This window comes from Streptomyces sp. CA-210063, from assembly GCF_024612015.1.
GTDB lineage: Bacteria > Actinomycetota > Actinomycetes > Streptomycetales > Streptomycetaceae > Streptomyces.
Genome location: NZ_CP102512.1, coordinates 1,090,933 through 1,206,275, shown reverse-complemented (window position 1 = coordinate 1,206,275; position 115,343 = coordinate 1,090,933). Strand labels below are relative to the sequence as shown.

Sequence of the window (115,343 nt, the reverse complement as noted above, 5' to 3'; positions counted from 1 at the left end):
GCTCGACATGCGCATGCGGCACGGGCTGGTGTGTGCCCTGACCATCAGCGGTACTGTACGGTACAGTACCGTTCGATGGAGCGGATGCGCAAGAGGCGCCTCACGGACAGCCGAAGCCACGCGAACAAGCGTGCCCACCTGCTCAGGGAACGGCTTATACGATGTCGACCGTGCAGAGGATGACGGCAGCCGACCGGCGCAAACTGATCCTGAACGCCGCAGGCGAGCTGTTCATCGCCCGGGGCTACCCAGGCGTCACCATGGAAGACGTCCTCGCGAAGGTCGGCGGCTCGAAGGCGACGCTGTACCGCCACTTCGCCGACAAGGCCGAGCTGTTCCAGGCCGCTGTGGAAGCCCTGTGCGACGAGTGGTCGAAGCCGGTGCACACCTTCACCGCGCCCCCCGACGCCGACCTCGCCACCACGCTCACGGCCCTCGGCGGGCACTTCGCCGCCCTGGTCCTCACCCCCCAGGCCATCGCCCTGCACCGACTGGTCACCGCGGAGGCCGAACGCATGCCAGAGGTCGGCCGCGCCTTCTTCGAACACGGCCCCTCCACCGGCCAGCGCGTTCTGGGCAAGTACCTGCAACAGGCACGCGACGCCGGTGAGATCGACATGAGCGACCCCGTCCGCGCGGCGGCACAGCTCTACCAGGCGATGCTCGGCGACGCCCAGATGCGCCTGCTGACCAACTCCCCGCGCAAATTGGACGACGACGAGGTCAAGGAGGGCATCGCCGTCGCGGTCCGGGTCTTCCTGCACGGCACGACGGCATCGCGCGGCGACGCGCTGTAACACTGACATCACTCACAGCCTGGGACATTCCCGACTCTCGCGAGACACCAGGGACCTCTGTTACCGTCAAAACAGAGCCAACTAGATCGTTCTAGTTGAGTAGGTGCTCGCGCACCTCGCACCCCATGTCCCACACGGCCGGAGGGACGCCCGAGCCATGGCCGACTGGAGGATTTCCATGGACCGCATGCTCCTGATGCGCAGCTTCGTCACCGTCGCGCAGCTCGGCAGTTTCAGCGGAGCCGCCCGGGCCCTCAGCTCGTCCGGCTCCCTCGTCTCACGGCACGTGGCGGAACTCGAGCGGCAGCTCGGTGTCCGCCTCGTCAACCGCACGGCTCGTTCCGTCAGCCTGACCGAACCGGGGTTGCGCTACTCCGAGTTCGCCGCCCGCATCCTCGCGGAGGTCGAAGCCGAAGAAGCCCTCATCGGGCACCTGCACGACCGAGCGGAAGGTGCCCTGAGCGTCGTCTGCCCCAAGTGGATCGGAAGCCTGGACGTCGGGGACGCCATCGCCGCCTTCGCCGCCGCGCACCCCAAGATCACCGTGCGGTTCGAACTGGGGGGACTATCGGAGCGCACCTACGACTTCCTGGACGGCGGCTTCGACGTGGCCCTGCACACGCGGGATCTGAGAGATTCCCGGGTCCACCTCAAGAAGATCGCGTCGCTCCCCTTCACCCTGTGCGCGTCCGAGGAATACGTGAAACGACACGGCTTCCTCAACCATCCCGGCGAACTGGCCGAGCACGACTGCCTGGTGCACGTGAACGAGCCCGTGTGGCGCCTGGGGCACGGATCCACCTCCAGCCTGCACAAGATCCGCAACGTGGCTTTCTCCTCGAACTCGTACCTGGCCCTGCGGAAGGCCGCCGTCCAAGGCCGCGGCATCGCCCTGCTCCCCCAGCGCTCCGCCTACGAGGACCTGGTCTCCGGCGCACTCCAGGTCCAGCTCCCCGAAGTCCCCATCCCCGACCGCCCGTTGTACGCGATCTACGGACCCGGCCAGACCGTGCCGCGAAAGGTCGTCATCCTGCTCGAATTCCTCACGCGATGGTTCAAGGAGAACCCCATTCCCGCGATCGGGACGTGAGGGTAGGCGCCCCGGCGGAACGCCGATGTGCGCTCAGAGCATGAGGCCCGCGCGAGACCATGAGGAGAAATCCATGACGTACGACACTCCGAGCGATCGCCGCTTACTGGCAACGGACCCGCCGCTCGGCCGGATGGGCTTCGGCGCCATGCGGCCGGCAGGCCCGGGCGTCTTCGGTCCGCCCCACGACCGCGACGAGGCGAGGACTGTGTGCGCACGGCCGTCGAACTGGGCGTACGGCACATCGACACCAGCGACTTCTACCGCCCCGCCGTCGTCAACGAACTGATCAGAGAAGCTCTCCACCCCTACCCGGGACGACTTCCGCATCGTGACCAAGGTCGGGGTCCGCCGGGACGACGAGGGAGGCTGGTCCCCTCCCTGGACCCGGACGACCTCAAGTTCCAGGTCCACGAAAACCTCCGGCACCTCGGTCTGGACACACTCAACGTGGTCAATCTGCGCGTGGCGGCGAGCGCGGGCGGAGCCGGGGACAGCATCGCCGAGCCCTTCGGGGGCACTCGCCGAACTGCGGCGACAGGGCCTGATCCGCCATCTCGGGCTCAGCGGAGTCTCGGACGCCCAGCTCACCGAGGCGCAGCACATCCCACCGTCGCCACCGTCCAGAACTTCTACAACCTGGCCGACCGGCACAGTGCCCCGCTGGTCGGCAGATGCGCGAGCCAACACATCACGTTCGTGCCCTACTTCCCGCTGGGCGGATTCCGTCCACTGCGGCACGACGCGCTCCTCCAGTTGGCCGGCTCCATGCTTCCCCCGCAACAGGTGGCCCTGGCCTGGCTGTCGCAGCGCTCGCGGGCCATCGCACTGATTCCCGGCACCTCCCCGCGCTCGACGCGATGGCCGCGTGACGCTGCGAGTTGCTTCGCCGAGGCGCCGGAGTCATCGACGAACCGCCCTGCCGAGCTGACGAATTGGCGCAGTTGGACGACGTCGGCACGTACGCAAGGCGACGGATCGCCACCTTAGGTTGCGTGACGTGCCCTCCCCTCTCGCGTACCGCGGCGGGCAGCATTCCGCCAAGTGATCGCGGTTGCAGTACGCGGCGCGAGGACGAAGAGCGGGTCGGGCCCCGCCAGGTCCCGACCCACCCGCGCTCATCACGTCCTGCACATCGCAGAGGAGCCGCCCACCATGTGCCAGAACGAACAACGGATCGAAGACCCGCCAGCCGCCTCGCAGCACGTAGAGACACGGCACACGTCACGCCGAGCGGTACTGGGTGCCGTAGCGGCATCGGCCGTCGCCGCCGCACCCCTCCTCGGACCCGCGCAGATCGCGACCGCGGCACCCGGTAGCGCGTCCGGAGCCGGCTTGTCGCTCGTCCTGCTCGGCACCAACAGCGGGCCGCCCCCACTGGCAAACCGATACGGCACCTCGTCGGCGCTGGTCATCAACGGCCGTACATACGTGGTCGATTGCGGCCGCGGAGCGGTGACCCAGTACCTGCGCGCAGGACTGTCGATGCCCTCGCTCGCCGGCATCTTCCTCACCCACCTGCACGCCGACCACATCGTCGACTACTACTCCTTCCCGCTGCTGTCCGCAGGAGCGTCCGGCGCTCAGGGCTTCCGGACACCGGTGTCCGTCTACGGCCCCGGCCCCGCCGGCATCCCTTCGACCGTGGCCGGCGCTCCCGGCCCCGTGCCGGGCACGGTCGAGATGACCCAGCTGGCCGGGCAGGCGTACGCCGCCGCACCCACCTTCTTCATGACCGAGCACATCGGCATCGACCCGGCCACCCTGCTCGACGTCCACGACGTACTGCCACCGACCGCGATCGGCGCCTCCGCGACGAACACCGCGCCCACTATGCGGCCCTTCACCGTCATGGAGAACGACGACGTCAAGGTCAGCGCCATCCTCGTCCCGCACGGCGCGGCGTTCCCCGCCTACGCCTACCGCTTCGACACCGACCACGGCAGCGTCGTCTTCTCCGGCGACACCGCCATCACCCTCAACACCATCACGCTCGCCCGCAACGCGGACGTACTGGTCCACGAGGCCCTCTACCCCGACGGGCTGGCGAGCCTGGGCCTGCCGCAGTCCCTCATCGACCACATCCTGGCCACCCACACCGATGTCACTGAACTCGGCCGGATCGCGGCCGAGGCCGGCGCCGGCGCCCTGGTCGCCACCCACCTCAGCCCGGGAAACCCGGCCGCCGTCTCCGACGCGACCTGGCGCCGCCTCCTCCGCGACAGCGCACACCGATCCGACTACGGCGGCCGCATGCTCCTCGGCACCGACCTGATGCACGTCCCGGTACGGCGCGGCGCCCTCCGGGGGTAGACGGGAGACAAGCACCGGACTCCTGACTGCTGAGGTCCTCGTGACGCCGGGGTCCACAGGCTTGAACCCTGTTCCGTTCTTGACGCATGTCTCGGCCGTGAGAGGAGCGATTCCGGCCCATCGGGCGACCCGGGAACACACCTTGCGCCTGCCTGTCGCCGCTCCACGTCCTGGTGTGGGCCCTGGGCGCGGCCGCCCGAAAGGCGGATTACGAGATACTCGGTCCATTCTTGGATGGCTCGGGGTATCTCGGCAGCGTGTGCAGAACCTGGCCGTGGCTACCGTCCTGTACCGACTGGGCTGTCTGGCCTCCGGCGGCGCTGGTACGTCGCCCTCCTGTGGCTGGTGGTCCTCGCCGCCCTCGGACTCGGGGCCGCCACGAGGCCTCCGACGGCTCCGCCACCACGTTCTCCACGCCGAGTGGGGAGGCGCAGCGGGCCTTCGACCTGATGCAGGAGCGCTTCCCCGGCGCCCAGGCCGACGGCACGGTCGCCCGAGTAGGCTTCGTCGCGCCCGACGGGCGGAAGATCACCTCGGCCCAGGACCGGGCGACCGTGGACCGGCTTGTCGGCGATGGACTTCAGGACGGCCAATCACCCATTCCAGAGGCGGCCTCGCCAGTTCACCCGAGCGTGGAGGATCAGGGTCGAATCGTTTCCGGAGAGCGGTGGTCAAGCCGCGGTTGCATCGTAGGTCACACAGCCACGCTGGGCGGTGGCTCGGTGGACTTCCTGGCCTGCGATCACCCTGAAGGGGGACACGTGACGAGAGCAAGTGCCAGCACCACCGCGGCCTGCCTCACTGCAACATCCTTTCCATGGCCACCTGCACCGCCTCGACGTCATGCGCCTGGAGCACATGGAGGAGCTCATCTCGGTGGCCGTCAAGCACGGCCGCCCGGTAGGCGTGGCCCCATATGTGCTGGCTCAGCCCGGCGCTGAACGACAGCACGACCTCCTTCTGCTTCGACAGCACGCCAACGAGGCCATGGTCCAGCTCGGCGAAGCCGGGCCCATCTGACGGCCCCCGGGCCACTGCCACCGCCGCAGTCGTCAACGCCATGGCTGGTCGGCTGACATTGAGTCAGGATGGGCAGGCCGCCGACATACCGCCCGCCTGGCGCCGTGCAAAGGATCGCGGGCGGCTGACAGCAGCCGCGAGTCGCAGTGGGCGGCCTGGTCGCCGAGCTCGAACGGCAGTGCCCAGGGCGGTCGGAGCCGTCCCGGGCACTGCCGTGGAGGTGGGCTGGTGCCTCAGCCGTGCGGGCGTGAGGCGGCGGCGTCACCCGCGTCTACGGCGTCACCTTCCCAATCCTCACAGTGCCCTTGCCCACGAAGGTCCCGCGGTCGTTGAGCAGATGCACCTCGCCGAAGAGCGCGCGGCCCTCCGGTGCCGCGGCCGCGGCCGTGACGTGTGCGGACACGGTCGCAGAGGCTCCCGTGCCGAGCCGCACCGGCCCCGCATCGTCCGGGGTGAGCGAGCCAAGGGCTGTGGAGAAGAACACGTCGCGGTAGTCGTAGGCGGTGGAGCCGGACGGGACGCCGAAGCCCAGTACCTCGACCGTGTAGGTGCCGGCGGCCGGGCGGGGCACGGAGACCGACTCCTCGGCGTCGCTGTCCGCGTCCATGCCGACGAGGTCGCCGTCGCCGTCGTACACCCTCAGGTCCAGGTCGGTGGCCTTGTCCGAGGGGTTGCCGATGGCGACGTCCAGTGACGTGGTGCCCTCGGGCACCACGACCGTGGTGGTCTGTGTGTCGCCGGTGGCGATGGTGGGACGTGTGGTCCGCGACGAGCCGAGCGGGCCGCTCTTGAGGGTGCCGTTCACCGGCGCGTACTCGTTCTCGGCCGTCCAGGAGACGGCGGCCGGTGTGCCCGCCTTGGCCTCCGGCACGGTCGCGGGCTCCGGGTCGAAGGAGGTGCGGTACACAGTGACGTCCAGGTCGTACGGATTGTCGAGCAGCTTCGAGGCGTAGGACGACTGGACCACTATCTCCCACACACCGGCCTGCGGGTCCGGGTACGCGGCCACATCGGGCGTGGCGGGGTCGTCGTCCTTGACGGGCAGGCCGTACGGCTGGAGCGCGCTCACCACCGTCCGGCTACCGTCCTTCAGGCCGCCGAGCCTGACCTCCAGGGTCCTGGCGCCTTCGGGGACGGTCACAAAGTAGGTGTTCGCGCTGTTGCGCTGCACCGATCCCGAGGCGGAGTAGGTGTAGTCCGCCGGCGTGGAGACCACCACGGTCGTCAGGACCTGCTCGTCGACGCCCACTGTCGTCGGGTCATCGATCTCCAGGCGGGCGCTCTTGATGCCCTCGGACGTCGGCGCGGCCTGGACCTTCACGGTCACCGGACGGTTCAGCGGCAGTGCCACCGTCTGCGAGCCGAGGAGAGAGAAGGTGCGGGACTTGTTGTTCTGCAGCCGCAGTGTGTGCGGGACCGGGCCGTCGGGGCCGGAGGTACGCGTCAGGGTGACCTCGTACGTCTTCTTCTGGCCGGCCTTGAGACCGCCCTCGCGGTCGTAGATCCCGGTACCGAAGCCGGGCGTCTTCAGTAGCTGGTCGAGCGCGGTGTCGACCGGGGCCTTCACGGTGTACTCGTGGGCGTTCGCTCCCTCCTGGATCTCCTTCCAGGCAGCCTGGATGTCGATCAGGCCCGCGCCCTCCTCGTACGCCTGAAGTCCCTTGATGTGGCGGGCGGTCGAGGTGAGCGCCGTGCGCAGTTTCACAGGAGTGAGGTCGACGCCCTGCTGCTCGGCAGCGGACAGCAGCAACGCGCTCCCGCCCGCCGTCTGCGGGGACGCCATCGACGTGCCCTGGTACATGGTGTAGCCGGCAGGCAGGTTCCAGCCCGTGTACTGCTCGAAGAGCTGGGCGCCGGGCATCCAGGACGGGCTGGAGGAGACCGCCGAGCCGGGGGCGACGAGGGTTGGTGCGAACCCGCCGTCCTCGCGGGGGCCGCGGGCGGAGAGGGTGAACAGGCTGTACGTCTTCTCCACTTCGGCACCGTAGTTGGCGGCCCAGGTCTCCTTGGAGACGCCGGCGCCGACCGAGATCACCTTGTCGGCCAGGCCCGGGTCGTCGATCGTGTTGGTGCCGGGGCCTGAGTTGCCGGCGGCGATCACGAGTTGGACGCCGTAGGTGTCGATGAGGCGCGTGTACAGCTCGGCGCGCGCGTTGTTGCCGTCGTTGAGTGCGGGCAGGCCGCCGATGGACATGTTGACGATGTCGACGCCGCGGTTGACGACCAGGTCGATCATGCCCTCGGCCAGCGCGACGTTGGTGCAGCCGGCCCCGAAGATGCAGGCGCGGGACGACACGATCTTCGCCCCCGGCGCGGCGCCGTTCATCGTGCCGCCGAACAGGCCGTTGGCCGCGGCGATACCGGCGACGTGGGTGCCGTGATATTTGCTGACGACGCCGATGTTGACGAAGTCGGACTTCTTGCCGACCCAGTCGCCGCCGAGCGGGTCCATGGGTACGTCCTTGCGGATCTCCACGACGAACGGCTGCCGCTCGGCGATGTCGGTGGCCGGGTCGTCGGTGCCGAAGTAGCCGATCTGGTGGCCGTCCTTGTACGGCTTCATCGGCTCGTCGTCGGTGAAGTCGTGGTCGTTGTTCAGGTCGACGGTGACCGTGCCGGCCGCCGGGTCGTACAGCACGCCCCAGCTGTCCGTGGTGTCACCGTCGCGGTTCGCGTCGCCGTCGGTCAGGCCGTCCTCGACCTTGCCGCCCTTGGTGACGGACTCACGGAAGACGTTGACGCGGTACGAGCCCGAAGGGGCCTTCCAGCTCTGGCTGCCGTAGGTGAAGGCCGGCCCGGACACGTCGGTCGTCATCGCGCGCCAGGTGCCGTCGCCGTCGACGATCGGGTCGGTGGCCGTGACCCAGTCGACGATCTTCCGCTCGCCGGTGGTGGTCTTCTGCAGCGCCGGGCTCGCGAGGTCCACTCCGGTGTCGAGGACACCGATGGTGACACCGCGGCCGTCCAACGTCGGGTACTTCTTCACGAAGTCGACGGCGCCCGTCTCGAAGGTCGGGTTGTACGGGTTCTCGGCCGGGGTGTCCTTGCCGGGCCCGGGATACGTGTCCGAAGTCGCCTTCACGCCAGCGCCATTGACACTGGGGGCAGCAGGCGACGGATCTTCCAGCTGTATCTCGTCGCGCAGGTCGATGCCGTGCACCGAGGACAGCTTGACGGCGGCGTCGATGGCCGCGTCCGCCCTGCCGGTCGGTACGGTCGCCCTGACGTAGCCGAGCTTGTCGTAAGTACGGCCGACGGAGCCGCCCTTGATGGCGTCCAACTCCGCGGCAACCTGCTCCGTCTTACCCGGAGTGGTGGCGATCATCATCGTGACGTTCTTCTCGCCGGTGGCCTCCGCCTCGGCGAGCAGCTCGGCGTCCGCCGAACCGAGCTTGTCATGCGCGGACTTGGGTCTCTCGGCAGAGGAATGGCCCTCGGCAACGAAAGCCAGGGGTATCAGCCCGGTCGTGGTGAGTACGGCCGTCAGCCCGGCGGCCACGGCTATGCGGGTCAAGCGTCTCGCACCCGGTATCGGGCAGATGTGGGGGGTGGTGGGGGGCATGCGATTCCTTTCCCTCGGGGCGGATCCGTCCGCCACGGGATGACGGTGACCGCCAGGGGGATGCGGCCGACCGTCGCGGTTCTGTCGCGGTACTCCACCAGGCCGTCCGGCTGTCGCGCTCAGACCGCTGATCAAGGATTTTCGCCACGTCGGTCAACGGGATAGAGGCAAACGTCCTCAACTGCGGTCACGTGCCTGTGTCTTGTCTCACGCTTGGGCGCTCCGCCGGTCGACCTGCCCAGGAGCCGTGTCGGCTGAGAGTCGCTCCAGCGACCGGACAAGCTCGGTGCGGAGTAGGTGACTTCGGCGCCGTCAGTCACCAGGGAGGGAATCGACCTGCGACAAAGTCCCGACGAATGAATAACTTGCTAGATCGTTCAAGTAGGTTGGGGGAGAGTCACCTGCCCGCCCCAGACCACACCCCCCACCCGTGGAGCCGAAGTGTCCCTTCACTTCCCTGCCCAGTCGCCGTGGCGCAGGGCGACGCTGTCAGTTGCGCTCGTCAGTCGCGACAACCTGCCCCGTCCCTCGCTCTCCGAAGTTTCCGTCCATGTGGTCCGGGAACCTCGCGAGATCCACTCGAGCGACGATGTCGTGCTTTTCCACGGAGTCGGAATGGCGCAGGATCTGGCTCGTTTCTCGGCCGAGATGGCGGACGAGCTGCCACCCGCCGCGGTGCTGACACGGCGGCTCGACTGGGGCGACGTCTGCCTGGCCTTCAAGCACGGTGTCACCAGCTACGTGCTGGAGGGACCGCACTCCTGTCGGCTCGACGAGGTACTGATGTGCACCGCCCGCCGCTTCGGCATCCTCGACCCGGAAATCGTCGGAAGGGTCAGGATCGAGGCTCGAGCCAAGGGACGAACGGCGACAGCGAAGCCAGGCAGATCACCATCCGCGTCGGAGGCCGCCATCCCTGGATCGCGTCCGCTGTTGTCCCAGCGAGAGAGCCAGGTCATGAACCTTCTGGCCTCCGGCCTCGATGTCCGTGATGTCGCCCGGCAGTTGTTTCTGACCGACAAGACGGTCAGGAACTATCTGAGCCGCGTCTACAGCAAGATCGGCGTGCGCAACCAGGCCCAGGCGGTTTTGTACTGGCTCGGGCGAGCGGACAGCCCGACGCCCGGCTCCCCAACCAGGGCGGACGGGCGAGAGAGTGGACCGCTGAACGTCGGTTGACACTCTGATGTTGATGTAGATGGGCAGAGCCGCCCGTGCTCAACAAGGCTGCCCCACTGGTGCTCGGTGGCGCGCGAGAGTGATGGTCAGCGACTTCGGCTCGCCCACGGTCTGGCGACGGTCGGCGCACTGGCCGGTGCGGTAGCGGTGAGACCCGGAGGCTGCTGCCGCCGGATGTTGGGGCTGAACCGTTGAGAGCCGGTGCCGTGAGGTGGTGTCGCCGGGTCTCCATACCCGTGTCGGCCGGTTTCACGGTGCTCTGGTGGAAGTCGAACCTCAGGTTCGCGCCCTTGGCCACCGAGTTGTTGACGTTCGCGTGCAGGTCAGGCCGCTGATGAGCCGGTCCTCGTCCGATGAGTTGGCGGCCTGGGCCGGGAACGATGAGGACGCGGCCAACAGGGCCCCAGTCAGCCCGAGCTACAGCGGCGTTCTGGCGAGGCCCATGAAGCCGCGTCGCGTGAGGTGGTCGTGCACGTTCTCCCCCTGATGGCTGGGGAAGTTGTTTCCGTTTGCTCTCGGGATCAGGCGGCGTTGATGACCACCGTCTTCACCTGCGTCCAGTCCTCCAGATAGTCCGGGCCCATGGAGCGGCCGAACCCGCTGTGCTTGTAGCCACCGAAAGGCGCGCCGATCGCTCCGGCCGGACCGCCGTCACCGAGGGTGTTGACGGCGACCTGCCCGGCCTGTACCCGGCGGGCCAACCGCACCGCTCGTCCCACGTCCTGGGTCCACAACGTGGCGGTCAGTCCGTAGCGGGTGCCGTTGGCGATGGCGACGGCCTCCTCCTCGTCCTCGTACGTGAGGACCGACAGCACCGGGCCGAAGATCTCTTCCTGGGTGATGCGCATCCCGGGGGTGACCCGGTCGAAGAGGGTCGGCGCGACGAAGTAGCCGCCGTCGTATGGCTCTCCGGTCAACTTGCCGCCACCGACGACGACTTCGGCGCCCTCCTCCCGCCCGATGGCGAGGTAGTCCAGTACGCGCTTCTCCTGTCGGGCGTTGATCAGAGGACCCATGTCGACGGACTGGTCCCACAGCCCGACCCGGACGACGCGGAAGGCGTCCGCCACTTCGGAGACCAGCCGGTCGTGGAGTGAGGAGTGGACCAGGACCCGGGAGCCGGCCGCGCAGACCTGGCCGCTGTTCATGACGATGCTGCGCACGATCGCCGGTACGGCCTTGGTGAGGTCGGCGTCGAGCAGCACGATCTGCGGAGACTTGCCGCCCAGCTCCAATTGCAGGGGAGTGAGGTTGCGGGCGCAGGCCTCCATCACGGCGGTGCCGGTCGGGGGCGAGCCGGTGAAGGTCATCTTGCGGATGCCGGGGTGGGCGGGCAGCGCGGCTCCGGCCTCGGCGCCGCAGCCGGTCACGACGTTGAGGACGCCGGGCGGGATGCCTGCCTCCTGGGCCAGCCGGGCCAGGTACAGGGCCGTCAGCGGGGCGCCCTCGCCGGCCGCGACGGCGTCCATGGCGATCGCCGAACACATCGTTGCCGCGGTCTTCGAGCACCGTTCGACGACCTGGCCCCTTTGAATTCAAAGAATGCCCGGCGTGCAGCGCACTTCCGCGCAACAAGTGGTTGCGCTCCCAGGGGATCCGCAGGGCCTCACCTCCCGCTTAGCGTTCCCTCCGCACCACCTCACCGCCCCGTTCCGACAGAAAGAGTTGAGGCCATGTTCGTCGTCGACACGCAGATCCACATCTGGAAGGAAGAGACCCCGGACCGCCCCTGGGTGCCCGGGGCCCGCGAGCGGATCCGCCTCAACGGCCACCGGGAGGACCCCTTCTCGTACGAGGAGGCCCTGGAGCTGATGGACGAGGCCGGCGTGAACCGGGCGCTGATCCTGCCGCCGTCCTGGGAGGGCGACCGTATCGACTACGCCCTGGAGGCGTGCGAGGCGCACCCGGACCGGTTCGGCATCATGGCCCGCATCCCGCAGAACAAGCCCGAAGAGGGCAAGGCCATGCTGAAGGACTTCGCCCAGAACCCGCACGTCAAGGGCACGCGGCTCACCTTCCACCGGCCGATCGACCGCAACTGGATGATCGACGGCACCAACGACTGGTACTGGCCGATCGCCGAGGAACTGCGCATCCCGACCATGGTCCACGCTCCGATCTGGAAGCGGGAGCTCGGCGAGATCGCCGCCAAGCACCCCGAGCTGAAGATCATCATCGACCATATGGGCATCATGGCCCGCTGTGTCGACGACGCGATCGGCTACTGGGTCCAGGAGACCGCCGACTTGGCCGTCCATCCCAACATCTACGTCAAGGTGTCGGCGCTGCCGGGCTATTCGACGGACCCCTTCCCGAACAACAACATCCAGAAGTACGTGCGCGAGATGGTCGACAAGATGGGCCCGCAGCGCTGTTTCTACGGCACCGACATCACCCGTCTGCTCGGCCACGGCATCACCTACACCGACACGATCGAGCAGTTCACCAAGCACTGGGACTTCACGCCCGAGGAGCTCGAATGGATCATGGGCCGCGGGATCAGCGAGGTCCTCGACTGGCCGGTCGAGGGCTGACATGAGCCACACCGACCACATGGACGGCGGTGACGCCGCCGTCCACGCTTTCACCGCCGCCGGCGCCGACTACCTCTTCTGCTCCTCGGGGTCCGAATGGGCCCCGGTGTGGGAGTCGCTGGCCCGGCACCACCGCGACGGACTGCCCTGCCCCGAGTATCTCGACCTGACGCACGAGACGGTCGCCGTAGGCATGGCCACCGGCTACGGACTTCTCACCCGCCGCCCGCAGGGTGTACTGCTGCACGCCGCCCCCGGCCTGCTGCAGGGGTCGATGGCGGTGCACGGGGCGCTGCTGGCCGGTGTGCCGATGGTGGTCACCTCCTCGGAGTCCGCCTCCTATGGCGACGGGCCCGGCAAGGACCCGGGCGGCCAGTGGTACCGCAACCTCTCGATCGTGGGCGGCCCGCATGGCGTCGCCCAGCCGTTCACCAAGTGGTCCACCGAGGCGGCGAGCGTCCACACACTGCCCACGATGATCACGCGTGCCGCCGAGCTGTCCTGGCGGGCCCCGGCGGGACCGGCATACCTGAACATCCCGCTGGAGATCCTGCTGGAGGAGTGGGACGGCCGCGAGGCCAAGCCGATCGTCGCCCCCGGATCCACGCACAGTTCGCCGGAAGAGGTCGACCCGGTCGCACAGATGATCCGCGAGGCGGCCAACCCCGTGATCGTCACGGAGACGGCGGGTCGCGAACCGGGCGGCTTCGAGGCGCTCGTCGCCTTCGCCGAGGCGTGGGGCATCCCCGTCGTCGAGCCCGACTCGGCGGTCTGCGGCAACTTCCCGCGCCGCCATCCGCTGCACGCGGGCAGTGACATCGGCCCCTGGATGGACGAGGCCGACCTCATTCTCCTCGTCAACTGCCGCGCCCCCTTCTACCCGCCCTCCCGTCGCCCCTCCCAGGGGCGGGTCGTCGTCATCGACGAGGTGCCGCAGCGCCCGCACGTCGTGTACCAAGTGCTGTTCGCCGACCGCTACTTGGAGGGCAACGTCACCAACACGCTGCGTCAGCTGACCAAGCGCGCCAAGGATCTCGACGCGGCGGTCGTCACCGCGCGGCGCGCGGCGCAGGAGGAGCGGCACTCCGATGAGCAGGCCGCGATCGCCGCGATCGAGGCGAAGGCGGCACAGGCCGAGGGCATCGATCCGGTGCTGGTCGCCGCGACCCTGCGGGGACTTCTCGACGGCCGGGACGCCATCGTCGTCGACGAGACCATCACCCACAGCCGCGTCGTCAAACGCCACGTCCAGACCGACGCGCCCGACTCCTACTTCTACGTGCAGGGCGGCCTCGGCCAGGGCATCGCGGTCGCGCTCGGCGTCAAACTCGCCGCGCGGGAGCGTCCCGTGGTGCTCACCATCGGCGACGGCGCGTTCGCGTACAACCCGGTCATCCCGTCGTACGACGCGTCCAAGGCGTACGACCTGCCGCTGCTGATCGTGGTCTTCAACAACCGTGTCTACAAGTCGATGAACCTCAACCACCGCCGCTTCTACCCCGATGGCGCGGCCGCCGAGACGGGTGAATGGCTCGGCACAGACCTGCACCGGCTGCCCCGCCTCGCGCAGTTCGCCGAGCCGTTCGGCATGCACACCGAGACCGTCGACAACCCGGACGCGCTCGCGCCCGCCCTCGAGCGCGCCCTCAAGGCCGTGACCGAGGGCACCACCGCTGTCGTCGACGTCCTCGTCACCCGCTGACCCAGGAGGCACCGCCACCATGTCCGACTCACCTGCCAAGGTCCTGGTGCCCGCCGAGGACCTGCGCACCTTCTCCGCCGCCCTCCTGGAGAAGGGCGGCCTGAGCGCCGAGCACGCCGCCACCACCGCCGACGTCTTCGTCTGGGCCGCACTGCGCGGCGTCGACTCCCACGGCATCGCCCGCGTCCCCGCCTACCTGGACCTGCTCTCCAAGGGAGTCGCCAACGCCGCCGCCGACATCAAGACCGAGTCGACGAGCCCGGCCGCAGCTGTCATCGACGCCGACCGTGCCCCTGGTCCGGTGGCGCTGAGCGCCGCCGCGGACGAGGCCGTACGGCGGGCCGGGGACACCGGCATCGCGTCCGTGGGCGTACGGCGCACCGTGCACACCGGCGCCATCGGCTACTACGTGTCGAAGATCGCCGAGCAGGGCCTGGTCGGTATCGGATTCGTGGCCGGCATGCCCAACATGGGCTACACCGGCGTCAAGGGCGCCGCCGTCGCCACCAGCCCGCTCGCGATCGCCGTACCGGCCCGCGACCACGCCCCGCTGCTGCTCGACATGGCGACCGCCACCATCGCGCTGGGCAAGATCCGCCAGGCCAAGGCGAGCGGTACCCCGCTGCCCGGGGGCGCGGCGGCCACGGAGGACGGCACCCCCACCACCGACCCGGAGAAGGCGGTCATGCCGCTGCCGCTGGGCGGCGCCAAGGGCTCCGGCATGTCCCTCGCCTTCGAGCTGCTGACCAGCGTGCTGGTGGGTGCGCCGATCTTCTCGTCCTTTCACTCGGACGATCCTCAAGGCCGCAAGCACCGGCAGAACGCCTTGCTCATCGCCGTCGACCCGGCGGCCTTCGGCGACGCCGGCGCCTTCACCACGGAGGTCGACGCCACGCTGAACACCCTCAAAAGCCTTCCGGTCGCGGACGGCGCCGACGGGGTGTACTACCCCGGTGAGCGCAGTGCGGCTGTGGCCGCCACGCGAGGCGAGAAGGGCATCCCGGTGGCGCCGAAGGTATGGCGTGAGCTGACGCAGCATGCCGAGAAGCTGGGCGTCACGCTGCCGCACGTCACGAGCTAGGGAGTGGCCGTCCCCCGCCCGCCGTGCATCGCAGGGGCGGGGGAGTCCACGCATCGGGCGCCCCCTGTATCCCCGTACTTGATCTGCTTCTTCGCCGGACCGGGCGAGGGTGACACGCGTATCACGGGCGACGTTTTACAGCACCGGGAGCGCGCGTTCCTTCGCCTCGGGCCAGTTCGGACTTCCAGACGCGGAAGCCCTCCTCCGACCGTCCGCGGCGCCAGTAGCCGGAGAGGGACACCTGCTCGCGGGTCAGACGACGTTCGGTGAGAAGGTGGGGCCGTAGCTCGTGCATGACCTCGTGTGCCTCCCCGTGCACGAACGTGTGCACCCGCCCGGGCAACCAGTCCATGTCCCGCACGGCCGCCAGGAGCGGGGTCTTTGCGTCCGTTCCGCTTCGATGGACGTAGGTGACCTCGCCGTTCTGCGGGAGGGGGAGGGTCGGCTCGTGCGCCGGTGAGTCGACCAGAGCCACAACTCGAGCCACCGCGGTGTCCGGCAGCTCCGCCAGCGCGGCCGTGATCGCCGGCAGCGCGGACTCGTCGCCCACCAGCAGGTGCCAGTCGGCCGAGAGGTCGGGACGGTAGCCGCCGCCCGGTCCGTTGGCCATGAGCTGGTCCCCCGGCACCGCCGCGGCCGCCCAGGGACCCGCGACTCCTTCGTCGCCGTGGAGCACGAAGTCGATGGCCATCGTGCCGGATGCGACATCAGGGAAGAGCGCGGTGTAGGTGCGAACGGCGGGCAGGTCCTCGGGTGGCAGCGTGCGGCGCAGAGCGCGCATGTCGAACGGTTCCGGGTAGCGGACTCCGTGCTTCGGGAAGACCAGCTTGACGTAGCGGTCGGTGTACTCACTCTCTGCGAAGGCCGAGAGGTCCTCGCTGTGGAACCACACACGTCGCAGGTTCGGTGTCAGCATCTCGCCGCGCGTCACGGTCAGGTGGGTCGTCACAGAAGCTCCTTCGTTGATGACAGCCGGGAAAGGTGAACCGGCCGAAGCCGCGTCTCATGTCTGTCCGCGTCCGGCGCTGCCGCGCCGTACCGGGACGTGCATGAGGTCGGCGCCCAGAAGCATGCGGCCGCTGTAGCCGGCTCGGCGTGCGCTGTCGCGGAGCAGGCGCCGCCAGGTCCCGTCGGAGACGACGGCCGGGTCTCCCGGACCGAGGTGGGTGGCCACCAGAGCACCGGCCTCGGCCTCGGCCGCGATCCGGCCGAGTTCGGCCACGTCGGTGTGGGTTGCCAGGATGTGGTCGATCAGGGCTGGTGGCAGGCCCAGACTCGCCAGCCCTTCAGGGTGAAGCGCCTCATGGACCAGGACGTCGGCGTTCCGGGCGAGCGTGACGATGTTGGGTGTGGGGGCGGTGTCGCCGGAGAAGACCACGCTGCCGTGGTCGGTCTCGAAGCGGTAGGCGTAGGCGGGGAACGCCGCGCCGTGCGGGACCAGGACGGCGGTGACCTTGACATCGTCGTTCTCCATGACGGTGAACGGCCGCATGGCGGGTGCGGTGTTCGTCGTGGAGGCGCCGACCCCGGCCGGCGGCAGCACGTCGTGGACGTTCAGCAGGGTGGCCGGGTCGATGCCAATGTGTTCGGTCATGAAGAAGGTGGGGTGGGCGGCGTACGCCTGCCCGGCCAGCCTGGTCATCTCGACGGTCCCCGGCAGGGCGCCTGGGGCGCCGGCCACGGTGGAGGGGATACCGGCGGGACCAGGGCCGTAAACGGACACGGGGGTGCGGAACCCCTGCCCGCCGGATGCCCCGGCGGACAGCAGGGGGAAGGAGTAGTAATCGACGATGTGGTCGGCGTGCAGGTGGGTGAGGAAGATGCCCGCCAGCGACGGCATGGAGAGGCCGGCGCGCAGGTACTGGGTCACTGCTCCGCGGCCGCAATCGACGACATATGTCCTACCGTTCACCATGAGCGCCGACGAGATGCCGTACCGGCCCGCCAGCGGCGGCGGTCCGCTGTTGGTGCCGAGCAGGACGAGTGACAGACCCGCGCCGGAGACGGGTGCGGCCGCAGCGGGTGCCGCCGCGAGCAGCGGCGCGGCGCCGACGGCAGAGGCCGCCACCGCGCCCAGTACCGTTCTGCGGGACGTATGCCGCACGTCGTGCTGCGGCTGGTCGGTCTGCACGTCTTGTGTCGGCTGGTCGGTCTGGCACATGGTGAGCGCTCCTCTGCGATGTGCAGGACGTGATCGGGGCGGTCGGAGCGCGACCCGCGGGAACGGACCAGGTCGTCGTCCTGTCGCCGCGCGGTACGACCGCGATCATTGGCCGGATGCTGCCCGTCGTCGTGCACGAGGGGGAGGGCACGGGGTGCAACCTAAGTTGGCGGTGTCCTTCCTTGTGCGCGTGCCGCAGCCCCTTACGTCCGGATCGTTGGGATCGGGTTCTCCTTGAACCACCGTGAAAGGAATTCGATCAGAATGGTGATCTTTCGCGGCACTGTCTGGCCGGGGCCATAGACCGCGTACAGCGGGCGATCAGGAACGGGTACCGCGGGGAGCTGGACCCGCAGTGCTCCGGAGACCAGGTCCTCGTACGCCGACCGCTGAGGGAGCAGGGCGATGCCCCGGCCCTGGACGGCGGCCTTCTGTAGGGCGATGTACGAGTTCGAGGAGAAGGCCACATTGCGGATCTTGTGCAAGCTGGAGCTCGATCCGTGCCCGAGACGCCACACGGGCTCGTTCACGTGCACCAGGCAGTCGTGGTCGGCCAGGTCGCCGGGATGGTCGATGTCACCGTGGCGTTTGACGTAGTCCTCGGAGGCGCACAGGACGAAGGGAAGAGACGCGATCTTCTTGAGATGTACCCGGGAATCCCTCAGGTCCCGCGTGTGCAGCGCGACGTCGAAACCGCTGTCCAGGAAGTCGTAGGTACGCTCCGACAGGCCCCCCAGTTCGAATCGCACGGCGATCTTCGGATGTGCGGCAGCGAAGGCGGCGATGGCGTCCCCGACGTCAAGGCTGCCGATCCATTTCGGGCACACGACATTCAGGGGGCCTTCCGCCCGGTCGTGCAGGTGCCCGATGAGAGCATCCTCCGCCTCGATTTCGGCGAGGATCCGGGCGGCGAACTGGGAGTAGCGCATGCCCGTTTCGGTCAGGCTGACGGAGCGGGACGTGCGGTTGACGAGGCGGACACCGATCTGCCGTTCCAGTTCCGCCACGTGACGTGACACGAGGGAGCCTGACGAGTTCAGCGCTCGGGCAGCGCCGTTGAAACTGCCGAGCTGCGCGACGGTGACGAAGCTGCGCATCAGGAGTATGCGGTCCATGAAATTTTCCTCCAGTCGGCCACGGTTCGGTGTCCCTCCGGCCGTGTGAGACATGGGGTGCTGGCGGAGCTGCTGGAGCGGCCATGCTAGATCGATTTAGTTAACGCTAGCAGAAGGCTCTTGCCTCGGGCGAGAGTCGGAACGGCGCAGGTCCAGTAGGCCGGGGCTACCGGCCGGGGCCGACCCGACTGCGTCCATGGCGGTCAGGCAGGGCACGACGGCCGCGTGTGACACCTCGCCCCGCTTGCCGTCCGGCGCAACGATGACCGCACACGCCACGGTGCCGGGGCGGGCAAGGATTTACTCCTCGAACTCGGCGGGACAGACGTTCTCGCCGCTGGCGGCGTGGCCTCTGCGAGCAGCGCGCCCCCGACGCTCCGCATGCGCGGCTCGTGATCGCCGCAGCGGTGCTGGCCGCCATGCCGCAGACGAGTCACACGCCTGCGGAGACGGTGAGTCCGGCGCTGACGATCGGACGTCGAGGAGGACTGAACTGCAACATGCCGTAACCAGGTCTCATGGGGGAAGCCGCGTAATGCGTCGCCGTGTGCCCGGTAATCGGTCAGCGCGCCAGGATCAGGCTCATCGCCTCGGCGCGCGTCGCCGGTCTGCGCAGCTGCCCGCGCACGGCGGACGTCGTCGTCCGGGCGCCGGGCTTGCGGATGCCGCGGGCCGACATGCACATGTGCTCCGCTTCGACGACCACGATCGCGCCGCGCGCTTCGAGAATGCGCATCAGGGCGTCGGCGACCTGTCCGGTGAGCCGTTCCTGGACCTGCAGGCGGCGTGCGTACACCTCCACCAGACGGGCCAGTTTGGACAGCCCGGTGATCCTGCCGTGCTCGGCGGGTATGTAGCCGATGTGGGCCACGCCGCGGAACGGCAGAAGATGGTGCTCACAGAGGCTGACGATCTCTATGTCCTTGACGAGCACCATCTCGTCGTGGCTGAGGTCGAAGGTCGTGGTCAGAACGTCCTCGGGTTCCTGCTGCAGCCCGGCCAGGAGTTCTCGGTACGCCCGTGCCACGCGCCCCGGGGTGGCGCGCAGTCCTTCGCGGTCCGGGTCTTCGCCGACGGCGATGAGCAGCTCCCGAATGGCGTACTCGGCCCGCGCGGCGTCGAACTCGCCGGTCCGACGGACGACGGGTGGCACTACGAGGTCGGTCATGCGTGTCTCGTCTCTGCGCTTGGTGTGCGAGGGCGGATCAACAGGCGCAGGCCGTCTTCCCGTTGATCCGCCCGGCGCCTTCAGCGCTTGTCGGTGGCGAAGGGCCTGCGGGAGACGGTGGCGCGGATTGTCGTCTGGGAGTGCCGTTCCACCGTGGGGTTGGCGGAGCCGCCGTTGGGCTCGCCCCACACCAACTCGACCTGTTGGCCGTAGGTGACTTCGTCCTCGTCGATCATGCAGACGGAGATCCAGCCGCGGACGTTGGCGGTGTAGCTGCACAGGGTCGACAGGCCGACGAGGCGGCCGTTCTTCTCGACGCGGTCGACCTGTGAGGCGGCGTAGAAGGCCGCGGGCATCTCTATGTACTTGAAGCGACGCTCGCCTTGCTCGTACTGGCTGGCGAAGATCCGGGCGACGTCGTCGCGGTGCCAGGACAGCCAGGCCTTCTTACGGTGCTTCTGCCCGCGCATCCGCTCCAGGGCATCGCGGCCGACGAAGTCGTGGTCGAACTTGAGGATGTGGCCATAGCCGAGGTCCCAAGGGGTGACGTAGTAGTCGTCGATCCGGTCCGGACTGAAGCTGCCGCCGAGGGAGAGATTGGCCTCGAAGCTCCTGGCGTTGAGCCACTCGCGGTATGGCTTCATCTTGTCGTCGGAGTAAACCGCGGGGACGGTGTTGGCGATCCAGCCGGACTCCGTGGCCACCGACGCGTAGGCGCGGGCGCCGACCTGGCGGACACCGAAGGGCTCGCCGACCTCCAGGATGGTGTCGCGGACGTCGTCGATGTGCTCGTAGGGTCCGAAGAACTCCAGACCGGGGAAGCCGGACATGCGGTGGTTGAGGGCGGTGACCTCGTGCTTGCCGATGTGGAACTTGCCCATGGAGAAGAAAGGGATGTCGGGCATGGGGCCGCCGTTGACCTTCTCGAAGATGGCCGCGGCGTGCGGGCCCTGGAGCTGGAGGCGGAAGAACTCGCGGCCGTTCGGGTTCTGTGCGGTGCGCTCGTCGCGGCGGAGGGTGACGTCGTAGCCGCCGGTCTCGGCGTGGAACTGGACCCAGTTGAGAGCCGGGGGCCGTCCCACGAGACGCACGAGGTTGTCGGCCAGGCAGAACAGGATGCAGTCGCCGACCATGTAGCCGTCGTGGTTGACGGCGATGAACTGCTTGGCCTTCATCGGCCCGAAGCCCGCGAAGGTGTTGGCGCCGACGTCCGACAGCAGTCGGTAGCAGTCCGGGCCCTCGACCGTCAGGTCGGTCATGTGGTGGGACAGATCCATCAGCGCCGCCGAGGTGCGCCACGCCTCCTGCTCGTCACGCCAGTTGGTGAACTCGGCCCGGATCGGGAAGGGGTAGGCGCCGGAGCGGCCGCTGCGGAGGAGGGACAGCGGGCTTCCGCTCGCCTGGATCTGGTCTTCGAGGTTTGCCATCGGAGTCTCCATGTCGTCGCGCGGTGCGCTTGAGAGGCGGCAAGGCGGCGGCCGTTGCTGTGCGGCTCGACCGGCTGGTGGAGCGCCCGGTGTCGTGAGCGCCACGGCTCGGGTGGCGTCCGGCTGACGTGTGCGCAGCTCACGCCCGGGAAGGCACGCCGACGGCGAGTGCCTACGTCGGCGTGGGGAACTGTACGGTACGGTACCGCTCTGATGGGTCACAAGACATCTGCGTCGTACGGCAATCGCGCGGCCGCCAACAGTCGGCGCCGCACCTCACACTTCGCCGGTCATATACCATCTGACCTGCACGGATTGCGCTGCCCCCGCGCAGCGAAGGCTTAACTTGCACGCCGCGTAGGGGTGGCCCGCCCTCCAAGGCATGAGTTTGCACACCGAGTTCCACAGATGTCTGGAAAGGCGGCGCGGCCAAGGCGGGCGGTGCCGAACTGACCACCGTCAACTCGCAGCATTGCGCGTGCCGCCTTGACGCGGACCGGGTGGCGAGGACGCCGAACGTGCGAGGGCTCAGGCGGCGTCATTGTCGGCGCTCCGAGCGCCGCTTCGGATCTGTTCACCTCCGGTTTGTCGACGGGTTGCCGGAGAACGTCACCATGTCGCCGACCAGCCGGGCATGTTCAATGCTGCCACGCAGGACATACTGCCCAGGACCGGTCGACAGCCCGGCTCCGCCGGGCCCCCGCTTCGCGCGCTCGGCCTTCACGGGGCGCACCGCCGGGCGGCGGGGCCGCGACTGCCTGGCGATCAGTGGCTCTCGGCCTGTGAGGGTTCGTCAGCCGGCCGGTCCCGGGACGGCTTCAGTCGGACCACGACCACCTTGGACGCAAGCTCGAAGAGGAACGGCGCGTGCCGCTGGTGCGCCGTACCCGCAGGTACGAAGGGCACCCCGGAGGGTGAGCGGATCGTGCTGTGGGCCAAGCGCATCCTCGCCGACCGTGAGGCGATGGAGGAGGAGGTTCGTGCGCTGCGCAGCGGCATGACCGGGCAGCTGCGTCTCGGGTCGGTACCGACGGCGTCGACTGCTGTCTGTCTCCCTGTTGACGCAGGCGTTCTGCGCGGCAGCGGGCGCATTCACCTTCCGTCCCCTGTACCGTGAGCGCTTCGTCCCGCTCACGCAGTCGGGCGCCGCCCAGGAGCAGCGGTCGCAGGCGCCGTGGGAGGAGGCGGCCCGGCAGTCGTTGTGTCTGCTGCACCCCAGGATGTTGGGACGGCGGGTCCTCGACGCGGTCTTCGCCTGGGCTGGTACCCCGGTGCGGCCCGGGTGGAGACCGACTCCGTGGCCTCGCTGTTCGCTCACGTGCGCACGGGTCCTGCGGCGCGAACCCGCCTCCGTCGCGGCGCGGGCACTGCTGGAAGCCATCGGACGGACGGACAGGGCAGAAGGACCTCGAATGGGTCCCAGGGAAGGCGGTCGCCGGGGTCGTCGACCAGCTTGTCGCGCCCTGAAGGTTCGGACCGCGAGCGTACGCGCCGAGAAGGATGGCGGTCGCGCGAAGGATGGCGCTCTGGTCACCGGATCCGTTGGCTCGGCCCCCCGGTGCGCGTCGAGAAGGACGTGCCGCCCCACTCGCTGTGCCCCGACGAGGAGACGGCGCCCGAAGCGGTGCCGGTCAGACCGACTCCCGGGCGACGACTCGTGCGGGCGGTGGGCGGAGACCGCTGGTGTCGAGGCCCAGGGCGAGGCGCGCGCGGAGTCTGCCGTGGGCTTGGGCGTCGACGTGGATGGTGGTCAAGGAGGGGGTGGCGTAGGCGCCGTACCCGTTGTCGTCGAAGCCGATGACGGCGATCTCGTCCGGAATGCCGCGGCCGAGGTCGCGCAGGGCCATGAGCACGCGCAGGGCGACGTCGTCGTTGAATCCGGCGATCGCGGTGACCTCGGGAGCGCCGGCGAGGAGCGCCTCGACGGCTTCCGCGCAGGCGGCCCGGTCCAGCGGGGTGACGAAGGAGTCCGGGACGGGGATGTTCAGGTTCTGCGCGGCGTGCCCGGTGAACTTCAGCCGGGCCGCGGCCAGCGGTGATTCGGTGTCCGGCAGCGCCACGGCGACATGGGTGTGGCCGTGCTCCACCAGATGACGCAGTTGCAGCGCGGAGTGTGCGGCGAGGCCGTCGCGCCAGCCTCCGCCGACGTCTTCGAGTTCGTGGCCGGTGAGGTAGGTCTCGCCGAAGCGGATGATGGCGCGGGGGGCGATGGCGTCGAGGACCTCCTGGATGGACTGAGGGGTGTGGTGACCGTGCCGGACCAGCAGAACGTGGTTGTGGGCGGCGAGTTCGGAGTCGAGTCCGCGGACGAAGCTACGGGAGTACGCACCCTCCATGCCCGCTTCGATGTTCAGGACGACGACGCGGGATGATCCCTCGCGCAGTGCCCTGGCCACCCCGTGCGGCACGTATCCGAGGTCGCGGGCGGCCTGCTTGACCCGGTCGCGTGTGGCGGCGGAGATCGTCTGTCGCGGGTCGTCGTTGAGGACGAAGCTGACGGTGGCACGGGAGACTCCGCTGGCCGCCGCCACGTCGTTCAGCGTGACTCTTCCGGAAATGCTCATCACCCCTGCTCCGATGCGGTCTGTGCACCGCACACCCCGTCCGGGACGGCGCACCGCCATTCTAGGGACGTGGCCGGCAGTGGTGCCCGGGCAACCCCACTGATCTGACAGCGCCCCCATGCACGAGGATTGGAACTTTCCGAGACCGGAGGCGTCGGTTCTGTCGGATTCGGGCTTCGGCCACTGTCTGGCTCGCCTCGCCCGCCCGAACGGCCCCATAGTTCCCAGGTCATTCGACGATGGCGACCCGACTGCGGTCGCGAAGGAGCCTGGAGTGAGTGCAGCATTGATGGAGGAGCGACGTGACCGGCGTACGGCGACGCTGGTCATGGCCTGTCTGGGGGTGTTTGTCAGCTACCTCCCGGTGACCACGGTCTCGGTGAGTCTTCCGGTGATCCAGCGGGCGCTGGACGCGTCGACGGCCGATTTGTCTTGGGTGACCACCGCGTTCGTCCTGCCGGTGGCCGCGCTGATCCTGACCGCCGGGGTGTTCGGTGACGTCCACGGGCGGAAGAAGGTCTTCCAGGCCGGTCTCGGGTTCTGCGCACTCGGGGCCGCGGTCGGCCTGTCCGCACAGTCCATCGCCCAGGTGTGGGTCGGCCAGGCACTCCTGGGCGTCGGCGCCGCTGCCCTGCTGCCGATGACGCTGGCGCTCATCAGCCACGCCGTCCCCGACCCGCGTGAGCGGGGCAAGTACATCGGTCTGTGGACGACGTCGATGATGGGCTCACTGGCCGTGGGCCCGCTCATCGCCGGTGTCATCGTCGAGCACGCCGCGTGGCGCTGGATCTACCTGCTGCCCATTCCGCTGTCCCTCGTCACGATGGTGATCGCCGGCCGCCTTCTCACCGAGTCCAGGTCCCCTGTGCAGCGGACGTTGGACTGGCCGGGCCAGATCACCGCCGCCCTGACGATCGTCGCCCTGGTGTACGGCGTCATCGAGGGCGGAGACGGCTCCTTCGGCGACGTCCAGGTGATCGTCGCCCTGGTGGTCGCGGTCTGCTCCGTCCTGGCGTTCGTCGTGTGCGAGCGGCGCAGCCCGAGCCCGATGCTGGATCTCACGCTGTTCCGCAGCGCCGCCTTCACCGGCTCGGCTCTGGTCGTCATGATCAGCTTCCTCGGGCTGATCGGCTTCTTCTTCATCCTCAGCCTCTACCTGGGCATGGTGCAGCAGCTCAGCACCCTGGAGGCGGGCTTGCGGCTGGTGACGATCACCGCGCTGCCGATGATCCTGGGCGCTGGCGTGGCCCGGCTGATGCGGTACGTGTCGCCGCGCGTGCTGATCAGCGGCGGTCTGGTCATCACGGCCGCGGCGCTGTTCGCGCTGATGAACGTCGGGATCGACACGTCGTACGGGGCGCTGGCCTGGCGGCTGGCCCTGCTCGGCCTCGGTCTCGGTCTGGCCTTCCCGTGCATCACCGCTACCGCCGTGTCCTCGGTGCCGCACCACCAGGCGGGGATGGCGGCGGCGGGCAACAACGCTTTCCGGCAGCTCGGCGGCGCTCTGGGTCCCGCCATCATGGGCGCGCTGCTGACCGGGAAGGCGGTCGGCACGCTGCCCGACCACCTCGCCGCAGCCGGACTGAAGGACTCGGTCGGCCGGCAGATCCTGGATGCCGCCGACGCCGACGGCCTCGGCGCCGTCGCGGGCCTGCCGCTGGGCCGCGACACCGGGCCCGCGCTGCACGCCCTGTCCCAGTCCTTCCTGGACGGACTCCAGCTGTGCTTGCTGGTGTCGGCGATCGTCATGCTCTGCGGTGCCGCGCTGGCTGCCTGGCTGCTACGGCCGGCGGGGACCGGCCGCCCCTCCGGAACGGTCGCCTCCGGCGGCATGCAGCGTACGCGCCCCATGGTGGCGGCCGACCCGAAGTAGCGGTACCTCCTCTGCGGCCCCGCTGACGGCTGCACGCAGAGGTACGCGCGCCGTCGCCCCGCCCCCAGAGGAGGAGCGGGGCGACGCCGGGCCTTCCCGGGGGGGACGGGGACGGCACCGGCGCGCAAGTCCCTGGCCCTCACGATCGAGGGCCAGGGACACAGCCGTGCGTGTCGACCGCGAGGGGACACGCCGCTCCGTGTGAACCTGCCCTGCAGGCAGGTGCGTTCCTCAGGAAAGGCGGACACGTGTATAGGCCCGACGCCCTCGATCTGCGCCTGCTCCAGGCCCTGCAGCTGGACGGCCGGGCGCCCTTCAGCCGGATCGCCGAAGTCCTCGGCGTCTCGGACCAGACGGTCGCCCGCCGCTACCGGCGGCTGCGGACCGAGGCGCGACTCAGGGTGCTCGGGATGGCCGACCACAGCAGGCTGGGACGCACCAACTGGATCGTGCGGCTGCGCTGCAACCCCGATGCCGCGGAACCACTGGCCGACGCCCTCGCCCGCCGGCCCGACACCTCGTACATCGGGCTGATGTCCGGTGGTACCGAGGTGATGTGCGCGATGAGGCCGCGCAGCGTCCAGGACCGCGACGAACTGCTCCTGGACCGTATCCCGCGCACCCGCCGCGTCACTTCGGTCGACGCCTACAGCGTCCTGCACCACTTCTACGGCGGACCGCTCGGCTGGCTGAACAAGATTGACGCTTTGGACCCGGCGCAAGAGGCCGCTCTGCGGCAGGCTCCGCCCGAGACGGTCGCGGAACCTGTCGTCCTGGATCCCCTCGACGAGACTCTGCTGGAGCTGCTGCGCCACGACGGGCGGACGACGGTCACCGACCTCGCGACGGCGACCGGCCAGACCGAGTCCGTCGTCAAGCGCCGGGTGAGAGGTCTCCGCAGGACGGGGGTCCTGTACTTCGACATCGAGTACGACCACGAGCCGTTCGGCCACGGTACCGAGGCGGTGCTCTGGCTGACGGTCGAGCCCACACGGCTGCGCCCGGTCGGGCAGGCCCTCGCGGACCACCGTGAAGTACGCTTCGCCGCGGCGGTCAGCGGCCAAGCCAACGTCGTGGTCTCGGTGCTGTGCCGCACCACGGAGGAGCTGTTCGCCTACCTGGCCGACCGGGCCGGCTCGATAAAGGGGGTACGGGCCGTCGAAGCCGTCCCCACCCTGCGCCAGGTCAAGACCCTCACCTACGATCCCCGCCGCTGACGCACCCACCGGCGTCCGTTCCTGGGCGGACCGGCCCGGCGCCCCTCGCCGTGCGCAACGTGACATTGCGGCCCGCGTAGCCCCTTCCGCCCTTACGCTCGACACGTCGCGGCGGCGACGACACGACTCTCGCTCTGCGGTCGGACTGGTCGGCCCCCGCACGTTGCCCCGCTCCGGCCACGTCATCGTCGTCGGCATGGGACGGGTGGGACAACGTCGCCGCCGCCCTCGCCGCGCACGGCGTCGCACCCGAGGCCCACGTGGTGATCCGCGCGGGCGACCACGACGCCGTCGCCGAGACGCGCTCCCTGCTACCCATGGGCATCGTGCGCGACAGCATCTCTCTGGCCGCCGGCTACGTCGTTGCTCACTTGCGCGCGGAACCCGGCCGTGAGGTGGTCACTCACCAGGGAGATGTCCGGTCCCAAACCCCAAGGGCATGTGGCGGCGCAGCGCACTGAACGGTCATGAACGCTGCTCCCACGGCCTGCCCTACCTCCCATGAGGGCGGACGGCAAAAAATAACGACACTCACTAGATCGATTTAGCAATCCTCTGTAACATGTCTGCCGTATTGATTTAGCTTCCAGCGCGCGGGCCGTCGGCCTGCGGCGGAGGAGGTCCCTGCACGTGATCGACATGGAACCCCGGTCCGCCGTGCGACTGTCACCCGGACTTCCCGACAGTCTCCCGCAGCCCGGAAGATGCCTCGTGATGGGCATCCTCAATGTGACTCCGGACTCTTTCTCCGACGGCGGCCTGTACGTCGTCACCCGGCGGGCCGTCCAGCACGGTCTGCGGATGGCCCGAGAGGGCGCCGACCTCGTCGACGTGGGCGGGGAGTCCACGCGGCCGGGAGCCGAACCGGTCCCGGTCGAGGAGGAACTGTCCCGCGTGGTCCCCGTGGTGCGGGAACTGGTGTGTGCCGGGGTGCCCGTCAGTGTGGACACCATGCACGCCGAGGTCGCGCAGGCCGCGGTAGAAGCCGGGGCATGCCTGGTCAACGACGTCAGCGGGGGCCTCGCCGACCCGGCCATGGCGGCCACTGTCGCTGCGGCGGGAGTTCCTTACATCGCCGCGCACTGGCGGGCGCCGAGCCGCGAGATGGACCGCCATGCGATCTACGGCGATGTGGTGGGCGAGGTCGTCTCCGAGCTTCTGGCGCGTGTGGACGCGCTCACCGCCGCCGGGGTGGCCCCCGGGCGCATCATCCTCGACCCCGGCCTCGGCTTCGCCAAGAATGCCGGCCATGACTGGCGGATCCTCGCGAACCTGCAGGCCTTGCAGGCCGCAGGCTTCCCGGTCCTCGTGGGCGCCTCCCGGAAGCGTTTCATCGGGGAGGTCCTGAGCGGCTGTACGGATGGTGTGTCCGCACCTCATGGCAGGGACGTCGCGACGGCCGCCGTGTCCGCGCTCGCGGCAGCCGCCGGGGTGGCGTGCGTGCGCGTGCACGATGTCCGCTCGAGCCTCCATGCGGTGTGCATGGCCGCGGCCTTGACCGGTGGCGGCCGAGCCCTGTCGGCCGCGTGAAGCGAGTGGCCGGACGTCTGGCGAGAAATGTTCGGCACGAGTACTAGATCGATTTAGTTACGGGATGGACCATCTTCAAAGAAGGAGCCGCATGACAACCCCCAGCCTTCAGGACGGCATCGACAAGGCCGGTTCGCCCATCGACCTGCTGTGGAAGCCGGGCGCCGAGCCGTGGACGCCCGAGGTGGTCGAACGCGAGTACGTCGGTTGGCGCCAGGAGCAGGCGGCCTGGCACGAGGGCGTCGCCCTGCTGAACCTGTCCCACCACATGTACGACATGTGGATCGAGGGCCCCGACGCCACGCGTGTTCTGTCCGACTACGGTGCCAACAACTTCGAGAAGTTCGCGATCGGCCAGGCCAAGCAGTATGTGCCGGTGACCCGCCACGGCCACATCGTCACCGACGGCATCCTCTCCCGGGAGGCTGAGAACGCTTATCTGCTCAGCGGCATTCCGGCTGCCCAGCACTGGGTGCACTACCACGCCGAGAAGGGCGGCTACGACGTCGCCTTCGTCACCGACCCGTCCTCCGCGTTCCGCCCCGGCGGCGGTGACCCGAGGCTGTTCCGCTACCAGATCCAGGGCCCGCTGGCGCTCGAACTGATCGAGAAGGTATTCGGTGCCCCGATACCGGCGACGAAGTTCTTCCACTCCACGCCGGTCACCCTGGACGGCCGCGCCTTCAAGGCCCTGCGCCACGGCATGGCAGGGCAGGCCGGCTACGAGTTCATCGGCCCCTGGGAGCACGCCGGTTACGTGCACGAGGCATTCCTGAAGGCCGGTGAGCCTTTCGGTCTGGTGCAGGTCGGCGCCCTGGCGTACGCGACGCCGAGCGTGGAGAGCGGCTGGATCCCCTCGCCGGTGCCCGGCATCTACACCGATCCCGAGCTGGCGGAGTACCGCAAGTGGCTCCCGCTGTTCGGCATCGAGGGCAAGCGCCCGCTGAACGGCAGCTTCTTCTCGGAGAACATCGAGAACCACTACGTCTCCCCGTACGAGCTGGGCTACGGGAAGATGATCCACTTCGGCCACGACTTCTACGGTCGCGACGCCCTGCTCAAGGCCAAGGACGACGAGAGCCTGCGCAAGAAGGTGACCCTCATCTTCGACCCGGACGACGTACGCCGGGTGATCGGCGGAGGAGAGGACCCGGGCTTTGTCCTCAGCTACGCACGCCACCGGGTGGAGACCTCCGCGGGCCTGGTCGGCACCACCATGCAGACGGCGTCCATCGACCCCGTCGGCACCCTCCTGTCGCAAACACTGATCGGTGCCGCGCACGCCGTGCCCGGCACCGAGGTGACGGTGGTCTGGGGCGAGCACCCCGGTACCGGTACCCACCCCGAGGCCGACCTCGGGTTCCCGCGCCTCCGCGCCACCGTCCAGCCCAGCCCGTACGACCGGAACGCCCGCACCGAGTACCGCCGCAACCCGTGACCCACGCCGACCGCCCCGGTCCGGCCGGCCCCGCGCTGTGGCCGGCCGGAACCGGAAAGCGAACACCCGCCGTCCGGCCCTCTGCCGTCCAGCCGTCGGCCTCGACATGTCGGCGGCCGGACGGCCGGACCATCCAGCACCGCGCCCCCGTCTCGACCTGGAGCACGATGAACCCCGTCAGCACAGCTCCCACAGCCGTGAGCACATCGCTGTTGGAAGACTTCTCCCTGGAAATGACCGGCAAGGACGTGCCCAAGCTGGAGGAGGCCAGCAGCCTCATCCCGCAGGGCACCCGGATCAACGTCACCTTCCTCGGCAACGAAAACCTGCAGCTGCGGCTGGACGCCGCCCGCGCGGTCAAGCGTCTCGGCTTCGTACCGGTGCCGCACATCTCCGCCCGCCGCCTCGGCTCCCGGGCCGACTTCGAACAGTTCCTCGGCGGGCTCCAGGCGGACGGGACCGGCGCCGACGTCTTCACCGTCGGCGGTGACCCCACCCGTCCCGAAGGCCCTTACGAGGACTCCCTCTCCCTGATCGAGTCGGGCCTCCTGCCCGAATATGGCGTCAGGCACGTCGGCATCAGCGGCTACCCGGAAGGCCACCCGGCCATCAGCGCGGAGGTGCTGTGGGCGGCGCTGCGGGACAAGAGCGCGGCCATCGCCGCGCAGGGCCTCGACGGCAGCGTCATCACCCAGTTCGGCTTCGACGTCGACCCCGTCCTCGCCTGGATCGAGCGGGCCCGCGGCCAGGGCATCACGCTCCCTGTCCGCATCGGCGTCCCTGGCCCGGCCGGAGTACGACGCCTGATGTCCTACGCCGCCCGGTTCGGCGTGGGCACCAGCGCCTCCATAGCCAAGAAGTACGGCCTGTCGATCACCAACCTCATGGGCACGGCCGGGCCGGACAAGTTCCTGCGCGCCCTGGCCGAGGGCTATGACCCGGTACGACATGGCGAAGTGAAGATCCACTTCTACACGTTCGGCGGGCTGAAGGCCACCTCCGAATGGATCGCCGCTTCCAGGAAGGAATCTCTCGCATGACGGTCACCCAGGCCGCACCGGCTGCCACCCCCAGTAATAACCGGGGGACGGACCACCAGGCGTCGTTGATCGTCCAGGGCGCCGACGCCACCGGCATCGTCGCGGCGGTGACCTCGGTCCTCAGCCGGCACGCCGCGAACATCGTCTCCCTCGACCAGTACTCGGACAACCCGCAGGGCGGTGCCTTCTTCCAGCGCACCGTCTTCGGCCTGGACGGCCTGCAGGCAGCCCTGCCTGCGCTGCGTGCCGACTTCGACGAGGAACTGGTGAAGAAGTACGGCCTCACCTACACGCTGCGGGATCTTTCGGTGCCCAAGCGCGTGGCCATCTTCGCCTCCAGGTCCGACCACTGCCTGCTCGACCTGCTCTGGCGCCACCGCCAGGGCCAACTCCCGGTCAGCATCCCCATGGTGATCTCCAACCACCCCGACGTCGCCGAGGAGGTGCGCAGTTTCGGCATCCCGTTCTTCCACGTCCCCTCCATGGGCCCGGACAAGTCGGCGGCCGAGGCCGAGCACCTGCGGCTGCTCAAGGACAACGTCGACTTCGTGGTCCTCGCCCGCTACATGCAGATCCTCTCCGGCGACTTCATCGAGAAGGTCGGCGTCCCGATCATCAACATCCACCACTCCTTCCTCCCCGCGTTCATCGGTGCCGGCCCGTACGCCAAGGCCAAGGAACGCGGCGTGAAGCTGGTCGGTGCCACCGCCCATTACGTCACCGAGGACCTCGACGAGGGACCGATCATCGAGCAGGACGTCGTACGCGTCAGCCACGCCGACACCGCCGCCGACCTCACCCGCCGCGGCGCCGACGTGGAACGAGCCGTCCTCTCCCGCGCGGTGCTCTGGCACGCCGAGGACCGCGTCATCCGCAACGGCAACCACACCATCGTCTTCACCTGAATCACAGTTCACCCCCGTACCCGACAGGGAAACCGCCCGGAACAGGGACAGGTGGTCTTGTCGTGCGCCGGAACACAGGCCACCGGGGCGGCGGAAGCAGCGGACTCCCGCACGGTCCGCTCCGATGCTCAACTCCGCCCCGGTCCCCGGCGCCGTACACCGCAGTCACGCACGGCCGCGGTCCGAAGCACGCAGTCCTCTCCACCGGGCGAATCGTTCGCCGACAGAAAGCGGTTCGCCACCATGACACGCACGATCAACGGCGCGGAGATCGCCCGCCGGATACGGATCCGGATCGCCGAGCGAGTGGCCGAGGCCGCGGCCACCGGACCGGTGCCCGGCCTCGCGACCATCCTCGTCGGCGACGACCCCGCCAGCGCCGTCTACGTCGCCGCCAAACGCCGCGCCATCCGCGATGCCGGCATGCGCGACATCCACCGCCATCTGCCCCACCACGCCACCCAGATCCAGGTGGCGACGGTCATCGACGAACTGGCCGCCGACCCGGACGTCTCCGGCATCCTCCTCCAACTGCCCCTGCCCCCACAGCTCGACGCCGCGCCCCTGATCGACCGTATCCCCGTCACCAAGGACGTCGACGGCCTGACCACGGCCAGCGCCGGCCGACTGGCCCGCGGCGAACGCGGACTACGGCCCTGCACACCCAGCGGCGTCATCGAACTCCTCGACGCCGAGGGCATCGAGCTGAAGGGAGCCCGCGTCGCCGTCGTCGGCTGGGGCGAGCTCGTGGGCCGCCCCCTGAGCCAGTTGCTGCTGCGGCGGGGCGCGACGGTGACCGTCGCCCACGAGTTCACCGCCGATCTCGGCGCTGTCACCCGGCCCGCCGACGTCGTCGTGGTCGCCACCGGCGTCCGTGGCCTCATCGGCCCCGAACACGTCAAACGCGGTGCCACCGTCATCGACGTCGGCATCCACCGCACCCCCGACGGACTGACGGGCGATGTCCGCGCCGCTGAACTCGACGGCATAGCCGGCCGCATCACACCGGTCCCCGGCGGCGTGGGCCCGATGACCATCGCCATGCTGCTGGTCAACACACTCCAGGCCGCCGAATGGGAAGCCGAACGCAAGCCTGTGCCCGCGTAAGCGCTCCGCTGGAGGTGCCGAGGTGGGCCGTCTTTCGTCTGCGGCGCCGTCGTGGCTGGTCGCGCCCGCGCGGCGGAGCCGCATATCGACACAGCGCCGCGCCCCTTGGGGCGCTGCCGAAAGGTGACCTACATGAACGACCTCCCTCCGCTGGCCCGGTTTGCCGGTCGCGTCGCGACTGGTCTCCTCGACATCACCCATGACCCCGAGGCCCTTGACTCCGAGGGCTTCTGGGCCGTCGTGCACGGCTTCGAAGGCCGCCTGACCTGCGCTCGCTTCCGCGACGTCCGTTTCCTTCCGCAACCCACCAGGAGGGTCCGATGGCGCGGACCGGGACCGGAGCAGTGGACCACCTCGCTCGATCGGGCCGCCTACACCGCCGGCGTGCGACGCATTCGCGAGCACATCGCCGCCGGGGAGGTCTACCAGGCCAACCTGTGCCGCGTCCTGTCGGCCCCCGTCGCTGCCGACGCGGACATCGAGGCCCTCGCCGAGCGATTGGCCGCACGCCATCGAGCGCCGTACGCCGGGATGATCAGGCTGCCGGCGCGCGGTGTCGAGGTGGTCTCGGCCTCCCCCGAGCTGTTCCTCCGCCGGACCGGACGGGTGGTCGAGTCCGGCCCCATCAAAGGCACGGGGCGCACCGAGGCCGACCTTCTGGACAAGGACCACGCCGAGAACGTCATGATCGTCGACCTGGTCCGCAACGACCTCGGTCGAGTCTGCGCGACCGGCAGCGTCACCGTTCCCGAACTGTGCGCCGTCGAGAAGCATCCGGGCCTCGTCCACCTGGTCTCCACGGTCCGCGGAGAGCTGCGGAGCGGTGCCGGCTGGGCGGAACTGCTGGCCGCCACCTTCCCGCCCGGCTCCGTCACAGGCGCGCCCAAGGACAGCGCGCTCGGCATCATCCGCGCGCTGGAGACCGCACCCCGTGGACCGTACTGCGGCGGTGTCGGATGGGTCGACGCGGACCGCCGCAGCGGCGAACTCGCCGTAGGCATCCGTACCTTCTGGATCGACCGGGCCCGGGAACGTCTCAACTTCGGGGCAGGCGCAGGCATCACCTGGGGTTCGGATCCCGAGCGGGAGTGGCAGGAGACCGAACTCAAGGCAGCCAGGCTGCTGGCCATCGCGTCCAACGGTCCGGCAGCCGAGGACGACCAGCCCGAGCCGACCGCGGTGATGAGCGGAGCCTGACAACCGACCGGGCCCGCGCCCGCGCGCGTCGGCCGATGACGTCCTGTCAGCCCCACACCAGGCGTGCCGTCTCGGCCACGAGCTCCAGTTTGCGGCGCTGGTCGTCGACGGTGAGCAGGTTTCCCCGGCTCGTCGAGGCGAACCCGCACTGCGGGCTGATGGCGAGCTGCTCCAGGGGCAGGTACTGGGAGGCTTCGTCGATACGGCGCCGCAGGGTGTCGACCGACTCGAGATCGGCCACCTTCGACGACACGAGCCCCAGCACGACGGTCTTGGTGGGCGGAACGAACCGCAGGGGTCCGAACCCGCCTGAGCGCTCGGTGTCGTACTCCAGAAGGAAGCGGTCGACCTCGACCTCGTCGAAGATGCGTTCCGCGATGGGCTCGTAGCCGCCCCGGGCGGACCAGGCGCTGCGCATGTTGCCGCGGCAGAAATGCATGGCGACGTTCATCCCGGGCCGGCGTGCGCGGGCAGCGCGGATCAGGGAGTTGTCCGTGTCGATGACGTGGCTGAGATGGCCGTCCAGGTCCGTCACCCGGCGCATCCGAGCCGCCTTCGGGTCGATGTTGGCCCAGTAGGCCAGGGAATCGAGCTGCAGCCAGGTGACCCCGGCGTCGATCAGGTCGGCGATGTCCTGCCGGTGGATCTCGGCCAACGCGGCGACCGCGTCCTGGCGGGTCGGGTAGACGCCGTCCGACACCCCGGGCCGCCAGAATCCGGCCACCATGGTCGGACTCGCCATGGTGATCTTGTAGGGGCCGGGGGAGTTCTCGGCCAGCCACCGCGCCTCGGTCCGAGACAGCGGCGTGCGTCGGTACAGGGGCTCGCCGATGGCCACGGAAGCGACCTCGCCCTCCAGCTCGGCGCCATCAGCATCGCGGTGCCAACGCGGACGGGCCGACGACTCCTCGGCGGGTACGAGACCGCCGACGGTTTCCACCACCGAGGCCATGAAGTTTTCGCGCCGGACCTCACCGTCGGTGAAGACCTGGATCCCGGCGTCCTGTTGCAGCTTGAGCGCGGCTGCCGCGGCAGCATCCTCCAGCTCCCTGAGACGCTCGGCCGGCAACGCGCCCCGCTGGTGCTCGGCATGTGCCGCCAGCAGTTCGTCAGGCCGCAGCAGGCTGCCTACATGCTCGGCCCGGATCGTCGTCGTCGACATCGGCCTTCCCTCCGTGCGATACGGGGTTTGCTCGCGTGGTCGTCGCCACACAATGCTGGCGGAACGTCCGTACGGTACGGTTCAGTACACCGCAGCGACAAGGCCCCGACTGCAAAGAAACCCGCACACGCCTCTCGGGTCGGCGGCCGGGAAGCCCGGCGTCATACCCGGCCGCCGCCGCGTGGGACGGACACTCCGTGCAGGAAGACGCGCACCGCCTCCACGATGGACGCGCGCACCTCTTCCTGGCTCAGCTTGCGCGGAGCATTCGTCAGCAGCCGCATCTGGGCGTCACCGAGCATGGCCTGGTACAGCTGCGCCGCCGCTCGAACCGGGTCCGCGACCTCAATCAGGCCGTCGTCACACGCCTGCTCCAGGCAGCGCCCGAGGACCGCGTGCCCCGCGGCCGGCCCATGCTCGGAGAACACATCCCCCAGCCCTGGGATGCGCTCGGCCTCGGCGGTCACCAGGCGGTGCAGGGCGATGGCCTGGGGGCTGAGGACCAGGGAGGCGAAGTGCTCGCCCAGCGCCACCAGGTTGTCGGCGAGGTTGTCGCCACCCGGCGAGAAGGCGTGCAACGGCCCCGACCATTCGTCGCACAACGCCTCCACGGCGGCGCGGAACAGCGCGCTCTTGTCGGCGAAGTAGCGGTAGAGGGTCGCCTTCGACCCGCCCACCGCTGCCAGGACGTCCTCCATGGAGACGCCGGTGTAGCCGCGCAGGATGAACAGCTCCCCGGCCGCCCGCACGATGCGCTGTCGCCGGTCCGTCGCTGTCATTCTCTGTGCGGTCGCCATGTCCTGGATGGTATGGGACCGATGGACGCGGCCTCTTTGCGTTCGATCGCACCGACGACTTGGGTATCGCGGGTTGCGCTGCCTGCACAACTGATTCGTACCGCGTGGTGGAGACCTCGTAACTGGTGGGCGCCGTGGTACAGCGCGGAAGCAACAGGGGAGCCCTCCACCCCGCAGCCATGGGCTCATCTCGCGCGACGCTCACTCCCAGTGAGCCACAGGAAAGTGCCGCCCATGAGCCGATCCGTAGACGCCATGCCGCCCGGCGGCAGTGTTACCGCCGGAGCACCTCCCGTGCGGTCTCAGCCGGCTGCGCGCAGATCGCTCGTGGCGGGCCTCACCGTCACGGCCGTGGCCGCAACCGGTTCGGCCCGCAGAGGCGGAGGGGGTCGCGTCAGCAGCCTTCGTCAGAGCTTGCTGACCTCGGTCCGACGGTTGTCCGTCTTGAAGGGCAGGTTGGACACGGTCGCCCGGATCTCCCGCTGCGCGGTTCCGGGCCGTCCCCACAGGACGGTCACCTCGGTGCCCGGAGCGGCGTGAGCGGGATCGATCACACAGAGGGAGATCATCGCTCGCAGTGCCACGCTCAGCGTCCGTCCAGTGGACACACCCACTGGATCACCGGAAAGGAGGACCTGGTCGAAGCTGGGAGCGGCCGATCGGGGCAGTTCCATCTGATCGGGTGTGTCATCGTCGCCCAGCAACGACGTCAGGACGGCGCCGACGTCGTGCCCGTTCCACCGCAGGCCTACCAACACCCGTCCCGGAGCTCCGCTCTCGACGTCTCTGACCAGCGCGTCACGGCCGATGAAATCCCGTCCGGGTATGCCCTTGCGGAACCCCCAGCCCAGTTCGCTGGGCTTGCGGAAATAATCACTCACTCCGCTGACGGGAACGAAACTGCCACCGGGCGTGCCTCTGCGGAACTGCCGCGGCGCGCCGGGCGTGAGGATGGAAGCCGGCAGGTAGTCCCGGCCGTTGGTGGCGATGCCGGCCTCGATGTGTTGCACGGGTTGTGACCGGAGACCGAGCTGACGGATGCCGAAGTCCTGGCCGCTCGCCACGACAGCCGACCAGATTGTGCTCGCATGCTCGGCCGGACCGTGCAGCTCGTATCCGAGCTCGCCCGAGATCCCGGTCCGCAGCACGCGCACCGGGACCCCGCCGGCCTGCGACATCCTGCTGCGGCTGAAGCCGACGTCCCGAAGGTCGTCTCCGGTGGTCTTCTCCAGCACGGAGAGGGACGCGGGTCCCTGGACGCCGAAGATGAACACATCCGGGCTGATGTCGGTGGCCGCGGCGTCCCAGCCGCCCTGGCCGAGCTGCCACAGCAGCCAGTCACAGCTTCCGGCGGTGTAAACGAACTCCTCAGGGCCGAGGCGGCACAACACGCCCTCGGAGGCGACCCAGCCGTTCTCGTCGAGTTGGACATGGTGCTTGATCCGGCCCGTCTCGAAACGGGAGAGATCCCTCATGCCCAGGCGGCCGAGGAATTCCAGGGCCTGAGGCCCGTGAATCCTCACCTTGTGCAAAGGGGTCCAGTCGCCGACGTAGCAGGACCGGACATGGGCGGCGCTTTCTTCGACCCAGTTCGAATACTCCAGCGGCAGAAGGGTCTGGGCGAAGTGACCGAAAGCGCCTCGTGTGTTTGCCGCGTCCTGGGCGGCGACGGCCGGACTGAACAGCGGTGGACGCTCAGTCACGAACGGCGCCTCACGCAGCCGGAGTGCTGCTTCGTACGTACTGCGCTGCCGCGCGCTCATGTCCATCCCACCTGCCACTAGATCGATTTACTGACCAGAGGCTACAAGCGCGCCCGGGACCGGGACAGGGCGGCGGAGGGTCCGCATCCTGCATGCTATGAAGAATCAATCTGAACGCGAAGCACCCTTGGGACGTGGCTTTCCCCGTGCGATCGACCCGCGAAGTTTCTTGGGAAAGCTGATGCTCTGCGCACGCTGAGCCCCTGGTCGGCGCAGCAGGCACGGCGCCTGCGCGCGGTGTGGCCGACCGTAGAGAGAGCGGTCGGGATTCTGGCCGGGGTGTGGGCGGCGCGCGGGTCCGTCATTCAGCAGTGGGCCGATCAGGAGCCGGCGTGGCTGACGGAGGCGCCGGCTGAAGCGTTGGGCTGGTTCGGCCAGCTTGCCGCCGACTACGACGCACGGTGCCTCCCACGTGTTTTTCGAGCGGTGTGCCCGCGAGGGTGGATACCCCCGTGACTACTTCGTGGCGCGTGCGGCGCTGCAGGCGGGATCCGGCACGGAGCAAGAGGTGCGGGACTACCTCACGGCGCACCACGACGCCACGTCGCCTCTGCTGAACGGGCTGCGGGTCTGCCTCGGCGGGGGTTGGGCCGAGGGAATCGAGCAGTTGGGCCGGTGGGGCCCCAGAACGCGCTTGCGCAGGCCTTGAAGGCCCAGCTCGAAGCCGAGGCGCTGATCAAGAAGGGTCGGCCGGGCGAGGCGCTGGCCCAGTTGCGGGACGCGGACCGGGAGGGGATCTTCACGGGCGTCGCTGTCAGCCTGGTGCTCCGAAACTACTACGTCGACATCCCGTTCTCCGCCGACCTCTACAGTGCTGCGGCGCAGGCCGACGGCTGGCAGGCAAAGGCGGTTGCCGTGGCTGTGTCACGGTCAGGCGGGTGGTCCGACGCACAAGCCGCAACGGCCGACGGCATTTGCTTTGACGCTGCCTCCCAGACCATCGGCGCCGCACGAGGCCTCGGCATGGCTCAGCGCCGCCTTCGCCAGCCTGTATCGGGCTACGCTGACCTCGGACCGGCCGCGCAACCTCCAGGTCTTTTCTTGGCAGGTCCTCACCCAGCCCTGGATTTCGGCTTCCTCGCTCCCGTTCGTCCTCGCGGGCCTGCACGGTGGCAGGGGGGACGTGGCCGGTACTGACGGCCCCCTGCAGGACGCCCTCACCCACTACTACGGCGCCCTCGTCGAATGGTTGGGCCGCATCGCCGCCGCCAGCAGACTGATGAGTCTGTTCGCTCTCACCGCCGAGGAGGACAGAGTCACCGCGGCGCGCACCGTGCTGACCCACCGCGCCCGGTAGACAGCAGGAAAGCGGCGGCGCCTTGCAAGGCCGCGCCGCAGTCCGGCGCCTACACCGACGACGTGGAGGCAAAAGGGTCGGCTGTCCGAGCAATGACAACTGCTCCGCGGCGTCGGGCGTAACACGAGTCTCTGAGGCGAGGGAGCCGAGCGGTAGTCGGTCCAGCGGCCCGCTCATGGCGTCTCTGGCTGGGTCGGGATGATGTCGGGCGGGTAGCCCTTGGCACGAAGCCAGGCGTCGAGGGCCAAGGCGACGATGTCGCCGTGGGGAACGTCGTGCTCGGCGTTGTAGCGGCGGATGCGTCGCTGGAGCTGCAGGATGTCGGGGACGGCGTAGTTGAGCTGTCCGCGTTTGATGTGGCGGTTGCCGATGACCGTAAGAGTGTCTGGATGCGGAGTGAGCGGATCGTCGGCGGGCTCGGACTGCGCTTCCAGTGCGTCGGCTATGTCGCGTAGCCGACGGGCGTGGTGGGTGAGGTCGGGCACGAACGTTGCTCCGGTCGGTCCGGCTAGGCGGCTAGTCAGCCGCCTATTGGGCTATTGGAATAGTCGGCGGACGGGGGCGGCCGCGCACTCAGTGAGCTGGCGGCCGCCCCGTGTGCCGTGCGGCGTGCGTCCCGTTCGTGGGCGCCGCATGCGAACCCGCGTGGTGCTCGTACTGCGGACCGGGTGCCCCACTGTTTACCGGGAACGCGGTACTGGTGGCAGTCGGCACAACCGCCTGGCGTACGGCCATCTCACTTCCCTGAACCGGCGCGTTCTGCGAGACCTGCTTGGCCGACTGTGTGGGCCGGAGTGCAGGTGCTGCGGGCTCGGGAGCCGGGGCCACCTGCCGTTTCATTGCCTCCCCAGCGGATTCCGTTCCCGTCTCGGGGGCGGCGACGGCAGGGTGAGTCGGCTGACCGGCGGCCGGCTCCGGCACGGGGCCGCTCGGCGTGACCTCGACGGTTCGGCTGGGCGGAGGCGTGTGTCACTTCGGGCGCCGTCTCGGTTCGGCCGTGCGCCGATGCCTCGACGGGAGCGGCGGAAGGTGCGGGCTGAAGCTGCGGCTCGTCGGCCGGGGGACGGTCTTCCCTCTGGGCGGCGGCATGTTCGGCGGCGTACTGCTCGGGGGTGAGCTCGGCGGTCGGCGGCGGGGGCGGCGGGGTCGTCTTCTTGGCCCCGCCCAGGGTGCGCCCGCCGGTGCGGCGGGCTGGCGGTTTCGGCCTTTTCGTTCTTCTCGCTCATGCCTCGGTCAGCTCCTTCATCAGGTTGGCGTACTCGCTCAGTTCGGTGGGGATCTCGCCGAAGGCCTCCATGTAGTGCACCCAGGAGTGGATGGTGGTCTCGGCGAGCGGGAACGGTTCGTCGCGGTCCGGTCCGATGCCCTCGCCCTTCTCGGGCTCCAGCAGCTTGTCCTTCGCGGTGCGGGGCAGGCTGGTGCGGTCGTCGGCCTTGACGAGGACCACGTGGGCGGTGACACCCTGCTCGTTGCGGGTGGCGGCGCGCTCGGCCTCGTCGAAGGTGGCCACGAGCTTGCGGCGCTCGATCTTGGTGGGGGCGACCGGCACGAGCAGCAGGTTCGCCTCGGTAACAGCCTCGTGGAACAGCTTCGCGCTGCCGCCGCCGGCGTCGACCACGATCGCTCCGAACTCGGCACGCTTCTCACGGATGTATTCGGCGATGTCATCGAACGGGTACCGCTCGACGACCAGGTTTTCCGGGATCTCGAAACCCTCGGCCTTGGCGACCTTGAACCAGTCATAGGCGGACTGGCTGGTCGCGTCCGCGTCCAGCAGCAGCGTCGGCAGGTCGAGGACGACGGCGTAGTACAGGGCGATGAACCAGGCCGAGGTGGTCTTGCCGGTGCCGCCCTTGAGCATGCCGACGACGATGACGAAGGCGTCCCAGGCGCGGGCTGTGGCCGCCGCCAGGGTCTTGATACGGGTGTTCTCGTTCACGTGTGTCTGATCTCCTGAAGCTCGAAAGGTGCGTTGACTTGTGTGGGTCGGCGAGAGGGACGACTTTCGGTGGTGGCTATGTGACGATGAAGGGGGCGCGCGTGCCGCAGGGCTGCGGCCGGGATGGCCTTCGGGCAGGTCTCGCATCTGTTGGGCACGACCAGCGGAGCGAACGAGAGCTCTATCTGGTGCGCTCACGGCCGTTTCCCCTCGGGGCGAGTGGGGCCATGTCGGTGCTGGGGCCGCATGCGGGTGCTGGCCTGGTGCAGGAGCCGGTAGACCGTGGCAACGGAGTAGTTGCACGCCTTGGCTAGGTCCGGGACCGTGGCGCCCTCCTCGTACCGCGCCCGCAGAGACAGCGCGAGCTTCTGCCGTTCAGCGGCCCTCGCCGCAGCGCGCATCCGCAGCGTCTGCTGCGGGGTGCGCACGGTGCCGCCGGCCTCAAGCAGCAGGCGCCGGGCACCACGCCTCGACTCACCGGCAACTGCCGCGAGTTCAGCGAGCGTCGCACCCTGCTGCTCGTAAAGGGTGCGCAGACGGGCTGCGAGACGTCGGCGGGCTTGGGAATCCTGGCGCATCCTGCGGGTCTGCCACGACGTGCGCATGACGGTCCCGGCATCGTGCAGCCGGTTGAGGACCATGCCGTACGACAGGCCGCTGGCGGAGACGAGTTCGTCGACCGTTGCACCGGACTCGTACTGGTTGCGCAAGGCATCCGGGGTCACCGGCTGGCTCTGGGCAGGGTTGGTTGGAGGGTGTTGTCGGTTCATGCGGCGGAGTTCCATTCGCTGAGGGCTTCGGCATGGGCGGCCGCCAGCTCGTCGTAACTGCGCTGGTCAGCTGGGATGATGAGGATCAGGCGGCCGTCGGTGGCGACCCGCCAGTCGGAAGCAGGGCGGCCGGTGGCCGGGTCGAGGACGCGCCCGTCCGGGGCGTGCCACGTCGGCGGGATCTCGTCGGGGCGCGGCGCGGGGACCAGGATTTGGCGGTCGTCGCGGACGATCACCACAGCCTTGGTGCGGTGCTCCGCGAGCCGGTCCAGCGCCTCCTGGTAGGCCGCACGCTCGACCGCGTGCAGGGCCTTCCGCCGGGCCGCGACGCCTGCGGTGCCGTGGTGCTCGGCGACCTTGTCCCAGCCCTGTGCAGGCACGGCGTCGAGCCCCGTGACACGGGCAGGGAGGCTGCTACCGAGGCCCTCCAGCGCGCGCGGCGCGAGGGCCCAGGTCTCCCCGATGCGGCAGACGAGGCCGTGGCCATCCAGGCGTCGCAGAGTCCGGTAGGTGGTGGCGCGGGAGACCGAGGAGGTACCGACGAGCTCGGCGACCGTCTGGTAGGGGCGTTGGTGCAGGGCGCTGATGAGCATGAGGGCGGCGCTGCCGAGGCCGTGGTGGGCGAAGGCGTCGTGGCCCATCAGACGGCCGAGGACGGTGGAGTCGATGTCGGCCGCCGTGGCCGTCTCAGAGGTGGGCCAGTCCTCAAGTGCCGGGTCGGGGGGCAACTGAGTGGTCCGGGAACGAGACGGCGGCGCGCTGAGATACCAGGTGGAACCCTCGCGGCCGTGGCCGACCTGCAGGCGGCGCAGCCAGCCCTGCGGTTTGAGGACGGTGTCGTAGACCGCCCGCAGCGTCGTGCGGGAGATGCCCGCTTCCTCCGCGGTCTGCCGTTCGCTGGCGTGGTGCAGTGGGCCGCCCGCGGTCTCGGCGAAGTTCAGGTGCGCGCGCAGTACCCGCAGCGCGGTGCGTCCCCGTTCCCCGCGCCAGGGGGTGGTCTCGATGCGGTCGCGCAGCGCGGCGAGCACCTCGTACGCGTCGTGCCGGGAACCCAGCGTCACGGTCGTGTTGACCGTTTCGGAGGCGTTGGCCCAGACCCGGCGGATGTAGTCCAGGGCGCGCATCTGCCCGGAGCGCAGGGCGATGTTGCGGGTGTGCCGTCCGCCTTCGTGGTCGGGGTGCAGCAGGAGCTGTGTGAGCTGGTCGAGGGTGCCGCCGGCGCGGGCCACGTGGCAGGCGATGGCCGCGGTGATCCGGTGCCCGTGCTCGGCCGCTCCCTGGCGGTCCGCGCGCAGGACCACGGTCCGGCGGTCGGGGGCGAGCCGGCTGTAACTGCTGGTGGCGTAGCGGCCGGTGAGGTCGCCGAGCAGAATGAGATCGGTCGCGGCCGACGGCAGTCGGACGTACTCCACAAGGCCGCGGAATTCGGTGGAGTGTCGTCGAGAGAGGGCGTGATGGGTGCTGTGTGGCACGGTGGGGTCGTCTCGCAAAAACGTGGACGCCACCCAGGCCCGCTAAAACCACGGGTGGTGTCCGGAACCGACCTCCATCGGCGCCAGCAAGGTCCCCAGGATGGCCGTCCTGGAGGGCCTCGTTTGCCTGGCCCCGAGTGGAGGCAGGCGTCCCCATCGCAGCTCGACCGAGGTCGAACCAGAGCAGCGCCAGAGTGGTCCACTGGTGATCCACACCGGCCGACTCAGGTCCCTCGGAGGGCAGTTGCAGAGGCTGCTGCCTCTGACTGCCTCTGAGCGACCCGGGTCGAACCGGGGTCGAATCAGAGTGTTTTCCTCTGACTGCCTCCGATCGCCTCTGTAACCCGTCCTAGCAGGTCACAGCCTCATCGCCCCCACACAAGCGCAGGTCAGAAAGGTGCGCTAGCTGTACCACTGGTTCCTGGCGAAGGCGGTCATGTGAGGCATGGCGTTCCCGTCCCTGTCGGCGGGGCTTCGTCGCCCCGCGTGCCGTGGTTGGGAACAGGTTCCTGACGGCGGTGGTCGCCGCGCAAGGCGGCTTCTGCCAGGCGGAAGCATCCCTACGGAAGAGCTGGTCAGAGCCTTGCCATGCGCCTTGCGTATCACCGGAAGCGGCTGCGGAGTGACTCCGCTGGGCGGATCGGTCCAGGGCCGGCCGTGTGGTTTGGCGAGCACGTCCGATTGTGACGCTGCCATGATTGTCCGGAAATGGGTCAGTGCTGACGCAAGGGCGTGCTGGGTCGAATCCGGGTCGGATTGGCCCGTCTTGGTGTGCTTTTTTCAAGGTGACCTCGCCGGAGTCGTCACGGCCGTCGGTGCCGAGGCCGACGGACTCGCCGTCGGTCGACCTTCAGTTTCCCGCGCGCCCGCGCGTCGAAGCCCTCATAGCGGCTGATCAGCGCGTCGTTGGCCGCCACGAAGCCTTCGGCCCGCTGGGCGGGTGACATGCCGTCCCAGCGCACCCACACGGACTTGTTGAAGTCAGCGTCGGGCAGGCCGTCCCGATGGCCGCACCACCGTCCACGCGCGCGTCGCTCCCGGTCCGACCCCGGCCACGCCGTCCCCTCCCCGCCAGAACTTCCGAAAAGCGGAAGCCGCCTGTCATCGCGGCACGACACGAGTCGGAGTCGGACACGTCGAACTCGTGCCGGCACCCGACCGCATCGGGAGTGGCGGTGCCCACGCCGCCCCGCCGAGTCCGATCCGAACGTCTCAACGAATCAAGCGGTCGGCGGACGCGGCTCACGGTCGATCCTCTCGGCACCGGCCAGCAGCTCCGGGTGCAACCGGCGTCTGGCGCTGAACAGCTCGATGCCCAGAAGTCGTCCGTGTGAGTCGTAGTCGAGTATCGCCGTGTCGTCCTCGGCAGGTACCTGCCGGACGGCTTCTCCTGGGGCGATGCCATCGACAAGGTAGATGTACGCCATGTTCGCCGATGCGTCGTACTCGACCCGCATGACTGGCCTTCCCGGTTGTTCGCCGACCTGGGGTGTCAGGTCCTGCTCTTCCGGAGAGCGTACTGACGTCGAAGATCGCCAGGACAGGCCCTGGCTCTGACCATGGAATCGGTCCACTTCCACGGCAAGGTCGGCAAGGACCGGCGCGTGCGCTTCGGGCCGAGGGCGGCGTGCCCATGAGTGGAAGCGTGCCGGTGGCGACACTGGTGACCTGATGGTGCGCGACGTCGGACGAGTTGCCCCGCCGCTGCGGAGCCGGCGCCGCTGAGTCGCGGTAGTGGCCGGATTGGCGCCGCAGTCACCGCACCGCGCCCACAGGCATGACCCTGCGGTACGCCTGCACCGCGATCACCGCGACCGCGACGTGCATCACGAGCAGGGCCACGACACCGATGACCTCGCCCTCGTCGAACAGGAAGAAGTCGGGGACGAAGGAGACTACGACGACCGACGGGACGAGTCGGCGGAGCAGCCGTTCGGGATTCCGGTCAAACCTGCGGATGAGGGCCCATCCGACGGCCCCGGCCAGCACCCCCAGCGCGGTCAGGAAGGCATACGACGGGGGCTCCAACGGGTCGAAGTCCTCAGGCGCGCCCAGCGCGTGCGCCAGCACCGCGATCAACGCGTTCACCAAGGCGGACAGCACGAAGGCGATGAACACACCTCCCGCCACCACGAGCGGACCCCGCCGTGAAGAGAGCGTCTCAGGGACAGATGACATGGCAACTCCAGATCGTGACAGGGAACATGGTCAGGTCTTGGGACTACGGGTGGCATCCACTCGCTGAAGGGGACGGCTCGCGTCGATGGCGGCACGCCCGTCGGCCGCGCGCCGTGTCGCGGCCACGAGGTAGGCGACGGCGGCGGCGAAGACCAGCAGCGCGGTCCAGTCGTTCAGGCGCAGGCCGAGGATGTGGTGGGCCTCGTCCACCCGCAGGTACTCGATCCAGAAGCGGCCGACGGTGTACGCGGCGGCGTACAGCGCGAACGCCCGGCCATGGTCGAGGTGGAAGCGGCGGTCCGCCCACACGACCAGGGCGACCACGCCGAGACACCACAACGACTCGTACAGGAACGCGGGGTGATACGTGGCCAGGTCCGCTGTGGCCTCAGGCCGGTGTGCGGGGTCGATCTCCAGGGCCCAGGGGAGGGTGGTGGCCCGCCCGTAGAGCTCCTGGTTGAACCAGTTGCCCCAGCGGCCGATGGCCTGCCCCAGCGCGATGCCGGGGGCGACGGCGTCGGCGAACGCGGACAGGGCAACGCCCTTGCGGCGGCAGCCGATCCAGGCTCCGACGGCCCCACCGGCGATGGCGCCCCAGATACCGATGCCCCCGTCCCAGATGATGAGGGCCTTGAGCGGATCGCCGCCCTTGCCGAAGTACGGCTCGCTGGACGTGATCACGTGGTAGAGGCGGGCGCCGACGACACCGAACGGGACCGCCCACAGGGCGATGTCCGCCACGACGGTCTTCTCTCCGCCGCGGGCGGCCCAGCGACGGCCACCCAGCCACACGGCGGCGGCGATGCCGAGGATCAGCATCAGTGAGTAGCCGCGCAGCGGCAGCGGACCCAGGTGGATCTCGCCGATGGACGGGCTGGGAATGAAGGCCAGGGGCACTGGTGGTTCCTCACAAGGGGCGGGTGGGGCAGCAGGCCGTCGGTACAAAGGGCGGGTGGGGCAGCAGGCCGTCGGTACAAAGGGCGGGTGGGGCAGCAGGCCGTCGGTTGCGGGGCCGATCGTCGCCGCCCGCGCCCCCCACGCACATCGACCGATCGACGCGCCCTTCGTCCACCGATCAGTGGACCCGCCCCCACTGGCCGGCTGATTCTCCCGCTACGCGGCTGCGCCTACTCTGAGGGCCATGGCACTGCGACAGGCGTGGGAGTGGGAGCGGTGGAAGGCCATGGGTCAGCACGCCTTCTTCGCCACCGTGCTCGCCCTGTCCATGCCGGGTGCGCTGGCCGGGGCGGAGATGACGACCGGCGCGGCGCTGTCGCGGATCGGCCCGGCGGTGGGGCTCGCCCTTTGGTACGCGTACTGGATCACGCTGCGTGGTGGCGCCGGTCGCCCGCCGCTGCCCTACCTTGTCGGGGCTTTGGCCGGGTGGGCGTTCATGGCCGTGGTGGACCCCGCGTTCCTCCCGGTGGCCGTGGCGGTGCTGAGCCCGTACTGGCTGAGGCGGGCCTGGTGGTCGGCCGGCGGGGTGCTGGTGCTGGGCGCCGCCTGGTCGTTGCAGAGCCTCACCACGGACGGTTACGTCGACGTGCGGGCGCTCACGGGATGCGTGCTCGGCACGGCGGTGGCGGTCACCCTCACGTGCTACGTCGCCACCCTCGACCATGAGAGTCACAAGCGGCAGCGGCTCCTGGACGAGCTCACCGCCACCCAGGCGGAACGAGCGGCAGCGGAACGCCAGGCCGGTACCTTGGCCGAACGCCAGCGCCTGGCCCGGGAGGTCCACGACACGCTGACCCAGGGGTTCGCGTCCATCGCCATGCTGCTGGACGCCGCACGCGACGACCTGCCACCCGACTCCCCTGCGGCCCGCCGCGTCGAGCAGGCCATGCGCACGGCCCGGGACAACCTCGCGGAGAGCCGCCGCCTCGTGCATGCCCTCCGCCCGGCGCCACTGGACCGCACGCACCTGGCGGACGCGGTCCGTGAACTCACCGGCCGGCTCGCGGAGGAGACCGGCACCGAGGCCTACACGGTCGTGACCGGCCGACCGGTCGCCCTGCCTCCCACTGCCGAGGGCGAGTTGCTGCGCGTCGTGCAGGAGGCACTGACCAACGCCCGGCGGCACGCCCGCGCGATCAGTGTCTCGGTCACGCTCTCGTACCTCGGCGATGTCCTGGCGATCGACATCCAGGACGACGGCACCGGTTTCGCGCCTGCTGCCCGGCATCCGGGCGTCGGCCTGACCACCATGCGGGAGCGCATCGCCTCCTTGCACGGCACGTTCACGGTGGAAAGCGCCCCGGGCGAGGGTACGACCGTCGCCGTCACGGTGCCGCTCCCGGCCGAGCCTCCGTCCTCCGAGCCCTCAGCCGCCGTGTCGGGCACCGAGCGGATGGCCCCGGCGTCATGAGGACGTCGACCGGTCCCACCATCCGGGTCCTCCTCGCCGACGACCACCCCGTGGTCCGCGACGGGCTTGCCGCCATGCTGGCCACCCAGCCCGACCTCACGGTCGTCGGCGAGGCCGCCAACGGTGCCGAGGCACTGCACCAGACCGCCTCACTCGCACCCGACGTCGTGCTGATGGACCTGCAGATGCCCGGCATGGACGGCACCACCGCGACCGCCGCCATCCGCGCCGCCCACCCCGAGGTGCGGGTCCTCGTCCTGACCACCTACGACACGGACGCCGACATCACGGCCGCCGTCGACGCCGGCGCGGTCGGCTACCTGCTCAAGGACACCGGACGACACGAGCTGTGCGAGGCCGTCCGTACCGCCGCCCGGGGAGGCGCGGTACTGTCCCCCTCTGTGGCCGCCAAGGTCCTCGCCCATATGCGCGGCGACCGGGTCGCCGGCTTGTCCGGCAGGGAACTCGAAGTCCTGTCCGCCGTGGCTCGGGGGCAGAGCAACAAGCAGATCGCCCGCGCCCTGCGCCTGTCCGAGGCCACGGTCAAGACCCATCTGCTGCACATCTACACCAAGCTCGACGTCGGCGACCGCACCGCCGCCGTCACCGCCGCACTCGGCCGGGGAATCATCCGCCTGGACTGAACGCCTCGCCGGGGCACGGTCGTTCAGGAACAGGACCCACGCCGGCGCCGTCCGGGCCCATGGCGAGGGGGGAAGTCGTGCCGGACGGCGTGGCTTGCACAGGCGGGGTGGTTGATGGTGCTTTACGGGAGTCTGGAGCCCGGAAGGGCATGGGTCGGCCGACCTCGACGGACCGCTTCGCCCGGCCGAAGCAGAAGCCGTCGATCACCCTGCGCTGTCATCGGTGGGCTCGTCCCAGGTGACGGTCAGCTCGTTGCGGCGGCCGAAGCGTTCGAGATGGCTGCTCACCACGTCCTGGATGGTGGTGAGCGTGGACGCGTCGGGTGAGGTGACGCGGATGAGCAGGTGGTCGTCCGCGGGCTGGAGTACGACCTCGGTGTCCTGGAACGTGAGGCGGTGGTCGCCGTCGGGGGTCTCCTCGACGGGGACCTTGCGGCCGAAGTGCGAGGCGAACTGCTTGGCGTACCGCGGGGCGGCGTCGGTGGTGACACGGCCGAGGGAGGAAGGCATGGATGGCTCCTGGGTGGAGAGATCGGGTGGGCCCACTGTTGTGGTGCGGTCAGCCGGCCAGTGCAGTGACCGTGGCCCGGAACCTCGAGGCCTGAACGATACCTACTGCTTCAAATTTGAACATGATGTGCGGCGTGTGATGCCGACCGTATTGGTTCGAATTCGAATTCGACCACGCCGACCGTGATGCGCGGATCGCCCCACGGTCGTGGTGCCGGGTGATGGCGTACTGCGGTCGTGGTACGCGCAGTGCACGCCGTGGGCTGACGCCGGAGCCCGCTTTCCTCCGAGAACCTTGAAGCCTCAAAAACGTGAGGTGGATTGTGATCGAGGTAAACGACCTCAGCAAGAGGTACGGCGACAAGCTCGCGGTCGATGCACTGAGCTTCTCCGTGCGCCCTGGCGTGGTGACGGGGTTCCTCGGGCCCAACGGCGCGGGCAAGTCGACCACGATGCGGATGATCATGGGCCTTGACCGGCCGTCGTCCGGCACGACGCGTATCAACGGCCGTCCGTACGAGCAGCACAAGGCCCCGCTGCAGGAGATCGGGGCACTGCTGGAGGCGAAGTCGATCCACCCCGGGCGCTCGGCATATCAGCACCTGCTGGCTCTGGCGGCGAGCAACGGCATCGGCAAGCGGCGGGTGCTGGAGGTGATCGACATGGTCGGGCTGACGGAGGTGGCCCGCAAGCGGGCGGGCGGGTTCTCGCTGGGCATGGGGCAGCGGCTGGGCATCGCCTCGGCACTGCTCGGCGACCCGCAGGTCGTCATGCTGGACGAGCCGGTCAACGGCCTTGATCCAGAAGGCGTGCTGTGGATCCGCAACCTGTTGAAGGGCCTCGCGGACCAGGGGCGGACGGTCTTCGTCTCCTCCCACCTGATGAGCGAGATGGCGTTGATCGCCGAGGACCTGATCGTGATCGGGAAGGGCCGGCTGCTGTCCGCCGGTCTGCTCGCCGACTTCATCGCCGGGTCCGCCAGTCGCAGCGTACGGGTGCGCTCACCGCAGGCCACGGACCTGCGCGCCCGGCTGCTGGGCGACGGCGTCACGGTTTCCACCAGCGAGCCCGGCGTGCTGGAAGTGACGGGACTGGAAGCGGCGGAGATCGGGGAACGCGCCGCGGCCGCCGGGCTGGTGCTGCACGAGTTGTTCCGTCAGGAGGCCTCGCTGGAGGAGGCGTTCATGGAGTTGACCCACGACTCCGTCGAATACCACGCCACCACCGCGGAGCCCGTCATGACGGGAGGGACGAACCGATGAGCACCACAGACCTCGCCCCGCAGGACACGCACAGGACGGAACGCCCGTCGGCGGACCGTCAGCGCGTCACCTTTCCACGGGTCGTCCACATGGAATGGATCAAGCTGCGGTCGCTGCGCTCGACGACCCTCACGCTGGCGATCACGGTGGCCCTCCTCATCGGCTTCGGGCTGCTGTTCAGCAGCCTGGTCGGCTCGGGAGAGGGCCCCGATCAGGAGGACTTCAGCGACCCGACCTCGATCACCCTGGGCGGAGTGATGCTCGCCGCGCTGGCCACCGCGGTGCTCGGAGTGCTGATGAGCGCCGGCGAGTACGCCACCGGAACCATCCGCGCCACGCTCGCCGCAGTCCCGTCACGCCTGCCGGTGCTGTGGGGCAAGGTGGTCGTCTTCGCCGTGGTGAGCTTCGTGCTCATGTTCGTCGCGGTCCTGGGGGCTTTCCTGGCCGGCCAGTCGGTCCTGTCCTCCCGCGGCCTGGACACCGCCGCGCTGTCCGATCCGGGGGTGTTCCGCGCGGTCGTCGGCGCGGCGGTCTACCTGACCGGTGCCGGGCTGATCGGTCTGGCGGTCGGCGTCCTGCTGCGCAACACCGCCGGGGCGATCACCCTCGTGGTGGGCGCGCTGTTCGTGGTGCCCGGCCTGATCCAGCTCCTGCCCAGCAGCTGGAACGACGCCATCGGCCCGAATCTGCCGTCGAACGCGGCGAACGCGGTCATGTCCGTGCAGACGAGCGGTGACTCGCTGTCACCTGGGTCCGGACTGGCGGTGTTCGCCGTGTACATCGTGGTACTCCTGGCCGGCGCGGCCGTCGTGCTCAAGCGGCGGGATGCCTGAGTCCATCGCCGCCGGTCTCCGCCTGCCCCCTCGTATTCCTCTGGCGTACGCGCGGGTAGTCCCGTCCGCCGGTACGAGGGGACTCGGTACAAGGGAACTCGGTACGAGGAGACGGTGCAGCCGTGACCGGCCCGGCGTCGTGGCGACGGGTGACCGGCGTGGAGCCACGCCTGCTCGATGCCGCCGTCGCCGCCGTCGTGGGCGGTGGCGGCCTGCTGGCCCTGCTGTTCGAGCTAGGGCCAGACGGCGTAGCACCGTCGGGCGCCGACGCCGTGGCCGCCGGGGCCGCGGTTCCCCTCCTGCTGGCCCGCCGCCGGGCACCACTGCCCGTCCTGGCGCTTACGGTGCTCGGCGAGACCGCCTTCACCGTCATCGCCTCCCGTCCGTCGCCCGTGCTCGCCGTCACCGCGCTGATCGCGGTCTACACCGTGGCCCGTACGGTCCGTCGTCGGATCGCGCTGATCGCTGCCGCCGTCACGGACACCGCGCTGTACGTCGTCGTGCCCTGTCCGGTGGACTCGGCCTCCGACCCGGAGGGCGGCGCCGTGTTCGCCTGGGTCGGTATGTTTGCCGCTGTCGGGGGCACCGTGCGCACCTGGCGCGACTACACGGCAGCGATGGAGGAGCGGGCGCTACGGGCGGAGGCGGGCAAGGAAGAGGAGGCCCGCCGCCGGGTCGCCGAGGAGCGGCTGCGCATCGCCCGGGAACTCCACGACGTGATCGCCCACCACATCGCCCTGATCACCATTCAGGCGGGCGTCGCCGGACACTTCCTGCGTGACCGGCCGGACCAGGCCGACGCGACGCTCGCCCACATCCGCGACGGCGGCCGCACCGTCCTGGACGAACCGGGCGCGCTGCTGCACGTACTACGACAGTCCGACGACGAGTCGGACGAGTCGAACGAGACAGACGAGACGGGCAGGACGGACGAGGTGGACAAGGCGCAACGGACGGAACCCGTCCCCGGCCTGTCCCGCCTCGGACGGCTCCTCGAATCCTTGGCCGCCGCCGGGCTGAGCGTCCGCCACCGGCAGACCGGCCGACCGCGCCCTCTGCCGACTGCCATCGACCTGGCCGCCTACCGCATCATCCAAGAGGGGCTGACCAACGCCCACAAGCACGGCGCCGACGCCGTGGCGGACCTGCTCGTCGACTACCGGACCGACGCGCTGAACATCGAGATCACCAACCCGGTACGCACTGGCCCGGTCCCGGAAGCCCAGGGCACCGGCCACGGGCTGACGGGCATGCGCGAGCGCGCCCACGCGGTCGGCGGCAGCTTCCACGCCGGATGGGACACCGGCGGTCGCTTCCGCCTCGACGTGCGTCTGCCGTTGTCGGAGGCCGAAACACCGGCGGATGCTCCGAGCGGATCTGCCACAGAGCTGGATGCGACCACCGCTCGGGGGAGACACGCATGACCATCCGCGTCCTGCTCGCCGACGACCAGGCCCTCGTCCGCACCAGCTTCCGCCTGATCATCGAGTCGGAGCCGGACCTGGAGGTCGTAGGAGAGGCGGCGACGGGCGACGAAGCGGTTGGGCCGGCCGGCAGCGTCCCCCGCATCAGCTGGTTGAGGTGGTCGCTGAAGAAGACGCCCTGGCCGGAGATGAACGTCCCGTCATCGGCCGGCACGGGTCGCCGATGGCAGGCAGGGGTCACCTACGCGTGAATTACGATTCACATCGGTCTCGAAGGAAAGTTCACACGGCCCATCGCTCGTCAAGGCTGTGCACGCACATGTGTGCAGCGGCGAGCGGGGGATGGTGCTCAGTGGCCTTCCGGTGTGCCGAGGAGGTAGGAGATGACCGCTGTCTGCAGGTGGCTGCGTAGTTCGTTCCAGGGCAGTGGGCGGTCGGATTCCAGGAACTCCCCCTGGGTGATGCGGTGTGCGACCGTGGCGTAGATCAGACGGAAGGCGAAGTCGAGCGCGGCCTCGGGGTCCGGATGCGCGACGGGCGTGTGACGCAGTGCCTCGGTGAAGTGACGGTTGCCCTCCACGCTGACGCGGGAGCCCTCGGCCCGTACCGCTTCTTGCCGGGTGCCGAGCAGCAGGAAGACGCGCAGCAGGCCCTCATGTGCCCTGAAGGTGTCGGTGATCGCGCCGACCGCCTCGGCGATCGCCACGGCCGGATCGCGCAGGATGCGCAACCGCTCCGGGGACATCCGCTCGGTGATCTCGGCCTGGAGGTTCTCGGTGAAGGCGTGCTGGATGGCCAGCAGGAGTCCTTCCTTGTCGCCGAACCGGCGGTAGATGCTGCCGACGGCCATGCCGGCCCGCTCGGCGACGGCGGCCACGGTGAGCGCGTCCTCGCCGCCCTCTTCGAGTAGTGCGTATCCGGCCTCCAGGAGGTCCTGGTGCGAACGGCGACTGCGTTCCGTGAGCGCGGCGGGCCTGCTGGTGGGGGACTCGGTCACTCGCGCAGTTTATCGGCCGAGGTCTTGACGCCCACGTTGCCATCGTGTGAACCTCAATTCACATCAGTGCGTGAATCGCAGTTCACATGGGGGCCTCGGCAGGCACCGCACGGTCGAGCCGCGCCCCGCTCCCTTCCCACCTCACCCCTCGCAACGGCGCGGGGCTGTTCCTGGAGGTGTCTCATGGCCCCGCTCTACGACATCGCCGTCGTCGGCTACGGACCGACCGGCCTCACCGCAGCGTCCCTGCTCGGCCGGCTCGGCCACCGGGTGGTGGTCTGCGAGCGCTGGCCGGGTCTGTACGGGCTGCCCCGCCTCACCCACATCGACGACGAGACCGCCCGGACCGTCCAGGCGGCCGGCGATGCCGACGAAGCATTGCGCGACTCGTCGATGTGCGAGTACGTGTGGGTCAACGGCAAGGGCGAAACCCTCGTGACCATTCCGGCGAACCCCAATGGCCCGATGGGGTATCCGGATCACATCTCCATGTACCAGCCGTACGTGGAGAGCGCGATCGACGAGCGGGTACGCGGCCACGGCACGGTCGACGTCCGACAGGGCTGGGCGGTCACCGGCCTCGACCAGGACGACGACGGTGTCACCCTGCGGCTGCGCGGCTGGAACGCGCAGACGACCCGCGCGGACGGGCCGCACGACGAGGTCCGGGCCCGCTATGTGATCGCCGCCGACGGCAGCCGCAGCGGGGTGCGGGAACTGCTCGGCGTGGGGCGTGAGGACTTCGGGTTCAACGAGCCGTGGGTCAATGTCGACACCGAGTGGCTGCGCCCCCAGCCACCGGAGTTCGCCTATGGCAAGCAGTACTGCGATCCCGCGCGCGGCCACATGACCATCAACATCGGCCACACCCGCCAGCGCTTCGAGTTCGCCCTGCTGCCGGGCGAGACCCGCGAGGAGATGACCGAGCCGGAGACCGCCTGGCGCCTCCTGCGCGAGTACCACGGCCTCGGCCCCGACGACGTACGGATCACCCGCCAGCTCGTTTACGGCTTCGAGGCCCGCATCGCCACCCGCTGGCGGACCGGCAGGGTCTTCCTGGCCGGCGACGCCGCCCACACCATGCCCCCGTACCTCGGCCAGGGCGCGTGCAGCGGTATACGCGACGCCACCAACCTTGCCTGGAAACTCCACCTCGTCCTCGGCGGCCAGGCGCCCGACGCGCTCCTGGACACCTACGAGAGCGAGCGCCGCCCACACGTCACCGCCCTCACCCACGCCGCGATCGGCCTCGGCAAGGTGGCCAACACGCATGACCCCGAGGCCGCGGCTGCCCGGGACGCGGCCTTCTTCGCCGGCAAGGTGCCCCCGCCGCGTCCGTTCCCACCGCTGAGCGACGGAGTGCTGCGCAAGGAGGCCGGCACGCCGGTCGGCACCCTCACCCCGCAGGGCCGCATCCGTCTGGCCGACGGCCGCACCGAACGCCTCGACGACCTGACCGGATACGGCTTCACCCTGGTCGCGGCCGAAGATCCCACCGCCTCCCTCGGACCGGAGCGGCTCGCCCGGCTGGAGCGCCTGGGCTGCGCCGTGGTCGCCCTCGACACGGTCGACGACCTCGACGGACGGCACCGGGAGTACCTCCACCTGCTCGGCGCGGTCGCGTATCTGGCGCGCCCCGACTTCATCCTGTTCGGTACGGCGGTCGACACCACGGACCTGGGCGCGCTGGTGGACGACCTCGACGCCGCGCTGTCCGGAACGGTGGGAGCGGCCGTATGACGACCGGAGACCCTGGGACCGAGGCCGCGCTGCCGCCGCTGGTCGCCGCCCAGCACCGGGCCATGCCCTTCACCCGGCTCACCGACTGCGGCATGGACCCCGCCGACGCCCGACGACTGCTCGCCGACACCACCGCCGGAATCCCGTGGCAGGATGCCGCCGCGATACTCGCCGACGTACAACTGGAGCGCGCGCGACTGGCGGAAGCCGCGGGGCATCGCACCACCGCCCGGCAGGCGTACCGGTTCGCCTCCGCGGCCCTGATGTTCGCGCAGATGGCGTACCAGAGCGACACCCCGGAGAAGCGGGAGCTGTACGCCCGGCACACTGCCGCGACCGCCGCTCTCGAACCCGGCGTGGAGCGGGTGGAGATCCCTCACCGCGACGGCGTCCTCGGCGGCTGGCTGTGCCTGCCGACGACCGCCCCGCCCCGGGCCACCGTCATCGTGTGGGGCGGGCTCAGCGGATGGGGAGCCGCGTATCTGCCCATCGCCGACGCGTACACCGAGCGCGGCCTGGCCTGTCTGCTGGCGGAAGGCCCTGGCCAGGGCGAGTCACGGCTGCGCCATGGACTGTACGTCGACGAGCACGTCACCGACGGCTTCGCCCGCTTCGTCGACCTGGTGGAGGCCGATCCCCGCCTCGGTGGTCCGGTCGGCGTTCAGGGCGTCAGCTTCGGCGGCCTGTTCGCCGCCCATCTGGCCGCCGCCGATCCGCGCATCGGCGCGGTGGCCGTCAACGGCGCTCCAGCAGTCCCGACCGTCCCGGAATTCCGTACCGCCCGCGAGCAGATGGCAGCCGTGGTCGGCACGGTCGACCCGGACCGGGTGGCCGAGGTCATGGACGGCCTGCGCTTCGACCCGGACAAGCACCGCATCACCTGCCCGCTGCTCCTGCTGCACGGCGGCCAGGACCCCCTCGCCCGCTACGAGGACCAGGAGCCGTTCCTCCGCGCCGCGGAACCCGCCACCACGACTGTCCGCATCTGGCCCGACGGCGAGCACACCCTCTACAACCACGCGGCCGAACGCGACGCACTCACCGCCGACTGGTTCACCGACCACCTCGCCGGCCAAGCCACCCCGAAACGTTAGGAGCACCACGCTTCAGCGTCGAAACCGCCACCGCCGCGGTGGCGGAGAGCTTCCATGAAACCAAGGACCAGGCCGCGTCGAAGGACAGGGCGGACATCGGTGGTGTAGTCCGACCTCACGTCTTTTCTCATCCTCCGTGCACCACACAGAGTTTTGATGACGGCCGGAAAAGACCCGTAGGTTGAGGTTGACTCATTGGCGGAGTGTTTTCCGGTGACCGGAGCAGGTTTCCGGTCATGCCAATGACTGGACTGGCCGACATGACCAGCCGGCGTATATCTCAGCGAGTTGGCCGGAGTTCCTCGGGAAATGCCGTGCTGACCTGCGTCCGGGCATAGGCCTGTCCGACACGAGTGGTGCGGCGGCGCCGAGGACACGGGAGACCGGTGGGCCGTGGCGCGTGCCCGGTCTGCGGCGGGGCGAGGTCGCTCGGCCGGCCGGGCAGCCATCGTTGGTTTCGTGAGTCCTGCATCTTCCTCAACTGCTGATCATCGCCCGGTGCTGTCATACTTGTATTCAGCATATTTCCTTTGGTCGGGAAGCGGAGAAGAGTTCCCCCTGAGAGGAAAACATCCAGGGAGAAATCTCTCCCTCCCACCCTTGATGCTGACGATGCAAGACTGCCCGACGTGACCAACCGCGGGCCCCGTAGTACATACGAATGCCCCAGCGCCCGGTGGTGATGAAGTCACGGGATTCGCCCAGTCCCTGCCGACGTGCAGACCTGGTTCCCCATCCGCCGAGTCCGAAAGCGTTCGTATGTCCTCCACAGAGTTCACCGATCCAGACGCTCCGCCCCCCACCGACTCCGCCGAGACCCCGGTAACGCCGACCCGACGCACCTTCGTCGCCACTACCGCGGTCGGTGGTGCTGTCATCGCCGGTGGCTTGGCTGGAGGGATGTCCCTCTTCGGGCCGGAGGAGGTGGCCGCCGCCGAGAGGCCGCCCTCCAGCAGCGTCTCCCTGACGGTCAACGGCACCCGGCGGACGGTGACGGTCGACAACCGCACGTCGCTGCTGGATCTGCTGCGCGAGCAGTTCGGGCTGACCGGCTCGAAGAAGGGCTGCAACGCCGGGGCCTGTGGCGCGTGCACGGTGCTGGTCGACGGGCAGCGGGTCAACTCCTGCCTGACGCTCGCCGTCCGTGTGGAGGGCGTCGAGGTCACCACCATCGAGGGGCTGGCCGAGGGTGACCGACTGCACCCGCTGCAGCAGGCGTTCATCGATGAGGATGCCTTCCAGTGCGGCTACTGCACGCCGGGACAGATCCTGTCCGGCGTCGGCTGCATCGAGGAGGGCCACACCGGTTCGCCGGAGGAGATCCGGGAGTGGATGAGCGGCAACATCTGCCGCTGCGGCTGTTACGTGAAGATCGTGCGCGCGGTCGAGCAGACCGCCGCCAGGAAGTGAGGACCGATGCATCCCTTCTCCTTCACGAAGGCCGCTGACACCCGTGATGCCCTCAACGCCGGTCGCCGAGGCGGGCGTTACATCGCCGGGGGCACCACCCTGGTCGATCTGATGCGGGAGACCGTAGAGCGTCCCGAGAGTCTGGTCGGCATCAGCGATCTGCCGCTGCGCGAGGTCACCGTCACCGAGCGGGGCGGGCTGCGCATCGGTGCGCTGGCGAGCATGGCCGAGACCGCCGCCCACCCCAAGGTCCGTACGCTCTTCCCCGTCATCTCCGAGGCGCTGGAGCTGAGCGCGTCGGCCCAGTTGCGCAACATGGCGACCATCGGCGGCAACATCATGCAGCGCACCCGCTGCACCTACTTCCGCGACGTCACAGCCGCCTGCAACAAGCGAGACCCCGGCTCGGGGTGCGCCGCGCTGAAGGGCCGCAATCGCACGCACGCCATCCTCGGCACCTCCGAGGACTGCGTGGCCACGCACCCCTCCGACGTCGCCGTGGCGTTCGCCGCGCTGGAGGCGACCGTGCACCTGCTGGGCCCGGACGGGGAGCGCCGCGTCCCCTTCGCCGATTTCCTGCTGCGGCCGGGGAAGACCCCGAATCGTGAACAGTCCCTGAAACAGGGGGAGTTGATCACAGCGGTGGAGGTCCCGGCGCTTCCGCGTCCGCTGAAGTCCGGCTATCTGAAGGTGCGCGACCGGCAGTCCTACGAGTTCGCCCTGACCTCGGCGGCGGTCGCGCTGCACGTGCGCGGTGGGGTGATCCAGGAGGCGAAGGTCGCCGCCGGCGGGGTGGGCACCGTGCCCTGGAAGCTGCCCGCCGTGGAGGTGTACCTGGTCGGCGAACGCCCCTCGGACGCTCTGTGGGCAGCCGCCGCCGACCATGCGGCCAAGGGGGCTCGCCCGCTGGAGCACAACCGCTTCAAGGTCGAGCTGCTCAAGCGGACCGTCGCACGTCAGCTGCGCATCGTAGGAGGTACAAGGTGAGCCCCCAGCCGCAGGCCGCCGTGGGCGCGCCGCTGTCCCGGGTGGACGGGCGGCTGAAGGTCACGGGGAAGGCGCTGTACGCCGCCGAGTTCGACGTCGACGGGGCCGTGCACGCGGTCATCGTCAACGCCAGTATCGGCCGTGGCCGCATCACGTCCATCGACACGGACGCCGCGCTGGCCCACCCGGGCGTGCTGCGGGTGATCCATCACGGCAACGCGCCGACGCTGCCGTACCGCGACAACTCCCAAGGTTCGAACAATCCGCCCGGTCGGCGCCTGCGGGTCTTCCAGGACGACCGGGTCCTCTTCCACGGCCAGCCGGTCGCCGTCGTCCTCGCCACCACCCTGGAGGCCGCGCAGCACGGCGCGAGCCTCGTCGACGTCCGCTACGACGCACAGCGGCCCTCGACCGACATGGCCGACGCCGAGCCGGACGAGCCGACCCGCTACGCGCGTGGCGACGCCGAAGCCGGTCTGCGTGACGCGGCCGTACGGCTGGATCTGACGTACCGCATGGCCCGCAACCATCACAACCCGATGGAGCCGCACGCCACCATCGCCCGCTGGGACGGCGACAAGCTGACCGTGTGGGACAAGACGCAGTGGGTGGTGGGCACGCAGACGGAACTCTCCACGGTGTTCGACCTGCCCCTGACATCCGTGCGGGTCATCTCGCCGTTCGTCGGGGGCGGCTTCGGCAGCGGGCTGCGCTGCTGGCCGCACACCGTGGTCGCCGCGCTGGCCGCCCGGGAGATGAAACGCCCCGTCAAGGTGGTCCTCAGCCGCAAGCAGATGTACTTGCACACCGCCTTCCGGCCCTCGTACGAGTACCGGCTGCGGCTGGGCAGCGACCGGCGTGGCCGGCTGACCGCGGCGGTCCACGAGATGGACGGCGAGACCTCGTCGTACGAGAAGTTCACCGAGGCCATCATGCTCGCCGGGCAGATGACCTACAGCATGTCCGACGTGCGTCAGGCCTACCGGCTGGTGCCGCTGGATGTGAACACGCCGCTGTGGATGCGCGGTCCGGGCTTCGCGAGCGCGTCCTTCGCCATCGAGTCGGCCATGGACGAACTCGCGGGCCGGCTCCGTATCGATCCGATCGAGCTGCGCCGGCGCAACGAGCCGGCCGAGGACCCGGCGAACGGGCTGCCCTGGTCCACCCGTCGGCTGCGCGAGTGCTACACCGTGGGCGCCCGGGAGTTCGGCTGGAACCGGCGCGACCCCGAGCCCCGCTCGACGCGTGACGGCGACTGGCTGATCGGTCTGGGCATGGCCACGGGGGTGTACGACCCCGGGCGTTTCCCCGCGCAGGCCCGGGCCCGCCTGGACGCGGACGGCACCGCGGTGGCCGAGGCCGCCACCAGCGACATGGGGCCGGGTACCTACACCTCCCAGACCCAGGTGGCCGCGGACGCGCTCGGGCTGACCATGCGCGCGGTGACCTTCCGGCTCGGCGACTCGCTCTACCCGCCGACCTCGCCGCACGGCGGCTCGATGACCATGACCGCTGTCGGCTCCGCCGTCCTCGACGCCTGCGACAAGGTCCGCCGGCAGGCGATCGAGCTGGCCGTCGAGGACGAGGAATCACCCCTGTACGGCGTCAAGGCCGAGGACATCGTGGTGCGCGGCGGCCGGCTACATGTGCAGGGCGCCCCGGCACGCGGCGAGACCTACCAGCGGCTCCTGACCCGCAACAACCTCACCCACCTCGAAGCCGACGGCTCGTACGCCGGGGCGCCGGATCCCGCGCGGCATGCCTACTACGCCTACGGCGCGGTCTTCACCGAGGTGGGCGTCGACGCCACCCTCGGTCTGGTCCGGGTGCGGCGCATGCTCGGTGTGTACGACGCGGGTCGCATCGTCAGCCCCAAACTCGCCGACAGCCAGGCGCTGGGCGGCATGGTCGGCGGCATCGGTCAGGCGCTGCTCGAGCACACGGTCACCGACCACCGCGACGGCCGGATCGTCAACGCCAACCTCGCCGACTACCTCGTACCCGTCAACGCCGACATCCCCGACCTCAAGGCGATCTACCTGGAGGGCGAGGACCCGCAGGCCAACCCGCTCGGCGTCAAGGGGCTCGGTGAGGTCGTCCAGGTCGGGGTGGCGGCCTCCATCGCCAACGCGGTCTTCAACGCCACCGGCCGCCGCGTCCGTGAACTGCCCATCACGGCCGAAGCACTGCTCTGAGCCGAGTGCCCCCGGGGCATCGGGGAGCGACCCGGTCCCGGGGCACTCATCCACCGTCCGGTAGCCCCTACCCGGCCGCCGGACCCAGGGGCCGCCGCCGCGCACAGACGCTCCCCCGCGGCGCGGCGGCGGCCCGCCCCCCACCTCGCGACCTACGTCGCCCTCACGGAGAAACCGCCCATGCTGAACATCGCGGACACACTGCACCGCTGGTGCCGCGAAGCGCGCCCCTTCGCCCTGGCCACCGTCGTCGACGTCCGTGGCAGCGCACCCCTGCCGACCGGTACCTCGGTCGCTGTCGACGCCGACGGCAACGTGGTCGGCAGTATCTCCGGCGGCTGTGTCGAGGGAGCCGTCCACGACCTGTGCCGGCAGGTGCTGTGCGACCGAGGCGCCCCCCAGCGCGCCTGGTTCGGCTACTCCGACGACGACGCCTTCGCCGTCGGCCTGACCTGCGGCGGCGAACTCGACGTCCTCGTCCAGCGCGTCGATCCCGCTTCCGACCCCGATCTCGGCGCCGCCCTGGATGAGATCGTCCAGGGCAGGCCCACCGCCGTGGCGCAGGTCGTCGACGGCCCTGCCGACCTGGTGGGCCGCATGCTGTGCGTCCTCGCCGACGGCACCGCTTCCTACGGAACCCTGGACGGAGGGCAGACGGACCGCGCGGTGACCGCACAGGCGGGCGCCCTGCTACGGTCCGGACGTACCGCCCGCATCGAGCTGGGCGGAGACGCCGACACCTGCCCGGACCGGCTGTCCGTCCTCGTCCACGTGGCTGCGTCCCGCCCCCGCATGCTGATCTTCGGGGCCGTCGACTTCGCGGCGGCCCTCAGCCAGGCCGGGAACTTTCTCGGTTACCACGTCACCGTCTGCGACGCCCGCCCGGTCTTCGCCACGCGCGCCCGCTTCCCGCACGCCGACGAGGTCGTGGTCGACTGGCCCCACCGCTACCTGCAACGCACGAAAGTGGATGCCCGTACCGCCGTCTGCGTCCTCACCCACGACGCCAAGTTCGACATCCCCCTGCTACGGCTGGCCCTCGACCTGCCCGTCGGCTACGTCGGGGCCATGGGATCGCGGCGTACGCACGAACAGCGTCTTCGCCTCCTGTGCGAACAGGGCGTGACCGACGAACACCTCGCCCGTCTGCACTCCCCGATCGGCCTCGACCTCGGAGCCCGCACACCCGAAGAGACGGCCGTCTCCATCGTGGCCGAGGTCATTGCCTCGACCAACGGCGGGAGCGGTTTCCCCCTCTCCCGGGGGACGGGCCCGATCCACCGTCCGGTGCCCGACCCGTCCAGCGCGGCCGGCGGCCGGCCCAGCCTCGACACCGTAGCCGTAGCCGCAGCGCCCGTGTAGGACGCGGCACGGTCTCCCGGGTGATCACCGGCTCGCCCCGAGTGACCGACCAGACGGAAGGGGCGCAGTGCGCGTCGGTGGCGCGCCTGCCCGGCGCTGTTCGCGTCGCGGTCCTCCGCCCGTCACACGCGCGCCACAGGCCCTTCCCCGGCATTGGTTCCTCTTGGACCATTCCTTTCGCGCAGGTCACATTCCACGCACCACGTCAGGACAAGAGGTCATCCACCCATGCCTGAAGTCAACCGGCGGCGATTCCTCCAAGTAGCGGGCGCCACTACCGCGTTCAGCGCACTGTCGGCCAGCATCCAGCGGGCCGCGGCGCTGCCCGCCTACCACGGTTCCGGCACGATCGAGGATGTCGAGCACATCGTCGTCCTGATGCAGGAGAACCGGTCCTTCGATCACTATTTCGGCGCGCTGAGAGGGGTGCGGGGCTTCGGTGACCCGCATCCGGTGACGCTGGACAACGGCAGATCGGTGTGGCACCAGTCGGACGGCACGAAGGACGTGCTGCCGTTCCACCCCGAGGCCGACGACCTCGGGATGCAGTTCCTGGAGGGCCTGCCGCACAGCTGGCCCGACGGGCACGCCGCCTACAACAAGGGCAAGTACGACAAGTGGGTGCCGGCCAAGGGCACCACGACCATGGCGTACCTGACCCGTGAGGACATCCCGTTCCACTACGCCCTCGCCGACACGTTCACCGTCTGCGACGCCTACTACTGCTCGTTCATCGGCTCGACCGACCCGAACCGCTACTACATGTGGTCCGGCTACACGGGCAACGACGGCAAGGGCGGCGGCCCCGTCCTCGGTAACGACGAGGTCGGCTACGACTGGACGACCTACCCCGAGCGCCTCGAAGCGGCCGGGATCTCCTGGAAGATCTACCAGGACATCGGCGACGGACTGGACGCGGCCGGCTCCTGGGGCTGGATACAGGACGCCTACCGCGGCAACTACGGCGACAACTCGCTGCTCTACTTCAACAAGTACCGGGGCGCGAAGCCCGGCGACCCCTGGTACGACAAGGCCCGCACCGGTACGGACGTGAAGGCCGGCGACGGCTACTTCGACCTGCTGAAGGCGGACGTCAAGGCGGGCAAGCTGCCGCAGATCTCCTGGATCACCGCGCCCGAGGCCTTCTCCGAGCACTCCAACTGGCCCTCGAACTACGGCGCCTGGTACATCTCCCAGGTCCTGGACGCGCTCACCTCCAACCCGGCCGTCTGGGCGAAGACCGCGCTGTTCATCACGTACGACGAGAACGACGGCTTCTTCGACCACCTCGTGCCGCCGCTGCCGCCGCGCGACGCGTCCCACGGCAAGTCCACGGTCGACGTCGGCCCGGACCTCTTCGCGGGCAGCTCGACCCATGTCGCCGGGCCGTACGGTCTCGGCCCGCGGGTGCCGATGCTGGTCGTCTCGCCCTGGAGCAAGGGCGGATACGTCTGCTCCGAGACCCTCGACCACACCTCGATCGTACGGTTCATGGAGCGCCGGTTCGGGGTGAAGGAGCCGAACATCTCGCCGTGGCGGCGGGCCATCTGCGGTGACCTCACCGCCGCGTTCGACTTCTCCCGCAAGGACAGCCGGCCGGCCGCGCTGCCGGACACCGACGGGTACGAGCCGCCGGACCGGGAGCGCCACCCCGACTACCGGCCGACCGTGCCGGCCGTCACCGGCATGCCTCGGCAGGAGCGGGGACTGCGCCCGGCCCGGCCGCTCAAGTACGCGCCCAAGGTGGATGGTTCGGCCGATCCGAAGGCCGGGACCTTCACCCTCACGTTCGCCTCCGGCGGCAAGGCGGGCGGTACGTTCCTCGTCACCTCCGGCAACCGCACGGACGGGCCCTGGACGTACACCACCGAGGCCGGCAAGTCCGTCTCGGACACCTGGAGCCCGGCCTCCTCGGACGGCTCGTACGACCTGACGGTGCGCGGTCCCAACGGCTTCCTGCGGGTCTTCAAGGGGCAGGGGAAGACGGGCGGGCCTGAGGTGACCGCGCGGCATGTCGGCGACGACGTCGAACTGACCTTCACCAACAAGGGCTCGGGCACGGTGAGTCTGAAGGTCGACAGTGCGTACGGCGGGCGCTCCCGCACGGTCAAGGTGCGGGCCGGGGCGACCGTCCGGCACGTCGTGGATCTGCGGGCGAGTCGGCGTTGGTACGACCTGACCGTCACCTCCGGCACGTCGTTCCTCCGGAGGTTCGCCGGGCACGTGGAGAACGGGCGGCCCGGGGTGAGCGATCCGGCGCTCGGGGGGCCGTCGGGCGCCTAGTAGCTCGGGGGGAGCTGTGACCGGGCGACTGCGGGTCGTCGGTGGTTGCCCGCGCAGTTCCCCCGCGCCCCTTGAGGCCTGCGGCCTCAGGGGGCGCCGCAGCCGCGCAGGCAGCACCCTGCGAGCGCCGGTCAGCGTCGCCTCCCCCCCCCGGGCCTCAGAGGGGAGTGAGGTGTCCCGGTGCCGGGGAGCCCGGCTGGAGGGGGAGCAGCGACGGCTCCGTCGGGGCGTGCCGGGGCTCCAGCGCGAGTACGGCTGCCACCGGGTGGTCCTCGCCCACAGGCACGGGCTCCGACTCCCGGCGCTCGACCGGCGTCACCCGGGTCAGGAGGACCACCCCGCGTGCCGCCACCGCCGCTCCCGCCACGGCGAGCACCATCCCCGCCACGCCGCCCCGCAGGCCCTCGCCGAGGAGGGAGAGGCCGATCACGGCGGCGGCCAGCGGGTTGGCGAGGGTCACGACCGCGAGGGGCGCGCCGAGGCCGCCTCGGTAGGCGGTCTGGGAGAGGAAGAGGCCGCCCACGGCGAACGCGGCGACCAGGAGGGCGACCACGACCACCTGGACGCCGAGGAGGGGCCCGGAGCGGTCGGTCGCGGCGACCGTCACGGTCTGGGTGAGCGCGGAGGCGACGCCCGAGGCCATGCCGGAGGCGGTGGCGTGGCGCAGCCCGGGCTTCGTGCCGGGACGGGAGAGGAGGCCGATCAGGGCGACGGTCGCGCCGGCCACGGCCAGGGCTTCCGGAACGCTCAGCACGTCGTCCGGGGCGGACCCCGACGCGACGACCAGGATCGCGGCGAGACCCGCGAGCGTGAACGCGGTACCGCGCCACTCCGTCGCGGTGACCCGGCGCCCGGCCACCCGCGCACCGAGTGGTACCGCGGCCACGAGGGTCAGCGCGCCGAGGGGCTGCACCACGGTGAGGGGGCCGTACTTGAGGGCCACCACATGCAGCAGCGCGGCCCCGGCGTTCAGCGCGACCGAGCTCCACCAGGCGCCGCTGGCGAGCATCCGCCGTACGCCCGCGTCGGCGCTGCGGGAGGCGAGCCGCTCCTGCGCCACGGCGGCGGCCGCGTAGGCGACGGCGGAGACCAGGGAGAGGGCGACGGCGACGAGGGTGGCGTTCATCGGCCCGCTCCCACCAGGACGGGCTCCTCGGCCGGTACGAGGGCCGGGGAACGCTGCCCGGCGGTCGTGGCCGTCCGCTGCGGGAGCTGGATCGCGGCCAGGGCGCCGGCGAGCAGCGCGCCCGCCACGATCGCGTCCAGCCAGTAGTGGTTCGCGGTGCCGACGATCACGATCAGGGTCACCAGCGGGTGCAGCAGCCAGAGCCAACGCAGCCGGGAGCGGGTCGCGGCGATCAGGCCGACCGCGACCATCAGGGCCCAGCCGAAGTGCAGCGAGGGCATCGCCGCGAACTGGTTCGCCATGGAGTCCGTCGCCGGGGTCGCGGAGTAGACCGTCGGCCCGTACGCCTGTCCGGTGTCGACGAGGCCCGCGACGTCCAGCATCCGCGGCGGGGCCAGCGGGAAGGCGAGGTGCAGCAGCAGGGCGGCGGCGGTGAGGGCGGCGAGGACACGGCGCGCCCAGACGTAGTGCGCGGGGCGCCGCAGATAGAGCCAGACCAGGAAGGCCGCGGTGGCCGGGAAGTGGACGGTCGCGTAGTAGACGTTCGCGATGTGGACCAGCGTGTCGCCGTGCAGCAGCGCGGACTGCACGGAGCCCTCGCCCGGCAGACCCAGGGCCCGTTCCCAGTCCCACACCTGGTGGGCGTTGCGGAAGGCCTCCGCGGTGTGGCCGTCGGCCAGTGCCCGGCCGAACTTGTAGACGAGGAAGAGCCCTGCGACGAGCAGGAACTCACGGACGAGCGGCGGCCGCGGTATCGCGGCCGCCCGCTCTTCTGCAGGCTCGGTGCGGCATTCCATCCCCCGGCCCTTTCACTGACGGCGCTGGTGGCGCTGGTTCTCATGGCGGTACAAGCGATCGATACGCGGTAGTACCGATACGCGGTAGTACCGATACGGGAGTGTACCGATACGCCACGGTACCGAAACGAGGGGGTATCGATACGGCACTGTACCGATACGAAGGCGTTCCGGTACAGTGGCGTTTCGACAGGCCTTTCGGCAGGGGACGACCGAAGGAGACGGGAGCCATGACGTCGCAGGCAGCGGACGGGCCGGAGACGGCCGTCGCCTCGCGCCGCTCCAAGCTCACGCCCGAGCGTGAGCAGGAGTTCTTCGACGCCGTGCTCGAACAGATCCGTGAGTGCGGTTACGACTCGGTGACCATGGAGGGCGTCGCCGCGAGCACGCGGTGCAGCAAGTCGACGCTCTACCGTCAGTGGAGGACGAAGCCGCAGTTCGTGGCCGCCGCGCTGCGCGCGCGCCGCAGTGCCCGCTTCGGCGGGATCGACACCGGCACCCTCGCCGGGGACCTGCGCGAGGTGGCCCGGCACGCCGGTGAGGGCTACGTCCTGGAGGGCCGGCTGTTCCAGGCGCTCGGCCACGCGGTCGTCCAGGACGAGGAGTTGCAGTCGGCCCTGCGTGACGCGCTGGTCGAGCCGGAGATCGAGGCGCTCAAGGCGATGATCGACCGTGGTGTCGCCCGGGGCGAGGTCCCCGAGGACCACCCCGCGCTGGAGTTCATCCCGGCGCAGATCTTCGGCGTGCTGCGGGCCCGCCCGGTCCTGGAGGGCCAGGACGCGGACGAGACGTACATCATCAAGTTCATCGAGGCGGCCGTGCTCCCGACGCTCGGCCTTACCTGAGACTCAGGCCGCCGTCCGTGGCTTGACCGGACGACGACCTGATCGCGCCGCACCGTGGGGACGGGGGCGGCGCGTAACCCCCGGCCGGGTGGGGTTCCTCTGGAGCGGAGAGGAATCCCACCCGGCCGACCTTTCGGCGGCGCCAAGGGGTGCGAAGGGCACGAAGGGGCGTTCGGGGGTGTGAAGGATCACACGTCCTGACCGCTGCCGCCGCTGATCGACGCCTTCTTGATGCCCTTGGTGATGTCGTCGATGACCGTCTGCTCGGGCGCCTCGTCGCTCACGTCGATGCCGAAGCGGACCACGACGAGTTGCGAGGAGTCGGCCGGGGACGGGAACGCGAGCGACTCGACATAGCCGTCGTCGCCCTTGCTCGTGACCACCTTCCAGCGCACGAAGTAGCCCTTCTCGCCGGCCACGGTCACCGCCTCGGAGGCCAGCTCCTCGTGCGAGGTGATCTTCCCGTAGCCCTCGGTGCCGTAGGCCGCCTCGGCGCTCTGGGCGATGTCCTCCTTGGCCGCCGCCTCGGCCGTGGTGGCCTTCAGCTTCAGCACCTCGGCGGGCATGGAGTAGGCGCCGCCGCGCGTGCAGGTCTTCGAGGCGTCGGCCGGGCATTCGTACGACGCCTCCGTCGTCACCTGCACGCCGATCTGCAACGGCGAGGCGACCCAGCCGTCGGGCACCGGGATGCTGATGCCGCTGGCCGAGTCGGTGGCGTACCCCTCCTCGGTCTGCGGCGGCTGCCCGGACCCGTCGGGCGCCGGGGTCTGGCCGCCTGAGCCGCCCGACCCACCGGGTCCGCCCTGGCCGCCGGAGTTGCCGCCCGGCCCGCCGTCGGCACCGCCCTGGCCGTTCTGCCCGCCGGAGCCCTGGGACGTCGTACTGCCCTCACTGCCACCGTCGTTGCTGGTCAGGGCGTACACGCCGACCCCGATGCTGGCCAGGACCGCCGCCGCCACGGCGACGGCTATCCCGGTGCGCAGGCCGCGCTTCGGAGCCGCGACCGGGTATCCCGGGTACCCGGGATGGGCCCCGGCCCCGGGCGGGTAGGGGCCGGCCCCCGGCGGGTACGGGCCCGCGCCCGGCGGGTAGGCCGGGGGACCGAACCCCGCGGCCGAACCCGCGGGCCGGACCTGGTCCGTCCATGCCTTGCCGTCCCACCAGCGCTCGGTGGCGGGCGCGTCATTTGTCTGCCCGGGATCGGGGTACCAGCCGGGAGGAGTCACCTGCGTCATGGAGCAACCGTATGAGGCCGGAGTGAGAAGCGGATGAGAGGGGACCGTCATTCGTGCACGCGCCCCCGATTTTTGAAGCTGCCCACCGAGCCTGCCGACGAGGCGCTGCGGGAAGAGTGCCCCGCGTGCAGGCAGTTGACTGTCGATCACTTTCAACGCGGCAGGTGGGCGGCCGGATGCGTCGACCCCGCGCCCCGCGTTGTCACCCGACACGGCAATAGGTGCCCGGACCGGCCTCCACTTCGGCAGCCAGAGGGCTACGCTCAATGACCTGTACGTCGTTTGGGCGACCTGGGGAGGTAGCGGGATGACGGAGGCACGGCCCGATGCGGCCGCCTCGGCTTCCCTGTGGGAGCGCGACGCGGAGATCGCCGTCATCACACAGGCGATCGACGAACTCCGTGCCGACAAGGCGTCCCCGGGCAGTGTCCTGGTGTTCAGCGGCGAGGCGGGCATCGGCAAGACCGCCCTCCTCACCGAGGCCCGCCGGATCGCCGAGGAACGCGGCTGTACGGCCTGGTACGCACGCGGCGGCGAGACCGTCACATCCGTCCCCTTCAACGTCGTACGGCAGTTGCTGCAACCCGCGTTGCTGGGGCTGCTGGAGGGGGAGACACGCGACTACCTGGGCGACTGGTACGACATCGCCGGACCGGCGCTCGGGCTCGTCGAGCCGGGCGGGACACCGGCCGACCCGCAGCACGTGTGCGACGGGATCGTCGCCGCTGTGAACCGCCTCGCCCGGCGGACCTGGCCGCTCGTGCTCCTGATCGACGACGCCCACTGGGCCGACCAGGAGACCCTGCACTGGCTGTCCGAACTCACCGGACGGCTCACCGAGATGTGCGTCCTCGTCGTGGTCGCCCGCCGCCCCGGCGAGGCCACCGGCGAGCGGGCCCGCCATCTCCAGTCGGTCGCCGCCGACGCCGCCCCCGTCACCAGGATCAGCGCGCTCACCCCCGAAGCCGCCGCCGGGCTCACCCGCACCGCGGTCGGTGAACATGCGGACGACGCGTTCTGCCGCGAGGTGTGGGCCGTCACCGGCGGCAACCCGTACCTCACGGTCGAACTCCTCGCCAAGGTGAAGGACAGCCAGCTGGACCCGGTCGAGGACTCCGCCGCCAAACTCCGCGCGCTGAACAACACGGCGCGTGGGGACGGCCTCGTCGCCCGCCTCGAAAAACTCGGCGTCGAAGCCACGCGTTTCGCCTGGGCCGCGGCCATCCTCCACACCGGTATCACCGTGGACATCGTGGCCCGCCTCGCCTCCCTGTCCCGGGACACGGCGAAGGAGTGCGCCGACCTGCTGACCCAGGCGCGCATCCTCACCGAGCCCGACCCGGCCAACCGGCAGGTGGACGACGGCGACCTGGAGTTCGTGCACCCGCTGATCGCCACCGCCGTCTACGACTCGATCCCGCCGGGCGTCCGCACCGCGTTCCACGGAGTGGCCGCGACCGTCGTCACCGAGTCCGGGCGCGGCCCCGCGGCCGCCTCCCGCCACCTCATCGAAGTGCACCCGGACGGCGAGGCCGATCTGGTCGAGCAGTTGCGGGCCGCCGCGACGGAACACCTCGCCGTGGGCGCCCCGGACGCTGCCCGCCGCTGTCTGGAGCGAGCGCTGAAGGAGCCTCCGCTGCCGGACGTCCGGGCCAGCGTGCTCTACGAACTGGGCTGCGCCACCCTCCTCACCTCACCCGCCACCACCGTCGAATACCTCCGCTCGGCGCTCGCCGAACCGGGCCTCGACAGCGCCGAGCGCGTGGACGCCGTCTTCCGTCTCTCCCAGGTGCTGCTCCACAACGACCAGTTGGAGGAGGCCGTCCGCACGGTCGACGCGGAGGCCGCCCGGCTGGAACCGGGCCCGGCCCGGATGCGGCTTCAGGCCGCGCACTACATGTGGGAGGTCATCCACGCCGACGTGGAGCTCTCGCCGACCCGTTCCCGGGAGCTCGCCGCCCTCGCCGCGACCTGCACCGGGAATGACAACTCCGAGCGCGCGCTGCTCATCCTGCGCGGCTTCGACGCGGTGGCGCGGGGCGAGAACGCCGAGGAGGTCGTCGAGTTCTGCGACCGCGCCCTCGTCAACGGCCGCCTGGCACCGGGCCTCGGCTGGACCGACAGCGAATGGGGCATCGAACTGCTGCTGATGCTGGCCATCGCCTACGCCTACGCGGACCGGCTCGACCGGGCGGAGAGCCTCTACACGGAGGCCCTGCGCACCTACGAGACCGCCGGGTGGACCGGCGGCCATCTCGCCCTGGCCCACGCCTACGTGGGACACGGACATCGCATGCGGGGCCGTCTCAAGGACGCGGAGAAATCCCTGCGCAAGTCGCTGGCCTACGCCGAACGGGTCGGCCGCGGACTGCCCCTGCACTGGACGTCGACCTGCAATCTCGTCGACACGCTGCTCGCCCGCGGCCATGTCCAGGAGGCCTGGAACGTCGCCGAGGAGCAGCGCTTCGCGCCCCCGTACCCGTCCACCATCGTGCTGCCCGACCCCCGCTCCGTACGGGGCCGGCTGCTGCTCGCCGTCGGCCGTACCAAGGACGGCATCAACGAACTGGAGGCCGCCGAGAAGGCGGCGGCCGCCCGGGGGCACCACAACACGGTCATCGCTCCCTGGGGCGGAGACCTCGCCCGCGCCCTCGCCTCCGAGGACCCGCGCCGCGCCGCCGAACTCGCCGTGACCGTCCGCCGCCGTGCCGAACGCCTCGGCACGGACACCGCCATCGGAGAAGCACTGCGCGTCGAGGCCTACCTCGCCACCGGCAAAAAGGCCGCCTCCCTGTACGCCAAGGCGGTCACCTACCTGGCGGCCTCACCCTCCGCCTTCGAGCACGCCGCGGCCCGCGTCGAATACGGCATCGCCACCCGCTCGACCGCAGAACTCAACCGGGGCCTGACCCTGGCCGAGTCCTGCGGCGCGGACGGCCTGGTCGAGAAGGCACAGGAGGCACTCGCCCGGATCGGCTGACGCCGGGCGAAGCGGCCTCCCGGGTCCCGCCCACCGGTCAGGCCTGCTCCCCGTCCTCCTCGGCGAGCACGCGCTGAGCCGCCGCGAACGCCGAGTTCGCCGCCGGGACGCCGCAGTACACGGCGGTCTGGAGGAGTACGGCACCGATCTCCTCCGGGGTGAGGCCGTTGCGGCGGGCCGCCCGGACATGCATGGCCAGCTCGTCGTAGTGGCCGTGGGCCACCAGCGCGGTCAGCGTGATCATGCTGCGCTCGCGGCGGGACAGCGTCGGGTCGGTCCAGATCTCGCCCCAGGCGTAGCGGGAGATGAAGTCCTGGAAGCGTGCCGTGAAGGGTGTCTGCCGGGACTGCGCGCGGTCCACGTGCGTGTCCCCGAGGACCTGGCGGCGCACCTCCATACCGCGCTTCGCGTAGCCGTCGAAGTGCCCGCGCAGCGCGGCCAGTACGGCCTCCGGGCGTTCGGCCGGGGCGAGATGGGAGGCGCCGGAGATCTCCGTGAGGGACGACCCCGGCACCGCGTCCGCGATCTCCCGCAGATGCGCGGGCGGTGTCGCCGGGTCCTGCCGGCCGGCGATGAGAAGGGTCGGCGCGGTGATCCTCGACAGGTCCTCGCGGATGTCGAACGCGGCGAGCGCGTCACAGCAGGCCGCGTACGCGTCCGGGTCGGCGTCGCGATGGTCGTCGACCAGCTCCGGCACCGTGAACCCGGGCGTGAACCAACGGGAGTTCGCCGTCTCGGCGACCCCGGCCAGCCCCTCCCGGCGCACCAGCTCGGCGCGCTCCCGCCACGGCTTGGCGCCGTTGAAGTGGGCCGAGGAGCAGATCACGGCGAGGGACGCGACCCGCTCCGGGTGGTGCGCGGCGAGGTGCAGCCCGACCGCGCCGCCGAGGGACACGCCCGCGTACGCGAACCGCTCGATGCCCAGCGAGTCCGCCAGGGCCAGCACGAGTCCGGCCAGATCGGCGACCGTCGCGCCCGGGGTGATCAGGCCGGCGGGGGAGTCGCCGTGTCCCGGCAGGTCCCAGCGGATCACCCGGTGCGTGATCGACAAGTCGGGCGCCACCTTGTCCCACAGCTTGGTGGAGGTGCCGAGGGAAGGGCCGAGCAGCAGCGGAGGAGCGGAAGCAGGGCCCTCCGCACGGTGGTTGAGCAGCTTGTCCGTCAACGTCGCTCCAGGGCACGGTCGGTGAGGGCTCCGGCGGAGCCGGTGTAGCGGGTGGGGTCGGTGAGGTCCGCCAGGTCGAGGTCCTTCAACTCCGGCTCCTCGGCGAGCAGTTCACCCAGCGGTCGGCCCTCGGCGTAGACGCGTTTGGCGGCCCGGGTGAGCAGTTCCTTGGCGCGGGCCCGGCCGAGCACGGGGGCCAGCTCGGCGGCCAGCCGCTCGGAGACGATCAACCCGTGGGTGAGGTCCAGGTGTTGCCGCATCGCGTCGACGTTCACCCTAAGACCCTGGGTGAGCTCCACCGCGTCCCGGGCGGCGCCCCCGACCAGCCGGAGCAGATCGCGCAACGGCTCCCACTCGGCGTGCCACGCCCCGGCCGGCCGCTCGTCCTCGGCGGCCAGCGACCCGTACAACGTCGCCGCCAGCTGGGGCGCCCGCCGGGCCGCCGCCGCGATCAGCGTGGACCGCACGGGGTTCGCCTTGTGCGGCATCGCCGACGAACCGCCCCCGCTGCCCTCCGCCACCTCGGCGATCTCGGTGCGGGCGAGGGTGAGGAAGTCCACCGCGACCTTCCCCAAGGCACCGGCGGTGAACGCCAGCCCTCCGGCGAGGTCCGCGATCGGGGTGCGCAGGGTGTGCCAGGGCAACTCGGGCTCATGCAGGCCGAGTTCACGGGCGTAGGTGGCGCTCAATGCCTGGGTGTCGGCCGACCCGAAGACCGTGAAGGCCGCCAACGTGCCCGCCGCGCCCCCGAGTTGGGCGGGCAGGCTCGCGCGTACGACCGCGAGCCGGTCCCGGGCGTCCAGGACCAGCGAACGCCAGCCCGCCGCCTTCAGCCCGAAGGTCGTCGGCACGGCGTGCTGGGTGAGGGTGCGCCCGGGCATCGCGGTGTCCCGGTGCGCGGCGGCGATCGAGGCCAGGGCGGCCTCGGTGCGGCCGAGGTCGGCCAGCACCAGGTCGAGGGTGCGTGCGGCGACCAGCATCGTCGCCGTGTCCATGATGTCCTGGCTGGTCGCGCCCCGGTGGACGTACGGGCCGTACTCCGTGCCGACCGCCTCGGTGAGGTCCGCGACCAGGGGGATCACCGGGTTGCCGCCGCCGCGGGCGCGCTCGGCGAGCGACGCCGTGTCGAAGGCGTCGGCGTCCGCCGCCGAGGTCACCGCCGTCCCGGCCGCGGCGGGGACCAGCCCCAGCGTGGCCTGGGCGCGGGCCAGTGCGGCCTCGGCGTCGAGCAGCGCCTGGAGATAGGCGGTGTCGCTCGTCGCGGCGGCGGCCGGGGAACCGGTCCACCCGGGCGCGAGCAGACCGGTGTCGGGAACAGCAGAAGTCACTGGAACTCCAGGAAGACCGTCTCGCCTTCGCCTTGAAGGCGGATGTCGAAACGGTAGGTGCCGCTGCCCTGGTCCTCGGCGATCAGTGTGCCCCGGCGCGGCTCCTCCACCCGGGAGAGCAGCGGGTCGGCGGCCAGTGCGGCCTCGTCGCCCGGCAGGTAGATCCGGGTGAACAGGTGGACGAGCAGGCCGCGCGCGAAGACGCACACGCTGATGTACGGCGCGTTCCGTCCGCGCGCGCCGGGCCGCAGCGTACGCGCCGTCCAGTGCCCGTTGGCGTCGGTCTGGACGCGGCCCCAGCCGGTGAACTCCACGCCGTTGCGGCCCAGGAAGCCGCCGCTCGCCGGGTCGCGGCGCATGGAGCCGTCGACCTGGGAGAGGTTGCCGTCCGGGTCCGGGCCCCACAGCTCCAGGAAGGCGTCCGGCAGCGGGTTGCCCTCGCCGTCGAGGATGTAGCCCTGGAGGGAGATGGTGTCCGGGTGGCCGAGCGGGGCGATGTCGCCGCCGCCGGGGAACGGCAGGGCGTGGCCGTAGAAGGGGCCGACCGTGTGCGACGGGGTCGGGAGCACCGTCTCCGCGCGGTTTGTGTCGATCTTCGTCATGGCAGGTCAGCGCCCTTCTTCGATCCAGGTGGCCTTCGGCCCGTCGAGCACGATGTCCCAGTGGTAGCCCATCGAGAACTCCGGCACGGACAGGCTGTGGTCGTATGTGGCGACCAGCCGCTGCCGGGCCGCGTCGTCCGTCACGGACTGGATGATCGGGTCGTACGGGAACAGCGGGTCGCTCGGGAAGTACATCTGCGTCACGAGCCGCTGCGTGAACGCCGAGCCGAAGAGCGAGAAGTGGATGTGGGCCGGCCGCCAGGCGTTGACGTGCTGGCGCCACGGGTACGGGCCCGGCTGGATCGTCGTGAAGTGGTAGTGCCCGTTGTCGTCGGTCAGCGTGCGGCCGACGCCGGTGAAGTTCGGGTCCAGCGGCGCATCGTGCTGCTCGCGCTGGTGCGCGTAGCGGCCCGCCGAGTTGGACTGCCAGATCTCGACCAGCTGGCCGCGCAGCGGGCGCCCGTCACGGTCGAGGAGACGGCCGGAGACGGTGATGCGCTCACCGATCGGCTCGCCGTTGTGCTGCCGGGTCAGATCGTTGTCGATCTCGGTGATGTCCCGCTCGCCGAAGGCGGGGGAGGACAGCTCCACCAGCTCCGGGTCCTTGGTGACGTCGATGCCGATGGGCGGCTGCTTCGGGTGCCGCAGCACCGAGGAGCGGTACGGGGCGTAGTCACGGCGGGGCTGGTGCTCGACCGGCGCACCGTCGGCGACCCGCTTCTCGTAGGCGGCGTGCTCGGCCGCGATCTCCTGGTCGATGTCGTGCTGGGTGAGTGTCATACCGGGTTCCTGAGGTCTCTGACGGTTCCGTTGAATCGGGGGTGGCGCAGCGCCCCGTAAGGGGCGCGGGGCTGTATCGATATGCGGCTCCGCCGCGCGGGCGCGACCAGCCATATACGGCCCGCAGTCGCAAACGGTGCTCAACGTTCCAATACGAGGGCGAGTCCTTGCCCCACTCCGATGCACAGCGTGGCGACGCCGACGCCACTGCCCTTGCGCGCGAGCTGATGGGCAACCGTGCCGGCGAGCCGCGCACCCGAGGCCCCGAGCGGATGGCCAAGGGCGATCGCACCGCCCCGCGGGTTGAGGATCGCGGTGTCGAACTCGGGCCACTCGGCGACACACCCGAGCACCTGCGCGGCGAACGCCTCGTTCAGCTCCAGGACGTCCAGGTCGCCGAATCCCTTGCCCGCCTTGGCCAGCGCACGCGTCACCGCCTCGACGGGGGCGAGTCCGAAGTAGTGCGGATCGATCGCGGAGACACCGGACGCCGAGACCCGGGCGAGGGGCTCGCGACCGGTGGCCGCCAGGCCCTCCTCGTCCACCAGCAGCAGCGCGGCCGCACCGTCGTTCAGCGGCGAGGCGTTGCCGGCCGTGACCGTCCCCTCGGAGGTGCGGAAGGACGGCTTCAGCTTGGCCATCGCGGCGAGGGAGGCGTCGGCCCGTACGCACTCGTCGGCGCCGAAGACGACCGGATCGCCCTTGCGCTGCGGGATGGAGACGGGAGCGAGTTCACCGTCGAACAGACCCTCGGCCTGCGCCTTGGCGGCCTTCTGGTGGGAGGCGAGCGCGAACTCGTCCTGCTGCTCCCGGCTGATCTTGTGCTTGTCGGCGATGAGCTCGGCCGACTCGCCGAGCGGGATGGTCCACTGCGGGTCCATCCTCGGGTTGACCATGCGCCAGCCCAGCGTGGTCGAGTACAGCTCGGTGTGCCCGGCGGGGAAGGGCCTCTCGCTCTTGGGCAGCACGTACGGGGCGCGGGTCATGGACTCGACCCCGCCGGCCACGGCGATCGAGGCGTCGCCGAGCGCGATGGCGCGGGCCGCCTGGATCACGGCCTCCAGGCCGGAGGCGCAGAGGCGGTTGACGGTCACGCCGGGCACGGAGGTCGGCAGGCCCGCGAGCAGCGCGGCCATGCGGCCGACGTTGCGGTTCTCCTCACCGGCGCCGTTGGCGTTGCCGAAGTACACGTCCTCGATCCGTGCCGGGTCCAGGTCCGGCGTACGGGCGAGGAGTTCACGGATGGCGTGGGCGGCCAGGTCGTCGGGGCGCAGGCCCGCCAGAGTGCCGTTGTAGCGGCCGATGGGGGTGCGGACCGCGTCGACGATGTAGACGTCCCTCAGGCCGTTGCTCGGACCCTTGTTCATGACGGGATCTCCTCGGGGATGCGCAGCTTGGCGGCGGTCTTCGCGACGATCTCCTCGGCGGTGACACCGGGCGCGGTCTCCACCAGCACCAGGCCCTCGTCGGTCACGTCGAGCACGCCCAGGTCGGTGATGATCCGGTTCACGCACGCCTTGCCGGTCAGCGGCAGCGCACACTCCTCAAGGATCTTCGCCGAGCCGTCCTTGGCGGTGTGGGTCATGACCACGATGACCGTACGGGCGCCGTGGACCAGGTCCATCGCCCCGCCGATCCCGGTGATCATCTTGCCGGGGATGGCCCAGTTGGCCAGGTCGCCGCCGGCGGAGACCTGCATCGCGCCGAGCACCGCGACGTCGATGTGGCCGCCGCGGATCATCGAGAACGACAGTGCCGAGTCGAAGTACGAGGCTCCGGGCAGGACCGTCACGGTCTCCTTGCCGGCGTTGATCAGATCGGGGTCGACCTGGTCCTCGGTCGGGTAGGGGCCGGTGCCGAGGATCCCGTTCTCGGACTCCAGGATCACCTCGACGTCGTCGGGGAGGTAGTTCGGGATCAGGGTCGGCAGGCCGATGCCGAGGTTGACGTACTGGCCGTCTTCGAGCTCACGTGCGGCTCGGGCGGCCATCTGCTCGCGGTTCCAGGCCATTACTCGCTCACCGTTCCCTCTGCGGCGGAGGCGGAGACCGTCCGCTTCTCGATCTTCTTGTCCGCCGCCTGCTCGGGGGTGAGGGCGATGACGCGCTGCACGAAGATGCCGGGCAGGTGGACCGCGTCCGGGTCGATCTCGCCGGGCTCGACGAGCTCCTCCACCTCGGCGATCGTGACCTTGCCGGCCATCGCGGAGAGGGGGTTGAAGTTGCGGGAGGACTTGTTGAAGACCAGGTTGCCGTGCCGGTCGCCCTTGGCCGCGCGGACGAGCGCGAAGTCCGTACGGATGCCGCGCTCCAGCACGTACTCGGTGCCGTCGAACTCGCGGACCTCCTTCGGCGGCGAGGCCAGCGAGACGCCGCCGTCGCCGTCGTAGCGCCAGGGCAGCCCGCCCTCGGCGACCTGGGTGCCCACGCCGGCCGGGGTGAAGAACGCCGGGATGCCAGCGCCGCCGGCGCGCAGCCGCTCGGCGAGTGTGCCCTGCGGGATCATCTCGACCTCCAGCTCACCGGCGAGGTACTGTCGCGCGAACTCCTTGTTCGCCCCGATGTACGAACCGGTCACCCGGGCGATCCGGCCCGCCGCGAGGAGGACCGCGAGGCCCGTGTCCATGGCCCCGCAGTTGTTCGACACCACTCCGAGACCCGAGATCCCACGCTCGTACAACGCCTGGATCAGCACGTTCGGCACACCGCTCAGCCCGAACCCGCCGACGGCGAGTGTCGCGCCGTCCGGCACATCGGCCACTGCCTCCAGGGCCGTGGCGACCACCTTGTCCATCCGTGAGGCCCCATCTCGTCCGAGCACTCGGTGACCAGTTAATCAGGGCACTGAGCATTTCAGTGAAGTTTCCTTCACGCTGCCACTCGTCGGCTTTCCCGTCAAGGCCCGAGAACAGCGAGGTCATCTGTGTACATGGTGATGGACACGCCCCGGTGGGTGGCGAGTATCGTTCAGTGCACGGACGAATTACCGAGCATGTCCGACTGAGCCGAGCCGAGGAGCGAACATGGCCGCGGTGGACCTCTCCACCCACCCCGGGCACCTGGCCCGACGGCTGCAGCAGGCCCACTACCTGCTGTGGAACGTGATGGTCTCCGAGGAGATCACCTCGCCGCAGTTCGCGGTCCTCAACACGCTCGTCGCCGAGCCGGGGCTCGACCAGCGCACGGTGGGGGAGCGGGTCGGGCTCGACCGGTCCACGATGTCCGAGGTCATCAGCCGGCTCGGGCGGCGGGGGCTCCTCGACAAGGTGCGCGATCCGCAGGACGGGCGACGGTTCCTGCTGCGCCTCACCGAGGAGGGCGTGCGGACGCATCGCAAGCTCACGGTGCGGACGGCCCGGATGAACCAGGTGTTCCTGGCGCCCTTGTCGGCGCAGGAGCAGGAGGTGTTCTTCGAGCTGATACGGCGGGTCGCCGATGCGGCGGAGGAGTTGCGCAGCCCGGCCGAGTCGATGGGTGCCCACTAGCTTCACGGCGTCATGCCTTCGTGAACACCACCCACACCTGCCCCTCCGCGAAGTTCATCGGCTTGCCGTCCGTTGTCGTGAAGCTGGTGCCGTCCGTGTCCGTCTTCCGCTCCCAGTTCCCGTCGAACGTCCGGCCGTCGCGCAGGACCTCGGCGCGGCCGGAGCCGACGGTCTCCGTGTACGGCGTGTTGTTGCCCCGGAAGTCCTTGAACTGGGACTCGCGTACCGTCACGTGTTGCACGACCACCGTCGCCGGAGCCACCCGGTTGCCGTCGGTCAGGACCGTTTCCGTGCCGTCCATGGAGACCAGCCAGCGTTGGCGGTCGTCGGACCAGGTGAAGGTGAAGCGGGCCGCCGGGTAGCGGATCGTGCGGGAGTCCTCCGGTGTGCCGCCGGTGGGTGCCGGGCCGTACTGGAAGCCGGTGGTGAGGGCGTCGTCGCCGGGTGGGGAGTCGATGAGTTTCCCGGGGCGCAGGTAGAGGTTGTGCGGGGCGGGCTTGTCGGTGCCGCGGTAGAACGCGTCGGCGGTGTCCCCCGGGGTCTCGGCGCGCAGCGGTGCCTTGTCGATCAGGGGGAGCAGCTTGCTCTGGGCCCCGGAGAAGGCCAGGGTCGGCTCGTCGAACTGGCGGAGGAGCTCCAGGTCGGACTCGCGGGCACTGCGCACCGGGCCGACGGTCTCCGGGAACTTCGTCGCGTACACGGCCATCAGTCGGCTCAGGCCGCCCTCGACCTGCTCCGCGTAGACGATGTCCGCGGCATCGAGACCTGTCTGGGGTCTGGCCGCGCGTACGTTGTCGATCTTCACGGCGAGTATCGAGCCGACGGGTGCCGTGCTGACCTGGTCGTCACGGCGGCCCTCGCTCTCTCCGCGTCCGTCGTCGTCCGAGTCGCCCCCGGTGCAGCCCGACAGCAGGGCGCCCGCCGTCACGGCGGCGAGCAGCAACCCCGTGGCCCCCTGGTGCCGCACCCGCCGCGCTTTCACTTCCATGCCCACCGCGCCCCATCACATTCCGAGTTGTCTCCGATTGTGCGCTTATAAGTTCATAGATAGCCATACGCGATTGTTTCTGACCTGTCCGTTCTGCTGGGCGGATCGGGTCGGAGACTGGTCCCGGAGCCTCGGTGATCGGCGCGGTTCGGTGTTGGGGCACCGGGTACCCGTGCCGGACCTGCTGGCCGAGGCGAGGGACGGAGCGTGGCGCGATGAAGGCAGTGACGTGGCAGGGCAAGCGGGACGTGCGCGTGGAGACCGTGCCCGATCCGGTGATCCAGGAGCCGACGGACGCGATCGTGCGCATCACCTCCACCGGGCTGTGCGGCTCCGACCTGCACCTGTACGAAGTGCTCACGCCGTTCATGACACCGGGCGACATCCTCGGCCACGAACCCATGGGCGTCGTCGAGGAGGTCGGCGCCGGGGTGCCGGACCTGGCGGCCGGGGACCGCGTGGTCGTGCCGTTCCAGATCGCCTGCGGCAACTGCTGGATGTGCCTCACGGGGCTGCCCACCCAGTGCGAGACCACGCAGTGCACCGGCGAGGGCATGGGCGCGGCCCTCTTCGGCTACACCCGGCTGTACGGCGCGGTCCCGGGCGGCCAGGCCGAGTACCTGCGCGTCCCGCAGGCACAGTTCGGGCCGATCAAGGTGCCGGAAGGGCCGCCCGACGACCGGTTCCTCTATCTCTCCGACGTGCTCCCCACCGCCTGGCAGGCGGTCGAGTACGCGCACATCCCGCCCGGCGGCAGCGTCGCCGTGCTCGGCCTCGGCCCCATCGGGGACATGGCCTGCCGGGTGGCCCAGCAGCGCGGCGCCGAGCAGGTGTTCGGAGTCGATCTGGTGCCCGAGCGGCTGCGCCGGGCGCGTGAACGGGGCGTCGAGACGTTCGACCTCCGGGACTTCGACAGCGAGAAGGATCTCGTCAGCGCAGTCCAGGACCGGACCGCCGGACGCGGCCCCGACTCGGTGATCGACGCCGTCGGCACCGAGGCCCACGGCAGCGCGGCCGCCCGCCTCGCCCAGAACGCGACCGGACTGCTGCCCCGGGCCATCGGGGCACGGTTCGCGGAACACCTCAGCGTGGACCGGCTGGCCGCCCTCTACACGGCCATCGACCTCGTACGACGCGGCGGCACCATCTCCCTCTCCGGCGTCTACGGCGGCAAGGTCGATCCGCTGCCCCTGCTCACCATGTTCGACAAGCAGATCCGGCTGCGCATGGGCCAGGCCAACGTCCGTACCTGGAGCGACGACATCCTGCCGCTCCTCACCGACGACGACCCGCTCGGCGTCGACTCCTTCGCCACCCACCGGGTGCCGCTCACCGAGGCACCGCACGCGTACGCGATGTTCCAGCGCAAGGAGGACGGGGCGGTGAAGGTGCTGATGGAGCCCTGACCGTCACTGTCCGGTGTGACCGTCACTACCCGGGTTCGGGTCCCGGTCCGGGCCCGAGGATCTCCGTCAGGTCGTAGTTCACCGGCTCCTCCAGCTGGGCATAGGTGCAGCTCTCGGCCGTGCGGTCCGGGCGCCAGCGGCGGAAGCGGGCCGTGTGGCGGAAACGGACGCCGTTCTCCATGTGGTCGTACGCCACCTCGGCGACCTGCTCGGGCCGCAGCGGCACCCAGGAGAAGTCCTTCTTCGTCGACCAGCGGCTCGGCGCGCCCGGAAGCCTGGCCGTCTCATGCGCCGCCTCGTCGGACCAGGCCGCCCACGGGTGCTCCCCGACGTCCGCCATCCGCAGCGGCTCCAACTCGGCCACCAGCTCAGCCCGCCGCTTCATGGGGAACGCGGCGCACACGCCCACGTGCTGAAGGGTGCCCCCGTCATCGTACAGGCCCAGCAGCAGCGAGCCGACCACCGGCCCGCTCTTGTGGAGGCGGTAGCCGGCGACCACCACGTCGGCCGTGCGCTCGTGCTTGATCTTGAACATGGCCCGCTCGTCCTGCCGGTAGCGCAGATTGAGCGGCTTGGCGATCACTCCGTCCAGGCCCGCCCCCTCGTACTGCTCGAACCACTGCTCGGCCAGCTCACGGTCCGTGGTCGCCGGGGCGATATGGACGGGGGCGGTGACCTCCGACAGGGCCAGCTCGAGGAGCGCTCGCCGGTCGACGAGCGGGACGTCGAGCAGCGATTCGTCGTTCAGGGCGAGCAGGTCGAACGCGACGAACGAGGCCGGGGTCGTCTCGGCCAGCATCCGGACGCGGGAGTCCGCGGGGTGGATGCGCTCGGTCAGGGCGTCGAAGTCCAGCCGCCCCTTCCGGACGATCACGATCTCCCCGTCCACCACACAGTGCTCCGGCAACCGTTCCCGCAACGCCGCCGCCAGCTCGGGGAAGTACCTGGTCAGCGTCTTCCCGGTACGGCTGCCGATCTCCACCTCGGCCCCGTCGCGGAAAACGATCGCCCGGAATCCGTCCCACTTCGCCTCGTAGTGCATGTCCGGCGGGATCTTCGCCACGGACTTGGCGAGCATCGGTTTCACGGGCGGCATCACCGGCAGATCCATGCCTCCGATTCTGCGACCCGGCGATGAGATTCGCCCGGTATGCGGCATCTGGCCGTTCCGTCTACCGTGGCCGCATGGGTGAAGCGGTGGAGCTGGAGGCGGCGGGGCGGACGGTACGGCTGTCCAGCCCGGACAAGATCTTCTTCCCGGAGCGCGGCTTCACCAAGCTGGACCTCGCCCGGTACTACCTCGCCGTCGGCCCCGGCATCCTGCGGGCCCTGCGCAACCGGCCCACCACCCTGGAGCGCTACCCGGAGGGGGTCACGGGCGAGAACTTCTTCCAGAAGCGGGCTCCCAAGAACATGCCCGACTGGATCCCCACCGCCCACATCACCTTCCCCAGCGGCCGCAGCGCCGACGAGATGTGCCCCACCGAGGTCGCCGCCGTCGTATGGGCCGCCCAGTTCGGCACGCTCACCTTCCACCCGTGGCCCGTCCGCCGCGACGACGTCGACCGCCCCGACGAACTCCGCATCGATCTCGACCCCCAGCCCGGCACCGACTACGCCGACGCCGTCCGCGCCGCCCACGAACTCCGCTCCGTCCTGCACGACTACGGCGATCTGCGCGGCTGGCCCAAGACCTCCGGTGGGCGCGGCCTGCATGTCTTCGTGCCGATCCGGCCCGACTGGACCTTCACCCAGGTCCGCCGCGCGGCCATCGCCGTGGCCCGCGAACTGGAGCGCCGGATGCCGGACCAGGTGACCACGGCCTGGTGGAAGGAGGAGCGCGGCGAGAAGACCTTCGTCGACTACAATCAGACCGCCCGCGACCGCACCATCGCCTCCGCCTACTCCGTACGCCCCCGCCCGCACGCTCCCGTCTCCGCGCCCCTCACCTGGGACGAGGTGGGCGTCGCCGTGCCCGGCGACTTCGACCTGGCGACCATGCCGTCGCGCTTCGCCGAGGTCGGTGACGTCCACGCCGACATGGACGACCACGCGTTCTCCCTGGAGGCGCTGTTGGAGCTGGCCGCTCGGGACGAACACGACCATGGGCTCGCTGATCTGCCGTACCCGCCGGAGTATCCGAAGATGCCGGGGGAGCCGAAGCGGGTGCAGCCGAGCCGGGCGAAGAAGGCGTGACGCGCCCCCAGGGAGCGCACAGTGGCGTACGGCAGCCACTGATCACAGCATGCCGTACGCCACTGACAACGGGCCGAGCCGAACCGGCCCCTACAGTTCCTTGATCCGGATGTCCCGGTAGGAGACGACATCCGTCGTGCCGTGGACCTGGAGTCCGAGGTAGCCGGAGGCGAACCGTCGCCCGTCCGTGCCCGGGTCGTCCGAGCGGGGCGGGGTGAAGTCCTGGCCGCCGATGTTGTCGAACTCGTTGATCAGGACGCCGTTGCGGTAGACCGAGTAGTGCTGGTCGACCACGCGGATCTCGTAGTCGTTCCAGGTGCCCTTCTGGGTGACGCCCGCACCGGCGAGCCCCACCCGGTCGAAGCCGTAGACCGACCCCGTCTTGTACATGTCGCCGTCGGGCCGGTCGAGGACCTGCACCTCATGGCCGTACTTGATGGCCACCCATTCCGGCCGCGTCTCCTCGGAGTGCTCGTGGACCCACGGGAACCGTACGAACACACCGGAGTTGGCGTTGGAGGTGCCGGGCGCGTCGTCACGCCACTGGAGACGCAGTGAGAAGTCGCCGTACTTCCGCTCGGGGAACCACAGCATGCCGAGCCCGGCCTTCGTCGTACCGGACGTGATCGAGCCGTCGGCGTTCAGCCCGAACGAACCGCCGCCCACCTGCTGCCACTTGGCGAACGACTCCGCCGTGCCGTCGAGGATCGTCCGGTAGCCCTCCGTCTGTCCGGGCTTGCCGATGCCGGACTCCGCGGCCGCCTCCTGGATCGCGTCGTACTCGCGCCGGTCGACGACCCCTTCCCGCAGCAGGCCGTCCATGACGGTCCTCACATGCTTGAGGAACAGGGCGTGGGACGTCCACTCCTTCTCGTCCTCGATCAACTCATTGACGCGGCAACGGTTGTTGGTGACCCGGTTCGGCACACCCGAGTCGACCGTGCCGACGAATACCGTCAACCGCTCGTCGTACTCGGCGCAGTTGGGCGCCGGGACACCCCCGCCCGAGACGACCGTGAAGCTGACGGACCGTGCCGCGGCCGTGTTGCCCGCCTTGTCACTCGCCCGGTACATGACCGTGTGCGTGCCCGCGCGGTCGACCAACACCGGTGTGGTGTAGGCGAGATAGGGGCCGCCGTCCAGCGAGTACTCGATCGCGGCGACACCCGAGCCGCCGTGGTCGGTTGCGCTGACGGTGACCTTCGCGCTCCTGAGGTACGCGCCGGCGGAGTTCCGGTCGCCCTCCACGGTCACGCCCGTCACCGGTGGTGTGGTGTCGTCGGCGGGCGGGGCGACGACGGTGAAGCCGACGCTCTTCTCGGCCGAGACGTTCCCCGCCTTGTCCGTCGCCCGGAACCGCACCTTGTGCGTGCCCACCTCGTGCACCATCACGGGCGCCGTGTACGGCTGCCAGGCGCCCGAGTCGCCGAGCGCGTACTCGATGGTGTTGACCCCGGAGCCGGTGTCCGACGCGGACACGGTGACGGTCGCCATGGAGACGTAGTCGCCCTGCGGATTCTGCTCACCGGCCACCGTCGCCGAGGTCTCCGGTGCTGTCGCGTCGTCCGTCGGCGGCGCCACGACGGTGAACTCGACGCTCTTCTCCGCCGCTGTGTTGCCCGCCTTGTCGATCGCCCGGTAGCGGACCTTGTGGGCGCCGACCTGGTCGATCACGACGGGCGTGGTGTACGGCACCCAGGCGCCCGTGTCGCCGATCGCGTACTCGATCCGCTCGACACCCGAGCCGCCCGTGTCGGTCGCGCTCACCGCCACGGACGCCGAACCGACGTACGCGCCCGAGGAGTTCTGCGTTCCGCTGACCGAGGCGGCCGTCTCCGGAGCGGTGGTGTCCTCGCCGGTGCCCTCGGTCACCACGAGGATGCCCTGCATCTGACCGTGCCCGGGGATCGTGCAGTAGTAGCGGTAGCGGCCGGGGGTGAGCGTCACCTCGGCGGTGTGGCGGCCGCCCTGGTCGTCGCTGGGGTTGGCCAGGATGTTGAGCGGGACGTCGTTGTTGTACTCCGGGTCGGAGACGTCGAACGTCAACGTGTGCGGCATCCCCATGGTGTTGCCGGTCGCCGTGCTGTTCTCGAAGACGATGGTGGTCGGGCCCGCCTCCGCGGTCTGCGGGGCGGTCGTGTACTTGGTGATGTCGTCGCCGGCGGTCCAGGTGAGCACCTGGGCGGCGGCGGTCGGGTCCTGTGCCTCCTTCGTACGGCCGGACGCGGGCGTCGACGTCAGTCCGAGCACCATCAGCAGGGCCGCCAACAAGGCCGCCCACAGACGTCTTTCACGCATCGAGCGTCGCTCCCGCATCACTCCGCCTTCCTCGCCAGCTCGTCGGCGGCCGGCGTGGGACCGCCACCTGTGTAAGTGACACGCCAGAGCGCCGACTTGGCGTCCGAGGTGAAGAAGCCGCGCCCGTAGTCCAGGACGTACAGCGAGCCGTCCGGCCCGAACTTCCAGTCCATGAGGTTCCGGATGCCGTTGGTGCCGACCGGCACGATCTTCTTCAGCGACTCCGCGTGGATCGGGAGACCGCCGCTGCCCTGGTTCTTCGGGTCGGTGAGCACCGCGTGGCGCGGCTGGTCGCCGTCGTAGAAGTCGCCGACGAACCACTTGCCGTCCCAATAGGCCGGCCACTGACCGGAGTCGGTGACGTCATCGTCGTACCGGTACACCGGTCCGTTCATCGTGGCCTGCCCGCCACCCTTCAGCCACGGCAGCAGATACGTGGCCTCCTCGTTCTTGTACGAGGGGACGCCGCCCGCGTCCCGCGGGAAGTCGGGGGCGCCGCCTTGCGGGGAGTACCAGATGTTGTTGCCTGTCACCGGGGGCACATTGACAAGCCCGTCGTTGTTCGGCGACTCGTTCTTCGGGTGGTCGCAGTCGTACCAGCCGAGCGGCTTCGACGGGTCCGGCAGATTACGGTCCCGGTAGGGCTGCTTGTTGCCCATGCAGTACGGCCAACCCCGGTTGCCCGCCTCGGTGATGGCGGCGAACGTGTCGTACTTCGCCGGACCCCAGGTCGTCGACGGCGCGCTCGCGTCGGGGCCGACCCAGCCCGCGTAGAGGACGTCCGTCTGCTGGTCGACGAAGATCCGCGCGGGGTTTCTGACGCCCATCACATAGATCTCGCCGCGCGTCTTGCCGCCACCCTCGTCGGTCTCCTTCCCGGTGAAGAGGTTGCCGTCGGGCAGGGTGTACGTGCCGTCGGGCTCCGGGTGGATGCGCAGGATCTTGCCGTTGAGGTTGTTGGTGTTGCCGGCGGTGCGGCGGGCGTCGGCGAACGAGACGCCCTTGTAGTTGGGCTCGGGGTTGTTGCCCGAGTAACCACCGCTGAAGCCACTGGAGTTGTTGTCGCCGGTCGCGATGTACAGGTTGCCCTCGGAGTCCCAGGTCATCCCGCCGCCCGCGTGGCAGCAACTGTGGATCTGCACCGGCCACTTGAGCAGCACCTTCTCGCTGCTCAGGTCCAGCTTGTTCGCGGCGAGGTCGAGGGTGAAGCGGGAGACGCGGCGCTCGGCCATACGGGTGTCGCGGTTGATCCGGGAGTGCGGCGTGTAGTGCAGATACACCCAGCCGTTCTGCTGGAAGCCGGGGTCCAACTCGATGCCCAGCAGCCCCTCTTCGACCTTGATCAGCTCGTCGCCGCCGCCCTTGTTGCCGAAGACGGTGAGCGCGCCCGCGAGGGTGACCTTCTTCGTCCTGGGGTCGTAGACGTGGATCTCGCCCTTGCCCTTGCCGATGTCCGGGTTGTTCCAGTCGGTGACCACGGGCTGGGACGAGTCGGCGCCGCCCCGGCCGATGTAGAAGACCCGTCCGTCGGGCGCGGTGACCAGGCCGTGCGGCTCACCGATCTGGTCGTTCTGCCCCGGCTGGTTGGGCTGCGTCAGCCGCTCCGCCTTGTAGTTGGCGTCGATCGTCGCCTTGCAGTCGGCCTGGGTGAGGCGGGAGGTCCACAACAGGGCGCCGCGCAGATGCGTACGGAAGTCGGTCTCGTCGTACGCCGAGACGGTCCCGCCCATGCCCGTGTAGAAGGAACGGCCGCCGTCGTAGTCTCGGCACCAACTCACCGGATGGTCCCAGCCGTTGGCGCTCGTGCCCGGCTGGTACGTCGACTCGCGCACCCGGGCCACGGTGTGCACGGTGCCGGACGGGTTCTTCGTCCAGTTGAACCACTTGTCGGGCCGCTTCCACTGCACGGGCAGGCCCTTGGTGGCCGGATGCTTCCGGTCACCGACCTCAACGGTCGCACGCTGTACGGCCGTTGGGCTCGACGCGGCCGGTCGGGCGCCGATCAGGCCCGTGAACCAGTCCGAGTACGGCTCGGCGCGGGCCGCGTCATGGACGCCGACGAAACCGCCGCCCGCCTCCATGTAGGTCTCGAGTCCCGCCTCCTGCTCGGGATCGAGGACGTCACCGCCGCCGGTGAGGAAGACCACGGCGTTGAAGCCGCTCAACCGGGACTCGTCGGTGAACACGGACGCGTCGTCGGTGGCGACGACCTCGAACCGCTCGGCGGCGGGCCCGGACAGGCCGATCCGCTCGATCGCCTCGATCCCGGCGTTCACGACGGGCGACTCGTCCCCGGCCGCCGCGGAGCCGTGGAAGATCAGCACCTGGGGGCCCGCGCCGCCTGGCGGTGACTTGATCGACATCGTTGTCAGCGGCGGCTCCGGCGCCGGACGCGCATGGGCCGCGGGGCCCGACAGAAGCCCCGCGGTGACGACCGAGGCGGTCAGGGTGGCCGCCCAGGCCCGTCTCTTCGCGTCGCTCAACCCTCGTAAGTACATGGGCACCTCCTCGGTCACAGCAACAGCGCCAAGGAAGCTAGACCCCTTTGCGCGGCCCGCCAATACCTATGACCGAAAGGGCACGAACTTTGTCCAGGGTGTGGAGAAACGGCCGCGCTGCCGCTACCGTCTCACAGGTTGATCACAGATGCGTCTCCGCAAGCTCCGTATCAGGGTGGGGAGTTCCGCATGGACGGAATGGACAGACGAGGGTTCAACCGGCGGCTGCTGCTGGGTGGCGCGGCTGCCGCGACATCGTTGTCCTTGGCCATTGAGACCGTCGCCAGTCCCGAGGCCGCGAGCGCCGCCATGCCGGCGAAGACGGCCCCGGCCGGCGGCGAGGTCAAGCACATCAAGATGTACGCCGAGAAGCTGCCCGACGGGCAGATGGGCTACGGCTTCGAGAAGGGCAAGGCCTCGATTCCCGGCCCGTTGATCGAGCTCAACGAGGGCGACACGCTGCACATCGAGTTCGAGAACACGATGGATGTGGCGGCCAGCCTGCACGTCCACGGTCTCGACTACGAGATCTCCAGCGACGGCACCAAGCTCAACAAGAGCGATGTCGAGCCCGGCGGCACCCGCACCTACACCTGGCGCACGCACGCCCCCGGCGCCCGCAAGGACGGCACCTGGCGCGCGGGCAGCGCCGGCTACTGGCACTACCACGACCATGTCGTCGGCACCGAACACGGCACGGGCGGCATCCGCAAAGGCCTCTACGGCCCGGTGATCGTCCGCCGCAAGGGCGACGTCCTCCCCGACAAGACCGTCACCGTCGTCTTCAACGACATGCTGATCAACAACAAGCCCGCCCACTCCGGCCCCGACTTCGACGCCACCGTGGGCGACCGCGTCGAGTTCGTCGTCATCACCCACGGCGAGTACTACCACACCTTCCATCTGCACGGTCACCGCTGGGCCGACAACCGCACCGGCCAGCTCACCGGCCCCGACGACCCCAGCCAGGTCATCGACAACAAGATCGTCGGCCCCGCCGACTCCTTCGGCTTCCAGGTCGTCGCCGGCGAGGGTGTCGGCGCCGGCGCCTGGATGTACCACTGCCACGTCCAGAGCCACTCCGACATGGGCATGGTCGGCCTGTTCCTGGTACGCAAGACGGACGGCACGATTCCGGGGTACGAGCCCCATGAGCCGCACGAGTCCGCCGAGTCCGAGGCCTCGGGCGCGTCCCACAAGCACTGAGAGCCCGGTGAAGAGCGTCACGCGGGTGGTGGCCTCGCAAGGACGGCCGGCAGGTCACCGTCCGGGCGGGTCGGGGGCGCCGTGCGGGCGGTCTCGACGGAGGCCGAGGGCGCCCTCGGCCGGGTAGGCCGACCGACAGATCACCGGGTGCGTCGGTCACCAGGTGCTCGATGCCGTCACCGACGCGGAACGTCTGGAGGTCGACGGCACCGGCCGACGGTCGGGGAGCGCTCTCAACGGTGTCTTTTCCAGGGCTATCCTGATCGCAGCCGCCCCGGAGGAGAGTCGCCCAGTGACCGAGACAGCGTCGCGTCCCACGTTGGAGGCCGTGGCCGCGCGGGCCGGGGTGTCCAGGGCGACGGTGTCGCGGGTCGTCAATGGCGGCGAGGGCGTTCGGGAGCCGCTGGTGGAGCGGGTGCGCAGGGCGGTCGAGGAGCTCGGGTACGTGCCGAATCAGGCCGCCCGCAGCCTGGTCACCCGCCGGCACGACGCCGTGGCCGTGGTGATCGCCGAGCCGGAGACCAGGGTCTTCGCGGACCCCTTCTTCGCCCTCCAACTTCGCGGCATCAGCAAGGAGTTGACCGCACACGACTCGCAGCTCGTCCTGCTCCTCACCGAAGGGCCCGAGGACCACGCGCGGGTGGGGCGATATCTCGCCGGCGGACATGTCGACGGGGCGCTCGTCTTCTCGCTGCACCTGGACGACCCGCTGCCGGGGCTGATCCAGGGCGCCGGAGTACCGACCGTGTTCGGCGGCCGGCCCGGCTGGGCGGACGGCACGCGCGGCGACACGTCCACCGTGTACGTCGACAGCGACAACCGGGGCGGCGCGCGGGACGCCGTACGCCATCTCGTCGGCCTCGGCCGCACCCGCATCGCCCACATCACCGGGCCCCTCGACCAGACCTCCGCCGTGGACCGGCTCGACGGGTTCCGGGACGTCATGATGGACGCCGACCCCCGGCTGATCGTGGAGGGCGACTTCACCCCGGCGGGCGGGGAGCGCGCCATGCGGGAACTCCTCGACCGTTGCCCGGAGTTGGACGCGGTGTTCGCCGCCAACGACGTATCCGCCGCCGGCGCCCTGCGCGTACTGCGGGAGCGAGGGCGGCGCGTTCCCGAGGACGTCGCCGTGGTGGGCTTCGACGACATGCTGCCGGTGGCCGAGCAGTCCGATCCACCGTTGACGACGGTCCGTCAGGACATAGAAGGAATGGGGCGGTTGATGGCCCGGCTGCTGCTCCGGGGCCTCGAACGACGTACGCCCGAGGAACAGGAGCAGGGCCTCGGCGGCGCACCGTCCAGCGTCGTCCTGCCGACCACACTGGTGCGCCGCGCCTCCACGTAGAACCCGCGCCCCGTAAGGGGCGCGGGGCTGCATAACTGTGCGGCTCCGCCGCGTGGGCGCGACCAGCCACGACGGCGCGGCGGACGACTGACGCCATCTCGCGGCACCCCCCAGCGGAGCGTCTACGCGCCCACCGTCACCGTGAACCGACGCGGGTTGCCGTCGTGGGCCGCGCCCGACACGTCCGGCTCGCCGTCGGGGCGTACGTCGTCGTACGGAAACGCGTACCCGATGGGCGAGTTGGCGTGCACCACGCGTGCCCAGTGGTTGGTCACGCCTCCCCGGTAGTAGTCGGCCGCCGTCGCCCCGTTCGGCTGTGTGGGGTGGGTGAGCATGAGGGAGCGGTTGAAGCCGGCGGCGAGACGGGCGAGGAGGGCCTTCTTGTCGTCGGGGTCGCCGGGGATGTTGGCGAACGGGCCGTGGTTGCAGGTGAAGATGTCCTTCGCGGTCGGCCTGGCGAAGGAGTGGCCGCCGGCGAAGGTGAGGGTGTCGCCGGAGACCCGGCCGGTGAGGACGCCCCGGCCGCCCTGGAGGTCGATCCTCAGATCCGTCCCGCGGTACTTCGCCCACACCTGGTCGATGTAGGAGTCCCAGTAGGCGCGGAACGGCATCCGGTCGGGCTGGCCGAAGTACGGCGCCATCAGGTTCTGCGGTGAGATGACCCGCAGGACCTTGCCGTCGCCGCCCCGGATGACGAGCCGGTCCCACGGCTGGCCGTCCCGCGCCGTCTGCGCCATCAGATCCGCGGCGATCCGGTCCACCGCCCCGTCGGGCAGCGGGGCGACCGTGTGCGTGGCGTCGCCCTCCAGCGTCAGCCCGATCGGCAGAGCCGTCACCAGGTCGACATAACTGATGTTGGCGAACAACTGGGTGGGATTGAAGGTGAACTCGCAGAACGACCACGTCTTGCCGTAGTTGGGATCGGCCGGCGTGGCGAAGGCGGGCTCGACCAGCGCCGGGCCCGGATTGAGGAAGAAGTCCAGGGTGCTGTCCCGTACGAAGTAGACGCGCGCCCCGAACATCTGAGGCAGCGTCAGCACGGTGGGCGCCGAGCCCGCCGTGCCGAGCGGGATCGCGCAGTCCACCGGCAGTGGTGTCTGCGGCGCCGAGGGCGACGTCGGCCGGTAGACGCCGCCGTCGGCCCGCAGTAGCACCCAGGCACCCGTCGACTGCTCGTGCCCGGTGACGTACGCCCGGACCGTGCCCGGCAACGAGGCGTTGCGCAGGGCGAGTTGGCAGGTGGCGGGCGCGGCCTGGGCGGGCGTGCCGAGAGTACTCACGGCTGCGGTCGCGCCGACGGCGGCGGTTCCGGACAGGAACATACGGCGGGAAATCACGGTGGGCCTCCTGAGACGTGGGGGAGTGGAGGCACAGCGGACGGGGCCCCTGCTGTGGTGCACCCACTGTTCCCAGGGGGAGTTGAGGCGTCAAGGCTTATGACTGAGAGCGCTCTCAGGAATGTGCCGTGTTCATGAGGTGACGGCAGACCGAACGGCGTTCGGGGGCGCGGAGGAACGCCGAGGACACCGAACGACCGAGCGAGAACGAGCGAGAACAAGCGACAACGACCGACACGGCCGTCAGCCCCATGGCGGTGGCGGCGGTGCCGGTCGGTGTTGCTCGGTCTCGCTCAGTCTCGCTCGGTATCGCTCGCCCCAGTCCTCAGTCCTGCGGCTGCTCGCTCCTGATGACCGCGAACCTTGCCCCGTACGGGTCGGCGAGCTTGGCGAAACGCCCCGCACCCGCCAGGTTCGTGGCGGGCACACGGACGCTGCCGCCGCGCTCCTGAGCCCTGCTCACCGCGGCGTCCGTGTCCGGGACCTCGAAATACGGCAGCCAGTACGGGCCCGACTCCGCCTCGCTCGGGTCCTCGTCGAGCGGGACGATGCCGCCGAACATGGACTTCGTCGCGGTCCCCGCCGGGTTCACACAGGTGTAGCTGCCGCCGGCGATGTCGATCGCGGAGGTCTCCCAGCCGAACACGGAGTTGTAGAACCCGGCGGCCGCGGGCAGATCCGGCGTGTACAGCTCCAGCCAGCACAGCGAACCGGGAGCCGTGACGACGTCCAGGCCCGTGTTGCGGTGGGGCTGCCAGATGCCGAAGGGCACGCCCGCCCGGTCGGCGAGGATGGCCATACGGCCCTCGTCCGCCACATCCATGGGCTGCATCAGCACCGAGCCGTGGGCCTGCTCGACCGCCTTGGCCGTGGCGTCGGCGTCCGGGGTCTGGAAGTAGATGTTCCAGGACGGCGGGCCCTGCTCCGGGGGATTCTGCATGCCGGCCGCGGCGGTGCGGCCGTCGAGCTGGAAGAAGCCGTAGCCGCCCATCTCGGGGCCGGCCGAGCGGAACTGCCAGCCGAAGAGGTCGTGGTAGAAGGAGGCGGCGCCTTCGATGTCGGGGGTGCCGAGGTCGATCCAGTTCGGGGCGCCGGTGACGTAACGGGTGGTGAGCATCGCTGCGCTCCTCTGAGGGGGTTCGAGGGCCCGTTGCCTGTACTGCCGAGTCTGGCATCGCGCACTGACAATCGCCGGTCGTTGCCGCGATGCACCCGCCGGGGCTCGGCCATCGGGGTGTTCGGGGGCGGAGCCGCACATCGGCACAGCCCCGCGCCCCTTGCGGGGGCTCGTGCCCTCACCGTGGGTGATCGGTGGCGTCGTGCGTGTGTATGTTCGTTCCGCGCGCCGCCGTGCGCTGCCCGGTCGGACGAGAGGACCATGGCGGACCGGGAGCGTCGCGTTGATGTCGCGTTGATCGAACGTTTTTCGTGGCGCGGCACGATCCTGTGCATGCACAACGACACGATCACCCCAATCGACCGCACCTGGCAGGAGCGGGCGCTGTGTGCGCAGACGGGGGCCGACTTCTTCTTTCCCGAGCCCGGCAGCTCGGTGCGTGAGGCGAAGCGCATCTGCGGCATGTGCGAGATGCGTACCGCCTGCCTCGAGTACGCGCTGTCCAACGACGAACGGTTCGGCGTCTGGGGTGGGCTGTCCGAGAAGGAGAGACTCCGGCTCCGGCGCACCGACCACAGCTGACCCGCCTCTAAACATTGCCGCTCGACCTCGAATCGCCGCACTCCGTAAGCCGGTTCGGTCATAAATGGCTGGGCCCTGTCGACGGGTGGCGCATAAGATCCCAGGGCGCGGTCCGGACGTAGCGCAGAGGCAGGCGCACCGCCTTGTCAGGGCGGAAACGCCGGTTCGAATCCGGTCGTCCGGACCGCGCTCGACGGTTCTGTGGATCCGAAGGCCTCGTGCGCCGGTCGGGACAGGGGACCACGGCACGGGACACGCGGGGCGGGGCACGCATGGGCGGTGGTGGCGGTATCACCGAGGAAGAGCTGGCGGCCTTTCACCGTACGGTCGGCAGGCTGCGGGCGCTGCCCGTCGACGACCCCGTGCGGCTGCGGGCCGAACAGGTCGCCGCGTCCTTCGCGCGCGACGGCCGGCTCCGTCGCCGTAAAGCCCTCGGCGCCGAGAGATCGGCCGCGGACGCCGCAGTGATGGCCGCGACCGCCACCGGGGCCCTGGAGCGGCGCGAGGACGCGCCGCTGGCCACCTCCGTGACGGGCGGCGGGGGAGTCTTCCTGAAGCCGCGCACCTGTTATGTCTGCAAGACGCCCTATCGACAGGTCGACTCCTTCTACCACCGGCTGTGCCCGGAGTGCGCCGCCGACAACACCGCCCGCCGCGCCCTGAGCACCGACCTGAGCGGCCGCCGTGCGCTCCTCACCGGCGGCCGGGTGAAGATCGGCTTCCAGCTGGCGCTGATGATGCTGCGCGACGGCGCCGAACTGCTCGTCACCAGCCGCTTCCCGCACGACACCGTGCGCCGCTTCCGCGCCGAGCCCGGCAGCGAGAAGTGGCTCGACCGGCTGACCGTCGTCGCCGTCGACCTGCGCGACCCGCGCCAAGTACTGGGCCTGTGCGAGCAGTTGAGGCAGGAGGGCGAGCCCCTCGACATCCTCGTGAACAACGCGGCCCAGACGGTACGGCGGCCACCGGAGTCGTACGCGCCGCTCGCCGCCGGAGAGTACGAGGCGCTGCCCGAAGGGGCGCGGCAGGCACCCGGGTTCACGCCGATGCGGATGCTGGGGGACGGTGCCGCCGCCCTGCCGGTCGCGTTGCGCGAGGCCGACGAGGCCGGGCTGCTGCCCGACCCCTCGCCGGAGAACTCCTGGTCGGCGCGGCTCGGCGCACTCGACCCGGCGGAGGTGCTGGAGACCCAACTGGTCAACGCGCTCGCCCCCGCGCTCCTGTGCGACCGGCTGCTGCCGCTGCTGCTCGCCGCCCCGCACGCCCGCCGCTACGTGATCAACGTGACCGCCGTCGAGGGACGCTTCGCCGTGCGCAACAAGACGGCCGGCCATCCGCACACCAACATGGCCAAGGCCGCCCTCAACATGCTCACCCGCACCAGCGCCGCCGAACTCGCCGACCAGGGTGTCCACATGTGCGCCGTCGACACCGGCTGGATCACCGACGAGAACCCCGCCCCGAAGAAACACCGCATGGCCGACGCCGGCTTCCGCACCCCGCTGGACATCGTCGACGGGGCGGCCCGCATCTACGACCCGATCGTGCGAGGTGAGGCGGGCGACCCGGTGTCGGGGGTGTTCCTGAAGGATTACCGGGAAGCAGAGTGGTGAGCTGGATGACTGGCCCGAAGGGCCGTCATCCAGGGGCGCGGGGAACTGCGCGACCAGCCCCCACGCACCCGCAGACGAACGACTGGGATTGCTCCCAAGTGCGGGGCCGTAGCGTAGCCGCCCGGCCCCAGCACCTCACGGCACCCCGCGGAGCGGCTACGCGCCGGCGGCCCGCGCGGCCATCCGCGCCTTGCGCGCCGCGAGCTTCTCGTCGAACTTGCTGGCCTCCGCGTCGAGTCCGCCCATGTAGAGGCCGAGCTCTTCCTGCGCCTTCATGCCCTCGGGGCCGAGGCCGTCGATCTCCATGATCTTCAGGAAGCGGATGACGGGCGAGAGGACGTCGTCGTGGTGGATGCGCATGTTGTAGACCTCGCCGATGGCCATCTGCGCGGCGGCGCGCTCGAAGCCGGGCATGCCGTGGCCGGGCATGCGGAAGTTGACGACGACGTCGCGGACGGCCTGCATGGTGAGGTCGGGGGCGAACTCGAACGCGGCCTTCAGCAGGTTCCGGTAGAAGATCATGTGGAGGTTCTCGTCGGTCGCGATGCGCGCCAGCATGCGGTCGCACACGGGGTCACCGGAGTGGTGGCCGGTGTTGCGGTGCGAGACGCGGGTGGCGAGCTCCTGGAAGGCGACGTACGCGACCGTGTGGAGCATCGAGTGCCGGTTGTCCGACTCGAAGCCCTCGCCCATGTGGGACATACGGAACTGTTCGAGCTGGTCCGGGTCCACCGCGCGCGAGGCGAGCAGATAGTCGCGCATCACGATGCCGTGCCGGCCCTCCTCCGCGGTCCAGCGGTGCACCCAGGTGCCCCAGGCGCCGTCACGGCCGAAGAGGGTGGCGATCTCGTGGTGGTAGCTGGGCAGGTTGTCCTCGGTCAGCAGGTTCACCACCAGGGCGATCCGGCCGATCTCCGTGACCTTCGACTGCCCCTTCTCCCAGGCCTCTCCGTCCTCGAAGAAACCGGGGAAGTTGCGGCCGTCGCTCCACGGCACATACTCGTGCGGCATCCAGTCCTTGGTGACCTTCAGATGCCGGTTGAGTTCCTTCTCGACGACTTCCTCCAGCGCGTAAAGCAGCCGCGCGTCGGTCCATTCGGTGGACGGGCTGCCGAGGTGAGGAGAAGTGATCGACACAGACGCTCCAGGGGGACGAACAGGGGACCAGGATCTTGTGGGCGGCCACGGGCGGGTGACCTGAACCTACGGCATCGTAGGCTACGAACCCGTAGGTTACGATGCCGTAGGTTAAGTGCACTGTAAAGGCCGCTGATCAGTGCGTCCCGCAAGCCGTCGGGCGGGCGTGTCGAACGCCCCGTGGACCCGCAGGTCCCGGGGCCGAAACGGGGCAGGCGTCACCGGGTCAGGCGTACAGCTCCCGCAGTCGCACCGAGAGGCATGTCACACAGCCCTCCAGCTTCTCGAACTCGCTGATGTCGACCACGACGGGCTCGTATCCGAGGTCGGAGTACAGCTCCGCGGTCTTCGGCGCGCTCGCCGCCATCAGCAGCTTGTCGCCGCCGAGCAGCACCACATGCGCCCCGGCCTCCTCCGGCACCGGCAGGAAGCGCCCGAACAGCGAAGGCGCGTCCATCTTGGGGATGTGCCCGACGACCGTCCCGTCGGGCAGCGCGGTGACCGCCGACTTCAGATGCAGCACCTTGCTCACGGGTACGGAGACCACCCGCGCCCCGAGCGGCTCGAACGCGGCCCGCAGCTGCTGGACCCCGGCCGCGTTGGTGCGCCCGCCCCGGCCCACGAACACCGTGTCGCCGACCTTGAGGACGTCGCCGCCCTCCAGCGTGCCCGGCGCCCAGACCCAGTTCACCGAGCAGCCGAGCGCGGCCACGGCCTCCTCGATCCCTTCGGTCTCCTCCCGCCGGGAGGTGGCGCCGGGGCGCGCGATCAGCGCCACGTTCTTGTACATGACCACGGTGTCCTCGACGAACACCGAGTCCGGGCAGTCGTCGGCCGGATCCACCTCGATGGTCTCCCAGCCGTGGGCGCGCAGGGCCTCCCCGTACGCCTCCCACTGCGCGACCGCCAGGTCGACGTCCACCTCGGAGCGTTCGACGTGCGTGACGAGGCCTTCGGCCAGGCGGGGGCTGGGACGGCGGACGAGGGCCTTCTTGCTGGGCACGTGTGGGACTCCGAATCGAACGAGGGTTTTCCGGCGCCCGTGAAGCGACGCCGGTCCGCCATCATGCAGCCCCGGTCCACGTGGACAAAACCCCCGCCGCCAGGCTGTGGCCCTCCTGAGATACTCGGCGGTAGCCAAGCCCTCGGTGGACGCCCCCGACGAACGACGGGTCAGCCGGTCACCGCGACCTCCTCCGGCGTGGTCGCCCGCAGCTCTCCCTCCTCCATCAGCAGCCACCGGGTGATCCCGATCGACTCCAGGAACGGCACGTCGTGACTGGCCACGATCAGCGCGCCCTCGTACGACTCCAGAGCGGTCGTCAGCTGCCGCACGCTCGCCATGTCGAGGTTGTTCGTCGGCTCGTCCAGCATCAGCAGCTGCGGGGCGGGCTCGGCGAGCATCAGGGCGGCGAGAGCGGCCCGGAAACGCTCCCCGCCGGACAGCGTCGCCGCCGGCTGGTCGGCACGGGCGCCCCGGAACAGGAAGCGGGCGAGCCGGGCCCGGATCCGGTTGTTCGTGGCGTCCGGCGCGAACCGGGCCACGTTCTCGGCGACCGTCAGATCGTCGTCGAGGACGTCGAGCCGCTGCGGCAGGAAGCGCAGCGGGACATGGGCCGTCGTCTCGCCGCTCACCGGCTCCAGTTCGCCCGCGATCGTCCGCAGCAGCGTGGTCTTGCCCGCGCCGTTGCGGCCGATCAGCGCGATCCGCTCCGGGCCGCGCAGGTCGAAACCACCGTTCACCCGGGCGCCGTACTTCAGCTTCAGATCCAGGAGGGTGAGGACGGTACGGCCCGGGGGCACGGCCGTGTACGGCAGCTCGACGCGGATCTCGTCCTCGTCCCGTACGGCCTCCACCGCCTCGTCGAGGCGCTCCTTGGCCTCGGTGAGCTTCTCCTCGTGCATGATCCGGTGCTTGCCCGCGGACACCTGGGCCGTGCGTTTCTTCAGCTTCATCACGGCCCGGGGTTCCCGCTTGTTCTCGTACATCTTGTTGGCGTAGCGCGTGCGCTTGGCCAACTTGGTGTGCGCGTCGACGAGTTCGCGTTTCTGCTTCTTCAGGTCGGCCTCGGCGACCCGCACCATGCGCTCGGCCGCCTCCTGTTCGGTGGTCAACGCCTCTTCGTACACGGAGTAGTTGCCGCCGTACCAGGTGACCTCGCCGGAGTGCAGATCGGCGATCTGGTCGACCAGTTCGAGGAGTTCACGGTCGTGGCTGACGACGACCATGACCCCGGACCACGACTCGACGGCCTCGTACAGCCGGCGGCGCGCGTACAGGTCGAGGTTGTTGGTCGGCTCGTCCAGGAGCAGGACGTCGGGGCGGCGCAGCAGCAGTGCGGCCAGCCGCAGCAGGACCGACTCGCCGCCCGAGACCTCACCGATCGTGCGGTCCAAGTCGATGTGACCGAGGCCGAGTTGACCGAGGGTCGCCAGGGCGCGCTCCTCGACGTCCCAGTCGTCGCCGACCGCCGCGAAGTGCTCCTCGGCCACGTCGCCCGCCTCGATGGCGTGCAGCGCGGCGCGGGCGGCGGCGATGCCGAGCGCCTCGTCGACCTTCAGGCCGGTGTCGAGCGTGACGTTCTGCGGGAGGTAGCCGACCTCGCCGCTCACGCGGACCGTGCCGTCGGCCGGGGTGAGTTCACCGGCGATCAGCTTCAACAGGGTTGATTTTCCTGACCCGTTGACGCCGACGAGCCCGGTCCGGCCGGGGCCGAACGCGATCTGCAGGTCGTCGAAGACGGGGGTGCCGTCGGGCCAGGCGAAGGACAGGGACGTACAGGTGAGGGACAACGGAGTAGACATGAGGGACCTCGCGAATGCTGGAAGCGGCCAGGGGCGACGCGTTCGAAACACCGCGAGGGGCGACACGACGAGGGCGAGAGGTGAGGGCAAGAGAAAAGCCCGCTGCCGGAGGACGGCTCGTACGCCGAGGTCGCACGCAACGCACACAGGAAGGCCGGGATACGGCACGGTGTGTGACGCGGTGTCTCAGGACCTCAGACGAGCAACGTCCTTCTCCAATCGACGGCAACAGGACCGTGGAACAACGTACGGAGGGGGTCAGAAGGCTGTCAACGGATTAACGCGACGCGCGGACCGCCGTCGGAACGACGACCGGATCGGCCGCCCCCGGGGCGGCGCGGGGCGGCGCGGGGCGGCGTCTGGAAGGCATGGCCTCAGCAGGCGTCCCGCATCAGCTCCGCCAGGTCGTGGTCCAGGTCGACCTGGTGGTGCTCCAGGCCGAGCGGCACCAGGTCGGTCGTACGCTCCAGGAAGCGCCGCACCTCACCGGCGTGGACGTGCACCACGGCGGTGCCCTCCGGGGCGTGGAACTCCAGGACCAGCCGGTCGTAGCCGTACGGGCGGACCCGTACGTCCCCGTGACCGACCGGCTCCTCCATGCCGGTGACGAGGAGTTCACGGGCGAAGGTCCAGCAGACCTCGACCCCCTCCAGCGTGGCCGGGGCGGGGAAGGTCATACGGACGGCGAAAGGATCGCGACGGTCGTAGTGGAGCGTTGCGGGAATGCTCGGCATCCGCGGCGCGGCGGCGACGAGACGGGCCTCTACGGGCTGCTCGATGACGGTGGACAACGCCTTGCTCCCTTGTGACGGGTGGACGGACTCCGGATGGCTGGGGCCGGGCATTTCAGAAGACGCCGGATCGGGCCGATCCGTGCACACGCGGGTCGAGTGACCTCTGTCACCGAGCCCAATCCCTGTGGTGATCCATTTCTCATCCCGTGTCCCGGGATATGGGAGAGGACACAGGACGCCGCCCGGTGGTTCCCTGCCGAGGGCATCTGGACGGCACCGGATCGGTGGACTAACTTCGCCCGCCATGAGGGGCTTGGGGCAGTCGAGACGGATGAGTCGGACGAGTCGGACGATGACGACGGGCCTGGCCGCGGCGGCGCTCGCCGCCGCCCTGGCGGTGCCCGCGCAGGCACACGGGGAGGGCCGTCCACCGCACTGGGAACTGAAGGAGACCGGCACCGACGTGCGCTTTCGCGGTCTCGCGGCCGTCAGCCGGAACAGCGCATGGCTGGCGGGTTCCGCGGGAACCGTGCTGCGCACCACGGACGGGGGCAGGAACTGGCGCAACGTCTCACCGCCCGGCGCACAGGAGCTGCAGTTCCGGGACATCGAGGCATTCGACGCACGCAGGGCGGTCGTGCTGGCCATCGGCGAGGGAGAGGCCTCCCGCGTGTACCGCACGGACGACGGCGGAGCGACGTGGACCGAGTCCTTCCGCAACACCGATCCGCGCGCCTTCTACGACTGCCTCACCTTCTTCGACCACCGCCACGGGCTCGCCATGAGTGACCCGGTGGACGGGAAGTTCCGCATCCTGTCCACCAAGGACGGGGGCCGCTCCTGGACGGTCCTGCCGAACGAGGGGATGCCCCCGGCCCTGGAGGGTGAGGCGGGCTTCGCGGCGAGCGGGCAGTGCCTGGTCGACTCGGGCCCGCGCGATGTGTGGCTGGCGACCGGCGGGGCCGCACGCGCGCGCGTGCTGCACTCCGCCGACCGAGGGCTGACCTGGAAGGTCACCGACACCCCTGTCCCGGCCGGCGACCCCGCCCGCGGCGTCTTCGCGCTCGCCTTCCGCGACCGGACGCACGGCATCGCCGTCGGCGGCGACTACCGCGCCGACCAGCCGTCCCCGCGGGCCGCGGCCACCACCGGCGACGGCGGGCGGACCTGGACGCCCGCCGCGCAGCCCCCGCCCGCGTACCGCTCCGGCGTCGCCTGGCTCCCCCACAGCCGTACGACCGCCCTCGCCGTCGGCCCCACCGGTACCGACCTCACCACCGACGGCGGCCGCACCTGGCGCACGGTCGACACCGGCTCGTACGACACCGTCGACTGCACCCCGGACCGGGGCTGCTGGGCCGCCGGTGAGAAGGGACGCGTGGCGCGGCTGGAGAACTGAGGCCGGCTGTGGCCGCCGTCAGGCGTTATTCCGGGGGAACCGTCAGGGGTTTTTCCGGGGGAAATGGGATACTTGTTGCGTGTTCGAATCACGGAGGGAGTGATCGACCATGCCACGCGGTTCGAGCCCCAAGAGGGAACGCCAGTACGAGCACATCAAGGAGAGCGCCCAGGACCGCGGTGAGAGCGAGTCGCGCGCCAAGGAGATCGCCGCCCGGACCACCAACAAGGAACGCGCCCGGTCCGGCGAGTCCAAGACCGCGAGCCGCACCTCCACCCAGGACATGTCGTCGAGCAAGCGTGGTGGGCAGCGCTCGCACTCGGGGTCCGAGGGGCCCACGTACGACCAGCTCTACGAAGAGGCCAAGCGCCGCAACATCCACGGGCGTTCGGACATGAACAAGAGCCAGCTGAAGCGTGCTCTCGGCAAGTAGCCCTGGATCGCGCCCGTGAACCGGGGATGCGTACGCTCGTCGGCACCATGACGACCGTACGCATCCCCGCGGGCTGGCCCGCCACCGAAGAACAAGCCCTCGCCGTGCAGGACGAGTTGCGGGGGAAGGTGGTCCTCGACGAGACGGGACCGCCGCCCGGGACGGGATACGTCACCGGCGTCGACGTGGCGTACGACGACGAGCGGAACGTGGTCGCGGCGGCGGCCGTCGTGCTGGACGCGGAGACCCTCGACGTGGTCGCCGAGGCCACGGCGATCGGGCAGGTCTCCTTCCCCTACGTCCCCGGACTGCTCGCCTTCCGCGAGATCCCGACCGTGCTGGCCGCCCTCGACGCGCTGCCCCGCGACCCCGGCCTCGTCGTCTGCGACGGCTACGGCCTCGCCCACCCGCGCCGCTTCGGCCTCGCCGCCCACCTCGGCGTCCTCACCGGGCTCCCCACGATCGGCGTCGCCAAGAACCCCTTCACCTTCACCTACGACGACCCCGGCACCCCGCGCGGCAGCGCCTCCCCCCTCCTCGCGGACACCGAGGAGGTGGGCCGCGCCCTGCGCACCCGCGACGGGGTCAAGCCGGTCTTCGTCTCCGTCGGCCACCGGGTGAGCCTCGACAACGCCTGCGCGCACACCCTCGCCCTCACCCCGGCCTACCGCCTCCCGGAGTCCACCCGCCGCGCCGACTCCCTGTGCCGCCGGGCCCTGAAGGACACGACCGACTGAACCCCCGGGGCGCCGAGCCGCTGGTGTCGGAGGTCGGCGTCCACCCGCCCTGCCCCCAGGGGTTGTGGGTCCCCGGCCGGGGCGTACCTCCCCGTCATGATCTTCGCGATCGTGTTCGGGCCGGGCCTGAAGGGGCCGCCGGGGCACCACGCGCGTGTACCGGCGGACCGGGTACCTGAGTACCAACTGAGTACGCGTACGGATATCGGTGCGCCGTCATGATCGGCAGGCTTGCCGTATGACGACGCACCGCGCACCGAAGCCCGCCGCCAGTCCCACCCAGTCCGTCGAGCGTGCCGTGACGACCGGACTGCTCCTCGCCGTGCTCGCCGGACTGGCGTGGATCGCCGGGATGGTCTACACGCTGACGGGGTGGGCCCAGTAGGCAGGTGCGCGCGTCACTGCGACGCCGCCACCCGGAACGTGATCCCCGCCGTGCGCAGCCGCTCGATCAGCGCGTCGCCCATCGCGACGGCCGTCGTGACCTGCCCCGCCGTGGCCGGGAGGTCGTCGAGGGCCAGGCACAGCGCGGACTCGGCGAACATCTTCGCCGTCTCGCCGTAACCGGGGTCGCCGCCCGCGACCTCCGTGAAGACACGGCGTCCGCCGCCCTCGCCCACGAACCGCACCGAGAACCAGCTCTTCGCCCGCTTCTCCGCGCTCGGCCCCTCACCCGGCTTCAGCCGGTCACCCAACCAGCGCCGCACGGGCGGCACTTGGGCGGCGGCGACGACCGCGCCGACGAACGCGACCCCGCCCACCGCGAACGGCAGGGTCCTGACGGCCGCGTAGTGGCGGTAGCGGAAGTCCGGCCCGTAGCGCTCCAGGGCGCGCGCCGAGCGCTGCACCACCTGCGCGTCGATGGTCGGCAGCGGCAGCGCCCACGCCCCGATCTCCTTGGCGTAGCGGGGCGCGCTCACCGGCGCGTACGCCCGCCGCCCCACCGTCCGCGGCTCGTGCCGCTTGCGGTCCTGCGCGGCGGCCATCGTCTGCCGGGTGCGCGAGAACCCGGTGAGCGCGGAGTTGAACGTACCGCCCGAGAACATCCCCTCGGCCCGCACGAACCCGTCCACGGTGATCGGCACGTCCTTGGGGAGCTGCCGCACCGTGAAGTACGCCCCCAGGTCGTGCGGAATCGAGTCGAAGCCCGCCGCGTGCACGATGCGCGCCCCGGTCTCCCGCGCGCGTGCGTCGTGCCGTACATAGGTGAGGTCGACGAACTCGGGCTCACCCGTGAGGTCCAGATAGTCGGTGCCCTCGTCGGCGCAGGCGGCCACCAGTTCCTCGCCGTAACTGATGTACGGGCCGACGGTCGTGGCCACCACCCGGGTCTGCCGGGCGAGTTCGCGCACGGCCCGCGGGTCGGTCCCGTCCGCCTGGAGCACGCCGATCTCCGCACCGCCGGGCAGCCGCTCGCGCAGCGCCGCGAGCTTCGCCGCGCTGCGCCCGGCGATCGCCCAGCGCAGCCCCTCGGGCGCGTGCTCGGCGAGATACTCCGCGGTGAGCTCCCCGACGAACCCCGTGGCTCCGTAGAGCACGATGTCGTACGCCCGATCCGCCCTGTCCTGCCCGCCCATGGCACCCCTCAGCACTCGTCCACGCGCCGTTGTCGGTGGCTGAGGCTAGCGTGAGGGACGAGCAGTCGAGCGCGCGGGATCCGGAGGTGGCCGTGACCGTACCCAAGAACGCCCTGAAAAAGTGGGAGAAGGTGCGTGAGTTCGCCCTGGGGATGCCCGGTGCGGTCGAGGAGTTCCCGTGGGGTGAGAGCGTCGCGAAGGTCAACAAGAAGGTGTTCGTGTTCCTCGGCGTCGACGACGGCAGCTATCCGCTGGGTGTCACCGTCAAGCTCAAGGACGAGGAGACCCACGCCCACGCGCTGACCTGCCCCGGCGCCGAGCCCGCCGGGTACGGCCTGGGCAAGGCCGGCTGGGTGCGCGTCCCGCTCGCGGAGAAGGGCGCCCCGAGCGCGGAGCTGCTGTGCGACTGGGTCGAGGAGAGCTATCGCGTGATCGCCCCGAAGAAGCTGATAGCCGAGCTGGAGGCCGGCTGAGCACGAGGGCGGGTGGAGCAGGCTGACGTGCGCCACGACATTGGGCACAATGACTAAGCGTTTGCTCACTCGGGGCTTGTGCGCGATGGAACACGTTCTTAGCATCGCTGGTGTTACATCATTTGTGTCAAAGAGCTGTGTCATAGAGCTGTGTCACAGAGCTGGGGGCTCGATGTCAGTGGCGAAGACGCCCGGGCACGGTCCGCTCGCCGGTGTGCGCGTGGTCGAACTCGCGGGCATCGGCCCGGGACCGTTCGCCGCCATGCTCCTCGGTGACCTCGGCGCCGATGTCGTCCGCGTGGACCGGCCGGGTGGCGCGGGCCTCGCCGTGAACCCCCTGTACGACGTCACCAACCGCAACAAGCGGTCGGTGATCGTCGACCTGAAGTCCGCGGACGGCCCCGACACCGTCCTCGACCTGGCCGAACGCGCCGACATCCTGATCGAGGGCTACCGCCCCGGCGTCGCCGAGCGCCTCGGCGTCGGCCCCGAGACCTGCCACGCCCGCAACCCGAAGCTGGTCTACGGCCGGATGACCGGCTGGGGCCAGCAGGGCCCGCTCGCCCAGCGCGCCGGCCACGACATCGCGTACATCGCCCTGACCGGCACCCTCGGCATGATCGGCGCCCCGGACACCCCGCCGGTGGCGCCCGCCAACCTCCTCGGCGACTACGCGGGCGGCTCCCTCTACCTCGTCGTCGGCGTCCTCGCCGCGCTCCACCACGCCCGCGCGACCGGCGCCGGCCAGGTCGTGGACGCGGCCATCGTCGACGGCACCTCGCACCTCTCCGCGATGATCCACGGCATGCTCGCCGCCGGCGGCTGGCAGGACCGGCGCGCCGCCAACCTCCTCGACGGCGGCTGCCCCTTCTACGGCACGTACGAGACGGCCGACGGCCGGTACGTCGCCGTCGGCGCCCTGGAGCAGCAGTTCTACGCGGAGTTCGTCGACCTCCTCGGTATCAGGGACCGGGCACCGGACCGCAAGGACGTGGCCGCCTGGGGCGAGCTGCGCGAGACGGTCGCGGCCCGCTTCAAGACCCGTACGAGGGACGAGTGGACGGCGGTCTTCGAGGGCTCCGACGCCTGTGTGGCCCCCGTCCTGTCGTTGCGCGAGGCCCCGCACCACGCGCATCTCGCGGCCCGGGGCACCTTCACCGACTTCGGCGGCATCACCCAGCCCGCCCCCGCACCCCGTTTCTCCGCCACCCACACCTCGGTCCGCAGTGGCCCCGCCCAGCCGGGCGCCGACACGGCGGACGTGGCCCACGACTGGGGCATAGCAGGCCTCCTGAGGCACGCTTCCGCCAAGGAAGGCTCGTCGACCGACGGCTCGTCGACTGACGGCTCGTCGACTGACGGCTCGTCGACGGACGCCTCCTTGCCGGACGCCTCCCCGAAGGACATCGACTGACACGGCCCCCGGGCCGCACCCTCCCGCCACTGGAAAGGCCAGACTCGTGAGCACCGAAGCGTACGTGTACGACGCGATCCGCACCCCGCGCGGCCGCGGCAAGGCGAACGGCTCCCTGCACGGCACCAAGCCCATCGACCTGGTCGTCGGGCTCATCCACGAGGTCCGGCGCCGCTTCCCCGGCCTCGACCCGGCCGCCGTCGACGACATCGTGCTCGGTGTCGTGGGCCCGGTCGGCGACCAGGGCTCCGACATCGCCCGCACCGCCGCGATCGCCGCCGGCCTGCCGGACACGGTGGCCGGCGTACAGGAGAACCGCTTCTGTGCCTCGGGTCTTGAGGCCGTCAACCTGGCCGCCGCGAAGGTCCGCTCGGGCTGGGAGGACCTGGTGCTCGCCGGCGGCGTCGAGTCGATGTCACGGGTGCCGATGGCCTCGGACGGGGGAGCCTGGTTCAACGACCCGATGACGAACCTGGCGGTCAACTTCGTGCCGCAGGGCATCGGCGCCGATCTCATCGCCACGATCGAGGGATTCTCGCGGCGGGACGTCGACGAGTACGCGGCACTGTCCCAGGAGCGCGCGGCGGCCGCCTGGAAGGACGGCCGGTTCGACAGGTCCGTCGTCCCCGTCACGGACCGCGCCGGCCTCGTCGTCCTCGACCACGACGAGCACCTGCGGCCCGGCACGACCGCCGACTCGCTCGCCAAGCTGAAGCCCTCGTTCGCGGACATCGGCGAACTGGGCGGCTTCGACGCGGTGGCCCTGCAGGAGTACCACTGGGTCGAGGAGATCGACCACGTCCACCACGCGGGCAACTCCTCCGGCATCGTGGACGGCGCGGCGCTCGTCGCCATCGGCACGAAGGAGATCGGCGAGCGGTACGGCCTGCGCCCGCGCGCCCGGATCGTCTCCGCCGCCGTGTCCGGCTCCGAGCCCACCATCATGCTCACCGGCCCCGCGCCCGCGACCCGCAAGGCCCTCGCCAGGGCCGGACTGACCATCGACGACATCGACCTCGTCGAGATCAACGAGGCGTTCGCGGCCGTGGTCCTGCGCTTCGCGCGGGACATGGGTCTCTCGCTCGACAAGGTCAACGTCAACGGCGGCGCGATCGCGCTCGGCCACCCGCTCGGCGCGACCGGGGCCATGATCCTCGGCACGCTGGTCGACGAACTGGAGCGCCAGGACAAGCGGTACGGGCTGGCCACGCTGTGCGTGGGCGGCGGCATGGGCATCGCGACGATCGTCGAACGCGTCTGAACACCCCGGCGGACCAGAAGACTTCTACGGAGACCCTCACATGACCGAGAGCACCACCATCCGCTGGGAACAGGACCGCACGGGCCTCGTCACCCTCGTCCTCGACGACCCGAACCAGTCCGCGAACACCATGAACCAGGCGTTCCGCGACTCCCTCGCGGTGATCACGGACCGCCTGGAGGCCGAGAAGGACACCATCCGCGGTGTCATCATCACCTCCGCCAAGAAGACGTTCTTCGCCGGCGGCGACCTCCGCGACCTCATCAAGGTCACCCCCGAGACCGCGCGGCAGCTCTTCGACGGCGGCCTGGAGATCAAACGCAACCTGCGCCGCATCGAGACCCTGGGCAAGCCGGTCGTCGCGGCGATGAACGGCGCGGCCCTGGGCGGCGGTTACGAGCTGGCCCTCGCCTGCCACCACCGCATCGCCCTCGACGCCCCCGGCTCGAAGATCGGCTGCCCCGAGGTCACCCTCGGCCTGCTGCCCGGAGGCGGCGGAGTCGTCCGCACCGTACGGCTGCTGGGCATCGCGGACGCCCTGCTGAAGGTGCTGCTGCAAGGCACCCAGTACACCCCGCAGCGCGCCCTGGAGAACGGCCTCGTCCACGAAGTGGCCGCCACCCAGGACGAGTTGCTCGCCAAGGCCCGCGCCTTCATCGACGCCAACCCCGAGTCGCGGCAGCCCTGGGACAAGCCCGGCTACCGCATCCCCGGCGGCACCCCCGCCAACCCCAAGTTCGCGGCGAACCTGCCCGCCTTCCCGGCCACCCTGCGCAAGCAGACGGGCGGCGCGCCCTACCCGGCCCCGCGCAACATCCTCGCCGCGGCTGTCGAGGGCGCCCAGGTCGACTTCGAGACCGCCCAGGTCATCGAGGCCCGCTACTTCGTGGAGCTGGCCGCCGGCCAGACCTCCAAGAACATGATCCAGGCCTTCTTCTTCGACCTCCAGGCCGTCAACTCCGGCGCGAACCGCCCCAAGGGCTTCGAGCCGCGCCAGGTCCGCAAGGTCGCGGTCCTCGGCGCCGGGATGATGGGCGCCGGCATCGCGTACTCGTGCGCCCGCGCGGGCATCGAGGTCGTTCTGAAGGACGTGTCGCCCGAAGCGGCCGCGAAGGGCAAGGGCTACTCGGAGAAACTCTGCGCCAAGGCGGTCTCCAGGGGCCGCACCACCCAGCAGAAGGCCGACGCCCTCCTCGCCCGCATCACGCCCACCGCCGACCCGGCCGACCTCGCGGGCTGCGACGCCGTCATCGAGGCCGTGTTCGAGAGCACCGAGCTCAAGCACAAGGTCTTCCAGGAGATCGAGTCGGTCGTGGCACCCGACGCGCTCCTCTGCTCCAACACCTCGACCCTCCCCATCACCGAACTCGCCAAGGGCGTCGCCCGCCAGTCCGACTTCATCGGCCTGCACTTCTTCTCACCCGTCGACAAGATGCCCCTCGTCGAGATCATCAAGGGCGCGCAGACGGGTGACGAGGCCCTGGCCCGGGCCTTCGACCTGGTCCGCCAGATCAAGAAGACCCCCATCGTCGTCAACGACTCGCGTGGCTTCTTCACCTCCCGCGTCATCGGCCACTTCCTCAACGAGGGCGTCGCGATGGTAGGCGAGGGCATCGAGCCGGCGTCGGTGGAACAGGCGGCGTCGCAGGCGGGCTACCCCGCCAAGGTCCTCTCCCTCATGGACGAGCTGACGCTCACCCTGCCCCGCAAGATCCGCGCCGAGTCGCGGCGGGCCGTGGAGGAGGTGGGCGGCACATGGGTGGAGCACCCGGCCGAAGCGGTCATCGACCGCATGGTCGACGAGTTCGGCCGCCCGGGCCGCAGCGGCGGCGCCGGCTTCTACGACTACGCCCCCGACGGCCGCCGCGCCAAACTCTGGCCCGGCCTCCGCGAGCACTTCACCAAGCCCGGATACCGGATCCCCTTCGAAGACATGCAGGAGCGGATGCTCTTCTCGGAGGCGCTGGACACCGTGCGCCTGGTCGAGGAAGGCGTCCTGACGTCCGTCGCCGACGCCAACATCGGTTCCCTCTTCGGCATCGGTTTCCCCGGCTGGACGGGCGGCGTCCTCCAGTACATCAACGGCTACGACGGCGGCCTCCCGGGCTTCGTCGCCCGCGCCCGCGAACTGGCCGACCGATACGGCGAGCGCTTCACGCCACCGCCACTGCTGGTGGAGAAGGCGGAAAAGGGGGAGCGCTTCGAGGACGCGTGACCCCCCGGGACGGGTGGGGGTTCGTGGGCGGGCGCGGGTGGTGTGTGGTTGCTCGCGCCCACGCGGCGGAGCCGCATATCGGCACAGCCCCGCGCCCCTGAAAAGCAGGGGCTGCGCCCCGTGCTTTTCGGCCCGCAGGGCCGTGTTTTGTCTTTTAGGGGCGCGGGGAACTGCGCGACAAGCCCCCACCCACCCGCACCCGACAACGAACCCCTCGGGGTCGAAGGGGCGGAGCCCCTGGGGATGGGACGGGTAGGGGCGGCGGGGGCGAGAAAGGCTGGGCCACCCACCGCCCCGCCTCGCACACGTACGGCATCAGTCGGCCGTACCGCGCACCCAGGAACCCGGCGACCTGGTCTCCACGCTGCTGTACGTCGTCGACGAGGGCAGCGGCTTCCTGACCGGACAGACCTCGACGTGGCCGGGGGATCGGCGTACCGGGTGACGTCCCTCAGGACTCGGCCAGCCACTCCCTCAGCTCTTCCTTGAGCGACCGCTGAAAGGTCGTCAACAAGGCCTGCACGACCAGAGGTTGCATGTGTGCCGACAGCGACTTCACCGCCCGCGGATCGCGCTCCGCGACCGCGTCACGGAAGACCCGCGACAGATCGTGGGCCGCCGCGCGCGCGTGCTCGATCAGTACGGTCCGTGCGGCGAGGATCGATTCCTGGGACAGAGGCACGTCGAGCAGCTCCACCCCGAGCCGCAGCAGAGCGGGATCCACCCGCAAACCGTCGCCGACCCGCTCGACCACGCCCATGGCCACGAGCCGCTCCACGTCCTCCTCGGCCAGGGACCGCCCCGCCCGCCCGTCGAGTTCCTCCCGTGCCACCGTCTCCACCGCGTCCGGCGCCCAGGAGGCCACCACCGCTCGCTGGAGCGCGAGGTCGCGCGGGGTGAGGTCCGGCGGCAGCTGCCGCAGATACCGTTCGATGGCCGCGAGGGTCATGCCCTGCCGCTGCAGTTCCTCGATCAGCGCGAGCCTCGCGAGGTGATCCCGCCCGTAGTGACCGACCCGGCGCGGACCGATCACCGGCGGCGGCAACAAACCCCTGGTGCTGTAGAAGCGGACCGTACGCACCGTGACACCCGCCCGCGCGGCCAGTTCGTCGACGGTGAGGACGGTCTCTCCGGCCTCTCCGGCGCCTCCTCCGGAGCCGGAGCTGGGGCCGGTGCCGGTGCTCTCCCCGGTGTCGGTCGTCATGCACAGCAGTATCGCTGTCTCACCAGTGCTGTGAAACCTCGGGCGACGGCGATTGTCAGTGCCGCCCCGTACGGTGGCGTCATGTCGGGGATCACATACGTCCGGGGGGACGCCACCATGCCGTTGGGCAAGGGCGTCAAGATCATCGCGCATGTCACCAACGACATCGGCGGCTGGGGCAAGGGCTTCGTCCTCGCCCTGTCCCGCCGTTGGCCGGAACCGGAGGCCGCCTACCGCGCCTGGCACCGCGACCGCGCGAAGAACGACTTCGGACTGGGCGCCGCCCAGTTCGTCGAGGTCGGCCCCCACACCTGGGTCGCCAACCTGATAGGCCAGCGCGGCACCCGCACCGGCAGCAAGGGCGCCCCCGTCCGCTACGAGGCCATCGACACGGCACTCGGCCTGCTCGCCGACAAGGCCCTGGAGCTGGAGGCCTCGGTCCACATGCCCCGCATCAGCTGCGGACTCGCGGGCGGCAAGTGGTCCCGCGTGGAGCCACTGATAAGAGACCGGCTCGTACAGCGGGGGATACCCGTGACGGTGTACGACCACGGGGACTGATCGGGGCCGAGGTGCGATACCTCGCGCGTGTGAACGGGTAAAGCCACCGGTATGGATCTTCTCCCGATGGACATCGGCCCGTTGAACCCGCCGGTCCCGGAACTCGTTGTGGCGTCGGTGCTGTTCGCGCTCGTGTTCCTCTTCCTTGTCCGGCTGCTGCCCCGGATCGAGCGCGTCCTGGACGAACGCGAGGCCGCGACCAAGGGAGTCGAGGCACACGCCGAAGCCCTGCGGGAGGAGGCCGGGGCCAAGCGGGCGGAGGTGGCCGCGGCCCTGGCCGAGGCCCGCCACGAGGCCGCCCGTATCCGCCAGCGCGCCTTCGAGGAGGGCGCCGCCCTGATCGCCGAGGCCCGCGCCGACGGCCAACGCCAGTACACCGCCCTCCTCACCGAGGGCCACGCCCGCCTGGCCGTCGACCGCACCACAGCCGAGACCGAACTCCACGCCCACATCTCAGAACTGGCCTCGACCCTGGCAAGCACGATCGTGGGCGAACAAATCGAAGCCAAGGTCAGACCGCGCCCTTGAGGGCCTGCGCCCCTGAAAGGGCCGCAGGCCCCTTTCAGGGGCGCAGGGAACTGCGCGACCAGCCACAGACAACCCGCAGCCACCACCCGACCGCAACGGCCCGAGCTCTCAGTGCCCGTCGACACCCTCATGCTCATGCTCATGAACAGAGTTCGTCGCCGCAATCTTCTTCCACGACTTGGGCGCCTCGGGAGCAACCCCCGCCGAAGCCAACTCCACCCGCTCAGCCGCAGCAGCATCCGGCTTCACCGGCTGGTACAGCCACGTATCGAAGAGCGCGCCCAACGACTCCCCGGACACTTCCTCGGCATACGAGACAAAGTCGCCCACCGTCGCGTTCCCGTGGGCGTACCTCGCCGGCCACCCCTTCAAGATCGCGAAGAACGACTCGTCCCCGATCTCGTTGCGCAACGCCTGAAGCGCCAGCGCCCCCCGGTCGTACACGGCGATATGGAACTGGTTCTCCGGCCCGGGGTCACCCGGCTCGACCGCCCAGAAGGGATCGTCGGCCGGACGCGACGCGTACACGTAGTCCGCGATCTCCTGCGCCGTCCCCTCGTTCTCGTGCTCGGACCACAGCCACTGCGCGTACCGCGCGAAACCCTCGTTGATCCAGATGTCCTTCCACCCGGCGACGGAGACGAGGTCGCCGTACCACTGGTGGGCCAGCTCATGGACGACGACGGAGACGTTCGACCCGTTGGCGAACTGCCGCGGGCTGTAGAAGGGCCGGGTCTGCGTCTCCAGCGCGTACCCGACCTGGGGGGTGTTGGGCACGTATCCACCCAGCGAGTTGTACGGGTACGGCCCGAAGAACTCCGTCAGCCAGTCGGCAACCTCGCCCGTGCGTTCGACGCTCGCCCGGGCCGCCCCGTAGTGGTCGCCGATGTCCTTGCTGTACGCGTTGATGATCGGGATGCCGTTCTCGGTCCGCCCGGTCGTGACGTCGAACTTCCCGACGGCGAGCGTGGCGAGATAGGTGACCTGCGGCTTGTTGGACCGCCAGGTGTAGCGCGTCCAGCCGGCGCGTGAACTCGTCGACTGGAGCGTGCCGTTGGAGATGGCCTGCGAGCCGTCCGGCACGAGCACGGACACGTCGTACGTGGCCTTGTCGAGCGGGTGGTCGTTGCTCGGGAACCACCACCAGGCCGCCTCGGGCTCGCCCGCCGCGACAGCGCCGTCGGGGGTGCGCAGCCAGCTGGTGAAGCCGTACGCCTCCTTGGACGAGGGGACCCCGGTGTAGCGGACCACGACGGTGATCTCCGTGCCCTTGGGCAGCGGGTTCCTCGGCGTGATCTCCAGCTCGTGCTCGCCGGAGGCGGCGAAGGCCGCCTTGGCGCCGTTGACGCGCACCTCGCTCACATCGAGCAGGAAGTCCAGATTGAAACGGGACAGGTCCTCGGTGGTCCTGGCGAGCAGGGTCGCCGTGCCCTCCAGCTTGTCCGTTTCCGGCTGGTACTTGAGCCGGAGGTCGTAATGGGAGACGTCGTATCCGCCGTTGCCGTAGGCCGGGTAGTAGGGATCGCCGATCCCCGGCGCTCCGGGCGCGAAGTCAGCCGCCGAGGCCGGGATCGCCAGCAACAGGGAGGCCATGAACGCGCCCGGGGCGATGAGTCTGCGGTGCACGAATCACTCCAAGAGGTCGGTGAACGGGTCCGCGCGATGCTGTCCGGAGCCTATTCAGTCCCTGTCAGCCCGGACGTGTCCATGGCCGCCACCGTCACACGATCGCCATTCGGCCGACATGAGTCATCCCGCCCCACGCACCTTTCCGGCCACACCGTGGCCGAAGCCCCACCAGTCCCAAATGGGCCTCTTTTGCACGGGAGTTGACCGCTGTACCGTCCGCGCATGCCGATACCTGCGCGACGCACGCGTTTCACGACCTGGAGATCGCTCGCGACGGCGGCCACGGCCGCCGCCCTCACGGCCGGCCTCCTCACCCCGGCGGTCGCCGCCACCCCCACCCCCCGGAAGAGCGAGCCGGTCTACTCGTACGACAACGCCATCCGCGAGGCCGTCTGGGTCGACACCGGCCTCGACGGCGACCGCGACGGGAAGACGGACCGGGTCGCCGTCGACATCGTCCGCCCGAGTGAACCCGCCCGGCGGGGCCGCAAGATCCCCGTGATCATGGACGCCAGCCCCTACTACTCCTGCTGTGGACGCGGCAACGAGGGGCAGCGCAAGACGTACGACGCCAACGGCGACGTCGTCCAGATGCCGCTGTTCTACGACAACTACTTCGTGCCCCGCGGCTACGCCTTCGTCGCCGTCGACCTCGCCGGAACCAACCGCTCCGACGGGTGCGTGGACGTCGGCGGCCGCTCCGACATCCAGTCCGCCAAGGCGGTCGTCGACTGGCTCAACGGGCGCGGCAAGGCGTACACCACCCGCACGGGCGGCGCGTTGGCCAAGGCCGGCTGGACCAACGGCAGGACCGGCATGATCGGCAAGAGCTACGACGGCACGGTCGCCAACGGCGTGGCCGCCACCGGCGTCGAGGGCCTGGAGACCATCGTCCCGATCGGCGCGATCTCCTCCTGGTACGACTACTACTTCGCCGAGGGCGCTCCCCTCTACAACTCCGGCCCCGAGTGGCTCTCCGACTACGTAGAGAGCCCCGACGCCCGCGCCAAGTGCGGAGCCGTCCAGCGGGAACTCGTCGACGGCGCCCCGCGCACCGGCGACTGGACCTCGCTGTGGACCGAGCGCGACTACGTCAAGGACGTCCGGAAGATCGACGCCAGCGTCTTCGTCATCCACGGCCAGCAGGACCTCAACGTCCGCCCCAAGCACTTCGGCCAGTGGTGGGACGCCCTCGCGCGGCACGGCGTCGAGCGTAAGATCTGGCTCTCCCAGGTCGGCCACGTCGACCCCTTCGACTTCCGTCGCACCGAGTGGGTCGACACCCTGCACCGCTGGTTCGACCATGAACTCCTCGGCTACGACAACGGCATCGACGACGAGCCCATGGCCGACATCGAACGCCACCCGAACCAGTGGCAGACGTCGAAGGTCTGGCCGCCGCGCGCCACCCGGACCACGACCCTCCGCCCCGCCGAGGGCAGCGAGCCGGGCGTCGGCACCCTCGGCCTCCGCAAGCGGACCGGCACCGAGACCTTCACCGACAACCCGGCGCTGAACGAGACCGACTGGGCCGCGCACGTGGATCAGTCCACCCCGGAGAAGGCAGGCTTCGTCACGCCGCCGCTCACCAAGGACCTGCGCCTGTCCGGCTCCTCCAAGGTGACCGTCACCGCCACGCCCACCACCTCCACCGCCCACCTCTCGGCGGTCCTCGTGGACCTCGGCCCGGACACCATCCGCGACTACTCCACCGCCGGCGAGGGCATCACCACCCTCACCGAGCGCAGCTGCTGGGGCCCGAGCACCACCGGCGACAGCTCCTGCTTCCGGGAGACCG

General features: G+C 70.2%; 94 protein-coding genes, 1 tRNA gene and 1 pseudogene (1 of these 96 running past the window's edge). 52 read left to right on the top strand and 44 right to left on the bottom strand.

The genetic code is table 11. From position 1 onward, the window contains the following. Nucleotides 1-179: 179 nt before the first annotated feature. The 4 genes from JIX56_RS05245 to JIX56_RS05230 all read left to right on the top strand — a co-directional run bounded on the left by JIX56_RS05245 (nt 180) and on the right by JIX56_RS05230 (nt 4,200). The gene (locus tag JIX56_RS05245; RefSeq protein WP_257537590.1) at nt 180-797 is read left to right on the top strand and encodes a TetR/AcrR family transcriptional regulator; all 618 of its coding nucleotides are present in this window, start codon (nt 180-182) and stop codon (nt 795-797) included. A gap of 178 nt (nt 798-975) precedes the next feature. Further along, the gene (locus JIX56_RS05240) at nt 976-1,887 is read left to right on the top strand and encodes a LysR family transcriptional regulator (protein WP_257537589.1); all 912 of its coding nucleotides are present in this window, start codon (nt 976-978) and stop codon (nt 1,885-1,887) included. A gap of 210 nt (nt 1,888-2,097) precedes the next feature. Further along, complete coding sequence (locus tag JIX56_RS05235; RefSeq protein ID WP_257537588.1) at nt 2,098-2,877, top strand: oxidoreductase; 780 nt, start codon at nt 2,098-2,100, stop codon at nt 2,875-2,877. 345 nt (nt 2,878-3,222) lie between these two features. Further along, entirely contained in the window at nt 3,223-4,200 is a 978-nt protein-coding gene (locus JIX56_RS05230) for an MBL fold metallo-hydrolase (protein ID WP_257537587.1), read from the top strand. A 798-nt stretch (nt 4,201-4,998) separates the two neighbouring features. Here the strand turns inward: JIX56_RS05230 and JIX56_RS05225 are convergent. Beyond that, the gene (locus tag JIX56_RS05225) at nt 4,999-5,262 is read right to left on the bottom strand and encodes a hypothetical protein (RefSeq protein ID WP_257537586.1); all 264 of its coding nucleotides are present in this window, start codon (nt 5,260-5,262) and stop codon (nt 4,999-5,001) included. Between the two features lie 229 nt (nt 5,263-5,491). Next, a complete protein-coding gene (locus tag JIX56_RS05220) occupies nt 5,492-8,782 on the bottom strand; it encodes a S8 family serine peptidase (RefSeq protein ID WP_257537585.1) in 3,291 nt (1,096 codons plus the stop codon). Between the two features lie 615 nt (nt 8,783-9,397). On the opposite strand from JIX56_RS05220, the gene JIX56_RS05215 reads away from it, so the two are divergent. Continuing rightward, complete coding sequence (locus JIX56_RS05215; protein ID WP_257537584.1) at nt 9,398-9,961, top strand: helix-turn-helix transcriptional regulator; 564 nt, start codon at nt 9,398-9,400, stop codon at nt 9,959-9,961. A 521-nt stretch (nt 9,962-10,482) separates the two neighbouring features. On the opposite strand, the gene JIX56_RS05210 is transcribed toward JIX56_RS05215, so the two are convergent. Then, nucleotides 10,483-11,430, bottom strand: coding sequence for an aldehyde dehydrogenase family protein (locus JIX56_RS05210; RefSeq protein ID WP_443031784.1), 948 nt, complete (start codon nt 11,428-11,430; stop codon nt 10,483-10,485). Between the two features lie 204 nt (nt 11,431-11,634). On the opposite strand from JIX56_RS05210, the gene JIX56_RS05205 reads away from it, so the two are divergent. Genes JIX56_RS05205 through JIX56_RS05195 form a run of 3 tightly spaced genes read left to right on the top strand, consistent with a single transcriptional unit; the run spans nt 11,635 to nt 15,278 of the window. Beyond that, nucleotides 11,635-12,495, top strand: coding sequence for an amidohydrolase family protein (locus JIX56_RS05205; protein ID WP_257537582.1), 861 nt, complete (start codon nt 11,635-11,637; stop codon nt 12,493-12,495). 1 nt (nt 12,496) lies between these two features. Continuing rightward, the gene (locus JIX56_RS05200; protein ID WP_257537581.1) at nt 12,497-14,197 is read left to right on the top strand and encodes a thiamine pyrophosphate-dependent enzyme; all 1,701 of its coding nucleotides are present in this window, start codon (nt 12,497-12,499) and stop codon (nt 14,195-14,197) included. Between the two features lie 19 nt (nt 14,198-14,216). Beyond that, nucleotides 14,217-15,278, top strand: coding sequence for an Ldh family oxidoreductase (locus JIX56_RS05195; protein WP_257537580.1), 1,062 nt, complete (start codon nt 14,217-14,219; stop codon nt 15,276-15,278). Between the two features lie 121 nt (nt 15,279-15,399). Here JIX56_RS05195 and JIX56_RS05190 read toward each other — a convergent pair whose 3' ends face one another. The 6 genes from JIX56_RS05190 to JIX56_RS05165 form a co-directional block, all read right to left on the bottom strand. Further along, nucleotides 15,400-16,227 carry a siderophore-interacting protein gene (locus tag JIX56_RS05190; protein WP_257537579.1) on the bottom strand — a complete coding sequence of 276 codons (828 nt, stop codon included), beginning with the start codon at nt 16,225-16,227 and terminating at the stop codon, nt 15,400-15,402. 54 nt (nt 16,228-16,281) lie between these two features. Further along, nucleotides 16,282-17,439: an MBL fold metallo-hydrolase gene (locus JIX56_RS05185; protein ID WP_257537578.1), complete on the bottom strand. Its 1,158-nt coding sequence runs from the start codon at nt 17,437-17,439 to the stop codon at nt 16,282-16,284. Between the two features lie 203 nt (nt 17,440-17,642). Continuing rightward, entirely contained in the window at nt 17,643-18,554 is a 912-nt protein-coding gene (locus JIX56_RS05180; RefSeq protein ID WP_257550745.1) for a LysR family transcriptional regulator, read from the bottom strand. Between the two features lie 562 nt (nt 18,555-19,116). Then, the gene (folE, locus tag JIX56_RS05175; protein ID WP_257537577.1) at nt 19,117-19,722 is read right to left on the bottom strand and encodes a GTP cyclohydrolase I FolE; all 606 of its coding nucleotides are present in this window, start codon (nt 19,720-19,722) and stop codon (nt 19,117-19,119) included. Between the two features lie 80 nt (nt 19,723-19,802). Beyond that, nucleotides 19,803-21,149, bottom strand: a complete 1,347-nt coding sequence (locus JIX56_RS05170; RefSeq protein ID WP_257537576.1) for an aminomethyl transferase family protein — start codon at nt 21,147-21,149, stop codon at nt 19,803-19,805. 1,631 nt (nt 21,150-22,780) lie between these two features. Continuing rightward, on the bottom strand, nt 22,781-23,713 hold the full coding sequence (locus tag JIX56_RS05165) for a LacI family DNA-binding transcriptional regulator (RefSeq protein ID WP_257537575.1): 933 nt from the start codon (nt 23,711-23,713) through the stop codon (nt 22,781-22,783). A 274-nt stretch (nt 23,714-23,987) separates the two neighbouring features. On the opposite strand from JIX56_RS05165, the gene JIX56_RS05160 reads away from it, so the two are divergent. The 8 genes from JIX56_RS05160 (at nt 23,988) to JIX56_RS05125 (ending at nt 34,020) form a co-directional block, all read left to right on the top strand. Next, nucleotides 23,988-25,586 (top strand): MFS transporter, encoded by a 1,599-nt coding sequence (locus tag JIX56_RS05160; protein WP_443031783.1) that lies wholly within the window; start codon nt 23,988-23,990, stop codon nt 25,584-25,586. A 248-nt stretch (nt 25,587-25,834) separates the two neighbouring features. Beyond that, on the top strand, nt 25,835-26,803 hold the full coding sequence (locus JIX56_RS05155) for an Lrp/AsnC family transcriptional regulator (RefSeq protein WP_257537574.1): 969 nt from the start codon (nt 25,835-25,837) through the stop codon (nt 26,801-26,803). 714 nt (nt 26,804-27,517) lie between these two features. Further along, nucleotides 27,518-28,333 (top strand): dihydropteroate synthase, encoded by an 816-nt coding sequence (folP, locus tag JIX56_RS05150; RefSeq protein ID WP_257537573.1) that lies wholly within the window; start codon nt 27,518-27,520, stop codon nt 28,331-28,333. 91 nt (nt 28,334-28,424) lie between these two features. Next, nucleotides 28,425-29,771, top strand: a complete 1,347-nt coding sequence (locus tag JIX56_RS05145; protein ID WP_257537572.1) for an aminomethyl transferase family protein — start codon at nt 28,425-28,427, stop codon at nt 29,769-29,771. 167 nt (nt 29,772-29,938) lie between these two features. After that, nucleotides 29,939-30,811 carry a methylenetetrahydrofolate reductase gene (locus tag JIX56_RS05140; protein WP_257537571.1) on the top strand — a complete coding sequence of 291 codons (873 nt, stop codon included), beginning with the start codon at nt 29,939-29,941 and terminating at the stop codon, nt 30,809-30,811. Further along, nucleotides 30,808-31,716, top strand: a complete 909-nt coding sequence (gene purU, locus JIX56_RS05135; protein ID WP_257537570.1) for a formyltetrahydrofolate deformylase — start codon at nt 30,808-30,810, stop codon at nt 31,714-31,716. The genes JIX56_RS05140 and purU overlap by 4 nt, the downstream gene beginning before the upstream one ends. A 243-nt stretch (nt 31,717-31,959) precedes the next feature. Next, nucleotides 31,960-32,823, top strand: coding sequence for a bifunctional 5,10-methylenetetrahydrofolate dehydrogenase/5,10-methenyltetrahydrofolate cyclohydrolase (locus JIX56_RS05130; protein WP_257537569.1), 864 nt, complete (start codon nt 31,960-31,962; stop codon nt 32,821-32,823). A 132-nt stretch (nt 32,824-32,955) separates the two neighbouring features. Next, nucleotides 32,956-34,020, top strand: a complete 1,065-nt coding sequence (locus JIX56_RS05125; protein WP_257537568.1) for a chorismate-binding protein — start codon at nt 32,956-32,958, stop codon at nt 34,018-34,020. Nucleotides 34,021-34,066: 46 nt separating this feature from the next. Here the strand turns inward: JIX56_RS05125 and JIX56_RS05120 are convergent, their stop codons facing one another. The 3 genes from JIX56_RS05120 to JIX56_RS05110 form a co-directional block, all read right to left on the bottom strand. After that, nucleotides 34,067-35,182: a cobalamin-independent methionine synthase II family protein gene (locus JIX56_RS05120; RefSeq protein ID WP_257537567.1), complete on the bottom strand. Its 1,116-nt coding sequence runs from the start codon at nt 35,180-35,182 to the stop codon at nt 34,067-34,069. A gap of 161 nt (nt 35,183-35,343) precedes the next feature. Next, nucleotides 35,344-35,979, bottom strand: coding sequence for a TetR/AcrR family transcriptional regulator (locus JIX56_RS05115; protein ID WP_257537566.1), 636 nt, complete (start codon nt 35,977-35,979; stop codon nt 35,344-35,346). 407 nt (nt 35,980-36,386) lie between these two features. After that, entirely contained in the window at nt 36,387-37,682 is a 1,296-nt protein-coding gene (locus JIX56_RS05110; protein WP_257537565.1) for an aminomethyl transferase family protein, read from the bottom strand. A 675-nt stretch (nt 37,683-38,357) separates the two neighbouring features. Between JIX56_RS05110 and JIX56_RS05105 the strand changes: the two genes are divergently transcribed. Further along, the gene (locus tag JIX56_RS05105; protein ID WP_257537564.1) at nt 38,358-38,879 is read left to right on the top strand and encodes a hypothetical protein; all 522 of its coding nucleotides are present in this window, start codon (nt 38,358-38,360) and stop codon (nt 38,877-38,879) included. After that, entirely contained in the window at nt 38,866-39,039 is a 174-nt protein-coding gene (locus JIX56_RS05100) for a hypothetical protein (protein ID WP_257537563.1), read from the top strand. Before JIX56_RS05105 ends, JIX56_RS05100 begins: the two co-directional genes overlap by 14 nt. Nucleotides 39,040-39,212: 173 nt before the next feature. Here JIX56_RS05100 and JIX56_RS05095 read toward each other — a convergent pair whose 3' ends face one another. From JIX56_RS05095 to lgt, 7 genes are all read right to left on the bottom strand, one after another. Continuing rightward, nucleotides 39,213-39,524, bottom strand: a complete 312-nt coding sequence (locus JIX56_RS05095) for a hypothetical protein (RefSeq protein WP_257537562.1) — start codon at nt 39,522-39,524, stop codon at nt 39,213-39,215. A gap of 737 nt (nt 39,525-40,261) precedes the next feature. After that, complete coding sequence (locus JIX56_RS05090; protein ID WP_257537561.1) at nt 40,262-40,978, bottom strand: ParA family protein; 717 nt, start codon at nt 40,976-40,978, stop codon at nt 40,262-40,264. Nucleotides 40,979-41,172: 194 nt separating this feature from the next. After that, a complete protein-coding gene (locus tag JIX56_RS05085) occupies nt 41,173-41,763 on the bottom strand; it encodes a helix-turn-helix domain-containing protein (protein WP_257537560.1) in 591 nt (196 codons plus the stop codon). Next, nucleotides 41,745-43,220, bottom strand: a complete 1,476-nt coding sequence (locus JIX56_RS05080) for a MarR family winged helix-turn-helix transcriptional regulator (RefSeq protein ID WP_257537559.1) — start codon at nt 43,218-43,220, stop codon at nt 41,745-41,747. The genes JIX56_RS05085 and JIX56_RS05080 overlap by 19 nt, the downstream gene beginning before the upstream one ends. 1,220 nt (nt 43,221-44,440) lie before the next feature. Further along, nucleotides 44,441-44,677 (bottom strand): DUF2283 domain-containing protein, encoded by a 237-nt coding sequence (locus JIX56_RS05075; RefSeq protein ID WP_257537558.1) that lies wholly within the window; start codon nt 44,675-44,677, stop codon nt 44,441-44,443. Between the two features lie 298 nt (nt 44,678-44,975). Continuing rightward, nucleotides 44,976-45,398 (bottom strand): DUF6069 family protein, encoded by a 423-nt coding sequence (locus JIX56_RS05070; protein ID WP_257537557.1) that lies wholly within the window; start codon nt 45,396-45,398, stop codon nt 44,976-44,978. A gap of 30 nt (nt 45,399-45,428) precedes the next feature. Then, nucleotides 45,429-46,295 carry a prolipoprotein diacylglyceryl transferase gene (gene lgt, locus JIX56_RS05065; RefSeq protein WP_257537556.1) on the bottom strand — a complete coding sequence of 289 codons (867 nt, stop codon included), beginning with the start codon at nt 46,293-46,295 and terminating at the stop codon, nt 45,429-45,431. Nucleotides 46,296-46,539: 244 nt separating this feature from the next. On the opposite strand from lgt, the gene JIX56_RS05060 reads away from it, so the two are divergent. Together JIX56_RS05060 and JIX56_RS05055 are read left to right on the top strand one after the other, a co-directional pair. Next, nucleotides 46,540-47,766: a sensor histidine kinase gene (locus tag JIX56_RS05060; RefSeq protein WP_257537555.1), complete on the top strand. Its 1,227-nt coding sequence runs from the start codon at nt 46,540-46,542 to the stop codon at nt 47,764-47,766. Beyond that, complete coding sequence (locus JIX56_RS05055; RefSeq protein ID WP_257537554.1) at nt 47,763-48,410, top strand: response regulator; 648 nt, start codon at nt 47,763-47,765, stop codon at nt 48,408-48,410. Before JIX56_RS05060 ends, JIX56_RS05055 begins: the two co-directional genes overlap by 4 nt. Nucleotides 48,411-48,614: 204 nt before the next feature. Here JIX56_RS05055 and JIX56_RS05050 read toward each other — a convergent pair whose 3' ends face one another. Next, entirely contained in the window at nt 48,615-48,920 is a 306-nt protein-coding gene (locus tag JIX56_RS05050; RefSeq protein WP_257537553.1) for a DUF2218 domain-containing protein, read from the bottom strand. Nucleotides 48,921-49,243: 323 nt separating this feature from the next. Here JIX56_RS05050 and JIX56_RS05045 point away from each other — a divergent pair, with 323 nt between their 5' ends. The 4 genes and pseudogenes from JIX56_RS05045 to JIX56_RS05030 form a co-directional block, all read left to right on the top strand. Further along, on the top strand, nt 49,244-50,182 hold the full coding sequence (locus JIX56_RS05045) for an ATP-binding cassette domain-containing protein (RefSeq protein ID WP_257537552.1): 939 nt from the start codon (nt 49,244-49,246) through the stop codon (nt 50,180-50,182). Continuing rightward, nucleotides 50,179-51,015: an ABC transporter permease gene (locus JIX56_RS05040; RefSeq protein WP_257537551.1), complete on the top strand. Its 837-nt coding sequence runs from the start codon at nt 50,179-50,181 to the stop codon at nt 51,013-51,015. Before JIX56_RS05045 ends, JIX56_RS05040 begins: the two co-directional genes overlap by 4 nt. Nucleotides 51,016-51,137: 122 nt before the next feature. After that, nucleotides 51,138-52,439: a sensor histidine kinase gene (locus JIX56_RS05035; RefSeq protein ID WP_257537550.1), complete on the top strand. Its 1,302-nt coding sequence runs from the start codon at nt 51,138-51,140 to the stop codon at nt 52,437-52,439. Then, nucleotides 52,436-52,558 (top strand): annotated as a pseudogene (locus tag JIX56_RS05030) (response regulator transcription factor); the annotation flags it as partial. The gene JIX56_RS05035 and the pseudogene JIX56_RS05030, both read left to right, overlap by 4 nt. Nucleotides 52,559-52,788: 230 nt before the next feature. Here the strand turns inward: JIX56_RS05030 and JIX56_RS05025 are convergent. Further along, nucleotides 52,789-53,436: a TetR/AcrR family transcriptional regulator gene (locus JIX56_RS05025; RefSeq protein WP_257537549.1), complete on the bottom strand. Its 648-nt coding sequence runs from the start codon at nt 53,434-53,436 to the stop codon at nt 52,789-52,791. A gap of 183 nt (nt 53,437-53,619) precedes the next feature. Between JIX56_RS05025 and mhpA the strand changes: the two genes are divergently transcribed. The 7 genes from mhpA (at nt 53,620) to JIX56_RS04990 (ending at nt 64,507) form a co-directional block, all read left to right on the top strand. Beyond that, nucleotides 53,620-55,176, top strand: a complete 1,557-nt coding sequence (mhpA, locus tag JIX56_RS05020; protein ID WP_257537548.1) for a bifunctional 3-(3-hydroxy-phenyl)propionate/3-hydroxycinnamic acid hydroxylase MhpA — start codon at nt 53,620-53,622, stop codon at nt 55,174-55,176. After that, complete coding sequence (locus JIX56_RS05015; protein WP_257537547.1) at nt 55,173-56,270, top strand: alpha/beta hydrolase family protein; 1,098 nt, start codon at nt 55,173-55,175, stop codon at nt 56,268-56,270. The genes mhpA and JIX56_RS05015 overlap by 4 nt, the downstream gene beginning before the upstream one ends. 759 nt (nt 56,271-57,029) lie before the next feature. Then, the gene (locus JIX56_RS05010) at nt 57,030-57,680 is read left to right on the top strand and encodes a (2Fe-2S)-binding protein (RefSeq protein ID WP_257537546.1); all 651 of its coding nucleotides are present in this window, start codon (nt 57,030-57,032) and stop codon (nt 57,678-57,680) included. A 6-nt stretch (nt 57,681-57,686) separates the two neighbouring features. Continuing rightward, nucleotides 57,687-58,667, top strand: a complete 981-nt coding sequence (locus JIX56_RS05005) for an FAD binding domain-containing protein (RefSeq protein WP_257537545.1) — start codon at nt 57,687-57,689, stop codon at nt 58,665-58,667. Further along, nucleotides 58,664-60,862 carry a xanthine dehydrogenase family protein molybdopterin-binding subunit gene (locus JIX56_RS05000; RefSeq protein ID WP_257537544.1) on the top strand — a complete coding sequence of 733 codons (2,199 nt, stop codon included), beginning with the start codon at nt 58,664-58,666 and terminating at the stop codon, nt 60,860-60,862. Before JIX56_RS05005 ends, JIX56_RS05000 begins: the two co-directional genes overlap by 4 nt. A 180-nt stretch (nt 60,863-61,042) precedes the next feature. After that, a complete protein-coding gene (locus JIX56_RS04995; RefSeq protein WP_257537543.1) occupies nt 61,043-62,224 on the top strand; it encodes an XdhC family protein in 1,182 nt (393 codons plus the stop codon). Nucleotides 62,225-62,452: 228 nt separating this feature from the next. Then, nucleotides 62,453-64,507 carry a phosphocholine-specific phospholipase C gene (locus tag JIX56_RS04990; RefSeq protein ID WP_257537542.1) on the top strand — a complete coding sequence of 685 codons (2,055 nt, stop codon included), beginning with the start codon at nt 62,453-62,455 and terminating at the stop codon, nt 64,505-64,507. Nucleotides 64,508-64,664: 157 nt separating this feature from the next. Here the strand turns inward: JIX56_RS04990 and JIX56_RS04985 are convergent, their stop codons facing one another. Beyond that, nucleotides 64,665-65,633, bottom strand: a complete 969-nt coding sequence (locus tag JIX56_RS04985; RefSeq protein WP_257537541.1) for a hypothetical protein — start codon at nt 65,631-65,633, stop codon at nt 64,665-64,667. Beyond that, entirely contained in the window at nt 65,630-66,430 is an 801-nt protein-coding gene (locus JIX56_RS04980; RefSeq protein WP_257537540.1) for a phosphatase PAP2 family protein, read from the bottom strand. Before JIX56_RS04980 ends, JIX56_RS04985 begins: the two co-directional genes overlap by 4 nt. Before the next feature lie 230 nt (nt 66,431-66,660). Here JIX56_RS04980 and JIX56_RS04975 point away from each other — a divergent pair, with 230 nt between their 5' ends. After that, nucleotides 66,661-67,275 (top strand): TetR/AcrR family transcriptional regulator, encoded by a 615-nt coding sequence (locus JIX56_RS04975; RefSeq protein WP_257537539.1) that lies wholly within the window; start codon nt 66,661-66,663, stop codon nt 67,273-67,275. A gap of 188 nt (nt 67,276-67,463) precedes the next feature. Here the strand turns inward: JIX56_RS04975 and JIX56_RS04970 are convergent, their stop codons facing one another. Next, nucleotides 67,464-68,510, bottom strand: a complete 1,047-nt coding sequence (locus JIX56_RS04970) for a DUF2510 domain-containing protein (RefSeq protein ID WP_257537538.1) — start codon at nt 68,508-68,510, stop codon at nt 67,464-67,466. A gap of 307 nt (nt 68,511-68,817) precedes the next feature. On the opposite strand from JIX56_RS04970, the gene JIX56_RS04965 reads away from it, so the two are divergent. Next, nucleotides 68,818-71,490, top strand: coding sequence for an ATP-binding protein (locus tag JIX56_RS04965; RefSeq protein ID WP_257537537.1), 2,673 nt, complete (start codon nt 68,818-68,820; stop codon nt 71,488-71,490). 37 nt (nt 71,491-71,527) lie between these two features. On the opposite strand, the gene pcaDC is transcribed toward JIX56_RS04965, so the two are convergent. From pcaDC to JIX56_RS04930, 7 genes are all read right to left on the bottom strand, one after another. After that, entirely contained in the window at nt 71,528-72,655 is a 1,128-nt protein-coding gene (gene pcaDC / locus JIX56_RS04960; RefSeq protein ID WP_257537536.1) for a bifunctional 3-oxoadipate enol-lactonase/4-carboxymuconolactone decarboxylase PcaDC, read from the bottom strand. Then, on the bottom strand, nt 72,652-73,983 hold the full coding sequence (gene pcaB / locus JIX56_RS04955; RefSeq protein ID WP_257537535.1) for a 3-carboxy-cis,cis-muconate cycloisomerase: 1,332 nt from the start codon (nt 73,981-73,983) through the stop codon (nt 72,652-72,654). The genes pcaDC and pcaB overlap by 4 nt, the downstream gene beginning before the upstream one ends. Beyond that, nucleotides 73,980-74,585, bottom strand: coding sequence for a protocatechuate 3,4-dioxygenase subunit alpha (gene pcaG, locus JIX56_RS04950; RefSeq protein ID WP_257537534.1), 606 nt, complete (start codon nt 74,583-74,585; stop codon nt 73,980-73,982). Before pcaG ends, pcaB begins: the two co-directional genes overlap by 4 nt. A 6-nt stretch (nt 74,586-74,591) precedes the next feature. Beyond that, nucleotides 74,592-75,365, bottom strand: a complete 774-nt coding sequence (gene pcaH, locus JIX56_RS04945; protein ID WP_257537533.1) for a protocatechuate 3,4-dioxygenase subunit beta — start codon at nt 75,363-75,365, stop codon at nt 74,592-74,594. A gap of 140 nt (nt 75,366-75,505) precedes the next feature. Next, entirely contained in the window at nt 75,506-76,708 is a 1,203-nt protein-coding gene (locus tag JIX56_RS04940; RefSeq protein ID WP_257550741.1) for a thiolase family protein, read from the bottom strand. A gap of 20 nt (nt 76,709-76,728) precedes the next feature. Beyond that, nucleotides 76,729-77,376 carry a CoA transferase subunit B gene (locus JIX56_RS04935; protein WP_257537532.1) on the bottom strand — a complete coding sequence of 216 codons (648 nt, stop codon included), beginning with the start codon at nt 77,374-77,376 and terminating at the stop codon, nt 76,729-76,731. Continuing rightward, complete coding sequence (locus JIX56_RS04930; protein ID WP_257537531.1) at nt 77,376-78,158, bottom strand: CoA transferase subunit A; 783 nt, start codon at nt 78,156-78,158, stop codon at nt 77,376-77,378. The genes JIX56_RS04935 and JIX56_RS04930 overlap by 1 nt, the downstream gene beginning before the upstream one ends. Before the next feature lie 229 nt (nt 78,159-78,387). Here JIX56_RS04930 and JIX56_RS04925 point away from each other — a divergent pair, with 229 nt between their 5' ends. Further along, entirely contained in the window at nt 78,388-78,849 is a 462-nt protein-coding gene (locus tag JIX56_RS04925) for a MarR family winged helix-turn-helix transcriptional regulator (RefSeq protein WP_257537530.1), read from the top strand. Nucleotides 78,850-78,859: 10 nt separating this feature from the next. On the opposite strand, the gene JIX56_RS04920 is transcribed toward JIX56_RS04925, so the two are convergent. Then, complete coding sequence (locus JIX56_RS04920) at nt 78,860-79,837, bottom strand: DUF3048 domain-containing protein (protein ID WP_257537529.1); 978 nt, start codon at nt 79,835-79,837, stop codon at nt 78,860-78,862. 215 nt (nt 79,838-80,052) lie between these two features. Here JIX56_RS04920 and JIX56_RS04915 point away from each other — a divergent pair, with 215 nt between their 5' ends. Next, complete coding sequence (locus JIX56_RS04915) at nt 80,053-81,243, top strand: zinc-dependent alcohol dehydrogenase (RefSeq protein ID WP_257537528.1); 1,191 nt, start codon at nt 80,053-80,055, stop codon at nt 81,241-81,243. 25 nt (nt 81,244-81,268) lie between these two features. Here JIX56_RS04915 and JIX56_RS04910 read toward each other — a convergent pair whose 3' ends face one another. Further along, a complete protein-coding gene (locus JIX56_RS04910; RefSeq protein WP_257537527.1) occupies nt 81,269-82,354 on the bottom strand; it encodes an ATP-dependent DNA ligase in 1,086 nt (361 codons plus the stop codon). 74 nt (nt 82,355-82,428) lie between these two features. Here JIX56_RS04910 and ligD point away from each other — a divergent pair, with 74 nt between their 5' ends. Then, the gene (ligD, locus tag JIX56_RS04905; protein WP_257537526.1) at nt 82,429-83,439 is read left to right on the top strand and encodes a non-homologous end-joining DNA ligase; all 1,011 of its coding nucleotides are present in this window, start codon (nt 82,429-82,431) and stop codon (nt 83,437-83,439) included. Nucleotides 83,440-83,529: 90 nt separating this feature from the next. On the opposite strand, the gene JIX56_RS04900 is transcribed toward ligD, so the two are convergent. Together JIX56_RS04900 and JIX56_RS04895 are read right to left on the bottom strand one after the other, a co-directional pair. Next, nucleotides 83,530-85,737, bottom strand: coding sequence for an OmpL47-type beta-barrel domain-containing protein (locus JIX56_RS04900; RefSeq protein ID WP_257537525.1), 2,208 nt, complete (start codon nt 85,735-85,737; stop codon nt 83,530-83,532). A gap of 17 nt (nt 85,738-85,754) precedes the next feature. Next, a complete protein-coding gene (locus tag JIX56_RS04895; RefSeq protein WP_257537524.1) occupies nt 85,755-88,235 on the bottom strand; it encodes a ThuA domain-containing protein in 2,481 nt (826 codons plus the stop codon). A 189-nt stretch (nt 88,236-88,424) separates the two neighbouring features. Here JIX56_RS04895 and JIX56_RS04890 point away from each other — a divergent pair, with 189 nt between their 5' ends. Next, nucleotides 88,425-89,441 carry a multicopper oxidase domain-containing protein gene (locus tag JIX56_RS04890; RefSeq protein WP_257537523.1) on the top strand — a complete coding sequence of 339 codons (1,017 nt, stop codon included), beginning with the start codon at nt 88,425-88,427 and terminating at the stop codon, nt 89,439-89,441. Nucleotides 89,442-89,733: 292 nt separating this feature from the next. After that, complete coding sequence (locus JIX56_RS04885) at nt 89,734-90,789, top strand: LacI family DNA-binding transcriptional regulator (RefSeq protein WP_257537522.1); 1,056 nt, start codon at nt 89,734-89,736, stop codon at nt 90,787-90,789. Nucleotides 90,790-90,911: 122 nt separating this feature from the next. Here JIX56_RS04885 and JIX56_RS04880 read toward each other — a convergent pair whose 3' ends face one another. Both JIX56_RS04880 and JIX56_RS04875 read right to left on the bottom strand, forming a co-directional pair. Continuing rightward, nucleotides 90,912-92,126 carry a glycoside hydrolase family 64 protein gene (locus tag JIX56_RS04880; protein WP_257537521.1) on the bottom strand — a complete coding sequence of 405 codons (1,215 nt, stop codon included), beginning with the start codon at nt 92,124-92,126 and terminating at the stop codon, nt 90,912-90,914. Between the two features lie 325 nt (nt 92,127-92,451). Next, complete coding sequence (locus tag JIX56_RS04875) at nt 92,452-93,243, bottom strand: VOC family protein (RefSeq protein WP_257537520.1); 792 nt, start codon at nt 93,241-93,243, stop codon at nt 92,452-92,454. Nucleotides 93,244-93,576: 333 nt separating this feature from the next. Here JIX56_RS04875 and JIX56_RS04870 point away from each other — a divergent pair, with 333 nt between their 5' ends. From JIX56_RS04870 to JIX56_RS04860, 3 genes are all read left to right on the top strand, one after another. After that, nucleotides 93,577-93,825 carry a WhiB family transcriptional regulator gene (locus tag JIX56_RS04870; RefSeq protein WP_257550739.1) on the top strand — a complete coding sequence of 83 codons (249 nt, stop codon included), beginning with the start codon at nt 93,577-93,579 and terminating at the stop codon, nt 93,823-93,825. A 112-nt stretch (nt 93,826-93,937) separates the two neighbouring features. Beyond that, nucleotides 93,938-94,009, top strand: a tRNA-Asp gene (locus JIX56_RS04865). A gap of 88 nt (nt 94,010-94,097) precedes the next feature. Beyond that, the gene (locus JIX56_RS04860; RefSeq protein ID WP_257550737.1) at nt 94,098-95,438 is read left to right on the top strand and encodes an SDR family NAD(P)-dependent oxidoreductase; all 1,341 of its coding nucleotides are present in this window, start codon (nt 94,098-94,100) and stop codon (nt 95,436-95,438) included. A 156-nt stretch (nt 95,439-95,594) separates the two neighbouring features. Here the strand turns inward: JIX56_RS04860 and JIX56_RS04855 are convergent, their stop codons facing one another. The 4 genes from JIX56_RS04855 to JIX56_RS04840 all read right to left on the bottom strand — a co-directional run bounded on the left by JIX56_RS04855 (nt 95,595) and on the right by JIX56_RS04840 (nt 100,171). Further along, nucleotides 95,595-96,575: an acyl-ACP desaturase gene (locus JIX56_RS04855; RefSeq protein ID WP_257537519.1), complete on the bottom strand. Its 981-nt coding sequence runs from the start codon at nt 96,573-96,575 to the stop codon at nt 95,595-95,597. Between the two features lie 226 nt (nt 96,576-96,801). Next, on the bottom strand, nt 96,802-97,578 hold the full coding sequence (gene ddaH, locus JIX56_RS04850; protein WP_257537518.1) for a dimethylargininase: 777 nt from the start codon (nt 97,576-97,578) through the stop codon (nt 96,802-96,804). 170 nt (nt 97,579-97,748) lie between these two features. Next, a complete protein-coding gene (locus JIX56_RS04845) occupies nt 97,749-99,380 on the bottom strand; it encodes an ABC-F family ATP-binding cassette domain-containing protein (protein ID WP_257537517.1) in 1,632 nt (543 codons plus the stop codon). Nucleotides 99,381-99,754: 374 nt separating this feature from the next. Continuing rightward, complete coding sequence (locus tag JIX56_RS04840) at nt 99,755-100,171, bottom strand: SsgA family sporulation/cell division regulator (protein ID WP_257537516.1); 417 nt, start codon at nt 100,169-100,171, stop codon at nt 99,755-99,757. Between the two features lie 295 nt (nt 100,172-100,466). Here JIX56_RS04840 and JIX56_RS04835 point away from each other — a divergent pair, with 295 nt between their 5' ends. The 4 genes from JIX56_RS04835 to mmpA all read left to right on the top strand — a co-directional run bounded on the left by JIX56_RS04835 (nt 100,467) and on the right by mmpA (nt 103,068). Continuing rightward, complete coding sequence (locus JIX56_RS04835; RefSeq protein ID WP_257537515.1) at nt 100,467-101,513, top strand: WD40/YVTN/BNR-like repeat-containing protein; 1,047 nt, start codon at nt 100,467-100,469, stop codon at nt 101,511-101,513. 109 nt (nt 101,514-101,622) lie between these two features. Further along, entirely contained in the window at nt 101,623-101,946 is a 324-nt protein-coding gene (locus tag JIX56_RS04830; RefSeq protein WP_257537514.1) for a plasmid stabilization protein, read from the top strand. Nucleotides 101,947-101,993: 47 nt separating this feature from the next. Then, nucleotides 101,994-102,683: an endonuclease V gene (locus tag JIX56_RS04825; protein WP_257537513.1), complete on the top strand. Its 690-nt coding sequence runs from the start codon at nt 101,994-101,996 to the stop codon at nt 102,681-102,683. A 238-nt stretch (nt 102,684-102,921) separates the two neighbouring features. After that, the gene (mmpA, locus tag JIX56_RS04820; protein WP_215457977.1) at nt 102,922-103,068 is read left to right on the top strand and encodes a morphogenic membrane protein MmpA; all 147 of its coding nucleotides are present in this window, start codon (nt 102,922-102,924) and stop codon (nt 103,066-103,068) included. 13 nt (nt 103,069-103,081) lie between these two features. Here mmpA and JIX56_RS04815 read toward each other — a convergent pair whose 3' ends face one another. Beyond that, nucleotides 103,082-104,260: a saccharopine dehydrogenase family protein gene (locus tag JIX56_RS04815; RefSeq protein ID WP_257537512.1), complete on the bottom strand. Its 1,179-nt coding sequence runs from the start codon at nt 104,258-104,260 to the stop codon at nt 103,082-103,084. Nucleotides 104,261-104,352: 92 nt separating this feature from the next. Here JIX56_RS04815 and JIX56_RS04810 point away from each other — a divergent pair, with 92 nt between their 5' ends. The 4 genes from JIX56_RS04810 (at nt 104,353) to JIX56_RS04795 (ending at nt 109,623) form a co-directional block, all read left to right on the top strand. Then, nucleotides 104,353-104,733, top strand: a complete 381-nt coding sequence (locus tag JIX56_RS04810; RefSeq protein WP_257537511.1) for an MmcQ/YjbR family DNA-binding protein — start codon at nt 104,353-104,355, stop codon at nt 104,731-104,733. Nucleotides 104,734-104,905: 172 nt separating this feature from the next. Beyond that, nucleotides 104,906-106,147: a CaiB/BaiF CoA transferase family protein gene (locus tag JIX56_RS04805; RefSeq protein WP_257537510.1), complete on the top strand. Its 1,242-nt coding sequence runs from the start codon at nt 104,906-104,908 to the stop codon at nt 106,145-106,147. A gap of 46 nt (nt 106,148-106,193) precedes the next feature. Further along, complete coding sequence (locus JIX56_RS04800) at nt 106,194-107,408, top strand: acetyl-CoA C-acetyltransferase (protein WP_257537509.1); 1,215 nt, start codon at nt 106,194-106,196, stop codon at nt 107,406-107,408. Between the two features lie 40 nt (nt 107,409-107,448). After that, a complete protein-coding gene (locus tag JIX56_RS04795) occupies nt 107,449-109,623 on the top strand; it encodes a 3-hydroxyacyl-CoA dehydrogenase NAD-binding domain-containing protein (protein WP_257537508.1) in 2,175 nt (724 codons plus the stop codon). A gap of 451 nt (nt 109,624-110,074) precedes the next feature. Here JIX56_RS04795 and JIX56_RS04790 read toward each other — a convergent pair whose 3' ends face one another. After that, entirely contained in the window at nt 110,075-110,827 is a 753-nt protein-coding gene (locus tag JIX56_RS04790; RefSeq protein ID WP_257537507.1) for a MerR family transcriptional regulator, read from the bottom strand. Between the two features lie 81 nt (nt 110,828-110,908). On the opposite strand from JIX56_RS04790, the gene JIX56_RS04785 reads away from it, so the two are divergent. Both JIX56_RS04785 and JIX56_RS04780 read left to right on the top strand, forming a co-directional pair. Continuing rightward, nucleotides 110,909-111,388, top strand: coding sequence for a macro domain-containing protein (locus JIX56_RS04785; RefSeq protein ID WP_257537506.1), 480 nt, complete (start codon nt 110,909-110,911; stop codon nt 111,386-111,388). Nucleotides 111,389-111,439: 51 nt separating this feature from the next. Beyond that, nucleotides 111,440-111,916: a F0F1 ATP synthase subunit B family protein gene (locus JIX56_RS04780; protein WP_257537505.1), complete on the top strand. Its 477-nt coding sequence runs from the start codon at nt 111,440-111,442 to the stop codon at nt 111,914-111,916. 108 nt (nt 111,917-112,024) lie between these two features. Here the strand turns inward: JIX56_RS04780 and JIX56_RS04775 are convergent, their stop codons facing one another. Beyond that, nucleotides 112,025-113,542, bottom strand: coding sequence for a M1 family metallopeptidase (locus JIX56_RS04775; RefSeq protein ID WP_257537504.1), 1,518 nt, complete (start codon nt 113,540-113,542; stop codon nt 112,025-112,027). A gap of 225 nt (nt 113,543-113,767) precedes the next feature. Between JIX56_RS04775 and JIX56_RS04770 the strand changes: the two genes are divergently transcribed. Beyond that, a protein-coding gene (locus JIX56_RS04770) for a Xaa-Pro dipeptidyl-peptidase (protein ID WP_257537503.1) crosses the window boundary here: on the top strand, nt 113,768-115,343 show its 5' portion. It continues 389 nt past the right edge of the window; 1,576 of the gene's 1,965 nt are visible here — the first part of the coding sequence; the start codon lies at nt 113,768-113,770; the stop codon falls past the right edge of the window.

Coding starts and splice junctions, on each gene's coding strand:
- JIX56_RS05245 (WP_257537590.1), top strand. CDS start 180: ATGACGGCAGCCGACCGGCGCAAACTGATCCTGAACGCCGCAGGCGAG.
- JIX56_RS05240 (WP_257537589.1), top strand. CDS start 976: ATGGACCGCATGCTCCTGATGCGCAGCTTCGTCACCGTCGCGCAGCTC.
- JIX56_RS05225 (WP_257537586.1), bottom strand. CDS start 5,262: ATGGCGTTGACGACTGCGGCGGTGGCAGTGGCCCGGGGGCCGTCAGAT.
- JIX56_RS05220 (WP_257537585.1), bottom strand. CDS start 8,782: ATGCCCCCCACCACCCCCCACATCTGCCCGATACCGGGTGCGAGACGC.
- JIX56_RS05215 (WP_257537584.1), top strand. CDS start 9,398: ATGGCGCAGGATCTGGCTCGTTTCTCGGCCGAGATGGCGGACGAGCTG.
- JIX56_RS05210 (WP_443031784.1), bottom strand. CDS start 11,430: ATGGACGCCGTCGCGGCCGGCGAGGGCGCCCCGCTGACGGCCCTGTAC.
- JIX56_RS05205 (WP_257537582.1), top strand. CDS start 11,635: ATGTTCGTCGTCGACACGCAGATCCACATCTGGAAGGAAGAGACCCCG.
- JIX56_RS05200 (WP_257537581.1), top strand. CDS start 12,497: ATGAGCCACACCGACCACATGGACGGCGGTGACGCCGCCGTCCACGCT.
- JIX56_RS05195 (WP_257537580.1), top strand. CDS start 14,217: ATGTCCGACTCACCTGCCAAGGTCCTGGTGCCCGCCGAGGACCTGCGC.
- JIX56_RS05185 (WP_257537578.1), bottom strand. CDS start 17,439: ATGTGCCAGACCGACCAGCCGACACAAGACGTGCAGACCGACCAGCCG.
- JIX56_RS05180 (WP_257550745.1), bottom strand. CDS start 18,554: ATGGACCGCATACTCCTGATGCGCAGCTTCGTCACCGTCGCGCAGCTC.
- folE (WP_257537577.1), bottom strand. CDS start 19,722: ATGACCGACCTCGTAGTGCCACCCGTCGTCCGTCGGACCGGCGAGTTC.
- JIX56_RS05170 (WP_257537576.1), bottom strand. CDS start 21,149: ATGGCAAACCTCGAAGACCAGATCCAGGCGAGCGGAAGCCCGCTGTCC.
- JIX56_RS05165 (WP_257537575.1), bottom strand. CDS start 23,713: ATGAGCATTTCCGGAAGAGTCACGCTGAACGACGTGGCGGCGGCCAGC.
- folP (WP_257537573.1), top strand. CDS start 27,518: ATGGGCATCCTCAATGTGACTCCGGACTCTTTCTCCGACGGCGGCCTG.
- JIX56_RS05145 (WP_257537572.1), top strand. CDS start 28,425: ATGACAACCCCCAGCCTTCAGGACGGCATCGACAAGGCCGGTTCGCCC.
- JIX56_RS05140 (WP_257537571.1), top strand. CDS start 29,939: ATGAACCCCGTCAGCACAGCTCCCACAGCCGTGAGCACATCGCTGTTG.
- purU (WP_257537570.1), top strand. CDS start 30,808: ATGACGGTCACCCAGGCCGCACCGGCTGCCACCCCCAGTAATAACCGG.
- JIX56_RS05130 (WP_257537569.1), top strand. CDS start 31,960: ATGACACGCACGATCAACGGCGCGGAGATCGCCCGCCGGATACGGATC.
- JIX56_RS05125 (WP_257537568.1), top strand. CDS start 32,956: ATGAACGACCTCCCTCCGCTGGCCCGGTTTGCCGGTCGCGTCGCGACT.
- JIX56_RS05120 (WP_257537567.1), bottom strand. CDS start 35,182: ATGTCGACGACGACGATCCGGGCCGAGCATGTAGGCAGCCTGCTGCGG.
- JIX56_RS05115 (WP_257537566.1), bottom strand. CDS start 35,979: ATGGCGACCGCACAGAGAATGACAGCGACGGACCGGCGACAGCGCATC.
- JIX56_RS05085 (WP_257537560.1), bottom strand. CDS start 41,763: ATGGAACTCCGCCGCATGAACCGACAACACCCTCCAACCAACCCTGCC.
- JIX56_RS05075 (WP_257537558.1), bottom strand. CDS start 44,677: ATGCGGGTCGAGTACGACGCATCGGCGAACATGGCGTACATCTACCTT.
- JIX56_RS05070 (WP_257537557.1), bottom strand. CDS start 45,398: ATGTCATCTGTCCCTGAGACGCTCTCTTCACGGCGGGGTCCGCTCGTG.
- JIX56_RS05060 (WP_257537555.1), top strand. CDS start 46,540: ATGGCACTGCGACAGGCGTGGGAGTGGGAGCGGTGGAAGGCCATGGGT.
- JIX56_RS05055 (WP_257537554.1), top strand. CDS start 47,763: ATGAGGACGTCGACCGGTCCCACCATCCGGGTCCTCCTCGCCGACGAC.
- JIX56_RS05050 (WP_257537553.1), bottom strand. CDS start 48,920: ATGCCTTCCTCCCTCGGCCGTGTCACCACCGACGCCGCCCCGCGGTAC.
- JIX56_RS05040 (WP_257537551.1), top strand. CDS start 50,179: ATGAGCACCACAGACCTCGCCCCGCAGGACACGCACAGGACGGAACGC.
- mhpA (WP_257537548.1), top strand. CDS start 53,620: ATGGCCCCGCTCTACGACATCGCCGTCGTCGGCTACGGACCGACCGGC.
- JIX56_RS05015 (WP_257537547.1), top strand. CDS start 55,173: ATGACGACCGGAGACCCTGGGACCGAGGCCGCGCTGCCGCCGCTGGTC.
- JIX56_RS05010 (WP_257537546.1), top strand. CDS start 57,030: ATGTCCTCCACAGAGTTCACCGATCCAGACGCTCCGCCCCCCACCGAC.
- JIX56_RS05005 (WP_257537545.1), top strand. CDS start 57,687: ATGCATCCCTTCTCCTTCACGAAGGCCGCTGACACCCGTGATGCCCTC.
- JIX56_RS04995 (WP_257537543.1), top strand. CDS start 61,043: ATGCTGAACATCGCGGACACACTGCACCGCTGGTGCCGCGAAGCGCGC.
- JIX56_RS04990 (WP_257537542.1), top strand. CDS start 62,453: ATGCCTGAAGTCAACCGGCGGCGATTCCTCCAAGTAGCGGGCGCCACT.
- JIX56_RS04985 (WP_257537541.1), bottom strand. CDS start 65,633: ATGAACGCCACCCTCGTCGCCGTCGCCCTCTCCCTGGTCTCCGCCGTC.
- JIX56_RS04980 (WP_257537540.1), bottom strand. CDS start 66,430: ATGGAATGCCGCACCGAGCCTGCAGAAGAGCGGGCGGCCGCGATACCG.
- JIX56_RS04975 (WP_257537539.1), top strand. CDS start 66,661: ATGACGTCGCAGGCAGCGGACGGGCCGGAGACGGCCGTCGCCTCGCGC.
- JIX56_RS04970 (WP_257537538.1), bottom strand. CDS start 68,510: ATGACGCAGGTGACTCCTCCCGGCTGGTACCCCGATCCCGGGCAGACA.
- JIX56_RS04965 (WP_257537537.1), top strand. CDS start 68,818: ATGACGGAGGCACGGCCCGATGCGGCCGCCTCGGCTTCCCTGTGGGAG.
- pcaG (WP_257537534.1), bottom strand. CDS start 74,585: ATGACGAAGATCGACACAAACCGCGCGGAGACGGTGCTCCCGACCCCG.
- pcaH (WP_257537533.1), bottom strand. CDS start 75,365: ATGACACTCACCCAGCACGACATCGACCAGGAGATCGCGGCCGAGCAC.
- JIX56_RS04935 (WP_257537532.1), bottom strand. CDS start 77,376: ATGGCCTGGAACCGCGAGCAGATGGCCGCCCGAGCCGCACGTGAGCTC.
- JIX56_RS04930 (WP_257537531.1), bottom strand. CDS start 78,158: ATGGACAAGGTGGTCGCCACGGCCCTGGAGGCAGTGGCCGATGTGCCG.
- JIX56_RS04925 (WP_257537530.1), top strand. CDS start 78,388: ATGGCCGCGGTGGACCTCTCCACCCACCCCGGGCACCTGGCCCGACGG.
- JIX56_RS04920 (WP_257537529.1), bottom strand. CDS start 79,837: ATGGAAGTGAAAGCGCGGCGGGTGCGGCACCAGGGGGCCACGGGGTTG.
- JIX56_RS04915 (WP_257537528.1), top strand. CDS start 80,053: ATGAAGGCAGTGACGTGGCAGGGCAAGCGGGACGTGCGCGTGGAGACC.
- JIX56_RS04910 (WP_257537527.1), bottom strand. CDS start 82,354: ATGGATCTGCCGGTGATGCCGCCCGTGAAACCGATGCTCGCCAAGTCC.
- ligD (WP_257537526.1), top strand. CDS start 82,429: ATGGGTGAAGCGGTGGAGCTGGAGGCGGCGGGGCGGACGGTACGGCTG.
- JIX56_RS04900 (WP_257537525.1), bottom strand. CDS start 85,737: ATGCGTGAAAGACGTCTGTGGGCGGCCTTGTTGGCGGCCCTGCTGATG.
- JIX56_RS04895 (WP_257537524.1), bottom strand. CDS start 88,235: ATGTACTTACGAGGGTTGAGCGACGCGAAGAGACGGGCCTGGGCGGCC.
- JIX56_RS04890 (WP_257537523.1), top strand. CDS start 88,425: ATGGACGGAATGGACAGACGAGGGTTCAACCGGCGGCTGCTGCTGGGT.
- JIX56_RS04875 (WP_257537520.1), bottom strand. CDS start 93,243: ATGCTCACCACCCGTTACGTCACCGGCGCCCCGAACTGGATCGACCTC.
- JIX56_RS04870 (WP_257550739.1), top strand. CDS start 93,577: ATGCACAACGACACGATCACCCCAATCGACCGCACCTGGCAGGAGCGG.
- JIX56_RS04860 (WP_257550737.1), top strand. CDS start 94,098: ATGGGCGGTGGTGGCGGTATCACCGAGGAAGAGCTGGCGGCCTTTCAC.
- JIX56_RS04845 (WP_257537517.1), bottom strand. CDS start 99,380: ATGTCTACTCCGTTGTCCCTCACCTGTACGTCCCTGTCCTTCGCCTGG.
- JIX56_RS04835 (WP_257537515.1), top strand. CDS start 100,467: ATGACGACGGGCCTGGCCGCGGCGGCGCTCGCCGCCGCCCTGGCGGTG.
- JIX56_RS04830 (WP_257537514.1), top strand. CDS start 101,623: ATGCCACGCGGTTCGAGCCCCAAGAGGGAACGCCAGTACGAGCACATC.
- JIX56_RS04825 (WP_257537513.1), top strand. CDS start 101,994: ATGACGACCGTACGCATCCCCGCGGGCTGGCCCGCCACCGAAGAACAA.
- mmpA (WP_215457977.1), top strand. CDS start 102,922: ATGACGACGCACCGCGCACCGAAGCCCGCCGCCAGTCCCACCCAGTCC.
- JIX56_RS04815 (WP_257537512.1), bottom strand. CDS start 104,260: ATGGGCGGGCAGGACAGGGCGGATCGGGCGTACGACATCGTGCTCTAC.
- JIX56_RS04805 (WP_257537510.1), top strand. CDS start 104,906: ATGTCAGTGGCGAAGACGCCCGGGCACGGTCCGCTCGCCGGTGTGCGC.
- JIX56_RS04795 (WP_257537508.1), top strand. CDS start 107,449: ATGACCGAGAGCACCACCATCCGCTGGGAACAGGACCGCACGGGCCTC.
- JIX56_RS04790 (WP_257537507.1), bottom strand. CDS start 110,827: ATGACGACCGACACCGGGGAGAGCACCGGCACCGGCCCCAGCTCCGGC.
- JIX56_RS04785 (WP_257537506.1), top strand. CDS start 110,909: ATGTCGGGGATCACATACGTCCGGGGGGACGCCACCATGCCGTTGGGC.
- JIX56_RS04780 (WP_257537505.1), top strand. CDS start 111,440: ATGGATCTTCTCCCGATGGACATCGGCCCGTTGAACCCGCCGGTCCCG.